Annotated in this window: 111 protein-coding genes, 3 tRNA genes, 1 other RNA gene and 1 pseudogene (1 of these 116 cut by a window edge); 65 read left to right on the top strand and 51 right to left on the bottom strand. The window is 69.8% G+C overall.

The window, feature by feature from the left end:
- Window positions 1-425: the 3' end of a radical SAM family heme chaperone HemW gene (hemW, locus tag ACFXMV_RS11525; protein ID WP_378498437.1), read on the top strand. It extends 775 nt beyond the left edge of the window; the window shows 425 of its 1,200 coding nt (coding positions 776-1,200); the start codon falls outside the window, past its left edge; the stop codon is at window positions 423-425.
- Window positions 426-444: 19 nt separating this feature from the next.
- On the opposite strand, the gene ACFXMV_RS11520 is transcribed toward hemW, so the two are convergent.
- From ACFXMV_RS11520 to ACFXMV_RS11510, 3 genes are all read right to left on the bottom strand, one after another.
- Entirely contained in the window at window positions 445-1,878 is a 1,434-nt protein-coding gene (locus tag ACFXMV_RS11520) for a phytoene desaturase family protein (protein WP_378498436.1), read from the bottom strand.
- A gap of 129 nt (window positions 1,879-2,007) precedes the next feature.
- Window positions 2,008-2,397 carry a hypothetical protein gene (locus ACFXMV_RS11515; RefSeq protein ID WP_378498435.1) on the bottom strand — a complete coding sequence of 130 codons (390 nt, stop codon included), beginning with the start codon at window positions 2,395-2,397 and terminating at the stop codon, window positions 2,008-2,010.
- Between the two features lie 153 nt (window positions 2,398-2,550).
- On the bottom strand, window positions 2,551-2,853 hold the full coding sequence (locus ACFXMV_RS11510; protein WP_378498434.1) for a type II toxin-antitoxin system VapB family antitoxin: 303 nt from the start codon (window positions 2,851-2,853) through the stop codon (window positions 2,551-2,553).
- Between the two features lie 201 nt (window positions 2,854-3,054).
- Between ACFXMV_RS11510 and hrcA the strand changes: the two genes are divergently transcribed.
- The 4 genes from hrcA to ACFXMV_RS11490 all read left to right on the top strand — a co-directional run bounded on the left by hrcA (window position 3,055) and on the right by ACFXMV_RS11490 (window position 6,885).
- Window positions 3,055-4,089 carry a heat-inducible transcriptional repressor HrcA gene (hrcA, locus tag ACFXMV_RS11505; RefSeq protein ID WP_378498433.1) on the top strand — a complete coding sequence of 345 codons (1,035 nt, stop codon included), beginning with the start codon at window positions 3,055-3,057 and terminating at the stop codon, window positions 4,087-4,089.
- Window positions 4,090-4,177: 88 nt separating this feature from the next.
- Complete coding sequence (gene dnaJ / locus ACFXMV_RS11500) at window positions 4,178-5,329, top strand: molecular chaperone DnaJ (protein ID WP_378498432.1); 1,152 nt, start codon at window positions 4,178-4,180, stop codon at window positions 5,327-5,329.
- An 18-nt stretch (window positions 5,330-5,347) separates the two neighbouring features.
- Window positions 5,348-6,109 carry a 16S rRNA (uracil(1498)-N(3))-methyltransferase gene (locus ACFXMV_RS11495; RefSeq protein WP_378498431.1) on the top strand — a complete coding sequence of 254 codons (762 nt, stop codon included), beginning with the start codon at window positions 5,348-5,350 and terminating at the stop codon, window positions 6,107-6,109.
- A 2-nt stretch (window positions 6,110-6,111) separates the two neighbouring features.
- On the top strand, window positions 6,112-6,885 hold the full coding sequence (locus ACFXMV_RS11490) for an alpha/beta hydrolase family protein (protein ID WP_378498430.1): 774 nt from the start codon (window positions 6,112-6,114) through the stop codon (window positions 6,883-6,885).
- Window positions 6,886-6,920: 35 nt separating this feature from the next.
- On the opposite strand, the gene ACFXMV_RS11485 is transcribed toward ACFXMV_RS11490, so the two are convergent.
- Both ACFXMV_RS11485 and ACFXMV_RS11480 read right to left on the bottom strand, forming a co-directional pair.
- Complete coding sequence (locus ACFXMV_RS11485; protein ID WP_378498429.1) at window positions 6,921-10,226, bottom strand: protein kinase; 3,306 nt, start codon at window positions 10,224-10,226, stop codon at window positions 6,921-6,923.
- Between the two features lie 106 nt (window positions 10,227-10,332).
- Window positions 10,333-11,913, bottom strand: a complete 1,581-nt coding sequence (locus ACFXMV_RS11480) for an MFS transporter (RefSeq protein ID WP_378498428.1) — start codon at window positions 11,911-11,913, stop codon at window positions 10,333-10,335.
- Window positions 11,914-12,053: 140 nt separating this feature from the next.
- Between ACFXMV_RS11480 and ACFXMV_RS11475 the strand changes: the two genes are divergently transcribed.
- From ACFXMV_RS11475 to era, 6 genes are all read left to right on the top strand, one after another.
- On the top strand, window positions 12,054-12,719 hold the full coding sequence (locus ACFXMV_RS11475) for a TetR/AcrR family transcriptional regulator (RefSeq protein WP_378498427.1): 666 nt from the start codon (window positions 12,054-12,056) through the stop codon (window positions 12,717-12,719).
- A 214-nt stretch (window positions 12,720-12,933) separates the two neighbouring features.
- On the top strand, window positions 12,934-13,935 hold the full coding sequence (locus tag ACFXMV_RS11470; RefSeq protein WP_378498442.1) for a PhoH family protein: 1,002 nt from the start codon (window positions 12,934-12,936) through the stop codon (window positions 13,933-13,935).
- 67 nt (window positions 13,936-14,002) lie between these two features.
- A complete protein-coding gene (gene ybeY, locus ACFXMV_RS11465) occupies window positions 14,003-14,545 on the top strand; it encodes an rRNA maturation RNase YbeY (RefSeq protein ID WP_378498426.1) in 543 nt (180 codons plus the stop codon).
- Between the two features lie 34 nt (window positions 14,546-14,579).
- On the top strand, window positions 14,580-15,899 hold the full coding sequence (locus tag ACFXMV_RS11460) for a hemolysin family protein (RefSeq protein WP_378503016.1): 1,320 nt from the start codon (window positions 14,580-14,582) through the stop codon (window positions 15,897-15,899).
- Complete coding sequence (locus ACFXMV_RS11455; RefSeq protein WP_378502315.1) at window positions 15,892-16,302, top strand: cytidine deaminase; 411 nt, start codon at window positions 15,892-15,894, stop codon at window positions 16,300-16,302. The genes ACFXMV_RS11460 and ACFXMV_RS11455 overlap by 8 nt, the downstream gene beginning before the upstream one ends.
- A complete protein-coding gene (era, locus tag ACFXMV_RS11450; protein ID WP_378503015.1) occupies window positions 16,292-17,212 on the top strand; it encodes a GTPase Era in 921 nt (306 codons plus the stop codon). The genes ACFXMV_RS11455 and era overlap by 11 nt, the downstream gene beginning before the upstream one ends.
- 51 nt (window positions 17,213-17,263) lie before the next feature.
- On the opposite strand, the gene ACFXMV_RS11445 is transcribed toward era, so the two are convergent.
- Window positions 17,264-17,821, bottom strand: coding sequence for a TetR/AcrR family transcriptional regulator (locus tag ACFXMV_RS11445; RefSeq protein ID WP_378499228.1), 558 nt, complete (start codon window positions 17,819-17,821; stop codon window positions 17,264-17,266).
- 3 nt (window positions 17,822-17,824) lie between these two features.
- Window positions 17,825-19,300 (bottom strand): amidase, encoded by a 1,476-nt coding sequence (locus ACFXMV_RS11440; RefSeq protein WP_378499229.1) that lies wholly within the window; start codon window positions 19,298-19,300, stop codon window positions 17,825-17,827.
- 111 nt (window positions 19,301-19,411) lie between these two features.
- On the opposite strand from ACFXMV_RS11440, the gene recO reads away from it, so the two are divergent.
- From recO to ACFXMV_RS11415, 5 genes are all read left to right on the top strand, one after another.
- On the top strand, window positions 19,412-20,260 hold the full coding sequence (gene recO, locus ACFXMV_RS11435; RefSeq protein ID WP_378499230.1) for a DNA repair protein RecO: 849 nt from the start codon (window positions 19,412-19,414) through the stop codon (window positions 20,258-20,260).
- Window positions 20,217-21,023: an isoprenyl transferase gene (locus tag ACFXMV_RS11430; RefSeq protein ID WP_378503014.1), complete on the top strand. Its 807-nt coding sequence runs from the start codon at window positions 20,217-20,219 to the stop codon at window positions 21,021-21,023. The genes recO and ACFXMV_RS11430 overlap by 44 nt, the downstream gene beginning before the upstream one ends.
- The gene (locus ACFXMV_RS11425; protein WP_378499232.1) at window positions 21,023-21,424 is read left to right on the top strand and encodes a hypothetical protein; all 402 of its coding nucleotides are present in this window, start codon (window positions 21,023-21,025) and stop codon (window positions 21,422-21,424) included. The genes ACFXMV_RS11430 and ACFXMV_RS11425 overlap by 1 nt, the downstream gene beginning before the upstream one ends.
- A gap of 234 nt (window positions 21,425-21,658) precedes the next feature.
- Complete coding sequence (locus ACFXMV_RS11420; protein ID WP_378499233.1) at window positions 21,659-23,062, top strand: aldehyde dehydrogenase family protein; 1,404 nt, start codon at window positions 21,659-21,661, stop codon at window positions 23,060-23,062.
- A 273-nt stretch (window positions 23,063-23,335) separates the two neighbouring features.
- Window positions 23,336-24,790 (top strand): glyceraldehyde-3-phosphate dehydrogenase, encoded by a 1,455-nt coding sequence (locus ACFXMV_RS11415; protein ID WP_378499234.1) that lies wholly within the window; start codon window positions 23,336-23,338, stop codon window positions 24,788-24,790.
- 84 nt (window positions 24,791-24,874) lie between these two features.
- Here ACFXMV_RS11415 and ACFXMV_RS11410 read toward each other — a convergent pair whose 3' ends face one another.
- Entirely contained in the window at window positions 24,875-25,294 is a 420-nt protein-coding gene (locus ACFXMV_RS11410; RefSeq protein ID WP_378499235.1) for a Fur family transcriptional regulator, read from the bottom strand.
- Window positions 25,291-25,665, bottom strand: coding sequence for an ArsR/SmtB family transcription factor (locus tag ACFXMV_RS11405; protein ID WP_378503013.1), 375 nt, complete (start codon window positions 25,663-25,665; stop codon window positions 25,291-25,293). The genes ACFXMV_RS11410 and ACFXMV_RS11405 overlap by 4 nt, the downstream gene beginning before the upstream one ends.
- Window positions 25,666-25,852: 187 nt before the next feature.
- Here ACFXMV_RS11405 and ACFXMV_RS11400 point away from each other — a divergent pair, with 187 nt between their 5' ends.
- Entirely contained in the window at window positions 25,853-27,244 is a 1,392-nt protein-coding gene (locus tag ACFXMV_RS11400) for a glycine--tRNA ligase (RefSeq protein ID WP_378503012.1), read from the top strand.
- Window positions 27,245-27,306: 62 nt separating this feature from the next.
- On the opposite strand, the gene ACFXMV_RS11395 is transcribed toward ACFXMV_RS11400, so the two are convergent.
- Window positions 27,307-28,047, bottom strand: a complete 741-nt coding sequence (locus tag ACFXMV_RS11395; protein WP_378499238.1) for an ABC transporter permease — start codon at window positions 28,045-28,047, stop codon at window positions 27,307-27,309.
- 39 nt (window positions 28,048-28,086) lie between these two features.
- Entirely contained in the window at window positions 28,087-30,123 is a 2,037-nt protein-coding gene (locus ACFXMV_RS11390) for a TPM domain-containing protein (protein ID WP_378499239.1), read from the bottom strand.
- A 189-nt stretch (window positions 30,124-30,312) separates the two neighbouring features.
- On the opposite strand from ACFXMV_RS11390, the gene ACFXMV_RS11385 reads away from it, so the two are divergent.
- The 3 genes from ACFXMV_RS11385 (at window position 30,313) to dnaG (ending at window position 34,152) form a co-directional block, all read left to right on the top strand.
- Window positions 30,313-30,891, top strand: a complete 579-nt coding sequence (locus ACFXMV_RS11385) for a YdcF family protein (RefSeq protein ID WP_378503038.1) — start codon at window positions 30,313-30,315, stop codon at window positions 30,889-30,891.
- Complete coding sequence (locus ACFXMV_RS11380; RefSeq protein WP_378503011.1) at window positions 30,891-32,165, top strand: deoxyguanosinetriphosphate triphosphohydrolase; 1,275 nt, start codon at window positions 30,891-30,893, stop codon at window positions 32,163-32,165. The genes ACFXMV_RS11385 and ACFXMV_RS11380 overlap by 1 nt, the downstream gene beginning before the upstream one ends.
- A gap of 82 nt (window positions 32,166-32,247) precedes the next feature.
- Window positions 32,248-34,152 carry a DNA primase gene (dnaG, locus tag ACFXMV_RS11375; protein WP_378503010.1) on the top strand — a complete coding sequence of 635 codons (1,905 nt, stop codon included), beginning with the start codon at window positions 32,248-32,250 and terminating at the stop codon, window positions 34,150-34,152.
- Window positions 34,153-34,167: 15 nt separating this feature from the next.
- On the opposite strand, the gene ACFXMV_RS11370 is transcribed toward dnaG, so the two are convergent.
- The gene (locus tag ACFXMV_RS11370; RefSeq protein WP_378502360.1) at window positions 34,168-34,410 is read right to left on the bottom strand and encodes a hypothetical protein; all 243 of its coding nucleotides are present in this window, start codon (window positions 34,408-34,410) and stop codon (window positions 34,168-34,170) included.
- 135 nt (window positions 34,411-34,545) lie between these two features.
- Between ACFXMV_RS11370 and ACFXMV_RS11365 the strand changes: the two genes are divergently transcribed.
- The 4 genes from ACFXMV_RS11365 to ACFXMV_RS11350 all read left to right on the top strand — a co-directional run bounded on the left by ACFXMV_RS11365 (window position 34,546) and on the right by ACFXMV_RS11350 (window position 36,806).
- A tRNA-Asn gene (locus ACFXMV_RS11365) sits at window positions 34,546-34,618 on the top strand.
- Between the two features lie 160 nt (window positions 34,619-34,778).
- A tRNA-Ile gene (locus tag ACFXMV_RS11360) sits at window positions 34,779-34,855 on the top strand.
- A 73-nt stretch (window positions 34,856-34,928) separates the two neighbouring features.
- Window positions 34,929-35,447 carry a DinB family protein gene (locus tag ACFXMV_RS11355; protein WP_378503009.1) on the top strand — a complete coding sequence of 173 codons (519 nt, stop codon included), beginning with the start codon at window positions 34,929-34,931 and terminating at the stop codon, window positions 35,445-35,447.
- Between the two features lie 231 nt (window positions 35,448-35,678).
- Window positions 35,679-36,806 carry an NDMA-dependent alcohol dehydrogenase gene (locus tag ACFXMV_RS11350; RefSeq protein ID WP_378502419.1) on the top strand — a complete coding sequence of 376 codons (1,128 nt, stop codon included), beginning with the start codon at window positions 35,679-35,681 and terminating at the stop codon, window positions 36,804-36,806.
- 153 nt (window positions 36,807-36,959) lie between these two features.
- On the opposite strand, the pseudogene ACFXMV_RS11345 reads toward ACFXMV_RS11350, so the two are convergent.
- A pseudogene (locus ACFXMV_RS11345) lies at window positions 36,960-37,610 on the bottom strand (alpha/beta fold hydrolase); the annotation flags it as partial.
- On the opposite strand from ACFXMV_RS11345, the gene ACFXMV_RS11340 reads away from it, so the two are divergent.
- The 5 genes from ACFXMV_RS11340 (at window position 37,584) to ACFXMV_RS11320 (ending at window position 40,843) form a co-directional block, all read left to right on the top strand.
- Window positions 37,584-37,736 (top strand): hypothetical protein, encoded by a 153-nt coding sequence (locus ACFXMV_RS11340; protein ID WP_378614268.1) that lies wholly within the window; start codon window positions 37,584-37,586, stop codon window positions 37,734-37,736. The pseudogene ACFXMV_RS11345 and the gene ACFXMV_RS11340 sit on opposite strands and share 27 nt — an antisense overlap.
- A gap of 100 nt (window positions 37,737-37,836) precedes the next feature.
- Window positions 37,837-38,460: a TetR/AcrR family transcriptional regulator gene (locus ACFXMV_RS11335; protein ID WP_378501223.1), complete on the top strand. Its 624-nt coding sequence runs from the start codon at window positions 37,837-37,839 to the stop codon at window positions 38,458-38,460.
- Window positions 38,461-38,483: 23 nt separating this feature from the next.
- Complete coding sequence (locus ACFXMV_RS11330) at window positions 38,484-39,299, top strand: serine hydrolase domain-containing protein (protein ID WP_378501224.1); 816 nt, start codon at window positions 38,484-38,486, stop codon at window positions 39,297-39,299.
- A gap of 127 nt (window positions 39,300-39,426) precedes the next feature.
- Window positions 39,427-39,945, top strand: a complete 519-nt coding sequence (locus ACFXMV_RS11325) for a DUF3145 domain-containing protein (RefSeq protein WP_378501225.1) — start codon at window positions 39,427-39,429, stop codon at window positions 39,943-39,945.
- 130 nt (window positions 39,946-40,075) lie between these two features.
- Window positions 40,076-40,843, top strand: coding sequence for an IclR family transcriptional regulator (locus ACFXMV_RS11320; protein WP_378501226.1), 768 nt, complete (start codon window positions 40,076-40,078; stop codon window positions 40,841-40,843).
- A gap of 5 nt (window positions 40,844-40,848) precedes the next feature.
- Here the strand turns inward: ACFXMV_RS11320 and ACFXMV_RS11315 are convergent, their stop codons facing one another.
- On the bottom strand, window positions 40,849-41,220 hold the full coding sequence (locus tag ACFXMV_RS11315) for a winged helix-turn-helix transcriptional regulator (RefSeq protein WP_378501227.1): 372 nt from the start codon (window positions 41,218-41,220) through the stop codon (window positions 40,849-40,851).
- A 101-nt stretch (window positions 41,221-41,321) separates the two neighbouring features.
- Between ACFXMV_RS11315 and ACFXMV_RS11310 the strand changes: the two genes are divergently transcribed.
- The 3 genes from ACFXMV_RS11310 (at window position 41,322) to ACFXMV_RS11300 (ending at window position 43,464) form a co-directional block, all read left to right on the top strand.
- Entirely contained in the window at window positions 41,322-41,972 is a 651-nt protein-coding gene (locus ACFXMV_RS11310) for an NAD(P)-dependent oxidoreductase (protein WP_378501228.1), read from the top strand.
- Window positions 41,973-42,158: 186 nt separating this feature from the next.
- Complete coding sequence (locus ACFXMV_RS11305; RefSeq protein WP_378502402.1) at window positions 42,159-42,989, top strand: DUF559 domain-containing protein; 831 nt, start codon at window positions 42,159-42,161, stop codon at window positions 42,987-42,989.
- A gap of 274 nt (window positions 42,990-43,263) precedes the next feature.
- Window positions 43,264-43,464 (top strand): cold-shock protein, encoded by a 201-nt coding sequence (locus ACFXMV_RS11300; RefSeq protein ID WP_378502401.1) that lies wholly within the window; start codon window positions 43,264-43,266, stop codon window positions 43,462-43,464.
- A gap of 63 nt (window positions 43,465-43,527) precedes the next feature.
- On the opposite strand, the gene ACFXMV_RS11295 is transcribed toward ACFXMV_RS11300, so the two are convergent.
- The 6 genes from ACFXMV_RS11295 to aceE all read right to left on the bottom strand — a co-directional run bounded on the left by ACFXMV_RS11295 (window position 43,528) and on the right by aceE (window position 52,004).
- Window positions 43,528-44,961, bottom strand: coding sequence for an acyl-CoA carboxylase subunit beta (locus ACFXMV_RS11295; RefSeq protein WP_378503007.1), 1,434 nt, complete (start codon window positions 44,959-44,961; stop codon window positions 43,528-43,530).
- Window positions 44,962-45,055: 94 nt separating this feature from the next.
- Window positions 45,056-46,294: a KasA/KasB family beta-ketoacyl-ACP synthase gene (locus tag ACFXMV_RS11290; protein WP_378503006.1), complete on the bottom strand. Its 1,239-nt coding sequence runs from the start codon at window positions 46,292-46,294 to the stop codon at window positions 45,056-45,058.
- Window positions 46,295-46,302: 8 nt separating this feature from the next.
- Window positions 46,303-46,608, bottom strand: a complete 306-nt coding sequence (gene acpM, locus ACFXMV_RS11285; RefSeq protein ID WP_378500674.1) for a meromycolate extension acyl carrier protein AcpM — start codon at window positions 46,606-46,608, stop codon at window positions 46,303-46,305.
- Between the two features lie 108 nt (window positions 46,609-46,716).
- Entirely contained in the window at window positions 46,717-47,634 is a 918-nt protein-coding gene (locus tag ACFXMV_RS11280) for an ACP S-malonyltransferase (protein WP_378500675.1), read from the bottom strand.
- 128 nt (window positions 47,635-47,762) lie between these two features.
- Window positions 47,763-49,058, bottom strand: a complete 1,296-nt coding sequence (locus ACFXMV_RS11275; RefSeq protein WP_378500676.1) for a PucR family transcriptional regulator — start codon at window positions 49,056-49,058, stop codon at window positions 47,763-47,765.
- A gap of 132 nt (window positions 49,059-49,190) precedes the next feature.
- Window positions 49,191-52,004 carry a pyruvate dehydrogenase (acetyl-transferring), homodimeric type gene (gene aceE, locus ACFXMV_RS11270; RefSeq protein WP_378500677.1) on the bottom strand — a complete coding sequence of 938 codons (2,814 nt, stop codon included), beginning with the start codon at window positions 52,002-52,004 and terminating at the stop codon, window positions 49,191-49,193.
- Between the two features lie 290 nt (window positions 52,005-52,294).
- On the opposite strand from aceE, the gene ACFXMV_RS11265 reads away from it, so the two are divergent.
- From ACFXMV_RS11265 to ACFXMV_RS11255, 3 genes are all read left to right on the top strand, one after another.
- The gene (locus tag ACFXMV_RS11265; protein ID WP_378503005.1) at window positions 52,295-52,717 is read left to right on the top strand and encodes a DUF3052 domain-containing protein; all 423 of its coding nucleotides are present in this window, start codon (window positions 52,295-52,297) and stop codon (window positions 52,715-52,717) included.
- A 25-nt stretch (window positions 52,718-52,742) separates the two neighbouring features.
- Window positions 52,743-53,207, top strand: coding sequence for a peroxiredoxin (locus ACFXMV_RS11260; RefSeq protein ID WP_378502015.1), 465 nt, complete (start codon window positions 52,743-52,745; stop codon window positions 53,205-53,207).
- A 30-nt stretch (window positions 53,208-53,237) separates the two neighbouring features.
- Window positions 53,238-53,312, top strand: a tRNA-Val gene (locus ACFXMV_RS11255).
- 212 nt (window positions 53,313-53,524) lie between these two features.
- On the opposite strand, the gene ACFXMV_RS11250 is transcribed toward ACFXMV_RS11255, so the two are convergent.
- A complete protein-coding gene (locus ACFXMV_RS11250; protein ID WP_378502016.1) occupies window positions 53,525-54,124 on the bottom strand; it encodes a tyrosine-type recombinase/integrase in 600 nt (199 codons plus the stop codon).
- On the opposite strand from ACFXMV_RS11250, the gene ACFXMV_RS11245 reads away from it, so the two are divergent.
- Complete coding sequence (locus ACFXMV_RS11245) at window positions 54,110-55,213, top strand: hypothetical protein (RefSeq protein ID WP_378502017.1); 1,104 nt, start codon at window positions 54,110-54,112, stop codon at window positions 55,211-55,213. The two genes, ACFXMV_RS11250 and ACFXMV_RS11245, sit on opposite strands and share 15 nt — an antisense overlap.
- A 319-nt stretch (window positions 55,214-55,532) precedes the next feature.
- Here ACFXMV_RS11245 and ACFXMV_RS11240 read toward each other — a convergent pair whose 3' ends face one another.
- The 3 genes from ACFXMV_RS11240 to ACFXMV_RS11230 all read right to left on the bottom strand — a co-directional run bounded on the left by ACFXMV_RS11240 (window position 55,533) and on the right by ACFXMV_RS11230 (window position 57,567).
- Complete coding sequence (locus ACFXMV_RS11240) at window positions 55,533-55,946, bottom strand: hypothetical protein (protein ID WP_378503004.1); 414 nt, start codon at window positions 55,944-55,946, stop codon at window positions 55,533-55,535.
- 106 nt (window positions 55,947-56,052) lie between these two features.
- A complete protein-coding gene (locus tag ACFXMV_RS11235; protein WP_378503003.1) occupies window positions 56,053-56,853 on the bottom strand; it encodes a biosynthetic peptidoglycan transglycosylase in 801 nt (266 codons plus the stop codon).
- 462 nt (window positions 56,854-57,315) lie between these two features.
- Window positions 57,316-57,567 carry a type II toxin-antitoxin system Phd/YefM family antitoxin gene (locus tag ACFXMV_RS11230; protein WP_378498828.1) on the bottom strand — a complete coding sequence of 84 codons (252 nt, stop codon included), beginning with the start codon at window positions 57,565-57,567 and terminating at the stop codon, window positions 57,316-57,318.
- Between the two features lie 145 nt (window positions 57,568-57,712).
- Between ACFXMV_RS11230 and ACFXMV_RS11225 the strand changes: the two genes are divergently transcribed.
- Together ACFXMV_RS11225 and ACFXMV_RS11220 are read left to right on the top strand one after the other, a co-directional pair.
- Window positions 57,713-58,183, top strand: a complete 471-nt coding sequence (locus ACFXMV_RS11225; RefSeq protein WP_378498810.1) for an acyltransferase — start codon at window positions 57,713-57,715, stop codon at window positions 58,181-58,183.
- 25 nt (window positions 58,184-58,208) lie between these two features.
- On the top strand, window positions 58,209-58,595 hold the full coding sequence (locus ACFXMV_RS11220; protein WP_378498811.1) for a hypothetical protein: 387 nt from the start codon (window positions 58,209-58,211) through the stop codon (window positions 58,593-58,595).
- Window positions 58,596-58,635: 40 nt separating this feature from the next.
- Here ACFXMV_RS11220 and ACFXMV_RS11215 read toward each other — a convergent pair whose 3' ends face one another.
- On the bottom strand, window positions 58,636-59,322 hold the full coding sequence (locus ACFXMV_RS11215; RefSeq protein ID WP_378498812.1) for an excalibur calcium-binding domain-containing protein: 687 nt from the start codon (window positions 59,320-59,322) through the stop codon (window positions 58,636-58,638).
- A gap of 105 nt (window positions 59,323-59,427) precedes the next feature.
- On the opposite strand from ACFXMV_RS11215, the gene ACFXMV_RS11210 reads away from it, so the two are divergent.
- A complete protein-coding gene (locus ACFXMV_RS11210) occupies window positions 59,428-59,592 on the top strand; it encodes a hypothetical protein (RefSeq protein ID WP_378498813.1) in 165 nt (54 codons plus the stop codon).
- A gap of 9 nt (window positions 59,593-59,601) precedes the next feature.
- On the opposite strand, the gene ACFXMV_RS11205 is transcribed toward ACFXMV_RS11210, so the two are convergent.
- Genes ACFXMV_RS11205 through ACFXMV_RS11195 form a run of 3 tightly spaced genes read right to left on the bottom strand, consistent with a single transcriptional unit; the run spans window position 59,602 to window position 62,184 of the window.
- Window positions 59,602-60,177: a thermonuclease family protein gene (locus ACFXMV_RS11205; RefSeq protein ID WP_378498814.1), complete on the bottom strand. Its 576-nt coding sequence runs from the start codon at window positions 60,175-60,177 to the stop codon at window positions 59,602-59,604.
- Between the two features lie 10 nt (window positions 60,178-60,187).
- Complete coding sequence (locus ACFXMV_RS11200; RefSeq protein WP_378498815.1) at window positions 60,188-61,495, bottom strand: FtsX-like permease family protein; 1,308 nt, start codon at window positions 61,493-61,495, stop codon at window positions 60,188-60,190.
- Window positions 61,492-62,184, bottom strand: a complete 693-nt coding sequence (locus tag ACFXMV_RS11195) for an ABC transporter ATP-binding protein (RefSeq protein WP_378498816.1) — start codon at window positions 62,182-62,184, stop codon at window positions 61,492-61,494. Before ACFXMV_RS11195 ends, ACFXMV_RS11200 begins: the two co-directional genes overlap by 4 nt.
- 138 nt (window positions 62,185-62,322) lie before the next feature.
- Between ACFXMV_RS11195 and ACFXMV_RS11190 the strand changes: the two genes are divergently transcribed.
- Window positions 62,323-63,318: a cobalamin biosynthesis protein gene (locus ACFXMV_RS11190; RefSeq protein WP_378498817.1), complete on the top strand. Its 996-nt coding sequence runs from the start codon at window positions 62,323-62,325 to the stop codon at window positions 63,316-63,318.
- Here ACFXMV_RS11190 and ACFXMV_RS11185 read toward each other — a convergent pair.
- The 3 genes from ACFXMV_RS11185 to ACFXMV_RS11175 are packed head-to-tail and all read right to left on the bottom strand — an operon-like array spanning window position 63,244 to window position 65,385.
- On the bottom strand, window positions 63,244-64,173 hold the full coding sequence (locus ACFXMV_RS11185) for an SURF1 family protein (protein ID WP_378498818.1): 930 nt from the start codon (window positions 64,171-64,173) through the stop codon (window positions 63,244-63,246). The two genes, ACFXMV_RS11190 and ACFXMV_RS11185, sit on opposite strands and share 75 nt — an antisense overlap.
- A 50-nt stretch (window positions 64,174-64,223) precedes the next feature.
- Complete coding sequence (locus tag ACFXMV_RS11180; RefSeq protein ID WP_378498819.1) at window positions 64,224-64,727, bottom strand: low molecular weight protein-tyrosine-phosphatase; 504 nt, start codon at window positions 64,725-64,727, stop codon at window positions 64,224-64,226.
- Complete coding sequence (locus ACFXMV_RS11175; RefSeq protein ID WP_378498820.1) at window positions 64,717-65,385, bottom strand: HAD hydrolase-like protein; 669 nt, start codon at window positions 65,383-65,385, stop codon at window positions 64,717-64,719. The genes ACFXMV_RS11180 and ACFXMV_RS11175 overlap by 11 nt, the downstream gene beginning before the upstream one ends.
- Before the next feature lie 55 nt (window positions 65,386-65,440).
- Here ACFXMV_RS11175 and cobC point away from each other — a divergent pair, with 55 nt between their 5' ends.
- From cobC to ACFXMV_RS11140, 7 genes are all read left to right on the top strand, one after another.
- Window positions 65,441-66,475 carry an Rv2231c family pyridoxal phosphate-dependent protein CobC gene (gene cobC, locus ACFXMV_RS11170; RefSeq protein WP_378498821.1) on the top strand — a complete coding sequence of 345 codons (1,035 nt, stop codon included), beginning with the start codon at window positions 65,441-65,443 and terminating at the stop codon, window positions 66,473-66,475.
- Entirely contained in the window at window positions 66,475-67,635 is a 1,161-nt protein-coding gene (locus ACFXMV_RS11165; RefSeq protein WP_378498822.1) for a Nif3-like dinuclear metal center hexameric protein, read from the top strand. Before cobC ends, ACFXMV_RS11165 begins: the two co-directional genes overlap by 1 nt.
- 59 nt (window positions 67,636-67,694) lie before the next feature.
- Window positions 67,695-68,330 carry a formylglycine-generating enzyme family protein gene (locus ACFXMV_RS11160; protein ID WP_378498829.1) on the top strand — a complete coding sequence of 212 codons (636 nt, stop codon included), beginning with the start codon at window positions 67,695-67,697 and terminating at the stop codon, window positions 68,328-68,330.
- Window positions 68,331-68,514: 184 nt separating this feature from the next.
- Window positions 68,515-69,390 carry a barstar family protein gene (locus tag ACFXMV_RS11155; RefSeq protein ID WP_378498823.1) on the top strand — a complete coding sequence of 292 codons (876 nt, stop codon included), beginning with the start codon at window positions 68,515-68,517 and terminating at the stop codon, window positions 69,388-69,390.
- Window positions 69,391-69,509: 119 nt separating this feature from the next.
- Window positions 69,510-70,247, top strand: coding sequence for a zinc ribbon domain-containing protein (locus ACFXMV_RS11150; RefSeq protein WP_378498824.1), 738 nt, complete (start codon window positions 69,510-69,512; stop codon window positions 70,245-70,247).
- Window positions 70,244-71,377 (top strand): bifunctional RNase H/acid phosphatase, encoded by a 1,134-nt coding sequence (locus ACFXMV_RS11145; RefSeq protein WP_378498825.1) that lies wholly within the window; start codon window positions 70,244-70,246, stop codon window positions 71,375-71,377. Before ACFXMV_RS11150 ends, ACFXMV_RS11145 begins: the two co-directional genes overlap by 4 nt.
- 290 nt (window positions 71,378-71,667) lie before the next feature.
- Entirely contained in the window at window positions 71,668-73,071 is a 1,404-nt protein-coding gene (locus ACFXMV_RS11140) for a dicarboxylate/amino acid:cation symporter (RefSeq protein ID WP_378498826.1), read from the top strand.
- Here the strand turns inward: ACFXMV_RS11140 and helR are convergent.
- The 3 genes from helR to ACFXMV_RS11125 form a co-directional block, all read right to left on the bottom strand.
- Window positions 73,068-75,218 carry an RNA polymerase recycling motor ATPase HelR gene (gene helR / locus ACFXMV_RS11135; protein WP_378503002.1) on the bottom strand — a complete coding sequence of 717 codons (2,151 nt, stop codon included), beginning with the start codon at window positions 75,216-75,218 and terminating at the stop codon, window positions 73,068-73,070. The genes ACFXMV_RS11140 and helR overlap by 4 nt on opposite strands.
- Window positions 75,219-75,392: 174 nt before the next feature.
- Entirely contained in the window at window positions 75,393-75,917 is a 525-nt protein-coding gene (locus ACFXMV_RS11130) for a DUF1697 domain-containing protein (RefSeq protein WP_378501915.1), read from the bottom strand.
- A gap of 37 nt (window positions 75,918-75,954) precedes the next feature.
- Complete coding sequence (locus ACFXMV_RS11125) at window positions 75,955-76,554, bottom strand: TetR/AcrR family transcriptional regulator (RefSeq protein ID WP_378503001.1); 600 nt, start codon at window positions 76,552-76,554, stop codon at window positions 75,955-75,957.
- Between the two features lie 79 nt (window positions 76,555-76,633).
- Here ACFXMV_RS11125 and ACFXMV_RS11120 point away from each other — a divergent pair, with 79 nt between their 5' ends.
- The 4 genes from ACFXMV_RS11120 (at window position 76,634) to ACFXMV_RS11105 (ending at window position 79,993) form a co-directional block, all read left to right on the top strand.
- Window positions 76,634-77,209, top strand: coding sequence for a pentapeptide repeat-containing protein (locus ACFXMV_RS11120; protein ID WP_378503000.1), 576 nt, complete (start codon window positions 76,634-76,636; stop codon window positions 77,207-77,209).
- Window positions 77,210-77,341: 132 nt separating this feature from the next.
- An RNA gene (rnpB, locus tag ACFXMV_RS11115) (RNase P RNA component class A) lies at window positions 77,342-77,757 on the top strand.
- 593 nt (window positions 77,758-78,350) lie between these two features.
- Window positions 78,351-78,539 (top strand): hypothetical protein, encoded by a 189-nt coding sequence (locus tag ACFXMV_RS11110; protein ID WP_378501215.1) that lies wholly within the window; start codon window positions 78,351-78,353, stop codon window positions 78,537-78,539.
- A 32-nt stretch (window positions 78,540-78,571) separates the two neighbouring features.
- Window positions 78,572-79,993, top strand: coding sequence for an RNB domain-containing ribonuclease (locus ACFXMV_RS11105; RefSeq protein ID WP_378501214.1), 1,422 nt, complete (start codon window positions 78,572-78,574; stop codon window positions 79,991-79,993).
- Here the strand turns inward: ACFXMV_RS11105 and ACFXMV_RS11100 are convergent.
- From ACFXMV_RS11100 to ACFXMV_RS11080, 5 genes are all read right to left on the bottom strand, one after another.
- A complete protein-coding gene (locus ACFXMV_RS11100; protein WP_378501213.1) occupies window positions 79,968-80,843 on the bottom strand; it encodes a CHAD domain-containing protein in 876 nt (291 codons plus the stop codon). The two genes, ACFXMV_RS11105 and ACFXMV_RS11100, sit on opposite strands and share 26 nt — an antisense overlap.
- Before the next feature lie 50 nt (window positions 80,844-80,893).
- Window positions 80,894-81,850 carry a prolyl aminopeptidase gene (gene pip, locus ACFXMV_RS11095; RefSeq protein ID WP_378501212.1) on the bottom strand — a complete coding sequence of 319 codons (957 nt, stop codon included), beginning with the start codon at window positions 81,848-81,850 and terminating at the stop codon, window positions 80,894-80,896.
- 5 nt (window positions 81,851-81,855) lie between these two features.
- On the bottom strand, window positions 81,856-82,290 hold the full coding sequence (locus ACFXMV_RS11090; protein ID WP_378501211.1) for a hypothetical protein: 435 nt from the start codon (window positions 82,288-82,290) through the stop codon (window positions 81,856-81,858).
- Between the two features lie 150 nt (window positions 82,291-82,440).
- Entirely contained in the window at window positions 82,441-83,289 is an 849-nt protein-coding gene (gene panB / locus ACFXMV_RS11085; RefSeq protein ID WP_378501210.1) for a 3-methyl-2-oxobutanoate hydroxymethyltransferase, read from the bottom strand.
- A gap of 172 nt (window positions 83,290-83,461) precedes the next feature.
- Window positions 83,462-84,328, bottom strand: coding sequence for a DUF559 domain-containing protein (locus ACFXMV_RS11080; RefSeq protein WP_378611894.1), 867 nt, complete (start codon window positions 84,326-84,328; stop codon window positions 83,462-83,464).
- Window positions 84,329-84,454: 126 nt separating this feature from the next.
- Between ACFXMV_RS11080 and ACFXMV_RS11075 the strand changes: the two genes are divergently transcribed.
- From ACFXMV_RS11075 to ACFXMV_RS11055, 5 genes are all read left to right on the top strand, one after another.
- Window positions 84,455-86,029 carry an alpha/beta hydrolase gene (locus ACFXMV_RS11075; protein WP_378502998.1) on the top strand — a complete coding sequence of 525 codons (1,575 nt, stop codon included), beginning with the start codon at window positions 84,455-84,457 and terminating at the stop codon, window positions 86,027-86,029.
- 55 nt (window positions 86,030-86,084) lie between these two features.
- A complete protein-coding gene (gene glnA / locus ACFXMV_RS11070; RefSeq protein ID WP_378501864.1) occupies window positions 86,085-87,425 on the top strand; it encodes a type I glutamate--ammonia ligase in 1,341 nt (446 codons plus the stop codon).
- A 6-nt stretch (window positions 87,426-87,431) separates the two neighbouring features.
- Entirely contained in the window at window positions 87,432-90,446 is a 3,015-nt protein-coding gene (locus ACFXMV_RS11065; RefSeq protein ID WP_378502997.1) for a bifunctional [glutamine synthetase] adenylyltransferase/[glutamine synthetase]-adenylyl-L-tyrosine phosphorylase, read from the top strand.
- Window positions 90,447-90,575: 129 nt separating this feature from the next.
- Entirely contained in the window at window positions 90,576-90,965 is a 390-nt protein-coding gene (locus ACFXMV_RS11060; RefSeq protein WP_378500940.1) for a hypothetical protein, read from the top strand.
- A gap of 254 nt (window positions 90,966-91,219) precedes the next feature.
- Window positions 91,220-91,750 (top strand): C40 family peptidase, encoded by a 531-nt coding sequence (locus ACFXMV_RS11055; protein WP_378500941.1) that lies wholly within the window; start codon window positions 91,220-91,222, stop codon window positions 91,748-91,750.
- 76 nt (window positions 91,751-91,826) lie between these two features.
- On the opposite strand, the gene glnA (ACFXMV_RS11050) is transcribed toward ACFXMV_RS11055, so the two are convergent.
- A complete protein-coding gene (glnA, locus tag ACFXMV_RS11050) occupies window positions 91,827-93,263 on the bottom strand; it encodes a type I glutamate--ammonia ligase (RefSeq protein ID WP_378500942.1) in 1,437 nt (478 codons plus the stop codon).
- Between the two features lie 193 nt (window positions 93,264-93,456).
- On the opposite strand from glnA (ACFXMV_RS11050), the gene ACFXMV_RS11045 reads away from it, so the two are divergent.
- Window positions 93,457-93,933 carry an RDD family protein gene (locus ACFXMV_RS11045; protein ID WP_378500943.1) on the top strand — a complete coding sequence of 159 codons (477 nt, stop codon included), beginning with the start codon at window positions 93,457-93,459 and terminating at the stop codon, window positions 93,931-93,933.
- Window positions 93,934-94,002: 69 nt separating this feature from the next.
- Here ACFXMV_RS11045 and ACFXMV_RS11040 read toward each other — a convergent pair whose 3' ends face one another.
- The 5 genes from ACFXMV_RS11040 to sucB form a co-directional block, all read right to left on the bottom strand.
- Window positions 94,003-94,743 (bottom strand): DUF4191 domain-containing protein, encoded by a 741-nt coding sequence (locus tag ACFXMV_RS11040; protein ID WP_378502996.1) that lies wholly within the window; start codon window positions 94,741-94,743, stop codon window positions 94,003-94,005.
- Between the two features lie 55 nt (window positions 94,744-94,798).
- The gene (gene lipA, locus ACFXMV_RS11035; RefSeq protein WP_378502995.1) at window positions 94,799-95,812 is read right to left on the bottom strand and encodes a lipoyl synthase; all 1,014 of its coding nucleotides are present in this window, start codon (window positions 95,810-95,812) and stop codon (window positions 94,799-94,801) included.
- A gap of 81 nt (window positions 95,813-95,893) precedes the next feature.
- Window positions 95,894-96,658, bottom strand: coding sequence for a lipoyl(octanoyl) transferase LipB (gene lipB, locus ACFXMV_RS11030; RefSeq protein ID WP_378501001.1), 765 nt, complete (start codon window positions 96,656-96,658; stop codon window positions 95,894-95,896).
- 57 nt (window positions 96,659-96,715) lie between these two features.
- Window positions 96,716-97,606 carry a TIGR01777 family oxidoreductase gene (locus ACFXMV_RS11025; RefSeq protein ID WP_378501000.1) on the bottom strand — a complete coding sequence of 297 codons (891 nt, stop codon included), beginning with the start codon at window positions 97,604-97,606 and terminating at the stop codon, window positions 96,716-96,718.
- A gap of 103 nt (window positions 97,607-97,709) precedes the next feature.
- Window positions 97,710-99,461, bottom strand: a complete 1,752-nt coding sequence (gene sucB / locus ACFXMV_RS11020; protein WP_378500999.1) for a 2-oxoglutarate dehydrogenase, E2 component, dihydrolipoamide succinyltransferase — start codon at window positions 99,459-99,461, stop codon at window positions 97,710-97,712.
- A 254-nt stretch (window positions 99,462-99,715) separates the two neighbouring features.
- Between sucB and ACFXMV_RS11015 the strand changes: the two genes are divergently transcribed.
- A complete protein-coding gene (locus ACFXMV_RS11015; RefSeq protein WP_378500998.1) occupies window positions 99,716-100,054 on the top strand; it encodes an oxidoreductase in 339 nt (112 codons plus the stop codon).
- A gap of 52 nt (window positions 100,055-100,106) precedes the next feature.
- On the opposite strand, the gene ACFXMV_RS11010 is transcribed toward ACFXMV_RS11015, so the two are convergent.
- On the bottom strand, window positions 100,107-101,645 hold the full coding sequence (locus ACFXMV_RS11010) for a leucyl aminopeptidase (protein ID WP_378501255.1): 1,539 nt from the start codon (window positions 101,643-101,645) through the stop codon (window positions 100,107-100,109).
- Between the two features lie 83 nt (window positions 101,646-101,728).
- Here ACFXMV_RS11010 and gcvT point away from each other — a divergent pair, with 83 nt between their 5' ends.
- From gcvT to ACFXMV_RS10995, 3 genes are all read left to right on the top strand, one after another.
- Window positions 101,729-102,829 carry a glycine cleavage system aminomethyltransferase GcvT gene (gene gcvT, locus ACFXMV_RS11005; RefSeq protein ID WP_378501256.1) on the top strand — a complete coding sequence of 367 codons (1,101 nt, stop codon included), beginning with the start codon at window positions 101,729-101,731 and terminating at the stop codon, window positions 102,827-102,829.
- Between the two features lie 32 nt (window positions 102,830-102,861).
- Window positions 102,862-103,965: a branched-chain amino acid aminotransferase gene (locus tag ACFXMV_RS11000; protein WP_378501257.1), complete on the top strand. Its 1,104-nt coding sequence runs from the start codon at window positions 102,862-102,864 to the stop codon at window positions 103,963-103,965.
- A 184-nt stretch (window positions 103,966-104,149) separates the two neighbouring features.
- Window positions 104,150-105,022 carry an SGNH/GDSL hydrolase family protein gene (locus ACFXMV_RS10995; RefSeq protein ID WP_378501258.1) on the top strand — a complete coding sequence of 291 codons (873 nt, stop codon included), beginning with the start codon at window positions 104,150-104,152 and terminating at the stop codon, window positions 105,020-105,022.
- 64 nt (window positions 105,023-105,086) lie between these two features.
- On the opposite strand, the gene ACFXMV_RS10990 is transcribed toward ACFXMV_RS10995, so the two are convergent.
- Genes ACFXMV_RS10990 through ACFXMV_RS10975 form a run of 4 tightly spaced genes read right to left on the bottom strand, consistent with a single transcriptional unit; the run spans window position 105,087 to window position 108,510 of the window.
- On the bottom strand, window positions 105,087-105,857 hold the full coding sequence (locus ACFXMV_RS10990; protein WP_378500588.1) for an adenosylcobinamide-GDP ribazoletransferase: 771 nt from the start codon (window positions 105,855-105,857) through the stop codon (window positions 105,087-105,089).
- A gap of 2 nt (window positions 105,858-105,859) precedes the next feature.
- Window positions 105,860-106,951: a nicotinate-nucleotide--dimethylbenzimidazole phosphoribosyltransferase gene (gene cobT / locus ACFXMV_RS10985; RefSeq protein ID WP_378500589.1), complete on the bottom strand. Its 1,092-nt coding sequence runs from the start codon at window positions 106,949-106,951 to the stop codon at window positions 105,860-105,862.
- A 26-nt stretch (window positions 106,952-106,977) separates the two neighbouring features.
- On the bottom strand, window positions 106,978-107,532 hold the full coding sequence (locus ACFXMV_RS10980; protein WP_378500590.1) for a bifunctional adenosylcobinamide kinase/adenosylcobinamide-phosphate guanylyltransferase: 555 nt from the start codon (window positions 107,530-107,532) through the stop codon (window positions 106,978-106,980).
- A 3-nt stretch (window positions 107,533-107,535) separates the two neighbouring features.
- Entirely contained in the window at window positions 107,536-108,510 is a 975-nt protein-coding gene (locus ACFXMV_RS10975; protein ID WP_378502994.1) for a GlxA family transcriptional regulator, read from the bottom strand.
- 84 nt (window positions 108,511-108,594) lie between these two features.
- On the opposite strand from ACFXMV_RS10975, the gene ACFXMV_RS10970 reads away from it, so the two are divergent.
- Window positions 108,595-108,732, top strand: coding sequence for a hypothetical protein (locus ACFXMV_RS10970; protein WP_378500592.1), 138 nt, complete (start codon window positions 108,595-108,597; stop codon window positions 108,730-108,732).
- Between the two features lie 10 nt (window positions 108,733-108,742).
- On the opposite strand, the gene ACFXMV_RS10965 is transcribed toward ACFXMV_RS10970, so the two are convergent.
- Window positions 108,743-109,399 carry a DUF3043 domain-containing protein gene (locus tag ACFXMV_RS10965; protein WP_378500593.1) on the bottom strand — a complete coding sequence of 219 codons (657 nt, stop codon included), beginning with the start codon at window positions 109,397-109,399 and terminating at the stop codon, window positions 108,743-108,745.
- Between the two features lie 112 nt (window positions 109,400-109,511).
- On the opposite strand from ACFXMV_RS10965, the gene ACFXMV_RS10960 reads away from it, so the two are divergent.
- The 3 genes from ACFXMV_RS10960 to ACFXMV_RS10950 all read left to right on the top strand — a co-directional run bounded on the left by ACFXMV_RS10960 (window position 109,512) and on the right by ACFXMV_RS10950 (window position 112,263).
- Window positions 109,512-110,588 carry a glycerate kinase gene (locus tag ACFXMV_RS10960; protein ID WP_378500594.1) on the top strand — a complete coding sequence of 359 codons (1,077 nt, stop codon included), beginning with the start codon at window positions 109,512-109,514 and terminating at the stop codon, window positions 110,586-110,588.
- A 160-nt stretch (window positions 110,589-110,748) separates the two neighbouring features.
- A complete protein-coding gene (locus tag ACFXMV_RS10955) occupies window positions 110,749-111,117 on the top strand; it encodes a HesB/IscA family protein (RefSeq protein WP_378500595.1) in 369 nt (122 codons plus the stop codon).
- Between the two features lie 183 nt (window positions 111,118-111,300).
- Window positions 111,301-112,263 carry a carbohydrate kinase family protein gene (locus ACFXMV_RS10950; RefSeq protein ID WP_378500596.1) on the top strand — a complete coding sequence of 321 codons (963 nt, stop codon included), beginning with the start codon at window positions 111,301-111,303 and terminating at the stop codon, window positions 112,261-112,263.
- The last annotated feature ends 59 nt before the right edge of the window (window positions 112,264-112,322 follow it).

The raw sequence follows: 112,322 nt of genomic DNA, 5'->3' as shown, positions 1-112,322 counted from the left end.
ACGCGGGGCTGTCCTGGTACGAGGTGTCGAACTGGGCCAAAGAGGGTGCCGAGTGCAGGCACAACCTGGGCTACTGGGACGGCGGCGACTGGTGGGGCGCGGGCCCCGGTGCGCACGGCCACGTCGGCGGGGTGCGCTGGTGGAACGTCAAGCATCCGGCGCGGTACGCGGACCAGCTCGCGGCGGGCGAGCTGCCGGTGGCGGACAGCGAGCAGCTCACCGCCGAGGACCGGCACGTCGAGCGGGTGATGCTGACGCTGCGGCTGCGGTCGGGCCTACCGGTGTCGGACCTGACCGTCGACGAATTGTCTAGTGCCGAAAGGATTGTCGCGGACGGCTTGCTGCGCCGCGACGGCAACGCCCTGGTACTCACCGACCGTGGTCGGCTGCTTGCCGACGGCGTCATCCGCGACATCCTGAGCTGACCCGAACTGTGCGCGATTCTCACCCCGGGTGGGGTGAAGATCGCTCACGGGCGCGGAGCGCTGAGCACGCCGCGTTGTATCCACTCATGCCGTGCGCGCCGGCACCGGGTGGCGTCGAGGCCGAGCACAGGTACACGCCGGGCACTCCCGTGCTGTAGGGATCCCACGCGATCCTTGGCCTGAGTACCACCTGGGTCGCGGTGTTGGCGCCCCCGATGATGTCGCCGCCGACGTAGTTCGGGTTCGATGCGGCCAACGCCGCCGGACCGGAACCGACGGTGGCGACGATGCGTTCGCGGAATCCCGGCGCGAACCGCTCGATCTGGTCGACGATCGCTGCGGTGGCGTCGCCGGTGTACCCGTGTGGCACATGGGCGTACGCGTACACCGGGTGCAGATTGCCCTTCGACCGGCCTGGATCTGCGACGTACTGCTGCCCGACGAGGACGAAGGGACGCTCCTGCATCCGGCCGCTCGTGACGTCGCGTTCGGCCCGGGCGATCTCGTCGAATCCGCCGCCGAGGTGCACGGTGCCTGCGCGTCCGCAGTCGGGGTCGCGCCACGGAACACCGCCCTCGACGGCGAAGTCCACCTTGAAGGCGGCCGGCCCGTGCCGGTAGCGCCGGTACGCCCGCGCGACCCGGCCGGGCACACGGTCGCCGAGGATGTCGAGCGCGGCCGCGGGCGTGACGTCGAGCAGGACGATGTCCGCGGGCGGCAGGTCCCGTGCGTCGCGGACCCGGACACCGGTGGCGATACGCCCGCCCCGCTCGGCGAGCAGGGCGGCCAACGCGGTCGCGATCGACTGCGATCCGCCTTCCGCCACCGGCCACCCGTAGCGGTGACCGGCGGCGACGATCATCAACCCCACCGCGGAACTGGCCGGGCGGTCGAGGCGGTGGTACGCGTGCGCGGCGACCCCCGCGAACAGCGCCCGGCCCCGCTCGGTGCGCCACCACCGGGCAGTCGCGGTCGCGGGCAGCAGCGCGCGCGGCCCGAAACTCGCCAGCCGCAGGGGATGTCGCGGCACGTGCGCGATCGGCCGCATCAGGTCCGCGGCGAGGTCGTCGAAACCGTCGGCCAGGCCGGCGAACATCGCCCGCCAGCGCCGTCCGTCGGCGCCGAGTCCTGCGGCGGTCGCAGCGATCGACCGGTACAGCAGCCCCGTCTCGCCGTTGTCGAGCGGGTGTGCGCAGTTGATCTCCGGCCACTTCCAGGTCAGGCCGACCCGTTCGAGGTCGAGGGTCTGCAGGTACGGGGAACCCGCGCCCATCGGATGGAACGCCGAGCACTCGTCGTGCAGCAGGCCGGGGACGGTGAGTTCGGCGGACCGGGTGCCGCCACCGATCGTGTCGGCGGCCTCGAGCACCTGGACGTCGACCCCGTTGCCGGCGAGGTGGACGGCGGCGGCGAGCCCGTTTGGCCCGCTGCCGACCACAACCGCTGTGGTCACGGCCTGACCCGCGTCGGCTCGGGTGCGGGAGTCGTATCGGGCATCGTCGGGTCCTCCGATCGGGGCCGTGCGGGCGGGCGCAACCCGGCGTCCATTGTCCAGGTCACCTAGGTGCAGCGCAGGACAAGGTCAGCGTTTGCCGCCGGGAATCCGGTCGGTGAACCGGGCCAGTCGGCCGGCGTCGCGGGCCAGGATCTCGGCGTCGCGAGCGATGATCGCGGCGCTGCCGTCGATGCCCTGCGCGCTCACCGCGATCCGCTCGGCGCTCTCGGCGATCTGCCGGGCGGCGACCAACAGCTCGGAGAGGTCGTCGAGGGCCGGGCCGAGCCGGTCGATGAGCGCCCCGAGTTGCTTCGCGCGGTCGACGATCGGGGCGAACGCGTCGAAGGCGCTGCGGGCCATGACGAGGGTCGCCATGAACTGGCGTTCCAGGTCGCGGAGCTCGCCGAACCCGCGCGTGACCACGCGTTCGGGCAACATGAGTGCGCTGGCGATGTTGATGGTGGCTCCTTGCGTCAAGGGCGGCGCGGTCGGCAGGAATCATGCCAGTAGACGGACGGTGGGGTCGGTCGGACGCCGGTGCGCGCTGGGGCTACGGCTGGCCTCCACACCGGCGCAAGTCGATGCTCTGGGGGTACTTCGCGCGCACGGGCGGCGAAGCCGCGGGTGCGCTCAGCGGATGGCGTCGTAGTCGAAGACCCGGGCATGCAGCACGACCCGGTTGCGCAGGGCGGAGCGGACCGCGTGGTGCACGCCGTCCTCGAGGTAGATCACGCCGTCCCAGAGCACCGCGTGCGGGAACAGGTCACCGTAGAAGGTGGAGTCCTCGGACAGCAGACGATCCAGTTCGAGGACCTTGGTGGTGGTCACGATCTCGTCGAGGCGTATTTGCCGCGGCGGGATCTTCGACCAGTCGCGGATCGACAGCCCATGGTCCGGGTACGGCTTGCCGTCCCTCACGCCCTTGAAGATCATCGGTGTTCCGTCGCGGTAGTCGGGGGTGCTCGGTCGGGCACCTGGCGCCGTTCGCGCACCACACACAGTAAGGCCTCGGGGGAAGTGCCGGACGTGGCGATTAGACTGGTAGCCGGTCGCGGGGGTGTGCACCACGCCGACCGTGAGCAATGGTCTCGCCGGACTTCCGGACGGGGGAGTCGGGTGACGGAGGTGGCCGCTATGTCGAGTACCGATGAACGACGCTTCGAGGTGCTGCGCGCGATCGTCGCCGACTACGTCGCCACCCAGGAACCGATCGGCTCGAAGGCCCTGGTCGAGCGTCACAACCTCGGTGTTTCCAGCGCCACCGTGCGCAACGACATGGCCGTTCTCGAGGCCGAGGGCTACATCGCCCAGCCGCACACCAGCTCCGGTCGGGTGCCGACGGACAAGGGCTACCGGCAGTTCGTGGACCGGATCGCGGACGTCAAGCCGCTCTCGCCCGCCGAACGCCGCGCCATCCTGGAGTTCCTCGAATCCGGGGTCGACCTGGACGACGTGCTCCGCCGCGGGGTGCGGTTGTTGGCCCAGCTGACCAGGCAGGTCGCGGTCGTGCAGTACCCGACGCTCTCATCGTCCTCGGTCCGCCATCTCGAGGTGGTCGCGCTGACCCCCGCCCGGCTGCTGCTGGTGCTGATCACCGACTCCGGCCGCGTCGACCAGCGCATCGTCGAACTGGGCGACGTCATCGACGACGAGAACCTGTCCCGGCTGCGGAACCTGCTTGGCGGCGCGCTGGAGGGCAAACGCCTGGCCGCGGCGTCGATCGCCGTCTCGGAGCTCGCCGCCGACGCCCCGGACCACCTGCGTGACGCCGTGGTCCGCTCGGCGACCGTGCTGATCGAGACCCTGGTCGAGCACCCCGAGGACCGACTCGTGCTGGGCGGCACCTCGAACCTGACCCGCAACGCGGCGGACTTCACGGGGTTCCCCGGTTCGCTGCGATCCGTCCTCGAGGCACTCGAGGAGCAGGTGATCGTGCTCAAGCTGCTCGCCGCCACCGGTGATGCGGGCAAGGTGACAGTCCGGATCGGCGAGGAGACCCAGATGGAGCAGATCCGGGGCACCTCGGTGATCACCACCGGCTACGGCGCGGGCGGCAACGTGTTCGGCGGCATGGGGGTGCTCGGTCCCACTCGGATGGACTACCCGGGAACAATCGCGTCGGTCGCCGCCGTTGCGAGGTATATCGGCGAGGTGCTCGCCGAGCGCTGACGCGTGGGCGCGGACCGTGGCGAACGCCGCAAGCAGGACCTTTCATTGACAGCTGGATCTGATCGACAACGAGGACGAGAGACTTAACGTGGCACGGGATTACTACGGACTGCTGGGCGTCAGCACGAAGGCGACCGATCAGGAGATCAAGCGGGCGTACCGCAAGCTCGCCAGGGAGCTGCATCCGGATGTGAACCCCGACGAGGCGGCGCAGGCCCGCTTCAAGGACATCTCGACGGCCTACGAGGTGCTCTCCGATCCCGAGAAGCGCCGGATCGTCGACCTCGGCGGCGACCCGCTGTCGCAGGGCGGCGGTGGCGGCGCCGGATTCGGTGGCGCCGGCTTCGGCGGTGGCCTCGGCGACGTGTTCGAGGCGTTCTTCGGCGGTGGCGGCCAGACCAGCCGCGGACCGCGCGGCCGCGTGCAGGCGGGCGCGGATTCGCTGCTGCGGACCAAGCTGACGCTCGAGGAGTGCGCCACCGGCGTCACCAAGCACATCACCGTCGACACCGCGATCCTGTGCGACGTCTGCACCGGCGCGGGCACCAACGGCGACTCCAAGCCGGTGACCTGTGAGACCTGTCGCGGCGCAGGCGAGGTGCAGTCCGTTCAGCGCTCGTTCCTCGGCCAGGTGATGACCTCCCGTCCGTGCCCGACCTGCCGCGGCGCAGGCGAGACGATCCCGGATCCCTGCCACAAGTGTGGCGGCGACGGCCGGGTGCGGGCCCGCCGCGACATCGCGGTGAAGGTCCCGGTCGGCGTGAGCAGCGGGATGCGGATCCGGCTGGCCGCGCAGGGCGAGGTCGGCCCCGGCGGCGGCCACGCGGGCGACCTGTACGTCGAGATCATCGAGCAGCAGCACGACGTGTTCGTCCGCGACGGCGACGACCTGCACTGCACGGTCCGGGTCCCGATGGTCGACGCGGCGCTCGGCACCACCGTCACCGTGAACACCATCATCGACGGCCCGACGGAGATCACCATCCCTGCTGGCACGCAGCCGGGCAAGGTCGAGTCGGTGCGCGGGCACGGCATGCCGAAACTGCGTTCGGGTGTGCGGGGCGACCTGCACGCGCACCTGGAGGTCGTGGTGCCTTCGCGCCTCGACGGCAAGCAGACCGCCGCCCTGCGCGAGTTCAAGGACCTGCGCGAGAAGGACCAGGCCGAGGTCGTGACCACGGCGTCGCAGCACAACGGCGGGCTGTTCTCCCGGCTGCGCGACGCGTTCAGCGGTCGCTGACGGATCGGGCGAAAGATCATGGCCGCGACGGTGTTCTATCTGGACCCGCTGCCCGAGGTCGGCGCGGTCGCCGTGCTCGACGGCAAGGAGGGCAGGCACGCCGCCACCGTGCGCCGGATCCGGGTCGGGGAGCGGCTGGTGCTCTCCGACGGCCGCGGCGCCGTCGCGGACGCGGTGGTCGTCGAGGTCGGCAAGGACCGCCTGGACCTGGAGATCACCGCCCGCGACACCGTGCCCGCGGCCGCCCCGGCGGTGACCCTGGTGCAGGCGCTGCCGAAGGCGGAGCGCTCCGAGCTGGCGGTGGAGCTGGCGACCGAGGCAGGCGTCGATGCGATCGTGCCCTGGCAGTCCGCGCGATGCGTGGCCCGCTGGGAGGGGCCGAAGGCCGACAAGGGCGTGGCGAAGTGGCGCGCCGTGGCGGTGGCCGCGGCGAAACAGTCACGGCGAGCGCATATTCCGGAGGTTCTCGAGGTGCACCGCACGCCCGCGGTGGTCGAGCTGGTGTCGGGGGCGGCGGAAGGCGGCGGTGTCGTCGCGGTGCTGCACGAGTCGGCCACGACGGCGCTGGCGGAGCTGCCGCTGGCCACGGCCGCCCAGGTGCTGCTGGTGGTCGGGCCCGAGGGTGGCCTGGACGACGCGGAGGTCGACGCGCTCACCGCGGCGGGGGCGGTCGCGGTGCGACTGGGCCCGACGGTGCTGCGGACCTCCACGGCGGCCGCGGTGGCGCTCGGCGCGATCGGGGTGCTGACCGACCGCTGGTCCGCCCGGCCACTGCACTAGTCATGGGCCGTCAACGCGTCGACTACGGGCCGGAGCCGGCGCAGTTCGGGCACCTGTACCTGCCCACCGAGCCGGTCGCCGATCCGGTGCCGGTGGTGATGCTCATCCACGGCGGCTACTGGAGCGCCGACTTCCACCTGAACCTCGCGACCGCCCTCGCCATCGAACTGGCCCGGCTCGGGGTGGCGGCGTGGAACGTCGAGTACCGGCGGGTCGGCGCGGGCGGTGGCTGGGAACAGACCAGCGCCGACATCGAGTCCGCGCTGTCCGCCGTCGCGGACCTGCTGCCCGCACAGTCGCCGATCCCGCTCGACCTCGGCAACGTCCGCATCGTCGGTCACTCCGCGGGCGCCCAGCTGGCGTTGTGGGTTGCCGGACAACCGAATTCCCCGATTCGGCCCGAGCGGGTGGTCGCGCAGGCGGGCGCGATGGACCTGGCCGCCCGCGCGGCGGGCCGCACCGCTGGCGCCGCGTTGGAGGCGTTCTTCGGTGCCCGGTACGTCGATGCCCCGCAGCTCTACCGCGACGCCTCGCCCGTGTTCCGGGTCCCGATCGGTGTGCCGGTGGTCTGCATCCACGGCGCGCAGGACGTCCAGGTTCCCGTCGCCGCCAGCCGCGCGTACCGGGACGCCGCGGTGGCGGCAGGGGACACGGTGGCACTGTGGGAGGTGCCGGGCGAGGGGCACAACGACTTCCTGGCCCGCGGGTCCCGCAGCTGGGAGCTGACCCTGCGCGCCCTGCTCGACGACGACCCCTGGTCGGCGCCGGCGGGGTGACCTGGGAGGGGCTGGATGTCGATGACTACTGGTTTTCAGCGCTCGGTTCCCGCCTGTTCCACCACCCACGCGGCGATCTGCGCGCGCGAGGTGAATCCGAGTTTGGACAGCACGTGCTCCACATGGCCCTGCGCGGTGCGGGGCGAGATCACCAGGCGGGCCGCAATCGCCTTGTTGGTCAGACCCTCCGCGACCAGGTCGGCGACCTGCCTCTCCCGTTTCGTCAGTTTCGGTGATGGCCCGCCCTCGGGAGCCGGAGGTTCCGGGGCCCGCTCGCCGAGGGCGTACGCGACGGCGGCATCGAACCCCAGCCGCCCGCCCTCCCTGCGGGCCTCCTCGAATCCTCGCTTACCGAGGACGAAACGGCTCGTCCGCTCGCACTCCTCGTGGTGGACGCGCATGGCGGGAAACACGACGGCGTTGCTGTCGACCGAGCGCCCCAACTCCTCGGCGGCTCCCAGCATCACGGCGGCACGCCGGGCGTTCTGTTCGCCGGCAGCGATCCAGGCCAGCACCTCGAGGCTCGACGCGGTGGTGCGCCGGTTGTTCGCCTGCCGCGCCAGCCGCAACGACTGTTCGAGCGGCCCAACCGCCCCGTCTGCGTCGCCCTGCCGCCACACCGCAACGCCCATGGCCCACAGCGCATGCGACCGAAGCACGACTTCGCCGTGCTCCTTCGTGATGGCGAGCACCTGCTCGTAGTAATCCACTGCCCGTTCGGCCTCGCCGCGTAGTTCGTGGGCAAGTCCGAGCATGTTCAGCACGCCGGTGTGGAGGTGGCGGTCCTCCCCGGCGCCGAAGGTCTCGAGGGCGCTTTCCAAGCGCGAGCACGCGCGGGTCAGTTCACCGCTGAAGACCGCCTGGATGCCGTCGGCGTAGGCGACGAGGGCATGCACCATGGGGTCGGTCGACATTTCGGCGAGCGCGCGCCCCTCCTGCACGAGCGCGGCGCCTGCCTCGAGGTCACCTTGCACCTCGGCCAAAGCGCTGGCCGCGTACAGCGCCTTGACCCGGTCGACGCTCGGCCCCCCGGTCTGGGCGGCGAGGACGCGGGCGAGCCACCGGCGTCCCTCGCTGATCAGACCGTGGGAATTCCAGAACGGAAGCAGGGCGGTGGCGATCCGCAGACCCGTGTCCGGGCTGTCGGACACGCAGAACTCCAGCGCCTCCCGCAGATTCGGTTGTTCCCGCGCGAGCCGGGCGATCCAGTCCAGCTGCCGGGGACTGATCCAGTCGTCCTCTCCCGCGAGAACCAACCTCTCGTACCAGTCGCGGTGGCGCCGAACCATTTCCGGATACTCACCGCTCTGCTGCAGCTTCTCGCGGCCGTAGTCGCGCAGGGTCTCGAGCAGCCGGAACCGCACCGTCGTGCCGGATTCCTCCCGCATCAGCACCGACTTGTCCACCAGCGAGGCCACCGCATCGAGCAGCTCCTCCGGCTGCAGGCCGCTGCCGCAAATCTGTTCGGCGGCATCGAGACCGAAGCTGCCCTCGAACACCGCCAACCGCGCCCACACCAGTTGCTCCACCGGGGTGCACAGCTCGTGACTCCAGTCGATGCTCAATCGCAGGGTCTGCTGCCGGGACGGAGCCACCCGGCTGCCCCGGGTCAACAGCGAGAACCTGTCGGTGAGCCGGTCCAGGATCTGCTCCGGCGACAGCGCCTGCAACCGGGCCGCCGCCAGCTCGATCGGCAACGGCAACCCGTCCAGCCGTTGGCAGATCCGGGCGACCGCGGTCGTGTTCTCCTCGGTCAGCTCGAACCCCGGTACGGCGGTGGCGGCGCGGTCGGCGAACAACGTCACCGCGTCGTAACTGAGAATTCCCGACATCGGAGACTTCCGATCCGGAAGCGGCACGGCCAGCGAGGGTACCCGCAGCACCGACTCCCCGGCGATCCCGAGAGGCTCGCGGCTGGTGGCGAGAATCCGCAGCCCCGGGCAGGCCCGCAGCAGCGTTTCGGCGAGGTCTGCCACGGCGTCGACCACCTGCTCGCAGTTGTCCAACACCAGCAACAGCTCCCGGTCCGCCACGAACTCCACGAGCACCTCACGCAGCGGCCGCACCGAGTGATTTCTCAGCCCCAGCGCGGCGGCCACGACATCGGTCAGCAGCGACCCGTCGGACAGTTCACCCAACTCCACCAGCCACACCCCGTGACCGAAGGCGCCTCGCACGTTCTCGGCCACCCGCAGGGCAAGGCGCGTCTTACCGACACCACCGATCCCGGTCAGCGTCACCAGATGTGAGACGGACAGCGACGCCTTGGCGTCGCTGAGTTCGCTGCGGCGACCGACGAAGCTGGTCAGTTCGACCGGAAGATTTCCCGTGCCGTCCCGCACGGCATGCGGGGCGGGTGAGTACTGAACGATCGCCGCACGCTCAGCGGAATCGAAGACCGTGTGTGTGGGGATCGGCTCTCGCGGCGGTGCGCCCGGTTCAGCTTGCAGTGCCATCTCGTCGACCAGGAAATTGTTGCCGAGTTGGATCCGGCGCAGTTCGTCACCGAGCTCCAGAGCCGATGGCCGATCCTGTGGGTTCGCGGCCATCGCCCGTCCGATCGCCGCGGAGAAATCGTCGTCGATGCCGTGCTCACGCAGGTCCGGTACCGGTTGGGTGGTGATCCGCAGGAACTGGGCCACCACCTGCTCCCCGCTTCGCCGCTCGAAGGCCGCATGCCCGGTCGCGGCGCTGAACAGGGTCGCACCGAGCCCGTAGACGTCGGACGCACGGCTCGGCGGATCCCCCCGGAGCACCTCAGGGGCCGTGAATGCAGGCGACCCGGTCACGGTCCCGGCACGGGTCTCGAATCCGCCGGAGATGTGCGCGATACCGAAGTCGCTCAACACCGGCTCGCCGTAGTCGGTGAGGAGAATGTTCGCGGGCTTGATATCGCGATGCACAATCCCGAGCCGGTGCGCGGTCTCCACCGCACCGGCCAACTTCACCCCCAGCCTCAGCGACTCATCCAACGGAAGCGGACCGTGCAGACGGACCCGCGCCTCCAGCGAACCCTGCCGGATGTACTGCATCGCAATGTACGGCCGACCGCCCTCGGTGGCACCGACCTGCAGCACATTGACGATGTTCGGGTGCCCGCTCAGTCGGCCCATCGCCCGCTGTTCCCGGAGAAACCGCACCCGGTTGACCTCGTCCAGCTCGGCGGTGAGCACCTTCACCGCCACCATCCGGTCCAGCTCGGCCTGGACGCACCGGTAGACGACGCCGAAGCCGCCCCGCCCGATCTCCTCGGCATCCTCGAACCCGGCCGCGCCGAGCTCCGCGGCGACCGTCGGGACAACATGGCGCTGCGTCACAAGCGGATCAACATCTCGGGCCATCGGCAACCAGCGATCCGAATCATCCGATCCACGGCGCCGGGACGATCGGCGCCGCGCATACCTCACCTCAGACAGTGCCCCCAGGATACCGCCGCCATCCGCGCTGTCAGTCGGTCGATCGGCCCGGCAGGATCACCGCCACCACCACCGCGCCGATCGCGAGGGCGATCCCGCCCGCCAGGCTCGCGCTCACGATCGCGTCGGCGAACGAGGTCGAGGATGCCTGGAGGAGCGGGCCTGCGTACGAGGCCGACAGCGGATTGCCCGCCAGCTCCTGCGCCACGAGCGACGCGCCGCCGACCGATTCTCGCGAGACCTCCATCGCGTATTCGGCCTGCGCGGCGAGGTCCCCGCCGAGTTGAGGGAGCGGAGCGCCGTCGATGAAGCCCGCGATGGAGTCCTTGTAGCTCGCGGCCAGGATGGATCCGAGGATGGCGATGCCCAGCGATCCGCCCAGTTCGATTGCCGTGTCGTTGAGTCCGCCCGCGGCGCCGAGGTCGCTGTCGGGGAAGCTGCCCATGATCGCGTCGGTGGCGGGCGGCTCGCTCAGGCCGATGCCGACGCCGAGCAGCACCAGCGGGACGAGGAAGTCGAGGTAGCCCGAGCCGCCGTCGACCCGGATCAGCAGCAGCACGCCCGCCGCGGCGAGAACCATGCCGGCGACGATCGCGTTGCGGACGCCGATGCGCGGGGTGATCCGGCCGCTGAGGATCGCGCCCGCCGACACCGCCGCGGCGAGGGGCAGCAGCCGGACGCCGGTTTCGAGCGGGCCGTACCCGAGCACGAACTGGAACTCCTGCGCGATGAAGTAGATCGCTCCGAACGCGGAGAGGAACAGCAGCAGCACCGCGAGGGTCGAGCCGCCGACGGTGCGTTCGCTGAGCTTGCGGACGTCGAGCAGCGGCTGCGGGTGTCGCAGCTCCCAGGCGACGAACGCCGCGAGGCCGAGCGCTGCGACGGCGGCGCCTACGAGCGGGCCCGCGCCCCAACCGAAGTGGAAGCCGTTGATGATCGCGTAGACGAGCGCGCCGATCGCGACCACCGACAGCAGTCCGCCGATCCAGTCGATCCGGGCCATACCCTCCGCGCGGGACGGCGGCACGAGGAGCAGCGCGGCGACGGCCGCGACGGCGGCGATGGGGACGTTGATCAGGAAGGTCGCGCTCCAGGAGTGGCTCTCGAGGATCCACCCCGCGAGCAGCGGTCCGAGCGCGATGGCCAGCCCGGAGGTGGCCGCCCAGGCGGCGATCGCGCGGGAACGCTCCGACTTGGGGAAGGTCGCGACGAGCAGCGACAGCGTCGCGGGCATGATGATCGCCGCGCCGACGCCCATGATCATCCGGGCGGCGATCACCGCGGTCGTGGAGTCCGCGAGGCTGCCGAACACCGCGCCGCCGCCGAACACCAGCAGGCCGGTCAGCAGCGCGCCGCGGCGGCTGTACTTGTCGCCGATCACGCCGCACAGCAGCATCAGCGCCGCGTAGGGCACGGTGTAGCCGTCGATCACCCACTGCAGCTGCGCGCTGGTCAGGCCGAGGTCCCGGGTCATGTCCGGCGCCGCCACGATCAGCGCGGTGTTCGCCATCACCACGATCAGCAGGCTCAGGCACAGCACGCCGAGCGCGGCCCAGCGCCAGCGGTAGGGCTGCTCCATGCGGCTGACCGGTTTGGTCGCGAGGGTTGTCATCGTCGGCGCTCCGTTTCGGCGTCAGTCCGGTCCGAGGACCAGCTTGTCTGCACAACACTGTGCAAGTTAATAGCTTGCACAGTGCTGTGCAACTATGCTTGACGCAGATCACAGTGGGCCGGTTGAGAGGTGGATGCGGGGTGGCGGAGCCGGTCAGGCGTCGGCGCAGCGAGACGCGGGCCAATCGCGCGCGCATCATCGACGCCGCGATCGGCGCTTTCGCCGCCGATCCGGACGCGAGCATGGACGACGTCGCCCGCGCGGCGGGAGTGGTCCGCCGCACGGTGTACGCGCACTTCCCCAGCCGGGAGGCGCTCGTCGAGGGCATCGTGGACGAGGCCTCGGCCGCCATCGTCGCGTCGTTCGGTGGGGGTGGACCGCAGCCGGACCGTCCGGACGTCGCGGTCGCCGTCCTTGCCCTCCTGACCTGGCCGATCGGCGATCGATTCCGGATGCTGCTCACCTTCGCCCGCAAGGAACTCGGCGAGCAGCGAATCCTCGACCTGATGGAACCGGCGCGGGCGCCCTGCATCGCGATCATCGAGCGGGGGCAGCGAGACGGGACGTTCTCGTCGTATCTGCCCGCCGCGTCGCTGGTTGCGATGACAGAGGCGATGACCGTCACAATGCTGGATCAGGCCAACAAGGGGGCGATCAACGATTCCGGGGAGTCGATGGCGATCGCCTCCCTCGCGCTGGTCGGGGTCGTGCCCGACCGTGCGGCGGCGGTGGTCGACGACGCGTGGGCCTGGATCCGCGACACCGCGAACGCGCAGGCGCCCGGGCCCGCGCCTGACCGGCGGTAATCGTGTGGGCGGCGCGAACGACCCGCGATAGACTTCGAGGTATCAGGGCGGTGCGTCCGTCGGGACCGGGAACAGGAAAGCAGGCCATAGCTACCACGTGAGTGCAGACAGCGACATGGGCGATCAGTCGGACGACGCAGGGGGACGCGCTTCGCGCGCAGGGGCGAAGGCCAACAGCCAGGACCGCCCGGCGCAGCGCACGGTGCGGTCGAGCATGGAGGTCTCACCCGACGCGGTACTCCCACTGCTCGGTTCCTCGGATCAGAACCTCAAGGAACTCGAACGCGCCCTCGATGCCGACATTCACGTCCGCGGCAACGCGATCACCCTCACCGGCAAGGCCGCCGACGTGGCGCTGGCCGAGCGGGTGATCGGTGAGCTGATCGCCGTCGTCGGCGGCGGCAACACCCTGACCCCCGACGCCGTGCGGCGCAGCGTCGCGATGCTCACCGAGGGTGTCGCCGAATCGCCCGCCGAGGTGCTCAGCCTCGACATCCTGTCCCGGCGCGGCAAGACCATCCGGCCGAAGACGGTCAACCAGAAGCGCTACGTCGACGCGATCGACGCGAACACCATCGTTTTCGGAATCGGTCCCGCGGGCACCGGCAAGACCTACCTCGCCATGGCCAAGGCCGTGCAGGCGCTGCAGAGCAAGAACGTCAGCCGGATCATCCTGACCCGCCCCGCGGTCGAGGCGGGGGAGCGGCTCGGCTTCCTGCCAGGCACCCTGCACGAGAAGATCGACCCGTACCTGCGGCCCCTGCACGACGCGCTGCACGACATGATGGACCCCGAGGCGATCCCAAAACTGATGCAGGCCGGGGTAATTGAGGTCGCGCCGCTGGCATACATGCGGGGCCGGACACTCAACGATGCGTTCATCATCCTCGACGAGGCGCAGAACACCACCGCCGAGCAGATGAAGATGTTCCTGACCCGACTCGGGTTCGGGTCCAAGATCGTGGTGACCGGCGACGTGACCCAGGTGGACCTGCCCGGCGGCGCCCGGTCCGGGCTGCGCGCGGCCTCGGAGATCCTGACCGACATCGACGACATCCACTTTGCGGAGCTCACGAGTGCGGACGTGGTGCGGCACCGCCTGGTCTCCGACATCGTCGACGCCTACGAGCGATTCGAGACCGAGCGGATCGACGAGGTCAAGCTCGGCAACCGCTCGCAGCGGCGGTCCGCGCAGGCCCGCTCCACGCGGCGCTGACGGTGCCTGCCAGCTTTGACCACACCGCCCAACCCCGCAGTCCGCGGTCCCGAGGAGAACGACTGTCATGAGCATTGAGGTATCCAACGAGTCCGGGATCGACGTCTCCGAGGCGGAGTTGATCGCCGTCGCCCGGTTCGTCATCGGCCGGATGGACGTACACCCCGCGGCCGAGCTGTCGATGGTGCTCGTCGACCTCGACACGATGGCCGACCTGCACATGCGGTGGATGGACCTGCCCGGTCCGACCGACGTGATGTCCTTCCCGATGGACGAGCTCGAGCCCGGTGGGCGTCCCGACGCGCCCGAGCCGGGACCGGCGATGCTCGGCGACATCGTGCTCTGCCCGGCGTTCGCCGCCGACCAGGCCGCCAAGGCCGGCCATTCCACCGCGCACGAGTTGGCGCTGCTCACCGTGCACGGTGTCCTGCACCTGCTCGGCTACGACCATGCCGAGCCGGAGGAGGAGAAGGAGATGTTCGCGCTGCAGAACAGCCTGCTCGCCGACTGGTACGAGGACCTGCGCCTGGCCGAGCGGGAGGCGGAGTTGGCCGCCCGTGACCGCAGGCTGCTGGGCAAGACCGGGTTCGTCGACGGCCCCGAACTGTGAGTCGGAGCGTAGAACTCTCGATCGGCGCAGCGCAGTGAGCGATGAGCTGGTCCAGATCCTGCTGGCCGCCGTCCTGGTGCCGCTCGGCGGGCTGTTCGCCGCCATCGACTCCGCGCTCAACACGATCTCGCCCGCGCGGGTCGAGGACATGGCCAAGGACTCGCGGCCGGGTGCGCAGCGCCTGCTCGCGGTCGTGGCCGATCGGCCCCGCTACATCAATCTCATGGTGTTGCTGCGGATCCTGGCCGAGATCACCGCCACCGTGCTGCTCGCCGCCGCACTGCTGGACCTGCTCGAGCGGAGCTGGGCGCTGGTGATCACCGCCGTCGTCATGGTGCTCCTCGACTACGTGGCGATCGGGGTGGGACCGCGCACCATCGGCCGCCAGCACGCCTACTCGATCATGCTCGCCGCGGCGCTGCCGCTGCAGGTGATCGGCGTCGTGTTCTCGCCGATCAGCCGACTGCTCATCCTGATCGGCAACGCGCTCACGCCCGGCCGGGGTTTCCGCAACGGGCCGTTCGCCTCCGAGATCGAGCTGCGCGAGCTGGTCGACATGGCGCAGGAGCGCGGCGTGGTGGCCGACGAGGAGCGCCGGATGATCCAGTCGGTGTTCGAGCTCGGGGACACCCCCGCCCGCGAGGTGATGGTCCCGCGCACCGAGATGGTGTGGATCGAGGCCACCAAGTCGGCGGGGCAGGCCACCTCGCTGGCCGTGCGCAGCGGGCACTCCCGGATCCCGGTGATCGGCGAGAACGTCGACGACGTGCTCGGCGTCGTGTACCTCAAGGACCTGGTCCAGAAGACCTATCACGACGTCGACGGCGGCCGCGGCGTCACCGTCGCCGAGGTGATGCGTCCGCCGGTGTTCGTGCCGGACTCCAAGCCGCTCGACAGCCTGCTCGCGGAGATGCAGCGGGACCGCAACCACATGGCGCTCCTGGTCGACGAGTACGGCGGCATCGCCGGGCTCGTGACCATCGAGGACGTGATCGAGGAGATCGTCGGCGAGATCGCCGACGAGTACGACGTCGGCGAGATCGCACCGGTGGAGGTTCTCGGCGACGGCCGGTACCGGCTCTCCGCCCGCCTGCCGATCGAGGATCTCGCCGAACTGTTCGACGTCGAGATCGACAACGACGAGGTGGAGACGGTCGGCGGGCTGCTCGGATACGGGCTCGGCAGGGTGCCGCTGCCCGGCTCGGAGGTCGCCGCCGCCGGACTGCGGCTGCGCGCCGAGGGCGGCAGTGACGTCCGTGGCCGGGTCCGGATCAGTACTGTTCTTGCCTGGAGGACGCCCGAACCGGACGCCGAAGCGGTCGATGACGAGGGAGACGAGGGCCGACGTGACTGAGCATCTCGACGAGGAGGACGCCAAGCTGGTGGTCCTCGCCCGCGGCGCGATGGGCCGCACCGGCGGTGCGCAGGGCGCCGCGGTCCGGGACCTCGACGGTCGCACCTATGCCGCAGGCCCGGTCTCCCTCGAGGCGCTGAATCTGACCGCGCTGCAGGCCGCGATCGCCGCCGCGCTCTCGAGCGGGGCGGAGGGCTTCGAGGCCGCCGCGGTGGTGGGCGACCTGCCCGGCACCGCCGCCGAGATCGTCACCGCCGTCCGCGACAGCGAGCCAGGCGTGCTCGCCCTCACCGAGGTGAGCGCGTCCGCCAAACTCATCGCCGCCCGAGCCGACGGCTCGGACCCGTACGTCATGGGCTCGGAGCCCTACCGCCCCACTTCTGGAGATGCCCATGAGCACTGATACCGAATTCCGTTCCGGCTTCGTCTGTTTCGTCGGACGCCCGAACACCGGCAAGTCGACGCTGACCAACGCGCTGGTCGGCACCAAGATCGCGATCACCTCGTCGCGGCCGCAGACCACCCGGCACACCATCCGCGGCATCGTGCACCGCCCGCACGCCCAGCTGATCCTGGTGGACACCCCCGGCCTGCACCGTCCCCGGACGCTGCTCGGCCAGCGGCTGAACGACCTTGTGCGCGACACCTATTCGGAGGTCGACGTGATCGGCCTGTGCATTCCGGCGGACGAGAAGATCGGCCCCGGCGACCGCTGGATCCTCGAGCAGGTCCGTCAGATGGCGCCCAAGACCAAGCTGATCGGCATCGTCACCAAGATCGACAAGGTGAGCCGGGAGAAGGTCGCCGAGCAGCTGGTGGCGCTGTCGAAGGTGCTCGGCCCCGAGACCGACGTGATCCCGGTGTCCGCGGCGTCGGGGGAGCAGGTCGAGATGCTGGTCGACCTGCTGGCCAAGTCGATGGACGAGGGTCCGGCGTTCTACCCGGACGGCGAGATCACCGACGAGCCGGAGGAGACGCTGATGGCGGAGCTCATCCGGGAGGCCGCGCTCGAGGGCCTCGGCGACGAGTTGCCGCACTCGCTGGCCGTGGTGATCGAGGAGGTCATCGAGCGGGAGGGGCGCACCGAGAAGCAGGGCGAGATGCTCGACGTGCACGCGCTGCTCTACGTGGAGCGCCCCAGCCAGAAGGGCATCGTGATCGGCAAGGGCGGCGCCCGGCTGCGCGAGGTCGGCACCAAGGCCCGCACCCAGATCGAGAAGCTGCTCGGTACCCGGATCTTCCTGGAACTGCACGTGAAGGTCGCCAAGGACTGGCAGCGCGACCCGAAGCAGTTGGGTCGGCTCGGCTTCTAGGCGGCTTCGCCGCCCGTGCGCGGAAAAGGGGTCCAGGGACCCGCTATCCACTCACGGGCGCGCAGCGCCCACCAGTCGGAGGATGGCGGTCGAAACATCCTGGGCCGCGCCGGTGGCCAGACGGCGCAACTGCAGGCCGGCGATGGTCGCGACCAGCGTCGGCGCGACCGCGTCGGCATTCGGCACGCCGAGCGCCTCGAGGATCGTGACGGTGAGCGTGTCGTAGGCGGCGAAGCACTCGGCGGCCGCCTCGCGCAGGTCGGGGTCGCGGCCGGCCTGGATGTACAGCTCGAACGGCGCCATCCGCTCGGCGTCGAACGCGAGGTCCCTGACCACCTGCTCGGTCAGCGTCGCGGCGTCCTGCACGCTCAATCCCTTGTCCCGGTACTGCTCGGCCAGGTCGGTCAGCCGGGCGGTCTCCTCCGTGACGAACCCGAGCAGTGCGTCACGGAGCAGGTCGGTCTGGCTGGGGAAGTGGTAGGTGATCGATCCGAGCGACACCTCGGCCTGCGCCGCGATCCGGCGATTGGTCACCGCCGCGATCCCGTCGCTGCCGATGATGTGCAGCACGGCGGCGAGGATCCGCTCACGAACCGGGGTGTCGCTCACCTGTCACCACCACCGTTCGGGACGTTCACGGTCCCAACGTAGTTCACGTTCGAGTTGCGCCGCGAGCGAGACCAGCATCGGCTCGGAGTTGTCGTGGCCCATCAGCTGCACGCCGCGCGGCAATCCGTCCGAGGTGAACCCGGCGGGCACGTTGACGCTCGGCCAGCCGAGCACGTTCCACGGCCAGGTGTACGGGCAGGCCGCGGTGATCACCTTGTCGGTCTCGAAGTGCCCGGTGCGGTCGATCGCGTCGACGCCGGGCGGCGGGGTGGCCGTGGTGGGGGCGAGGATGACGTCGAAGTCGTTGAAGATGGCGCCGATCCGCCTGCGCATGCGCGGCTCGGCGGCGCGGGACGCGCGCAACGGCAGGCCCCCCAGTAGCCTGCCGGTGCGCGCGTTGGAGAGGGTGCGCGGGTCGAGGAGTGAGGGGTCGGGCGTCCGGGTGCGCCACTGCTCCAGCCCGGCCATCGAGCGCGGCATGAAGTTCAGGCCCAACAGGATTCCGTAGGCGGGGTCGGCGATGACCACCTCGTGGCCGAGCCTGCGCAGGGTGTGCGCGGTGGCCCCGATCGCGTCCTTGATCTCGGGGTGCAGCGTCCGGGGCGTCGCCGTGTAGGGGATCTTCAGGGACAACGCGATCCGCAGCCTGCCCGGCTCACGGTCGACGGCGTCGCGCACGGTCACCGGCGGCGGCTGGTGCAGGTCGCCGTCGTGGCTGCCGGAGACGAGGTCGAGCAGCAGCGCGGCGTCCGCGACGGTGCGGGCCAGCGGGCCGATCACGGTGATGCCGTTGAACGCCTCCGGGTCCGGCCAGGTGGAGATCCGGCCGCGCTGCGGCTTGATGCCGACCAGGTTGGTCCAGGATGCGGGGATCCGGACCGAGCCGGCGCCGTCCGAGCCGAGCGCGGCGGGGACCAGCCCGGCCGCGACCGCGGCGGCGCTGCCGCCCGAGGATCCGCCGGGTGTCCGGTCGCGTGCCCACGGGTTCCTGGTGTGCCCGAAACTGCCTCCGGTGAAGGGCCATTGGCCCAGCTCCGGGCTGTTCGTCTTGCCCACGATGATCGCGCCGGCCGCGCGTAGCCTTCGCACCACCTCGGAATCGGCTGTCTTGGCGGGGAATTCGCCCGGGCAGCCGAACGCGGTCGGCTCCCCGGTGACGTCCACGTCGTCCTTGACCGCGATCGGGACACCGAGCAGGGGGAGACGTTCGCCAGCCGCGAGCCGACGGTCCGCGTCGGCGGCCTCCGCGAGCGCGGCCTCCCGGCGCACCACCCGGAAGGCGTTCAGACCCGGCTGGCTCGCGTCGATCGCGTCGAGGCTGCGGCGCACCAGGTCGACGGCGGTGGCGGTGCCCGCGCTGAGCGCCCGCACGGTGTCCTCCAACCCCAACTCCTCGCGGTGCCGAGCCCCGGACCCGGAGGCCCGTGACCCGGGAACCCGCTCGGTCGTCACGCCGTCGTTCTCGATGTCGGTCGTCACCGCTCCACCCCTCCCCTGTTCGTTCGAACGAACAGTAGCAGTGGGGGGAGGTCGAGGGCGGAGTTTTCGCGCAGGCAGGGCTTTGTCCCCGCACCGTGGGACACTGTCCCGGTGAGGTTGTATCGGGACCATGCGGTGGTGTTGCGCCAGCACAAGCTGGGTGAGGCCGACCGCATCGTCACCCTGCTGACCCGCCAGCACGGACTGGTGCGGGCCGTGGCCAAGGGTGTGCGCCGGACCAAGTCGAAATTCGGGGCCCGCCTCGAGCCCTTCGCGCACATCGATGTGCAGCTCTACCCCGGCCGCAACCTCGACATCGTCACGCAGGTGCAGACCCTGGACGCTTTCGCCGGGGACATCGTCGACGACTACGGCCGGTACACCACCGCCTGCGCGGTGCTCGAGACAGCCGAACGGCTCGCCGGCGAGGAGCGCGCCCCGGCGCTGCGGCTGCATCAGCTCACCGTCGGCGCGCTGCGCGCGGTGGGGGAGCAGGCCAGACCGCCCGAGCTGATCCTCGACGCCTTCCTGTTGCGGGCCATGGGTTTCGCAGGCTGGGCACCCGCGCTGGAGGAGTGCGCGCGGTGCGCCGCCCCCGGCCCGCACCGGGCCTTCCACGTGGCGGCAGGCGGGGCCGTGTGCGTGCACTGCCGTCCGCCGGGCTCGGCGACCCCGTCTCCGGGGGTGCTCGACCTGATGGACGCGCTCGCGCGCGGCGAGTGGGCGCACACCGAGACGGCGACGGCCACGGTCCGGGGGCAGGCCAGCGGTCTGGTCGCCGCGCACCTGCAGTGGCACCTCGAGCGTCAACTGCGCACCCTGCCGCTGATCGAGCGGTCCCGGCCGCACGCCGCGATCGAGCCGGAGGCCGCCGATTCGCGGGCGGTGGCAGGTTCGACCCGTCCGGTCGGGCAGGATGGAGACCGTGATTCGACGACGCGAACCGCAAGCTCCGCCTAGCCGCGCGATCCGGCCCCCGAGCCAGCACCCATCAGGCGCCAGGGCGCCGATCCTGCAGTCCGAGCTGATCCCGCGGCACGTCGCGCTGGTGATGGACGGCAACGGTCGCTGGGCGCAGGAACGCGGACTGCCGCGCACCGCGGGCCACGAGCGCGGCGAGGCGGTGTTGATGGACACCCTCGAGGGCTGCATCGAGATCGGCGTGAAGTGGCTCTCGGCGTATGCGTTCTCCACCGAGAACTGGAAGCGCAGTCCCGAGGAGGTGAAGTTCCTGATGGGCTTCAACCGGGACGTGATCCGGCGTCGGCGCGACGAGATGCACGAGATGGGTGTGCGGGTGCGCTGGGCGGGGCGGCGACCCAGGCTGTGGGCCAGCGTCATCAAGGAACTCGAGGTCGCCGAGGAGCTGACCAAGCACAACACCACGATGACCCTGACCATGTGCGTGAACTACGGCGGTCGCGCCGAGATCGCCGATGCCGCACGGGAGATCGCGCGTCGGGTGGCGGCGGGAGAGCTGAATCCGGAGAAGGTGACGGAGGCGACCGTCGCCAAGTACCTCGATGAACCCGACATGCCGGACGTGGACCTGTTCCTGCGCCCCTCGGGTGAGCAGCGGACGTCGAACTTCCTGATCTGGCAGTCCGCGTACGCCGAGATGGTGTTCCAGGAGAAGCTGTTTCCCGATTTCGACCGCCGCGACCTGTGGGCCGCGTGCGTCGAGTATGCGTCGCGGGACCGAAGGTTCGGGGGAGTGAAGTAGTGAGCGCGGGGACCGCACAGCTGCTGCAGGACCGCGCCCGCGACGCGCTGGCACACTTCGTCGAGGTGCGCGAATCCGACGACGGCTCATTGGGTTTCGAGTATGCGGGCGCCCTGTGCTCGCTGCGCGCGGTGAATCTGTCACCGGGCCTGGACGTGTTGTCGGTGACGGCGGTGCTGGCGTGGGACCGCCCGATCAAACCCGCGCTGCACAAGAAGGTCGCCGAGAAGAACTCGATGATGCAGTTCGGGTCGATCACGGTGATCACCCGCGGCAAGCTGGCCGACGTGATCCTGCGCTACACCTTCCCGGCCGCCGGGCTGGGCGACGAGGCGCTGACCACCATGCTGTTGTTGGTGCTCTCGGGTGCCGACCAGGGTCGGCAGGGGTTGCTGCCTTAGGGCGTGTCTCCTAATCCCTCTCGGATGCACCTGGCGAGACAATCGTCGTCCGGCAAGACGGAGGAGGAGCCGATACCGCTGTTGTATCGGTGACGACGACAACGCCGCAGGGCGGCGATTGGACGTCAGGGGCGCCGAAATGGGGATTGGGAGACATGCCCTAGGTGGCTGCGCGGCGCGCATTGCCCGTCGTATGGTTGATCGAGATCCCACAGCCGAACCGAGGTGGCCGTGATGGGAATCGGGCAGGACACGGACGCAGCCGAGACGACGGTGGAGGTCGCCGCGATCATCGCGGACCTGCGGCGGGTGTACGCGACGGGCCGGACTCGGGGCGCGGACTGGCGCATCGCGCAACTCGAGGGCATCGAGCGTCTCGTGATCGAGCGGGAGGACGAGTTCGCTCAGGCGCTGGCCACCGACCTCGGGTGCAGCGCCTTCGAGTCGTGGATGTTGGCCGTCACCTCCCCCCGCGCGGAGGCCGCCTACGCGCGGGCTCGGGTGCGCAGGTGGATGCGCCGTCGCCTCCGCCCGCTGTCGCCGAGCATGATGCCCGCGCTCGGCTGGATCCAGTACGAGCCGCTCGGTGTGGTCTTGATCGTCGGGCCGTGGAACGGACCGGTGAATCTGGTGCTGAACCCCTTGGTCGCGGCGGTGGCGGCGGGCAACTGTGCGGTGGTCAAGCCGTCCGAGCTGACCCCGGCGACGTCGCGACTGTTGGCGCGGTTGATCCCCGAATACCTCGACCCCGGCGCGGTCGCGGTGGTCGAAGGGGACGGCACTGTCACTCAGGATGCGCTTGCTCAGGGCGTCGACCACTGCTTCTTCACCGGCGGCACCGAGATCGGACGGAAGGTGATGGCGGCCGCCGCACCGCATCTCACCCCGGTGACTCTGGAACTGGGCGGGAAGAGTCCGGTGATCGTCACCGCTGACGCGGATCTGGACGTGACGGCCCGCCGGATCGTCTGGGCGAAGCTGCTCAACTCGGGGCAGGTGTGCATCGCGCCCGACTACGTCCTGGCGGAGAGGTCCGTGCGCGACGACCTGGTCGCACGGCTGGTCGGGGCGGTCGGGGAGTTCCGTGCCGACGCGCCGGTGCGCGGCCTGAGGGTCATCGACGAACGCCACTTCGACCGATTGGCCACCGGTCTCGCGTCGACCCGAGCGACCGTCGCGGTCGGTGGCGGCACGGACCGTGCGAGCCTGACGATCGAGCCCACCGTGCTCGTGGACCCCGAGGTCGGCGAGCCGCTGATGACCGAGGAGATCTTCGGTCCGATCCTGCCCGTGCTGGCGGTGGATTCGCTGGACGAGGCGATCGCGTTCGTCACCGCGCGGCCGAAGCCGCTCGCCGCGTACCTGTTCACCCGATCGGGCGAGGCGAGACGCCGGGTGCTCGCCGAGGTCAGCGCAGGCGGCATCGTCGTGAACCACCTGACGTACCACTACGCGGCCCCACAGCTGCCGTTTGGCGGGGTCGGTGCCAGTGGGATGGGTCAGTACACCGGAAAGTGGGGATTCGAGGCGCTCAGTCACCGCAAGGCGGTGCTGGTCAAGCCCTTCAAGCCGGATCCCCGGTTCGCCTACCCGCCGTACTCCGACCGGGCCATCGCGCTCATGCGCCGACTGTTCTAGGGTGCGCCGGGGTTGAGGCGACCTTCACCGGCCTACGGCCATGCCCGTGAGATCGCCAGGTCCTCGTTGCACCGGACGGTTTCGACGACCGTCGTGTCGCCCGGGGAAGGCGCTTCCATATGCTTGATCCGCGCACGTCGTTTTCCGTGCCGGTCGGGACCTGGTTCTCAGTGATCCACAGCTGTACTGGCAGAATGACGCGCGTCCCAGTCAGCCCGGTATCCAACCCGCGGACACACAGTATGGGCCTCACGAAGGCCGCAGAGGAGCGCAGTGAGCACAGCGGAACTGACCCAGTGGAACTCCGAGGAGGCACTGGCGGAGGCGATGATCCCGATCATCGGCGGCCTGCACCGCAAGCACTCGGTGACCATTCTGCTTCACAGCCGCTCGCTGGTGAACAAGTCGGTCATCAGCATCCTGCGCACCCATCGCTTCGCCCGGCAGATCCGCGGCGATGAGCTGTCCGTCGAGGAGACGTTCCCCTTCCTCGAGGCACTGACGGAGCTCAACCTGCGTCCGTCGAAGATCGACCTCGGCCTGCTCGTGACGGCCTACCGCGCCGCAGGCGCCGGAGCGTCGATCCCGGAGTTCGTCGCGCAGAGCCTCGCCGACCTCGTCGGCGGCGCGGAGACCAGCCCGGCGAAGCCGCAGGACGTGGTTCTCTACGGCTTCGGGCGTATCGGTCGACTGGTGGCTCGGCTGCTCATCGAGAAGGCGGGTTCGGGTAACGGCCTCAACCTGCGGGCCGTGGTGGTCCGCAAGGGCGGCGACGACGACCTGGTCAAGCGTGCCTCGCTGCTGCGTCGCGACTCCGTCCACGGGCAGTTCAACGGCACGATCAAGGTCGATGCGGAGAACAGCGCCCTGATCGCCAACGGCAACGTCATCAAGTTCATCTACAGCAACGACCCGACGACCGTCGACTACACCGAGTACGGCATCGACAACGCCATCCTGATCGACAACACCGGAATCTGGCGCGACCGCGACGGACTGTCGAAGCACCTGCGCCCGGGTGTGGCGAAGGTGGTGCTCACCGCGCCCGGCAAGGGCGACGTCCCGAACATCGTGCACGGCGTCAACCACCGCAGCGTCGACCTGGACGAGAACATCGTGTCCTGCGCGTCCTGCACCACCAACGCCATCGTCCCGCCGCTGAAGACGATGGACGACGAGTTCGGCGTGTCGCGGGGTCACGTCGAGACGGTGCACTCGTTCACCAACGACCAGAACCTGCTGGACAACTACCACAAGGCCGACCGCCGTGGTCGCTCGGCGCCGACCAACCTCGTGCTCACCGAGACCGGTGCCGCCTCGGCCGTCGCGAAGGCGCTGCCCGACCTGAAGGCCAAGATCACCGGCAACTCGATCCGCGTCCCCACTCCGGATGTGTCCATCGCGATCCTGCACCTGCAGCTGAACCGTGAGACCACGAAGGAAGAGGTGCTCGAGCGGCTCCGGCAGGAGTCGCTCACGGGCGCGCTGAGCCGGAACCTCGACTACACGGCCGCAACCGACGCGGTGTCGAGCGACTTCATCGGCTCGCGTGCGGCGAGCATCGTCGACGCGAACGCGACGATCGTCGAGGGCGACACCGCCATCCTGTACGTCTGGTACGACAACGAGTTCGGCTACTCCTGCCAGGTTGTGCGCACCGTCCAGTACCTGTCGGGCGTGGAGTACCCCATCTATCCCGCGCTCGACGTCGCCGTCACGGCTAGCTGAGCCGCACGACGTTCTGCCGGTAGCGATCTGGATCGCTGAGAACCAGATCGCTACCGGCACACTCAGGCCGGCGCACGCGATCGGCTACGAGGAGCAGGTGCGGCAGGTGCCGAAGATCTCGACGGTGTGACTGACGTCGGTGAAGCCGTTCTCGTCGGCGATGGACTGCGACCACTGCTCGACCGTCGGGCCCTCGACCTCGACGGTGAACCCGCACGACCGGCACACCAGGTGGTGGTGGTGACCCGACGAGCAGCGGCGGTACACCGACTCGCCGGTGTCGGTGCGCAGGACGTCGACGGTGCCGGCCTCGGCCAGGGTCTGCAGCGTCCGGTAGACCGTCGTCAGGCCGATACCCTCGCCGCGCTTGCGCAGCTCGTCGTGCAGATCCTGCGCGGAGCGGAACTCGTCGATCTCGTCGAGCAGCGCCGAGATCGCGCTGCGCTGCTTGGTGGCTCGCACGCCGACTACGACGGGGCTGCGCCTGTCGTTCTTTTCGGTCAAGGTCTCGGTCCTTCCTCGGCGTGGGCGACGGCGTCGATCACGATGTGGGCGAGGTGGTCGTCGACGAGGCGGTAGAACACCTCGCGGCCATTGCGTTCGCCGCGCACGACGCCCGCCGACTTGAGTACTCGCAGGTGCTGGCTGATCAGCGGCTGGGTGACGCCGAGCGCCTCGACCAGCTCGTGCACGCAGCGCTCCGCATCGCGCAGCTGCAGCACGATGGCGATCCGCACCGGTGCGGCCAGCGCGCGCAGGATGTCGCCCGCCGCGCTCAGGGTGTCCTTGCCAGGCAGGGCCGCGGGCGGCGCGCCGCCGGACGGATCGTGCTCGGTGGTGTCGCCGTGGAGATCGTCGGCATCGCTGATGCTCACTCGTCGCCCACCCTCCGCGTCGGACCCGGCCCACCGGGCGCCCTTATTGCAAATCGATTCCATTTTGATATGCATGGATGCGCATGTCAAACGGGAGATTTCGGTCGGCCCGACGGGGCAGATAGGCTGGGGCCCAGAAAACCGCACGTGACCGCAGCATCTATTACCCAGATGGAGAGCTCCCCAAGTGGCACCCAAGTCCATGATCGAGACCGTCGCCAACCTCGCCAAGCGCAGGGGGCTCGTCTATCCCTGCGGTGAGATCTACGGCGGGACCAAGTCTGCCTGGGACTACGGCCCGCTCGGCGTCGAGCTCAAGGAGAACATCAAGAAGCAGTGGTGGCGCAACATCGTCACCAGCCGCGACGACGTCGTCGGCCTCGATTCCTCGGTGATCCTGCCGCGCGAGGTGTGGGTCGCGTCCGGTCACGTCGGGGTGTTCAACGACCCGCTCGTCGAGTGCCTGACCTGCCACAAGCGGCACCGCCAGGACCACCTGCAGGAGGCCTACGCGGAGAAGAAGGGCCAGGGCAACCCTGACGACGTGTCGATGGACATCATCGTGTGCCCCGACTGTGGCACCGTCGGCCAGTGGACCGAGCCGCGCGACTTCAACATGATGCTCAAGACGCACCTCGGGCCGATCGAGACCGAGGAGGGGCTGCACTACCTGCGCCCCGAGACCGCACAGGGCATCTTCGTCAACTTCGCCAACGTGCTCACCACCTCGCGCAAGAAGCCGCCGTTCGGCATCGCCCAGATCGGCAAGAGCTTCCGCAACGAGATCACCCCCGGCAACTTCATCTTCCGCACCCGCGAGTTCGAGCAGATGGAGATGGAGTTCTTCGTCAAGCCGGGCGAGGACGAGCAGTGGCACCAGTACTGGATCGACACCCGGCTCGCCTGGTACACCGACCTCGGCATCGACCCGGAGAACCTGCGGCTGTACGAGCACCCGGCCGACAAGCTCTCGCACTACTCGACCCGCACCGTCGACATCGAGTACCGCTTCCGGTTCCAGGGCAGCGAGTGGGGTGAGCTCGAGGGCGTCGCCAACCGCACCGACTTCGACCTCAAGACCCACTCGGAGCACTCGGGCACCGACCTGAACTACTTCGACCAGGCCAGCGGCGAGCGGTACACCCCGTACGTCATCGAGCCGGCAGCGGGCCTGACCCGCTCGCTGATGGCCTTCCTGGTCGACGCGTACTCCGAGGACGAGGCGCCGAACGCGAAGGGCGGCGTCGACAAGCGCACCGTGCTGCGGCTGGACCGTCGGCTGGCCCCGGTCAAGGCCGCGGTGCTCCCGCTCAGCCGCAACGCCGACCTCACCCCGAAGGCCAAGGATCTCGCGGCGCTGCTGCGCAAGAACTGGAACGTCGAGTTCGACGACGCGGGCGCCATCGGCCGCCGCTACCGTCGCCAGGACGAGATCGGCACCCCGTTCTGCATCACCGTCGACTTCGACACCCTCGAGGACCAGGCCGTGACGATCCGTGAGCGCGACACCATGGAGCAGGAGCGGGTCTCGCTCGACAAGGTCGAGGGCTACCTGGCCCAGCGCCTCCTGGGCGCCTAAGCGGCTCCGCCGCCCGTGCGCGGTTGACGGGTCCCTGGACCCGTCAACCGCGCACAGGCGCGTCAGCGCACGACGCGGGCGCGGGCGACGAGTTCCATCGTCACCGCCACCGCACAGGTCTGCGCCAGCAGCAGCCCGACGAGCACCAGGATCTGCACCGCACCCGCCTGCGCGGCGGACCCGGTGGCGAGCAGCACCCCGACGAAGGCGCCGGGAAGCGTCACCAGGCCCACCGTCCGGGTCTGATCGAGGCCGGGCAGAAGCGCGTCGGAGGCCGCCGTGCAAATCACCTCCATCCGGGCGTCCCGCAGGCTCAGCCCGAGGCTGAGGGCCGCCTCGACCTCGCCGAATCGCTGGTCGATGGCGTCGAGCGCCCGCTTGGCGGCCAGCGCGGTGGCGGTCATCGCGCCGCCGAGCACGATGCCCCCGATCGGGATCAGCGCGACCCCTTCGATCGGGACCACCCCGCTGATCAGCATCGGCGGCAGCGTCGCGGCGATTCCCCCGGCCAGAGCGATGCCCAGCCACGCACCGGAACGGCCGGCGTCCGCGCGACGGGCGGCGGTGACCGACGCCGCGACATACATCAGGAGCAGGATCGCGGCCGCCGACCACAGGTGGCGCAGTGCGGCAGCCAGCACGATCGAGACGGCGGCCAGCTGCAGCGCGCCGCGAAGCGCCGCGCCGGGCACCGTCAGCGGATGGTCAAGTGCCGCAACCCGGTACACCACCGCGGCGATCGCGGCCATCGCCATGCAGACGACCGCCAGCGCCAGACCGGGCTGCGCCAGCGCGGAGCTCACGGCCCGCCTCCGGCACTCGGCTCGCGCATCGGTCGGGCCCTAGAACCGCCCGCCGCGACTGATCCGGCCGGAGCTGCTCGGACCGCCGAACGAGCCAGGGCCGCGGCCACCGCCGCCCCCGAAGCCGCCGCCCCCGCGGTTGCCCCAGCCGCCGCTCATCCCGCCGCGCATCATCGACTCGATGAGGATTCCGCCGAGGATCGCACCGGTGTTGGAGCCGGAGCTCCGCGGCTGCCTGCTCGCCTCCCAGGTCTGCACGTCGCCCTGCGCGAGCCGCAGCGCCCTGGCGGCGAGGTCGCCAGCCGCCTTCGCGTGCTGCGACGCCTTGGCCGGATCGGACTGGCTCAGCTGGCGGGCGGCGTCGAGGTGGCGTTCCGCCTCCGAGAGCCGGGTGCGAGCCTCCGCGCCGACCGCGCCGCGCCGGGTGTTGACGTAGTCCTTGGCCGCGGTGACCTGTGACTGGGCCACCGTGAGGTCCTGGGCGAGGCGCTGGGCGGCCCGCTCGGTCTGTTCCTTGGCGTCCATCGCCGCGGCCAGGACGGTGTCGAGTTCGTTGTCCGCCTTCACGATTGCGGTGTAGGCCCCGAGCGGGTCGCTGTCCTTGAGGGCCTCGGCCTGTGTCAGCGCATTCTCCGTCGCGGCCTTGGCCGAGGCGAGCTGCTGGCCGCCGTGCTGGGCCAACCCGTCCGCCGCCGCGATGTCCTTGCGGGCGTCGTCGAGGACCGCGGGCAGCGTGGCGATGGCGGTGCGGATGTTGTCCGCGGCGTGGTCGACGCCGTCGAGCAGTTCGCGGACCTGCGCGATGGCACCCTCCGCGGCCCGGATCGCGACGACGGCTGGGCCCTGCTTGCCCGCGGGCAGCGCGGCGGCCTCGCGGCCGGCGGTGATGTTCTGATCCGCGAACGTCAGCTGTTGCTGTGCCATCGCGACGTTGCCGGTCACCGACGTCAGCGCGGGTGCCGGGAACTCGTTCTGCAGCCCGGCGAGGGTGGCCTCCGACTTCGGGACCCGGACAGTCAGCTCGACCACGTCCTGGGTGAGGGCGTCGAGGCGGGCGGGCGCATCGATGAGCAGATCGCGCATCCCGTCGAACTCCGTCACCCGGGAGTTGAGCTCCTTGTCGGCGCGGCTGCACGTCGAGATCAGCTGGATCAGCATGTCCCGCTTCTGGTCCGGGGTCTCGGGGACGTCGTCGTCCAGGCGTTGACGGAGGGTGAACGCCGAGGCGAGGGTGGACTTCGCGGCCTCGTAGGCGGCGGTGAACGGTGCGGTCGCCTGGTCGCCGAACTCGCCGCGGGCCAGGTTCAGCTCCTCCTCGCTGATCCGGATGGCGTTGTCGGTCTCGACCAGCACCTTCTTGCCGCGGGCGTCGAGGGTCTCGATCGGCAGGGCCGCGATGGCGGCCGGGTCCGTCCAGTCGACGTCCTTGGCCGCGTCGATGCCCTGGCGGATCCGCTCGCCCTTCTTCCGGCGCGAGTAGAGCACCACCCCGCCGGCCCCGATGACCACGACACCGCCGCCGATGAGGAGGTACTTGGCGGTCGATCCCGACCCCGACGAACTCATCGCGTCGCCGATGCCGCCGGCTGCGGCGATCGCGGCGCCGGACCAATCCTCTTGTCGCAGAGCGGGAACGATGGCATCCCGCTCGATGGCGTCGATCTCGGAGGTGCTGACGTTGCTCAGGTTCGACGGCAGGTCGAGGGCGTAGGCGCGGTCCCCGGTGGCCACCGCCAGCAGGGCGCTCTGGTCCCCGAGCCCGCTCTGCTGCGCGGTCTTGCTAGCCCACTGTGCGGCGTCCGTGCCGCCGAAGCTGTCCACGTAGGTCACCCACAGCTGCACGTGATGCGCGTCGAAGAGGGCGTCGAGTGCGGACCGCACATCGGCGCGCTCGGCGTCGTCCAGGGCGCCGACCCGGTCGGCGATCTGGCCGGGCATCCGGAACGGGGCCTCCGCGGCGGCGGTGCCGGGCAGGCAGATCAGGGCGAGCAAGGCCAGTACGGACGCCGCGGCTCCCGCGATCGAAATGCGGTGTGTGGATTGTCGTCCGCGAGCGCGCGGCTGTGCGAGTGCCATGCAGTGAATCTAGCGTCGATCGCGGGGTTCGCGCCGTGATCCGGGCGCGCCACACCGCGCTACGCGGGCGGCGGCTGGCAGACTTGCGGGGTGAGTTCAACAGCAGCCCGCGTGCGTGAGACCGACCGACTCGGTTTCGGGGGCACCCTTGCGCGGTGGACGCGCCGAACCGTCGCCGGTGCGGTGCTGATGGGCCTGTTGCTGGTCGGCGGCACCGCGGCCCGCGTGTGGCAGGTCGCGCGGATCGACGACCAGACCAAGGCCGACGCCATCGTGGTGCTCGGCGCGGCCCAGTACTCGGGGACCCCGTCCTCGGTGTTCGAGGCGCGCCTCGAACAGGCCGCCAAGCTGTTCGAGCGGGGCGTGGCGCCGACCGTGGTCACCGTCGGAGGCAAGCAGGAGGGCGACCAGTACACCGAGGCCGCGTCGGGGCGGAACTACCTGATCGGCCGCGGAGTCCCGGGCGACCGGATCATCGCCGTGGAGGAGGGCTCGGACACCCTGCGCAGCATCGAGGGGGTGAGCCGGGAGATGGGCGAGCGCGGCATGACGTCCGCGGCCCTGGTCAGCGACCCGTGGCATTCGTTGCGCACCAGGACGATGGCGCGCGACGCAGGCCTCGAGGCCTGGACGGCGCCGACCCGGCAGGGCCCCGCGGTCTTCACCAGGGAGTCGCAGTTGCACGGAATCGCCAGGGAGACAGGCGCGTTGATCTGGTATCAGCTCACCCACTTCTCAGCGGACTTCCCCTACACCGCGGGTCAGTGATGACGCCGGATCCCGACTACACCGAGCACGACCTGGAGCGGCGGGTGGCCGAGGCCCCGAAGACCGGCGGGCTGCCGGGCACCTCGGCGCGGCGCACCGATTTCTCGCGCGACCGGGCCAGGGTGTTGCACAGCGCGGCGCTGCGTCGGCTCGCCGACAAGACCCAGGTCGTCGGTCCGCGCGACGGGGACACCCCGCGGACCCGGCTCACCCACTCGATCGAGGTCGCGCAGATCGGTCGCAGCATCGCGGACGGCCTCGGCTGCGACCCGGACCTGGTCGACCTCGCCGGGCTCGCCCACGACATCGGTCACCCGCCGTACGGGCACAACGGCGAGAAGGCCCTCGACGAGGTCGCCGCGGACTGCGGCGGATTCGAGGGCAACGCCCAGAATCTGCGGATCCTCACCAGCCTGGAGCCGAAGGTGCTGGGCGCGGACGGGCGCAGCGTCGGGCTCAACCTCACCCGCGCGGCCCTCGACGCGTCCATCAAGTACCCGTGGACGCGGCCGGCGCCCGGCGCGAAGTTCGGCGCCTACGACGACGACGCCCAGATCCTCGCCTGGGTGCGCGAGGGCGCGCCCGGCACGCGGCGTTGCCTCGAGTCGCAGGTGATGGACTGGGCGGACGACGTCGCCTACTCGGTGCACGACGTCGAGGACGGGGTGATCGCGGGGCGCATCGACCTGCGCGCGCTCGCGGACCCCGCCGAGCAGCGCGCGCTGGCGGAGATGGGTGCCTCGGAGTTCCGCGGCCTGATCGTCGACGACCTGGTGGAGGCCGCGCGGCGGCTGTCCGTGCTGCCGGTGGTGGTGGGCGCGGGCGGCAGCTTCGACGGCACCCTGTCCAGCTCGGTGGCACTGAAGAACCTCACCAGCGAGCTGGTCGGCCGGTTCGCCACCGCGGCCGTCACCGAGACCCGCCGGGTCGCGGGCGAGGGCCCGCTCTCGCGCTACCGAGCCGAACTGGAGATCCCGCCCGTGGTGGGCGCGGAGGTGGCGCTGCTCAAGACCGTCGCTCTGCGGTACGTGATGTCGGACGCCGGGCACCGGACCAAACAGGACCGGCAGCGCGATCGCATCCATCGGGTGTCCGAATGGCTGCACCGCACGGCGCCGTCCGGGCTGGACCCGTTGCTGCTCTCTGCCTGGGAGCGCGCGGCAGATGATGCGGCCCGCACGAGGGTCATCGTCGACCAGATCGCCTCGTACACCGAGAGTCGCCTCGAACGCGTCGACAAGCAGAGTCTCGGCGCTCAGGCCGCCTGGGGCTAGCGCGGCTTCGCCGCCTGTGCGCGGTTCTGGTAGCGGGGGCTACCAAAAACGCGCACAGGTGCGAAGCGCCTACACTGCTCGGGTGGCCGGCCGAATTCCTGAACGAGACATCGCGGCCATTCGCGACCGGACCCACATCGAAGACATCGTGGGGGAGTACGTCGCGCTCAAGCGCAGCGGCGGCGACTCGATGAAGGGCCTGTGCCCGTTCCACGACGAGAAGTCGCCGTCCTTCCACGCGAGGCCGAACCACGGGACCTACCACTGCTTCGGCTGCGGCGAGGGCGGCGACGTGTACTCGTTCCTGCAGAAGATCGAGCACATCTCCTTCGTCGAGGCCGTCGAGCAGCTCGCCGACCGGCTGAACTACACCATCTCCTACGAGGGCGGCGGCCCCTCGGTGCAGCGTGACCGCGGCACCAGGGCGCGGCTGGTGGCGGCCAATGCGGCCGCGCAGGAGTTCTACGCGGCGCGGCTGCGCGAACCGGACGCGCAGACCGCCCGCGACTACCTCACCGAGCGCAACTTCGACGGGCAGGCGGCGGTCACCTTCGGCTGCGGTTACGCGCCGGACGGCTGGGACACCCTCACCAAGCACCTGATGGTCAAGGGGTTCGAGGCGAACGAGATCGTCGACGCGGGCCTGGCCACGCCGGGCAAGCGCGGCACCCCCATCGACAGGTTCCGGCGTCGGCTGGTGTGGCCGATCCGCAACCTCGGCGGCGACGTCATCGGCTTCGGCGCACGCAAGCTGTTCGACGACGACACCATGCCCGGCAAGTACATCAACACCCCAGAGACCATGCTGTACAAGAAGTCTCAGGTGTTGTTCGGTCTGGACCTGGCCAAGCGGGACATCGCGAAGGGCCACCAGGCGGTGGTCGTCGAGGGCTACACGGACGTGATGGCCATGCACCTGGCCGGGGTGAAGACCGCGGTCGCGGCCTGTGGCACCGCATTCGGCGAGGACCACCTGGCGATGCTGCGCCGACTCCTGATGGACGACAGCTACTTTCGCGGCGAGGTGATCTACACCTTCGACGGCGACGCGGCGGGCCAGGCGGCCGCGCTCAAGGCGTTCGAGGGCGATCAGAAGATGGCCGGGCAGACCTACGTCGCGGTCGCGCCGGACGGGATGGACCCGTGCGAGCTGCGTCAGGCGTCGGGGGACGCCGCGGTGCGCGACCTGGTCGCGCGGCGCATCCCGATGTTCAAGTTCGTGGTCCGATCCCTGCTCGCCGAGCACGACCTCGACACCGGCGAGGGCCGGGTCGAGGCGCTGCGCCGAACCGTGCCGGTGGTCGCCCGGATCAAGGACGAGGCACTGCGTGAGGACTACGCCCGCCAGCTCGCCGGCTGGGTCGGCTGGGACGACATCCCGACGGTGATCAAGCGGGTCCGCGAGGAGGCTCGCCGGAACGCGCCGAGGTCGGGCCGCGGACAGCAGCGGCAGGAGCGGACCAGGGTGCCGGAGCAGGGCGCGGCGGAGGCGCCTGCGGGTCCCGCGCGGCCGAACCCCACGGACCCGACGCTGTGGCCGCAGCGGGAGGCGCTCAAGTCCGCCTTGCAGTTTCCGGCGATCGCCGGCTCGGTGTTCGATTCGCTGCCGACCGAATCGTTCACCCACCCCGCCTACGCGTTGGTGCGCGACGCCATCGCGGAGGCAGGCGGGACCGGTGCGGGGCTGGGCGGGGCCGAGTGGATGGAGGCCGTCGGCAAGCGGGCCGAACCGCTGCAGTCGCTGGTGACCGAGCTGGCCGTGGACCCGATGCGGGCCTCGGACGTGCCCGCCTACATCCCCAGGGTGCTGGCCCGGCTGCAAGAGGTATGGGTGGGCAATCAGGTTGCCGACCTCAAGTCGAAGCTGCAGCGCATGTCGCAGGCCGATCAGCCCGACGAGTACATGTCCCTGTTCGGCGACCTGGTCGCGCTCGAGCAGTATCGGCGGAGCCTGCTCGAGCAGGCCGTCGGGGCTGACGACCTGTAGCAGCGGGCGGTTGCGTTACTTCTTGCGCTCGCGCGGGACGTAGATGGTGGTGTCCGCGTCGATGGCCTCGAGCGGCTCGAGGCGTGGCTGCGTGTTCAGGCTGTCGGAGAGCTTCTGCCTGCCCACGTCGATGACCTTCTTGGTGGCGGGGCTGGCCGCGACGGCCTTGGCGGCCTTGCTGATCTGTTCGTAGCGTGACCTGCCCGCCTTGGTCCCCAGCACGTACCCGACGCCGACAGCGATCAACAACCGCATCATCCCTGCTTTCCTCCTCCGACCAGCCTGTCGACAGTCTGCCTGACGGGCCTCCTGGCAGGCGATTTGGCACCAGGGTAGGGGGATGGGTTAAAGTTTCCCCGCGGCCAGACGAGAGCGCGAGGCCGTACGAAGTAATCCCCTGTAGCTCAATTGGCAGAGCTTCCGACTGTTAATCGGACGGTTACTGGTTCGAGTCCAGTCGGGGGAGCATTCCGGGAAGACCCCGTCACACAACGTGTGGCGGGGTCTTCTTGCATCCGGGGGCGCCGTCCGACCGCGGGCGGCGCACTCCGACACCCTGGGCAGACAATGGGGTGTGCGGGGCCGGTAGCATTTCGGCGTGCCGCGGGTGTGTTCGCTGCGGTGATGGGGCGGTAGCTCAGTCGGTTAGAGCCGTGGACTCATAATCCATTGGTCGCGGGTTCGAGCCCCGCCCGCCCCACCACGGTCCTCGATCTCGTCGAAAGTTGGCGGTACATCGGTTGCGCCGGTGTCCGCGCGATTCCTAGCCTGGACCGATGACGATCACGCCTGACACCAAGAACTGGACGTGGGTACTCGAACGTCCCTGCGCGGACTGCGGATTTGATTCCGGCGCCGTCGACTTCGACGACATTCCCGATCTTGTGCGCGCGAACGCGGCGGCCTGGCCCGCGGTGCTGGCGCGGCCGGGCGTGGCCGAGCGGCCGAACGAGCAGACCTGGTCGGCGTTGGAGTACTCCGCGCACGTGCGCGACGTGTTCCGGATCTTCCGCGAGCGGTTGGAGCTGATGCTCGCGCAGGACGACCCCCAGTTCGCGAACTGGGACCAGGACGAGACCGCGGTGTCCGAGCGTTACGGCGAGCAGGATCCCGCGACGGTCGCGGCCGAGTTGACCGCCGCCGCGGCTGCCGTGGCCGACGCCTTCGCGTCGGTCCCGCCCGCGGACCGGGGCAGGCGGGGGCTGCGCAGCGATGGATCCGCGTTCACGGTGGAGTCGCTCGCGCGCTATTTCGTGCACGACCCGATTCATCACCTGCACGACGTGCGGGGCTGAAGGACGCTCGTCCAGTTCGAGGGCCCCGACACGCACCCCCGACGGATCCGGAGCCGCCCGCGTGTCGGCCTCGGTACCCCGATTGTCCTGGGCTTTTAGAACTCCGTTAGACCATGGCACGAAATTCTTCTAGAACGTGTTCCAATTTGCCGAGATTCCGGCTATCGTGTGCGCTGTGATCGCCGTCACCTCGATCACGATTAGCGCACGCGGACGAAAGGCCGGAACGAAATGAAGACAAAAGGCGCGATTCTCTGGGGTCTCAACGAGAAGTGGTCGGTCGAGGAGATCGAGCTCGGTGACCCGCGTGAGGGCGAGGTGCAGATCCGCATGGAGGCGGCCGGCATGTGCCACTCCGACCACCACCTCGTCACCGGCGCCACCCCGGTGCCGTCCTTTCCGGTTCTCGGCGGCCACGAGGGTGCCGGTGTCGTCACCAAGGTCGGCCCGAACGTCAAGCGGCTGAAGGAGGGCGACCACGTCGTCATGTCCTTCATCCCGGCCTGCGGTGCCTGCGATCCGTGTACCCAGGGTCACTCGAACCTCTGCGACCTCGGCATGGGTCTGCTCACCGGCCAGTCCATCTCCGACGGTTCCTACCGCGTCCAGGCCCGCGGCCAGAACGTCATCCCGATGTCCCTGCTCGGCACGTTCTCCCCGTACATGACCGTGCACGAGTACTCCGCCGTCAAGATCGACGAGCACATCCCGTTCGAGGTCGCCGCGCTGGTCGGCTGCGGCGTCACCACCGGCTGGGGCTCGGCCACCAACGTCGCGCAGGTCCGCCCCGGTGACTCCGTCGCGATCGTCGGCGTCGGCGGCGTCGGCATGGCCGCGCTCCAGGGCGCGGTCGTCTCGGGCGCACGCCACGTCATCGCCATCGACCCGGTCGCGTTCAAGCGTGAGCAGGCCCTCAAGTTCGGTGCCACCCACGCCTACGCGAGCCTCGAGGAGGCCATCGTCCCGGTCATGGAGCTGACCTGGGGCAAGATGTGCCAGAAGGTCATCCTGACCATGGGCGAGATGGACGGCGCCCTGGTGGACCCCGCGCTGACCCTGACCGCCAAGGCCGGCACCTGCGTGGTGACGTCGATGGGCAACATGTCCGACATGGACGTGAAGATGAACCTCTTCCTCTTCGCGATGCTGCAGAAGACGCTCAAGGGCAACGTCTTCGGCGGCGCGAACCCGCGCCACGAGATCCCGCTGCTGCTCGACCTGTACAAGTCGGGTCAGCTGAACCTGCAGGACATGATCTCCAACACCTACAGCCTCGAGCAGATCAACGAGGGCTACCAGGACATGCTGGACGGCAAGAACCTGCGCGGCGTCATCAAGTACACCGACGCGGACCGCTAGCAACACCTCCACGGCGCCGGGCAGCTCAGTAGAGCTGCCCCGGGCCGCGGTGTATACGGGGATACCCCCCCCGAAGAGCTGGGCGACCCCGGGCGGCGCGTCGAGCGGGACGAATGCGCCACAGTCGTCGAGGATCTCGAGCCGGGCGCCCGGGATGTCGGCCGCCAGCCTGCGGCCCAGGTCGAGGCCGAAGACGCGGTCGTCAGTACCCCAGATGAGCAACGCCCCGCCGGTGAAGGTGCGCAGCTGCTGCGCGGCCTCCAGGGTGTGCGAGGCATCGATACCCGCGAAGAACTCGAGGGTGTCCCGGCGCAGCATCCGGTCCCGCAGTGGTCGGGTCCAGCCGGTGATCACGGCGTCGCTGACTCCGCGATGGCTGAGCGGGCGGGGTATTGCGAACCGACGTGCGGCCCGCAGCCGCATGAGCTGCCCGCCGAGGGCGAGGACGCCGGGTACCCTGCCGAGCGCGAAGAAGGCGCGCAGCGACCGGGGCGGAAACTGCTCGTAGGCATCGCAGGCGGTCAGGATCAGTGTCCGCACCAGATCCGGGTGTCGGACGGTCAGGATCTGGCTCAGGCCGCCGCCGGTGTCGTTGCCCACCACCGTGATCTGGCGGAGCCCGAGCTGGCCGACCACCTCGGCGGCGAGGTCGGCAAGGGCGGGTGGGTTCAGATCGGCGCCGGGTTTCATCGGCCGGGTGTGCGAGCCGAGGGGGAGCGTCGGTAGCAGGCACCGGTACCCGAGCTCGGCGGCCCGGGCGGCGACGCCGTCCCAGAGATGACTGTCGACGAGTGCGCCGTGCACGAACAGCAGCGGGCTGCCGGTCGGGGCGCCGAGCTCGCGCAGGTGCACGGGGCCCGCGGTGGTCTCGATCCAGCGTTCTACTTCCAGGGTGGTGCCGCTCTGCGTCATGTCGGGCTCCTGTATTGAAAGTGGATTCAATAGCGACTTCGACGGTAGCCTCTGTTGAACGTCATTTCAATAGCCTTCGGGCCTCTGGAGTGAGCGCGACCGAGGGGAGGGGGCGCCGATGCCCGAGCAACGCACCCGGCTGACGACCGAGCAACGTCGCGCCGAGCTGATCGAGGCGACCCTGCGGGCTCTGGCCACCCGGGAACCGGAACGGCTTTCCGTGCAGGAGATCTCGGCGGAGGCCGGGGTGTCCGTCGGGCTGCTGTACCACTACTTCGGCGGTAAGGACGCGCTCGTCTTCGCGGCGATGGAGTCCGCGGCCGACAAGATGATCGCGGACCTGACCGCGGCGACGGGTGAGGGGCCGCTGCTCGGCAGGCTGATGGCCGGGCTCGGGGCCTACCTGGACCACGTGCAGTTGCACAACGTCGGGTGGCAGGCCCTGATACGGGCGGGCGGGAGTTCGAGCCTCGCCGAACTCGGGCGCCGGGTGGACGCGGCCTCATTCGAGCTGATCCTCGACGCGCTCGGCATCGACGCGCCGAGCGAGATCGCGGTCACGGTGATCGAGGGCTGCCTGGCGTTCGAGAAGGCCGCGTGCCTGCGTTGGCTGGCGAGCGCGGACATCGAGCGGGCGACGCTCGAGCAGCTGCTCGCCGGTACGTTCCTGGCCGCACTCCAGTCCGCGTCGGGTGCGGACCCGGCGCTTGCGGCGGGGCTGGCCAGGTTGGCAGAGGCCTGAGTGCGGTCTCGTAGGCTGCAAAGGTGCACAGCCTGAATGCAATCGAACGGTGGCCCGTCGACCATGCCGCGGTGACCGTGGTCGGTCCGAACGGCGATATCGGCGCGGCCGGCGACCAGGACCGGGTGTTCGCACTCGCCTCGGTGACCAAGCCGCTCGTCGCGTACGCCGCCCTGGTGGCCGTCGAGGAGGGCGCGATCGAGCTCGATCAGCCCGCGGGGCCGCCCGGCGCCACCGTGCGGCATCTGCTCGCGCACACCTCCGGACTGGCGTTCGGCGAGCAGACGGTGCAGAGCGCCCCCGGCACCAAGCGGATCTACTCCAGCGCCGGATTCGAGGTGCTGGCCGACCTCATCGCGGGGGAGACGGAGATCGCGTTCCCGGAGTACCTGCGCGAGGCGGTGTTCGTCCCGCTCGGCATGGCGGCGTCGACGCTCGACGGTCCGGCCGGGCACGGTGCCCGGTCCAGCGCGGCGGACCTGTCCCGGTTTGCCCGGGAGTTGCTGGGGCCGACCCTGGTGACGGCCGAGACCGCGCGCGAGGCCACCGGCGTGCAGTTCCCCGGGCTGGATGGTTTGCTGCCCGGCTATGGCGTCCAGCGACCCAACGACTGGGGGCTCGGCTTCGAGATCAAGGCGGGCAAGGCGCCGCACTGGACGGGCGCGACGAACTCGGCGGCCACCTACGGCCACTTCGGCCAGTCCGGCACCTTCCTCTGGGTCGACCCGGCCCGCTCGCTCGCCTGCGTCGCGCTGGCCGACCGCGCCTTCGGTGACTGGGCCAAGGCGGCCTGGCCGTCGCTGAGCGAGGCCGTGCTGACCGAGCTCGTCGGGGCCTGATCACACCAATCCCGTCTATCACTGGCGTAACAGGGGGAGCACAGGGCACACTGGTGACGCGAAATGCGTGGCAGGCCCACACGAGGTCGTTGGGGAAGACGTCCCTCGTCTGAGCCGGAGGTGCCTTGTGCGCGCGTTGAAACAGTTCGCCGATGCGACGACTGGTGTGCTTTACGTGCATTCGTCGCCGGCCGCGGTGTGCCCGCACGTCGAATGGGCACTGACCGCCACCCTGGAGAGTCCGGCCAACCTCAGATGGACCTCACAATCCGCCGGGGCCGGTCTGCTGCGTGCGACCAGCAACTGGGTCGGTCCCGTGGCCACCGGCGCGCGGCTGGTCAACGCGTTGCGGCCCTGGCCGATGCTGCGGTTCGAGATCACCGAGGACGCCAGCGAGGGGGTGGACGGCGAACGGTTCAGTCACGTCCCCGGACTGGGACTGTGGCGCGGCGCGATGAGCGCGAACGGCGACGTGATCCTCGGCGAGATGCGGCTGCGAGCGCTGATGCAGGCGCACGGCAGCACCGGAGAACTGGCGTCGGAACTGGACACGGCGCTCGGCACCGCATGGGACGAGGCGCTCGAGCCGTACCGCAGTGGCGGCGAGGGCGCGGAGGTCACCTGGCTGCGCCGGAACGTCGGTTAGTAGCCCCGCCCGGGTCGCGGTGGCGCGGGACTGGGAGAAAATTTCTCACTTGGCGTGCGGACAGGAGACCCGCGTCCAGTGATACGTTGAAGACTGTCGGTTTGTGTTGCCGTCAGGTCGGGTCTGGGTCATGGATGACCACACCGTTTCGGGGCGCCTGCTCGCCATCATCGACGCGATCGCCGAACTCGACGGGCGCGCGTCCCTCGCCGCCCTCGCCGCGACCACCGGAATTCCCAAGCCCACGGTCATGCGTGTCGCCAATGATCTGGCTTCTCGTGGAGTGCTTCGGCGGGACCCGCGCGGATACCGGCTGGGCGCGAGACTGATCGACCCCGGTGCCATCGCGGCCATGCACCACGGCAAGCGCGACGCCGCGATGCCGCACCTGCAGGAGTTGTTCGCCCGGACGGGCGAAGTGATCGCCCTGGCGTTGGTGCGCGGCGACGATCTCGCCGAACTGGAACGCGTCTACGGCGACAACCGGGAAGGTATCGCCCAGCGATCGCTGATCAGCGGCCCGGTAACCGGCGCGGCCTCCACCGCCATGGGTCGCTGCCTCCTGTCCCACCGGCCCGACCTCGCTGATGTCGTACTCCACGCGCCGATCCCGCAACTGACTCCGTACACCGTCACCAACCCCCGCGAACTCCGCGACGACCTGAGCGCGGCCCTCGACGACGGATTCGCGGTGGAGTACGAGCAGACCCTTCCCGGATTGTGTTGCGTCAGCGCCCCGATCGTCGACGGGAACGGGGACGTCGTCGGTGGCGTGGGGATCGTGGGTCGACCGAGCGTCCGATTTACCCCGGACAGGCTGACCCGGTCGGTCCTCTCCGCGGCGACAGACATTGCCGCCGACTGGTCGAAGGCCAGCTCGGGAGCGAGCGGCGGTTAGGGCGGTTAGGTGCCGGCCCGCAGCTCGTGCGCGGTCCTCGCATCCAGCAGCTGGTCCAGGTGCTCGCGAGACCATGCACAGGCCGCGGCCATGGGCTCGAGTAGGGAGCGGCCGAGCGCGGTGAGCTCGTACTCCACCCGGGGCGGGATCTCGGCATGAGCAGTGCGGGTGACCAGGCCGTCGCGCTCCAGGGCGCGCAACGATTCGGTGAGGACCTTCGGGGTGACCGTCCGCAGCGGCACCTGCAACTCCGAGAACCGGCGCGGGCCGTCGCGCAGGCACGCGATGATGCGCGCGGTCCATTTGTCGCCGATCCGAATCGGTGCGGGGCCGGGCGAGCAGCCGTCGAACATGCCGGGGTCCAGAGGCTTCGTCACCAGGTCAGCGTAACTATCGTTGCGGTAACCGGCACCCTGCTCGCTATCTTCGGCGCCATCGGCCGGCAATCGTGCGCCGGCCCTGTCGAGCGGAGCCACACATGAGCAGGATCATCATCTTCGGTGCAGGCGGTCGCGCCGGACGTCGCGCGGTCGCGGAGGCGGTGGGCCGCGGTCACCGGGTCACCGCGGTGGTGCGCGACCCCGCGAGATTCCCGGAGCTCGCGGACGTGGGTGCGGACCTGGTGTCCGGCGATGCCACCAGCGCCGACAGCGTCGCCGCGCTCGCGGTGGACCACGATGCGGCGATCAGCGCGGTCGCCCGGATGGACCTCGGGTCGTCCGAGTTCTATGTCGCGGTCACCGAAGCGTTGCTCGACGGCCTCGGCCGGGCCGGTGTGGACCGGCTCCTCGCCGTCGGCATCGGCACGGTGCTCGAGACGGCGCCGGGTGTCAGGGTGCTCGATGCACCCGGCTTCCCGGCGGAGGCCAGGGAGTTCTCCCTCGGGCACGCGGCCGCGTTGGAGGTTCTCCGCGGCGCAGACACCACCGTCGACTGGGTGATGCTCGCGCCGCCGCCGGTCGTCCTCGACGAGGCGGCCGAGCCCACCGGGCGGTACCGGATCGGGGGAGGCGCCGTCCTCGCGGCGGACGAGGGGGCGCGGGCATTCTCCTATGCAGACCTCGCCGTCGCGCTCATCGACGAGGTCGAGCGTGCGCGACACAGTCGGGAGCTGGTTGCGGTCGGCTGACAGTTGACCCGCGAGGGGGAGGTTCTCGGGGATTCTCCATGCGCGCGGCCCGAATTCCGCCCCCTCGGCGATCTGTGGATGAGCGCACCGGTCATCCACAGATCGCAATTCCAGTCCCCGTTCGGGTCGCGAATCGGTCAGGGTCGAGGGGTGAGGCCATCGCACCCGTTCCGTGGAACCGTCGCGATGCGGCAGGGTGTCGTCACGGCGCACCAACTGCGACGCGACTTCGTGCGGCTGCACCGGGACGTCTACGTGCGCAAGGGAACCCAGCCGACGGCGGTCGCCCGCGCGCATGCAGCCTGGATGTGGTCGAAAGGAGAAGGCGTGCTCGCCGGGTTCTCCGCTGCGGCCCTGCACGGCAGCAGGTGGATCGATGCAAGTGAACCGGCCGAGCTGATCCGGTCCGGTCACGTGCGAGCGCCGAAGGGAATCGTCGTTAGGAAGGCGCAGTTGCTTAACGGTGAGACCTGTCGGATCGGGGACATACGAGTCACCACGCCGGCACGAACCGCCTTCGATCTCGGTCGCACGCTCGATTTCGACCGCGCCGTCGAGGTCCTCGATGCCCTGTGCAATGCGACAGACCTCGAACCGGCGCAGGTGCTCGAGGTCGCGGGGCGTCACCTGGGCGCCCGTGGGCTGGTCCAGTTGCGTGCGGTGCTTGGTCTGGTCGACGGCGGAGCGGAGTCCCCGCCTGAGACCCGAACCCGGCTGTTGATCGTGCGGGACGGACTGCCGCAGCCCGAGACGCAGATCAAGATCCGGGATCGTTCGGGGCGCATCTTCGCACGATCGGACATGGGGTGGGAGTGCTGGCGGGTGCTGGTGGAATACGACGGGGGACACCACTGGCTGGACGAGCGGCAGCGTTCTCATGACATCGACAGACTCGCGGACCTCGAGTCCTTGGGGTGGGCGGTGGTCCGGGTCAGCGCCGAGCTGCTGCGAGATCGGCCGTCGGTGGTGTTGGAGCGGGTCCGCGCGAAGCTGCGCGCGGCCGGTGCGACCGTGTGAGCGGCGCGAGGGGGAGGAAGCCGTGATGAAGGGGAGGTTCTCGGGTGAATCGGCGGGTCGGATCCCGAGAACCGCCCCCTCGGGAATGGATCCCTGGCCGAAGTCGTTGAACCAGGCGGTCGTAGTTTTGTGTGTTTGTGTTTTTCGCACGCTCGCAAGAACTCAAGTTGCGTGCGCTCTGTTTGCCTTCAGGAATCTGGAGACGCCGAGTCTCGAAGCGGCCCGGGCACCACACGGTGTGGGTCCCGTCATCCCAGCCCTGTAAGGAGCAAATATGAGTCAGGGAACAGTCAAGTGGTTCAACGCGGAGAAGGGCTTCGGCTTCATCTCCCGCACGGACGGACCGGATCTCTTCGTGCATTTCTCGGAGATCCAGGGTTCTGGCTTCAAGAGCCTCGAGGAGAACCAGCAGGTGGAGTTCGAGGTGACCGAGGGGCCGAAGGGTCCGCAGGCCACCGGCGTTCACATCCTCTGAGCCACCCGCTCAGCAACGAAGGCCCCCCGACCTCGGTCGGGGGGCCTTCCTCGTGCGATCAGATCAGAGCGGGATGTTCTTGTGCTGTCCACGGTTCGCCGGGGCCGCGGCGAGTGCGGCGGTGACCCGGCTGCGGGTCTTGGCGGGGTCGATCAGCTCGTCGACGACGCCGATCGACATCGCGCGGCCGACGCCGCCCGCGATCGCCTCGTGCTCGGCGGCGAGACGATCGTGCAGTGCCTCACGCTCCTCCTCCGGGGCCGCGGCAAGCGCCCGCTTGTGCAGGATGCCGACGGCGGCCTTCGCGCCCATCACGGCGACCTCGGCGTCGGGCCACGCGTAAACCGCGGTGGCGCCGAGTGCGCGCGAGTTCATGGCGATGTACGCGCCGCCGTAGATCTTCCGGGTCACCACGGTCACCCGGGGGACGGTGGCCTCGGCGAACGCGTGCAGCAGCTTGGCGCCGCGACGAACGACGCCCTCCCACTCCATGCTCACGCCGGGCAGGTACCCGGGGACGTCGACGATCACGACCAGCGGGATGCCGAACGCGTTGCAGAGCCGGACGAAGCGCGCGGCCTTCTCGGCGCTCTCCGAGTTGAGGCAGCCGCCGAGGCGCAGCGGGTTGTTGGCGATCACCCCGACGGTGCGACCGCCCAGCCGGCCGAGACCGGTGACGATGTTGCGGGCGTAGTTGCCCTGGAGCTCCTCAAGGGTCGACTCGCCCTCGACGTTGTCGAGCAGTTCGTGCACGATCGGGCGCACGTCGTAGGCGCGCTTGGCCGACTCCGGCATCAGCGCGCGCAGGTCGGTGTCGCCGTGTTCGGCTGCGGCCTGGTCGAAGGCGCCCTGGTCGCAGAACATCGACACCAGGCGGCGGGCGCGGCCAAGGGCGTCCTGTTCGTCGGTGGCCGCGATGTGCGCGACGCCCGACTTCTTGGTGTGGGTGTCGGGGCCGCCGAGGGACTCCATGTCGACCTGCTCGCCGGTGACCGAACGGACCACGTCGGGGCCGGTCACGAAGACCCGTCCCTCGGGCGCCATGATCACGATGTCCGTGAGCGCGGGGCCGTAAGCGGCTCCGCCCGCGGCGAAGCCGAGGACGACGGAGATCTGCGGGACCAGGCCGGATGCGCGCACCATCGCCTCGAACACGAGGCCAACGGCGTGCAGGGCCTCGACGCCCTCCGCGAGCCGCGCGCCGCCGGAGTGCCACACGCCGACGATCGGGGACTGCTCCTCGATCGCGGTGTTGATCGCGTTCACGATGTGCTTGCAGCCCTCGACGCCCATCGCGCCGCCCATGACGGTCGCGTCGGAGCAGTAGGCGATCGTGCGAACTCCGTCGATCTCGCCGGCAGCGGCGAGCACACCGGACTTGTCACGATCGTGCAGGGGGACGGCGGTCCCGGCGTCGAAGAGGTTCTCGAGTCGCGCCATCGGGTCGCGGGGATCGAGCTGAGCATCGGATCTGGTGATCGGGGCCAAGATGGTCATCGCTTGTCCTCCTTGTACAGGCCGCCTGCGGGCGGTTAGTCGGGGTGGGGGCCTCGGGGTTCGAGGCCCCCACCCGTCGAGCTAGTCCGACCGGTCAGGCTCGGCCGAAGGCGAGCGCGACATTGTGCCCACCGAATCCAAATGAATTGTTGAGTGCGAAATCGATCTGGCCGTAACGGGGTTCACCCTTCACGACATCGAGATCGATCTCTGGATCCTGGTTGTCGAGATTGAGCGTGGGCGGAATGACTCCGTCACGCACAGACAGGACCGTGAGCACCGCTTCGAGCGCACCCACGGCGCCGATGGAGTGCCCGAGCGCGGACTTCGGTGCGTACACCGCCGCGTGGCCACCGACCGCGGCCTTGATGGCCAGTGCCTCGGCCGTATCCCCGATCGGCGTCGCCGTGGCGTGCGCGTTCACGTGGGTGATGTCGGACTTCGCCAGACCTGCGGTCTGGATCGCCCGTGCCATCGCGCGGGCCGCGCCCGTGCCCTCGGGATGCGGCGCCACGATGTGGTAGCCGTCCGAGGTGATGCCCGCGCCCATCAGGCGTGCGTGGATGGTGGCCCCGCGAGCCTTGGCGTGCTCCTCGGTCTCGAGCACCATCAGCGCTCCGGCCTCACCGAAGACGAAGCCGTCGCGGTCCTTGTCGAAGGGACGCGAGGCGGCCCTCGGATCGTCGTTCCGCGTACTCAACGCCCGCATCATCGCGAAGCTCGCGATCGGCACGGGGTCGATCTGGCCCTCGACTCCACCGGTGACGACGATGTCGGCGTCACCCATGATGAGCATCCGGTACGCGTGCGCGATCGCTTCCGAACCCGACGAACACGCCGAGACGGGAGTGATCACGCCTGCGCGGGCGCCGAGCTCGAGCCCGACGACCGCGGCGGGACCGTTCGGCATCACCATCTGCACAGAGAACGGCGACACCTTCCGGTATCCCTGGGTCTTGATCTTGTCGACGGCGTCGATCAGTGCCTCGCCGCCCCCGAGTCCGGTGCCGAGGACCACGCCGAGCCGGTCCTTGTCCACCTCGGGGCTGCCCGCGTTCTGCCACACCTGGCGGCCGAGCACGAGAGCGAGGCGCTCCACGAAGCTCATCCGCCGGATCTCGACGCGGGAGAGTGCATCGTCGGGGCTCACCTTCAGGTGCCCGCCGATGCGGACGGGAAGGTCGTACTCCGCGATGAACGGATCTTCGAGGACGTCGATCCCGCTCTCGCCTGCGAGCAGGCCCTTCCACGTGGCATCCACGTCACCAGCGATCGACGTCGATGCCGCAAGGCTCGTGACGACGACGTTGGGGAAGTTCCTGGTGGAGGTCACGGGCCCGCTCACTCCCCGTTCGCGGAGTCGAGCTTCGCCTTGACGGCGTCAGCGGCGTCGCCGCCCTCGGCCTCGAGCTTCTGGATGTAGCTGACGGCGTCGCCGACGGTGCGCAGGCTGGCGAGATCCTCGTCGGGGATCTTCACGCCGTACTTGTCCTCGGTCTGCACGGCGATCTCGACCATGGACAGCGAGTCGATGTCGAGGTCGTCGACGAAGGACTTCTCGATGGTCACCTCGGACGGCTCAATGCCGGTGACCTCCTCGATGATCTCCGCGAGTCCGGCGATGATGTCTTCCTGCTTGGTGGCCACTGGGTGGCTCCCTTCTTGTTTGTTGTTACTTGGGTCTCGCCTTGACCGGTCGGCAGACCGGTCAACGTTTGTGTGTGAGGAACTGGTGCCGCGCGGTCGCGGCCGGCCTCATCCGAGCCCGGTGAGCTCGGACAGGGCCGGAATGTCACCCGGCGTCTTGAGTGCCAGCGTGGGGGTGCCACGCATCTCCCGCTTGGCGATACCCACCAGGGTGCCGGCCGGGGGAAGTTCGGCGATCGCGGTGACCTGAGCCGCGCGCAGCGATTCGGTGCACAGATCCCAGCGCACAGGCCTGGTCACCTGGGCGGCCAGCTTGGCCAGTGCGTCCGCGCCGGAGGTGACCGGCCGGCCGTCGGAATTGGACAATAGAGTGCGCGTCGGATCTGAGGGGCTGATTCGGGATGCGGCCTCGGTGACGGCTTCCTGCGCGGGCGCCATGAACGCGGTGTGGAACGCGCCTGCGACGGGCAGCGCCCGGACGCGGGCCTTCTCCGGCGGTGTGGCGGCGAGCTCCTCCAGCGCGCTGAGCAGGCCCGCTGCCACGATCTGTCCGGCTGCGTTCCGGTTCGCGGCCTCGAGGCCGAGTTCGGCGAGACGAGCGAGGACGACCTCCTCGTCGCCGCCGAGCACCGCCGACATCCCGGTCGGCTCCAGCGCGCAGGCCTTCGCCATTTCGGAGCCGCGGATCGCGGCGAGCGCGACGGCGTCATCGGAGGAGATCACCCCGGCGATGGCGGCCGCGGCCAGCTCGCCGACCGAGTGGCCAGCGGCGATCACGTCGGCGGGAACCAGCCCGCGGCGGTCGAGCTCCTCGAAGGCGAGCAGCGCGGCCGCGACCACCAGCGGTTGGGTGACCGCGGTGTCGGTGATCTCGTCGGCCGTGGCGGTGGTGCCGAGGCGTTCGAGGTCGAGGCCGGAGGCCTTCGACCAGATCGAAATGCGGTCTGCAGTGCCCGGCAGCTCCAGCCATGGGCTGAGCATGCCGGGGGTTTGGGAGCCCTGACCCGGGGCGAGCAACGAAATCACAAGACTAAGAGAACACTGTCCACCGGCATGTGGGTGATGTTTTTGACCATCAACCTTGGACAAGTGTTTTGGAGGGTTCCCACAAAATCGCATGTGGGGAACCGGCATCGGACGAGGGCGGCAGAACGTTACAAGTCGATTGCACGGTTTGTGAAGAATGTGACTGGAGTGACGGAACGGGTTGTTTCGTGACCGGCTTGAGTCAGTCGGCCCACCGTTGACGCGACTCTCAAGACGTAGGCATCTCGCGGGTTCATGGGATCGCGCCCGGTGATCTCGCTGATCCGTTTGAGTCGATACCGGACAGTATTGGGGTGGACGAACAGTTTGCGCGCGCAGGTCTCAACGGCGGCGCCGCAATCGAGGTAGGTCTCGAGGGTGTCGGTCAATGCCGAGCCCGAGGTGGCCAGTGGCCGCACGAGCGCATCGATGAGCAGATCGAGGGCCGCCCGGTCGCCGAGCAGGGCCCTCTCGGGTAGCAATTCGCCCGCATGGACCGGCCGCGGGGCGCCGCGCCAACCGGCGACCGCCTCCATCCCGGCGAGCGCCTCCACCGCGCTGAAGTGCGCGGCGCTCAGGGTGCGGGTGGTCGGCCCGATCACCACCGGCCCGTCGGAGAAGTTGGTCAGCAGGTCCACCATGAACTGGTCGCCGTGCGGGTCCTGCATGTCCCCGCTGACGACCATCACCAGGCGGGATCCCTGCACGACGGCGAGCGCGGCCCGCCCGTTCTTCTGGGCGATCGCGTGCACGGTGCTCACCACCGACACACCCTGGTCCGGCGGCGGCGTGCCGACGAGAACGGTCGCGGGGGCGGTGGCGTCCCAGTTGAGCGTCGCTGCGCGGGAAAGCATGTCGGAGCCGGTGTCGCCGCGGACCACCGCGTCGACGACGAGGGCCTCCAGTCGGGTGTCCCAGGCGCCGCGGGACTCGGCGGCGCTCGCATAGACCGAGGCGGCGGCGAACCCGAGCTCGCGGCCGTAGCGCAGCACCGCCTCCGTGAGCGCCACGAGCTGCTGGTCGTTCCTGGCCAGCGCCGGCAGCCACTGCTCGAAGAACTCCATGGCCACCCGCACCATGTCGACGGTCTGGCGCAGGGTCAATCGGCGGGCCAGGTCCTGGGGGATGACCTGAAAGGCCTCCATGCTGAAGCGGATGTCGCCCTCGGGGTCCTTGAGCCATTCGAGGAAGTTGACCACCGCGGTCTGCACGAGTAGTTGCACGCTCGCCCGCTGGGCCGCGTCGAGGTCGCTGACGAACGGGAGCTGGTCCTGCATCGAGGTGATCGCCTCGGTGGAAAGCCGGCCGGAGAACTGCTTGACCCGGCGCAGCAACGCGTCGGGTAGGGGATCGCGGGGCTGTCGCTGACGTACGAAAGCCGGCACGGCCGCCGCCGGTGCAACGTCGTCGGCGGGGCCGTCCATCGGGGGTTCCTGCTCGCCCATAGTCCCGAAACTTACGCCCAACGAGACTTCAGGCGCCCAGGGGCACGATTTCCGTGCTCCCCGGGCGCCTGATTTGTCAGGTGTCTATAAGCGTTCGTGCACAGATAACCGTCAGGCGCTGCCGGGATCCTTCAGCGACTTCGGCGCCGCCAGCACGTCGTCGATCCGGTACTGGCGGGCGGCAGCGGCGGGGGTGTTGTGCTCGACCTTGCCCTCCTTGGCGAGACCGGCCAGCACGGCCACCACGATCGACTCGGCGTCCACGTTGAAGTAGCGCCTGGCCGCGGTCCTGGTGTCGGAGAAGCCGAACCCGTCGGTGCCGAGGGTCGTGTACGCGCCGGGCACCCACTGCCTGATCTGGTCCGGGACCGCGCGCATCCAGTCCGAGGCAGCCACGAACGGGCCCTCCGCGCCGGCAAGGGCGGTGGTGACGTACGGCACCGCGGCGGTGGTCTGGGGGTTCCGCAGCGCCTGCCGCTCGCACTCGACGCCGTCGCGGCGCAGCTCGCCCCACGACGTCACCGACCACACATCGGCCGCCACGCCCCAGTCGGCGGCGAGCAGCTCCTGGGCGCGCAGGCCCTCCGGCATCGCGACGCCGGAGACCAGGATCTGGGCTCGCGGACCGGTGCCCTCGCTCCTGCTGTAGCGGTAGATGCCCTTGAGGAGGCCCTCGACGTCGAGGTTCTCCGGCTCGGCGGGCTGGACGTACGGCTCGTTGTAGATGGTCAGGTAGTAGAAGATGTTCTCCCCACCGAAGCCATCCACGCCGGGCGTGCCGCCGTACATCCGGCGCAGGCCGTCCTTGACGATGTGCGCGATCTCGTACGAGAACGCCGGGTCGTAGGTCACCGCGGCCGGGTTTGTCGACGCCAGCAGCAGCGAGTGGCCGTCAGCATGCTGGAGTCCCTCGCCGGTCAGCGTGGTCCGGCCTGCCGTCGCGCCGAGCACGAAACCGCGGGCCATCTGGTCGGCCGCCGCCCACAGCCCGTCGCCGGTCCGCTGGAAGCCGAACATCGAGTAGAAGATGTACAGCGGGATCATCGGCTCGCCGTGGGTGGCGTAGGAGGTGCCGACCGCGGTGAACGAGGCGGTCGAGCCGGCCTCGTTGATCCCCTCGTGCAGGATCTGGCCGATGGAGCTCTCCTTGTAGGCGAGCATCAGGTCGGCGTCGACCGAGGTGTACAGCTGGCCGTTGCGGTTGTAGATCTTCAGCGACGGGAACCAGGAGTCCATGCCGAAGGTGCGGGCCTCGTCCGGGATGATCGGCACGATCCGCTTGCCGATCTCCTTGTCGCGCAGCAGCTCCTTGAGCACCCGCACGAGCGCCATCGTGGTGGCGATCTCCTGCTTGCCCGATCCCTTGCGCAGGGAGTCGTAGGTCGAGTCAGCGGGCTGGGGCAGGGGAGCGACGTCCGTGTTGCGCGACGGCAGGAATCCACCGAGCGCCTTGCGCCGGGCCAGCATGTACTGGATCTCGGGGGCGTCCGCGCCGGGGTGGTAGTACGGCGGTAGGTACGGGTCCTTCTCCAGCTCCGCATCGGAGATCGGGATGTGCTGCATGTCGCGGAACGCCTTCAGGTCGTCCAGCGTCAGCTTCTTCATCTGGTGGGTCGCGTTGCGGCCCTCGAAGTGCTTGCCGAGCGTGTAGCCCTTGATGGTGTGCGCCAGGATGACCGTCGGCTGGCCCTTGTGAGCCATCGCCGCCGCGTACGCCGCGTGCACCTTGCGGTAGTCGTGGCCGCCGCGCTTGAGGTTCCAGATCTCCTGGTCGGACAGGTCCTTGACCAGTTCCTTGGTGCGCGGGTCGCGGCCGAAGAAGTGGTCGCGCACGTAGCCGCCATCATTGGCCTTGTAGGTCTGGTAGTCGCCGTCGGGGGTGACGTTCATCAGGTTGACCAGGGCGCCGTCCTTGTCGGCGTGCAGCAGCGAGTCCCACTCACGGCCCCAGACGACCTTGATGACGTTCCAGCCCGCGCCGCGGAAGAACGACTCCAACTCCTGGATGATCTTGCCGTTGCCGCGGACCGGGCCGTCCAGGCGCTGGAGGTTGCAGTTGACGACGAACGTGAGGTTGTCGAGTCCCTCGGTTGCGGCGACGTGCGCCAGGCCCCGCGACTCCGGCTCGTCCATCTCGCCGTCGCCGAGGAAGGCCCACACGTGCTGGTCGGCGGTGTCCTTGATGCCGCGATCGTGCAGGTAGTGGTTGAACCGGGCCTGGTAGATGGCGTTCATCGGGCCGAGGCCCATGGACACCGTGGGGAACTCCCAGAAGTCGGGCAGCAGCCGCGGGTGCGGGTACGAGGGCAGTCCGCCGCCCGCGTCGGCATGCGAGTGCTCCTGCCGGAAGCCGTCCATCTGCTCGGCCGGGATCCGGCCCTCGAGGAAGGCGCGGGCGTAGATGCCGGGGGAGGCGTGGCCCTGGATGAAGATGTGGTCGCCGCCGCCGGGGTGGTCCTTGCCGCGGAAGAAGTGGTTGAACCCGACCTCATAGAGCGCGGCCGAGGAGGCGTAGGTGGAGATGTGCCCGCCGACGCCGACGCCGGGGCGCTGCGCGCGGTGCACCATGACCGCGGCGTTCCAGCGGATCCAGGCGCGGTAGCGGCGCTCGACCTCCTCGTCGCCGGGGAACCACGGCTCGTTCTCGGTCGGGATGGTGTTCACGTAGTCGGTGGAGGTCAGCGCGGGGATGGACACGTGGTTCTCGCCGGCGCGCTCGAGCAGGCGCAGCATCAGGTAGCGGGCGCGCGCAGGCCCCGAGCGTTGCAGCAGGCCGTCGAAGCTGTCCAGCCACTCACCGGTCTCGTCCGGATCGATGTCGGGAAGATATGAGGCCACCCCCTCACGAATCACGCGAACGCGACCGTCGCCGCTGGGTGCGGGCTGCTGCGGTGGCGAAAACTGGTCCTGGGTGGGCTCGGACAACGTATGACTCCTTCATCGGGGAGGGCGCTCGGTGCGGCGTCCAATCCATGCGAACCGCCTGTGTGACGGCGGCCCGCTGTTCGCGTGATGGTGATCCACGTCAATCCTGCCGTATCGCCCAGAGAGGGGCGAAGGCGAGTCACAATCTGGTACGTCAGAAAATCTTTGTGCGTGTTTTCGGTGGCGTCGGCTTGCGCGAGAGCCGTTCACCCTGTTCGCTTTCACTACTGATCCATACGGACCGGGTGCTGGAGGGTCTTCAGCCCCGACAACAAAAGGAGGACACCACCGTGGTCGCCGCGGCGGACGCCCAGAACTATGCCCAGAAACTCGGCATCACCAATGACATGGTTGTTCAGGAACTGGGTTGGGACGAGGACACCGACGATGCCCTGCGGGTATCGGTGGAGGAGACCATCGGTGGGGAGCTCCTCGACGAGGATTCAGATGAGGTGATCGACGTGGTCCTGCTGTGGTGGCGGGACGGCGACGGTGACCTTGTCGACGCACTCATGGACGCGATCGGCCCCCTGGCCGACGAGGGTTTCGTGTGGGTGCTCAGCCCCAAGACCGGACAGCCTGGCCATGTCGAGCCCAGCGAGATCGCCGAATCGGCGCCGACGGCGGGTCTGACGCAGACCTCGGCGGCGAACCTCGGCTCTTGGAGCGGCAGTCGGCTGGTGCAGCCGAAGGCCCGCCCGGCCAAGCGCTGATCGCACTACTTCCGAAGGAAATCCCATGCCTCTCGACGTCGGTGCGATCGCTCCCGATTTCACCCTCAAGGACCAGAACAATCAGGAAGTCTCGCTCTCGGACTATCGGGGCAAGAAGAACGTCCTGATCGTGTTCTACCCGCTCGCCTTCACCGGCACCTGCCAGGGTGAGCTCTGCAAGGTCAGGGACGGGCTGCCGAAGTTCGAGAACGACGACGCCGCGGTGCTCGCGGTATCCGTCGGTCCGCCGCCCACGCACAAGATCTGGGCGGCGGAGCAGGGATACACCTTCCCGCTGCTGTCGGACTTCTGGCCGCACGGTGCGGTGGCCCAGGCCTACGACGTGTTCAACGACAAGGCGGGTTTCGCCAACCGCGGAACCTTCGTCGTGGACAAGGCGGGACACATCCGGTTCGCCGAGATGAACGGCCCCGGAGAGGCCCGTGACCAGGCAGCTTGGGAGAATGCGCTCGCCGCGCTAGATTCCTGAGTGCGATCCGGCGGTTGACCGCCGGATTTCGGGCGTGTAGCTCAGTGGTAGAGCTCTGGTTTTACACACCAGCGGTCGGGGGTTCGAAACCCTCCGCGCCCACCAATGTTCGTGCAGGTCAGCGACTTACAGTCGATCGGCTCGGATCGCGGACAGTGACCCCGTGTCCCAAGAATGTCCCAACGGGACGGAGAAACTCCGCTATCCGGTGGCCTCGTCGGCGTCGCCGAACAGCGCCGCGCCCGCCGACTTGAGCGTCTCGTCGTACACGTGGCGGAGCGTCATCGCCGGATCGTGGCGAGCCATTTCGCGGTGGCCTAGACCGAGTTACCCGCGTCGAGCATGATGCTAGCGGCGGTGTGCCGGGCGTCGTGCAGCCGGATCACCGGGACGCCCGCGGCCTTGGCCTGACGCTTGAACTCGTCGCCGTACCACTCGTGCCGGATCGGCAGCCCGTCCTCGTGCACGGCGACCAGCCCGGTATCCGGGTAGCCCGAGCCGAGCGCCAGACGCTCGGACGCCTGCGCGACCTTGAACGCACGCAGGGCGGCGGCGACGTCCGGCGGGATCGGCAGCACCCGACGGGAGCGCGCCGACTTGGGGTCACCGATCGCGGTCTCGCTGGAGTTCACGGCCACGCGGCCCTGGACGACGGCGACAGTCCCGGCATCGAGGTCGATCGACTCCCACGCCATGCCCAGCACCTCGGATCGTCGCAGCCCGCACAAGCTAAGCAGCCAGCACGCATAGAGACGGTCTCCGCGCACGTGCCGACGAAAGGCCGCGACCTGCTCGCGGGTCCACGTCTGCATCTCCGCGGCGGTGACCTTGGGTCGCTCGACTAGCCGCGCGACGTTGCGGGTTAGTAGCCCCTGCTCGACCGCGTCCTCCAGCGCCGCGGAGTGTTGCACGAGCATCGTGGTCACGGTGCGCTCGGACACGCCGCGCCGCTGCTCGGGCTGTGCCGGGCGCGAACATGTTTCGCCGGATTAGCGGACATCGATAATTTGGCGTACCGCGCCGGTAAGTTCCACGAGGTGCCGAAGCGGACGAACGAATTTCAAGAGATGGTTGCGATCATTCACTCCCACTTGAGTGGTGACGCAGTAATCACAGAGTCGAAGATGCTGAAGGATCTGGTCTCGGGCGAGGAACGAGAGGTTGACACCTGCATCGAGACCACCACAGCGGGGTATCCAGTGATCATCAGCATCGAGTGCAGGGACCACAAAAGGAAGCAGTCTGTGGGTTGGGTCGAGGAGATGAACAGCAAGCATCAACGGCTGCCCACCAATGTCTTGGTGCTCGCATCGTCCTCCGGGTTTTCCAAGTCGGCCATCACGAAGGCGAAGAGCTTCGGTATTACAACCGTAGTTCCGGGTGAGCTTGAGCCTGGCGCTTTCGGATCCGAGATCGTAGGCAAGCTCGACGCGCTATGCATGAAGACATTCGCACTTACGGCAGCCGAGTCACGGTTCTGGGTAGAGGGCACGGACGACAGTCCGGCGGAAACCGTGCTTGCGTTTCCCACCATGGCGATCTTCCGAGCGGACGGTACGGCGGTGGCGCTCGCGCAGAGCTTGGCAAACGCGATGGTCCAGAAGCTCAACGTAGACAACGATGCATTCAGGGACGCGCTGGGTGACGAGAAGTCCTTCACGGTCGGCACGGAGTCGCCGCACCTGTTGGATCCCGAGACCGGTAAGCCGCACGACATCTTCCTTCAAGCCGAGGAGCCGACTGGCCCTAACCTCCGGCGCATTGAGCGGATCGAGGTCACCGGCCCGGCCGATGTCGTGGTCGCAGAGATCCCGCTGACGCATCGGGAGCTCCAAGCCCAGAAGGCAGGAGAGTTCCAACGCACGGGCTACGCTGCCGGTTTGGCCGAGTTCGGCGATGGGAGCGTTCTGGTCGTCGCGACGGAGACACCGACCGGCGAACGGCGTGTTACGACGCGCGTGATCCCTGGCCGCCAGGCCGACAAGGACGAAGACGCGGCCTCCTGAGGAAGTGTCTGTGTGTCGAGTTCGAGAGTCCCACACCGTGTCCCACGAGTGTCCCAAGACGCGCACGTACTAACCCGAATCGCCTGGACGTATAAGGACAAATTAGGCCGCTGACCTGCACGAGAGAGGACGCCGCCGGACGGGGCGGGACGAACTCGGGCGCTTTTACACACCAGCGGTCGGGGGTTCGAAACCCTCCGCGCCCACCGCAGTTCGCGCAGGCGAGTCGTCAATCTCGCTGCCGGACATCGAAGAAGTCCCCCGCCTCGACGAGGCGGGGGACTTTTTGCTCAGGCGACGTCGGAACCGAGCCGGTTGGTCAGGAACCCAATGGGAGGTGGCCGAAGATGAATTCGTCCAGGCCGAACACACTGAGGGAACCGAAGTCCGTCGACCCTGCCGAGCCGAGGGGGTTCCCCTGCCGATGCCAGGTGGTGCAACCGACGGAGTCGAGCCGGTCGCCGACCTTCAGATCGACGATCTGGTACGTGAAGTCAGTGCTGTGGCTCGGCGGATTGTCGCCGTCGGGGGTCATGACGACCTTGCAGGTCCAGCGCGTGCTCTCCGTCATGCGGGAGTAGTACGACCCCGGCTCCACGTCGACGCCCGCCACATAGGAGTGGCTGGTGGTGCCGGGAATGCTCACCGGGAGCGCGCTGGCGACGCCGGCGGTGCCGATGGTGAGGCCGACGGCGACGATGGTGGCGCCGAGGATTCCTGCGGATCTACGCACTGTGGTTCTCCTGGTGGGTATTTGGAGTGAACCAGGACACGTTAACGGCCTCATGATGTGACGGTCGGGAAAGTCGGCAATTCGCCCAATGCGGTCGACGCGTGTGTCAGCCGCCGTACTGCGGACCCGTCCAGGCACCCTCGGCTGCGAGCCGATCGGCCACGGCTTGGGGCATCGCGGAGCAGCTCTTCGGGTCGCCGAGCGGATCGTGGTCGCCTGCCGAGTCTGTGATGCCCACCGTGGCGACCGCCCCCTCCCAGCCGCCCATCTCCTCGGTTCGCTGCGGCAACTTGTTCCGGGCGTTGGCGACCGTGCTGGCCACCAGCCAGGTGCCGTCGCTCTCGACGTCGACGCCTCCACCCGGCGCACGCCTGGCATCTTCACCGAGCGGCAGGAGTCCGGCCAAAGTCGCTGCATCCCAAGGGTTGCCCTCCCATGGCGGGCGGTTGAAGTAGTACCAGCTGGCGGAGCAGACGCCGTACAGGTTCGGCCCGAACTGGGCGTAGTTCAGGTACAGCTCGAGCTGCCGCTTGTCGCCCATGAGGTTGAACGGCCAGGACAACACGGCCTCGACTCCCTTGCGGAAGACTCGGGTCCCGACCCACTCGCCTCGGATGAGGAACATGTTCTTCACCAGCTGCTGGGGGATGGTCGAGCCGGAGAGATCGTCACCGGTCTCGAGGTAGGTCTCGGTCCGATCGATGAAGTCGCCCATGCGGAACGGGCCCATCCGCGTGCCCAGCTCGGCGTCTTCGTGGGCGAGCACGGCCGCGATGTAGTGCCTGCTGATGTGGTCGAGTGAGACCTCCTGGAAGACCGTCTCGCCCGGCGCGCTGTCGGTCAGCATGAACGTCGTGCGAGGAGGCGTCCACACGCGGTAGATCACGGGAGTCACGACGAGCCACACGACGAATCCGACCGCAATCCACTTCGTCCACCGCCACCAGGCGGGCCTTGGGGACGGGGGCGCTGTGGTGTCGGGGAGGCTCGGGGTCGGCGGGACCGGGGGTGTCGATCTCGGGTCCGGCGGCGGCCAGGCCGGGGCTCCAGGTGGGGGAGGCGGAGCGTACGGCGCGACGTCGGCAGGCCTCGGGGTGTCGCGCGGAAGCGCGGGCCATGGTCGGCGCGAGGTGGAAGCGGAGTATCGCGGCTCGGGCCGGGGCATCGGGCGATTCCGGCCGATGCCGAATCGTTTGTTCACGGTGTCGGAGAAAACGTGAGGGTGCGCCCGCGGTTCTTTTCCTCAGCGGCGCATCGCGCGTATCTCGTGAACACACCTAAAGGTTACCCACGGCGCGGAGTGGCGCAGATCACTCGACTCGGTCGTCGAAGCCCCCGGGCCCCTGCCCATTTCGCCGCCGCCGGTCGATCACGCGATCTGGTCGGTGCGTTCCGCCCGCTTGTCGTCGAGGAGCTGGTCGCGGGCGCCCGCCCGGCGGAGGCTCTCGAGCAGGTCCGGCGAACGAAGCAGGTAGGAGGTCTCGCTGAGGGCCTTGTACTGCGACACCGAGATCAGGACGGCCTTCTGCCCGTGCTTGCCGACGATTTCGATCGCCGCGGCGTCGTCGTTCACCTTCCTGATCAGCTTCTTCAATCGCTTCCGCGCGGTCTTCACCTTCATTGCGGCCACAACGCATCTCCATTCCCGACGGATCTGACTCGTGAATCCTGCCACCACGTGACCGGGTTGGACCCACTTCCGAGCCGTGGACACTCGCCTTTTTGTGTCCGGGTGTGAAATATCGCAGGGCACTAGGGTCGGTGGTGTGCGTCTGATCAACATCATCCAGTCCTGGCGGCTCGTCCCGGTGTGGCTGCGCATCCTGCTGCTGCTCGCCGGCGGGGCCAAGGTGTGGGGATCCGGGATCTACGCGGGATGTCACTTCGGTGGCAAGGACATTCGGCTGGGCCTGGGCACCTTCGTGAACCGGGGCGTGTTCTTCGACGGCACCGCGCCGATCACGCTGGGCAGGCAGGTCGCGGTCGGGCACCAGGTCGCGTTCATCACCAGCACCCACGAGATGGGCCCCGCGGACGGGCGCGGTGGGCGCGTCTACGACCTGCCGATCGTCGTCGGGGACGGCTGCTGGATCGGCGCGAGGGCGATCGTCCTTCCTGGCGTCACCATCGGATCGGGCTGCATGATCGGCGCGGGGGCGGTCGTGACCAAGGACTGCGCGCCGAACGGCCTGTACGCCGGGAACCCGGCGCGGCGGGTGCGCGACCTGCCGGTGTAGCTCCACCCTGTGGGAGGGTCCTCGGATGGTGAATTCGGTACTGACGGAGGCTTTTGCCCTGGTGCTACGCGATCTTCTGGTCGCCGGGGGCTGGACTTTTGAACTCCACGAGGCGGACATGGAGCACTCGCCTGAGACCGCGATCGCTCACCTTCGTGAGTCTGGGGGCGGGGGTGCCGGGGTGTACGTCGTGCTCGCGGACCCGCCGATCGATCGAATCGTGAAGGCCACCGACGACGCACAGGACATCGCGATCGAGGAGGCCTGGTCGAAGGGCGCACCCACCAACTGGCCGCCGTGCCCGTACCACCCGAATGGCCACCCCCTGAGGGCCCGCGCGATCGAGGGCGTCCCGACGTGGGTTTGCCCCACGGCCGCGACCCCGGTGTGCGCGGTCGGATCGCTTCGATAACGTCCGACCGACGCGAACACCGCCACCCGACGGGCCGGGCCTACTTGTCGCAGGCGATGCCGTCCTTGTCCCGGTCCAGCTTGGGGCTGTAGCCGGGATCGCCCTTGTACATCGGCGCCGCTCCGGCCGCGATCGCGTCATCGCATGATGAGAATTTGCCCGACGGGGAGGGCGCCTCCACGAGCGGCTGCGGCTTCGTGATCGCAGTCGGCGGCGCGGGTACCTGCTCAGACGGAGGTGCCGGAACGTAGGCGGGTGCCGGAGCGGTGACGGGCGCCGGGAGGTCATACGTCGTCGCCGGGAGCTCGGCCAGCGGTACCGGCTTCACCGGCGCGGACGCCGCCGGGGTGCGGACAGTCGTGGTCGCGGGCGCGGTCATAGTTTGGCGTGCCGCCGTCGTCGTGGGGACGGTCCTCGAGGTGGTCGTGGAGGAGGCGGGTTCGCTTGCCGACGAGCCCATGACGCCAGCGCCGATGGCGAGCAAGCCCACCGCCGCGGCGCCGGCCACCAGCAGCGGGACGGTCTTCGATCTCTTCCTCGGGGCTGGCTCCGGCTCGGGCATCGGCTCGGCCGGGATGACGGGCAAGAGGGTGGTGGCGGTCGAATCCGGCGGCACGGGGCGCGTTGTGAAGGTCCATTCGTCGCCGTTCCAGTACCGCTGGGATTCCATGGCCCCGTTCGGCTCGGGATCGGGATACCAGCCGGGAGGGGGGCCGGGGTTCGTCATAGGTGGCGATACTCCTTTGGGATGTGTGCCCGCAATGACTACCAGACGGAACGGGCGTCACCCACATCCCCGACCCCTGACCGTTCGCCGACGTACCCTGGACCGATGAAGACGGGAGCGGTGCTGACGCTGGTCGGGCTCGCGGTGCTGGCCTTCGGGCTCGGGCTGGCGGCGGCCCGGCTGGAGAGCGTCGGCGCGACCATCGCGCTCGGACTGCTGTGGTTCGTCATCGCAGCGGGCGCCCTCGCCCGGATCCGCCGCAGCGGCTGACGGTCCGGGTCAATTACCTTCCAGCGGGACCGAATCCGTCAGCCCGCGACAAGGTGGGCCCCACAGGCCCGCCCTCGTGGACCTGGCCTCGCCCTCGGCCCGCGCGATGTCCTCGGTCAGCCGGCCGGTGCCGCGGCCGTAGGTGTAGGCCTTGGCCATCCCGGCTCGGACGGCGCCGATCCCGTAGTCGGAGCCGTCGGGCAGCGTGAGGTAGGCCAGAGTGCGGCCGTAGTCGTCGACCGCATCCAGCCGGGGATCGATCGAGACCCGCACGGCGACGCCGTCGAGCGCGACGCGGGCGTAGGCGGTGGACTCGGGTCCCCAGCAGCCCACGGTGTGGCCCGCTTTCACGGTCTCTGGGGTGTCGATGCCCAGCACCCGGATCGTCAGCTCCCCGTCGGCGTCCCGCGCCCGCACCGTGTCGCCGTCGTACACGTACTCGACGGTCATCGCTCGCGGGTCGACCGGCGCGACGGGCTCGGTGGCCGTCCACCGGTTCGCCGCCAGCAATGCCACGCCCAGCGCGAGGACGGCCCCCGCGCCCAGGGCGAGGATCCACTTCCGCCGGGGCGCAGGGGCGTTCATCGGTCAGAGCCTAATCTGCGAGCACCCGGCGCATCACCGGACGAGCCACGAACACGCTGGCCAGCACCAGGGCGATGCCCGCGGCCAGCGTGACGCCGAGCTGGACCAGCGCCATCGGGGTGGTGAGGACGACGGCACCGGCGAGCGGGAACAGGAACAGCAGCGCGCCGCCAGCGCCGGCCAACGCCATCGCCACCACCGGGGTGCGGACCTGCCGCAGCCGCGCCGCGTCCATCACTTCGGTCGGGGTGCCGGCCAATGCGAGGGAGCGATAGAGCTGCCGGTTGTCCAAGATCGCGGAGACCTGGGTGAGCGCCGAGGAAATGGCGGCGAGCGTGAACGTCGCGCCGAGGGTGAACAGCACGCCGGTGCGCATGTCCGCGAAGATGAACTCCTCGCCTGGCCCGAGGTCCTGGCCCTCCCCATTGCCGATCGCGGCGAGCAACGAGGTCCCGGCCGCCACGAAGCTGGCCATGGTGACGCCGCTGACGGTGCGCCACACGGACTTCGGGTTGTCGAGCACCCGACGCGCGGCGATCAGCGACGCGGCGTCCCTCGATCGGGCGAGCATGATCCGGCCCAGCAGCGTGATGACGAAGGGTCCGATCAGGGCGACCATGCCGAAGCAGACGGCGAGGCCGACCAGGATCGCCGCGATGCCGGGCGCGGCGCCGCCGACGGCGGTCCACCCGATCAGCACCGCGACCGCGCCGATCGCGATGAGCGCCTTCGGTGCCTGCCGCGCGTCGCCCTGCGCCACCCCGAGCGGGCTGACGAACACCTGACGCATGCCGAGCATCGAGGTGAGCGCCGCCAGCACGGTCATCGCGAACACCACCGCGACCAGCGGCAGCGAGCCGACCCAGAGTTCGGCGATGTCGAAGGTGCGCCCCTGAAACCGCAACTGCGCCACCAGTGGTAGCGCGGCCAGGTACCCGATGACCCCGATCAGTGCGCCGGCCAAGCCCTGCGCGCCCGATTCGGCCGAGCACAGGGCGACGACCTGACGCGGCGTGACGCCGATCAGCCGGAGTGCGGCTAGGCGCTCGTCCCGGCGGCGCGCACCCAGCCGAGCGGCGGCCAGTCCGAGGGTGACGGCAGGAACCACCATGAGAACAGAGGCCACACCCGCGAGGGACAGGTATGTCTGCGCCGCCGGTTCGCCTGCGCGGTCCGCGAACGCGCCGTACCCGCCGAGCACGGTGAGCAGCAGCGCGGTGGAGGCGGCGAAGGCGGCGGCAGGAAGGGCATAGGTGCTCAACGCCTTTCGGCCCTCGCCCCGCACCGTCAGCAGGGCGACGCGGACGGTGGCGCTCATGCCGCCACCCGCGTCGCGACGAGGGAACCGGCCTGCATCACCAGGGTGCGGTCACACCAGCGGGCCACCTCCAGATCGTGCGTGACCACGACGAGGGCGGATCCGATCTGCCGCGCCGACTCACGCAGCAGTCGCATCACCTCCCAGCTCGTCTGCGCGTCCAGGGCGCCGGTCGGCTCGTCGGCGAACAGCACGGCGGGCCTGGTCGCCAGCGCGCGGGCGACCGCAACCCGCTGCGACTGCCCGCCGGACATCTGGCCCGGTCGGCGGTCCTGCAGGCCGTCCAGCCCGAGTGGGGCGAAGAAGGCATTCGCGGCGGCCTTCGCGTCGCGGATCGAGGCGCCGTTCAGGATCAGCGGCAGCGCGACGTTCTCGATCGCAGGCAGCTCCGGCAGCAGCTGCCCGGACTGGAAGACGAAGCCGAAGGCCTCGCGCCGGAGCCGGCTGCGGTCGTTCTCGCCGAGGTTCTGGATGTGCTGCCCGCCGAGCAGCACGGCGCCCGAGTCCGGCGCGACGATCCCCGACATGCAGTGCAGCAGGGTCGACTTGCCCGACCCAGACGGACCCATGATCGCGGTCGCGGTGCCCGCATGGATCTCCAGGCTGACGTCGCGGAGCACGTGGGTCTCGCCGAAGGACTTACCGAGCGCGTGCACGGACAGGACGGGTGGCGGGGTCGGGAGGCTCATGGCTCCACCGTCGCGGACGAGCGGGGTCCCGGTCATCGGACCGGGGCCCGATTCTCGTCGCCCGCGCGTCATGCCCAGGTATGACCCCGCCGGGGTCGACGGTGATCGGCAGCAGGTGCGGTTGGTAGAAATACCGTCGTGAGCAACAACGGTCGCGGGGCGGCGCGGGCGGCCGGGATCCTGCTCGGATTCGCAGCGGACAGGGCGTTCGGTGACCCGGTGCGGTGGCATCCGGTCGCAGGCTTCGGGCGGGTCGCCGGGGCACTCGAACGACGCAGCCACCGTGACGGCCGGGCCGCGGGCGTCGCGCACACCGGGCTGCTCGTCGGTGTCGTCGTCGCCGGGTCGTTCGCCGCGGCCCGATCCGCGCGGCGGCTGGGCTGGGCGGGGGAGACCGCGGTCACCGCGGCCGCGACCTGGACCGCCCTCGGCGGCACCTCCCTGACCCGGGTCGGCGCCGACATGGCCGCCAGGGTGGAGGGCGGCGATCTCGGGGCGGCCCGCGCGCTCATCCCGTCGCTGTGCGGGCGCGACCCGGAGTCCCTCGATGCCGCGGGACTGACCAGGGCCACGGTCGAATCGGTCGCTGAGAACACCTCCGACGCCACCGTCGGACCGCTCGTCTGGGCGGCGGTCGCCGGGGCGCCGGGGGCGCTGGGCTACCGGGCGATCAACACCCTCGACGCGATGATCGGCTACCGCTCCGAGAGGTACCTGCGCTTCGGCTGGGCGGCGGCCCGGCTGGACGACCTGGTGAATCTCGCACCCGCCCGCGCGACGGGTCTGCTGGCCGTGCTCACCGCGCCGGTCGTCGGCGGCTCACCCCTGGCGGCTGTGGCGGCGTGGCGGCGGGACGCAGCGGCTCACCCGAGCCCGAACGCCGGCGTCGCCGAGGCCTCGATGGCCGGGGCGCTCGGGGTGCGGCTCGGCGGCCGCACCGAGTACCCGCACGGGGTGGAGGAGCGGCCCACCCTCGGCGACGGTCCGCCGCCGGCGACCGCGGACCTGCGGCGGGTGGCGCGGCTCTCGTCCGCGGTGCAGATCGGTGCCGCGCTGGGGTCAGCGGCGCTTGCCGTAGCGATCGGCGAGCTTCGCTTCCGTCGCGGTCAACGCCGCGGGCTCGGCGGGCTGTGAGCGACCGAACCGGCGCCGCGGCAGCGTGATGTCCTCGGTCGTCGCGGCAGGTTCGGCGATCGGCGCCTCGGCGGTCGGGGCCGTCGCGGTCGGGGCCGTGGCGGGGTTCGTCGCACGCGAGCGGCGACGTTCCCGGATCTCGGCGCGCGCGAAGTAGGCCAGGCCGAGCGGGGCCATGATCCCGAACGCCAGCCACTGCAGCCCGTACGAGAGGTACGGGCCCGCGTCGAGCTGGGGAAGCGGGATCGGGGTCAGCACGCCCGGCTGGTCGGGGGCGAGCTGGAAGTAGGCGTCAGCCACCTCGAGGCCGAGCACGGACCCGATCTGGCCCGCGTCGGTGAAGTACACCTGCTCGTAGCCGTTCTCCCGGATCGGATCCTTGCCCGGCACGGTGCCCTCGGAGACCCGGGCCCGCGCGGTGACCGTCACCGGTTCGGTGGGCGCGGGCTCGAACGACGGCGGCACCGCGCCCTGCTCGGGGCGGACGTAGCCGCGGTTGATCAGGACGACCCGGCCGTCGGTCAGCCGCAGCGGGGTGAGCACCTCGTAGGCGGGTGCACCCTCGATCGAGCGCAGCCGGATCAGGACGTCGCTGCCCGGCAGGTAGCTGCCCGTCGCGGTCACCTGGCGCCACTCATCGCCTGCGGCCAGCGGTCCCGACGTCGGCAGGATCGACTCGACCGGCACCGGCTCGGCGTTGCTCGACTCCTCGATCAGCCGGTTGCGCTGCTCGGTGTCGGTGTTCTTGCCGAGCTGCCAGGGGGCGAGCACGGTGAAGCACATGTAGGCGAAGCCGGCGACGACGACGGCCAGCACCAACCAGCCCGGACGCAGCAGAAAGTTCAGCCTTCGCACGGTTCCACGGTACTTGCCGCACCGACCGCCCCGGTCCACCGGTGTCCTGGCTACTGGTGTTCGCGCACCCATTGCAGCAGTCCGGGCACGGCGGCCTCGATCTGTTCGCGGACGAGCTCGAAGTCGTCGTGGTCGCCGTAGTACGGGTCCGGCACCGAGTCGCCGTCCGCGTCGGGGTCGAAACTGCGCAACAGCCGCCGTCGCTCCGTCGGCACCCCGAGGTGGGCCAGCGCGCGGTCGTGCCCGGTGTCGAGCGCGACCACCAGGTCGGCGGCGAGATGATCGCGGGCGACCTGCGCGGCCCGGTGGCCGGTGGGGTAGCCGTGCCCGCGCAGCACCGCGTTGGTGCGCTCGTCGGCCTCGTGTCCGACGTGCCAGTCGCCGGTGCCCGCGCTGGTCACTCGGACCCGTGCGTCGAGCCCCGCCTCGCGCAGGTGCCCGAGCAGGATCTTCTCGGCCATCGGCGACCGGCAGATGTTGCCGGTGCAGACGAAGGTGATGTGCAGTGGGGCGTCAGTCCCGTCGCCTGTTGCTCCGCTCGCCTCAGCCTGCATGGAGGACCCTCCCGAGCTCGTCGACGGTGTCCACCGACCATCGGGCGCCCTCGGCCTCCGCGGCGCAGCCGTAGCCCCAGCCGACGAACACCGTCGGGATGCCCCAGTGCGCGGCGCCGTGCACGTCGTGGTCGCGGTCGCCGACCATCACGACGCCGGGGGTGCCGCCGCCCTTCGCGTCGACCGGGTCGATGCCGAGCCCGCGCAGCGCGTGCTCGATCACGTCGACCTTCGCGCGCCGCGTGGTGCCGTCGTCGGAGGCCCCGGCGATCACCTCGAAATGCTCCGCCAATTCGAAGTGCTCGAGGATCCGGCGCGCGAACCGCTCCGACTTGCTCGTCGCGACAGCCAGCCGCGACCCGCCCCGCGCGGCCTCGGTGAGCAGTTCGGCGATGCCGTCGAACACGGCGTTCTCGGCCCAGCCCACCGCGTCGTACCGGTCGAGGAAGCTGGCCATGGCGCGCTGGGTGGTCTCCTCGTCGAGGCCGAGGGAGCGCAGGGTGTCCATCATCGGCGGCCCGACGACCCGGCCGAGCAGGTCGCCGCCGGGTTCGGGGGCGCCGACCGAGGCCAGCGCGTGCCGGAATCCGGCCACGATGCCGGGCGCGGAATCGGTGAGGGTGCCGTCGAGGTCGAAGAGGGTCACGCGGGTGGTCACCCCTCCATCCTGCCCGTTGGCGGCCGGCACTCGGTGGCCGCCATAAACTCGCACCGTGGACACCCGCTCCCCGCAGTGGACCGACCTGCGGCATCACGGCGACATCGACGCCGAACCCGGACTGCTCGACTTCGCCGTCAACGTGCGCGGCGACGGTCCGCCCGCGTGGCTGCGGCAACGCCTGGTCGACGCGCTTGCGTCGTTGGGCCGATACCCGGAGGTGGCGGCGGAGGAGGCCGCACGGGACCAGATCGCCGCGCGGCACGGCCGCCGCCGCGACGAGGTGCTGCTGCTCTCGGGTGGGGCCGAGGGATTCGCCATGCTGCCGCGGCTCGAGCCCGCCCTTGCGGCGCTGATCCACCCCTCGTTCACCGAGCCGGAGTGGGCGCTGCGGGAGGCGGGCGTCCCGGTGGTCCAGGTGCTGCTCGACGAGCCCTACCGGCTCGACCCCGCCGCGGTCCCCGAGGCCGCGGACCTGGTGGTGATCGGCAATCCGACCAATCCGACGTCGGTCCTGCATCCCGCCGCGGACCTGCTGGCGCTGCGCAGGCCCGGCCGGATCGTGGTCGTCGACGAGGCGTTCGGGGACGCGGTACCCGGCGAACCGGAGTCGCTGGCAGGCCTGTCGCTGCCCGACGTGCTGGTGCTGCGCAGCCTGACCAAGACGTTCGCGCTCGCTGGCCTGCGCTGCGGGTACCTGCTCGGTCCGCCGGAGTTGTTGGCGCGCCTCCAGGTCGGACGGGCGCACTGGCCGCTGGGCAGCCTGCAGGTCGAGGCGATCCGGGCGTGCAGCGAGCCGGCGGCGGTCGCGTGGTCGCGCCGCGAGGCCGACGTGATCGCCGGGGAACGCGCGGAGATGATCGCGATGCTCGTCGACGCGGGCATCGCGGTGCACGAACCGGCGAGCGGGCCGTTCCTGCTGCTGCGGGTCCCCGACGGCGAGGCGGTCCGAGCGCGGTTGCGGGACAAGGGGATCGCGGTCCGCCGGTGTGACACGTTCCCGGGATTGGGTCCCGACCATCTGCGGGTCGCGGTCCGGGAACCGGCACAGGCGAGGGTGCTGATCGACGCGATGAGAGAGGTGCTGTGATGACCGTTCGGCTGGCCGAGGTGATCGAGGCGTTGGAGCTGGCCTATCCGCCGGCGCTGGCCGAGAGCTGGGATTCCGTCGGCCTGGTGTGCGGCGACCCAGCCGACGAGGTGAGCCGGGTGATGATCGCCGTCGACGCCACCGAGTCGGTGGTCGAGGAGGCGCTGGCCTGGGGTGCGCAGCTGCTGCTCGTGCACCATCCGCTGCTGCTGCGCGGGGTGGACACCGTCGGCGCGCACACCCCGAAGGGCGCGCTGGTGCACCGGCTGATCCGGTCCGGGTGCGCGCTGTTCACCGCGCACACCAATGCGGACTCCGCCGACCCCGGCGTGTCCGACGCCCTGGCGCGGGCGCTGGGGCTGACGGTGACGGGGCCGCTGGACCCGGCACCGTCCGAGCCGCTCGACAAGTGGGTGGTGATGGTGCCGGCGCCGTCGCGGAGCCCGCGGAGCGCCCAGATGGCGGACACCGACGCCGTGCGGCGGGCACTGTTCGACGCCGGAGCGGGCGAGGTCGGGGACTACCGCGATTGCAGTTGGACGGTCACCGGCACCGGACAGTTCCTGCCGGGCGCGGCGGCGAATCCGGCCTTGGGACAGCCCGGCTCGCTTGAGAGGGTGGTTGAGGATCGCATCGAGGTGGTGGCCAGGCGGTCGCTGCGGCGTCGGGTGCTCGGTGCCCTGCGCGGGGCGCACCCCTACGAGGAGCCGGCGTTCGACGTCCTCGAGCTGGCGGACACCGGGTCGCCGCGCGGCATCGGCCGGATCGGTGAGCTCGCGGAGCCGGAGACGTTGCGCCAGTTCACCGCCCGGGTGCGTGCCGCCCTGCCCGAGACGAGTTGGGGTGTGCGGGCGGCGGGCGACCCGGACGCCCCGGTGCGGACGGTGGCGGTGTGCGGCGGTTCCGGCGACTCGCTGCTCGGCGTCGCGGCCGCCCGCGGGGTGGACGCCTACGTCACGGCCGACCTGCGTCATCACCCGGCGGACGAGCACCTGCGCGCGGGCGGCCCAGCGCTGGTCGACGTCGCGCATTGGGCCAGCGAGTTCCCGTGGTGCGCGCAGGCCAGGGGAGTGCTCGACGCCCGGTTCGCCGGGACCTCGGGCTGGGCCAGCGCCGTCTCCTCGGTCCGCACCGACCCATGGACGCTGGGCGGCTGCTAGTGGGGAGGGATCGGCGTCGGTAGTGTCGGTCGGACATGGAGACGACCGCTTCCCCTGAGATGATCGCCGTCCCCGCGGGGCAGGTCACGCTGTCGGACCGGCGAACTCGCCGCAGCTGGTCTGTCGATGTGGGCGCCTTCGAGATCGCAGTCAATCCCCTGACGCAGGGCGAGTACGCCGAGATCACCGGCGAATGGCCCGGTGTGACCCGTGGGGCGCGCCTGCCGGTCGAAGGCGTGTCGTGGTGGGACGCGATCCTGTTCTGCAACAGCCTGTCCGAGCATGCCGGACTGTCCGCCGCCTATCGCGTGGTCGGCGACGACGTCGCGTGGGACTCCGCGGCCAACGGGTACCGGCTACCGACCGAGGCCGAGTGGGAACGCGCCTGCCGTGCCGGAACGTCCGGTCCGCGATACGGACCCCTCGACGCGATCGCCTGGTATCGCGACAACTCTGACGAGCGGCCACACGACGTGGGCGGGAAGCTGCCGAACGCGTGGGGCCTGCATGACACGTTGGGCAATGTCTGGGAGTGGTGCTGGGATCTGTATGACCCCGAGGTGTACGGCCCGTATCGGGTTCTGCGCGGTGGTGGGTGGTTCGACGAGCACTGGAGCTGCCGTGCCTCCGTCCGACGGCGCAGCCACCCGACCTATGGGATAGACGACGTCGGTTTCCGTATCGCTCGTGGATAGCCCGTCACCGCACGCTCGATCGTGCCCGAATTACTGAGCCGTATCGGTGGACCGTTTTCGCTGTCGAGCGCCGAGCGGCTTTTTGCTGCGCTGTGCCGCTACGCTCAGTCGCATCCCGATCAACCACGATGACTACTCGACGGCGTCGACGGCGCCTGGTGCAAGGAGAAGGCAGAGCATCGATGTGAACACCGCCAATGAAGTCGATTCGTCGTTCTGGGGGCGGCTGGACAAGGAGCTCGTCCGCCCAGTCTTCGATGGCACTACCTCCAGCCCAGGCATCGCGGACCCACGCTTTCCCTGGCTGAGGATCTACCAAGGCGGGCACGCATTTCAATCCGCGGTCACAGCAGCGGTCCGGGATCCCGACCAGCCGCCAACCCATGCGGTCACCATTCAGGGCAAGCGGTGTCAATCGTTGCCCGAGTTTTGCAACGCCTGGGGCGACGCGCTCGAGTTCCCCCATTACTACGGTCGGAATATCGACGCATTCAATGAGTGCTTTCGTGATCTATTGGACATCTCCGACGGCGGTTTAGGGAGCCAGTTTTGTGACAGACCCGGCCGCCCGGTCGAGCGATTGGTCATCTGCGTCGCCAATGCCGATCTGGTGCTGCGAGAAGCGGACTTGATCGGTCCCGAGGAAATCATCGAAATCATCGACTGGCTGTGGTTGGACGTCGATTCTCCGCGGTGCGACCTTCGAGTTGTCTACTGTCCCGGCACCGAAGTCAGCAGAGAGGCCCTCCAGCGACAAATCGGAATGACGAGCTCGGCAGCAGAGCGAGCGAAGTACCTCGAACGGAGGATCGACATCCTGGCTTCGCTCGTCGCGGCGCTCGACAGACGGGTCGAACTCTTCGACACGGTGGACCGCACCATCGGGAATGCGGAGACACGGACAGCGGTGCAGGAGCTTCTGCGTCTCTCTCCCGCCGGAACTGACGCAGTGCTTTCCATGCCGGTCACATCATTCAACACCTCCCATCAGCGCGGGTATCGGCGGCGGCTCGATCAGCTACGTGCCGAGCACGGGAAGCTGCAAACCACCACGGGCTAGGGACTCAGCGCATGACGGCCGATCGTGGAGCTCCCGCTGACCTGTATTGGCCGTGCCTCCCCGGGCGGTACGGTAGCGGGGCAAACTTCCCTTCTCAGCACAAGCAGGAGCCCGCCCGCGTGAACGTCGAACCCCGGATTCAGGCCAAGCTGCTCGATCTCGCCGCGGTGGATGCCGAAGTGGCCAGGATCGCGCACCGCCGCCGGACGCTGCCCGAGCAGGAAGAGGTGCAGCGCCTCGAGTCCGACCGTGTGGCACGCAAGGACGCCGCCGTCGCGGTGGAAATCGTGCTCGACGACCTGGACCGCGACATCAAGAAGCTCGAGGGTGAGGTGGACGCGGTCCGCCAGCGCGAGGAGCGCGACCGCAAGATGCTCGAGAGCGGTGCCGTGGCGGCCAAGCAGCTCACCGAACTGCAGCACGAGCTCGGCAGCCTCGAGCGCAGGCAGGGCGTCCTCGAGGACGAGCTGCTCGAGGTGATGGAGCGTCGCGAGGCCTCGCAGTCCGACTACGAGCACGCGGGCGCCCAGCTGAGCCAGATCGACGACGCCCTCATCGACGCGACCCGTCGGCGCGACGACGCCGCCGCCGACCTCGACACGGCCGAGCAGCGGTGCGAGGGCGACCGGGCCACCCTCGCGGCGGAGTTCCCGGCCGACCTGCTGGCCATCTACGACCGTCAGCGGTCCGCGGGCGGCCCTGGCGCCGCGCTTCTGCAGGCCAGGCGCTGCGGCGCGTGCCGGATCGAGATCGACCGCGGCGAGATCTCCCGCATCGCCAAGGCAGACCCCGAAACGCTGATCCGCTGCCCTGAGTGCAACGCGATCATGGTGCGTACCAAGGAATCCGGTCTGTGACTGACCCCTCGGGTCGCTCTGCTGCGAGCCCCGGACACGTTTTCGTCGAGGCCGACGGTGGCTCGCGCGGAAATCCGGGGCCGGCCGGCTACGGCGCGGTCGTCTTCGACGCCGACCATGATCGGGTGCTGGCCGAGCGCGGCGAGTCCATCGGTGTCGCGACCAACAACGTCGCCGAATACCGGGGACTGATCGCCGGGCTGACCGCCGCCGCGGAGCTCGGCGCCCGGTCGGTGTCGGTGCGGATGGACTCGAAGCTGGTCGTCGAGCAGATGTCGGGGCGCTGGCAGGTCAAGCACCCGGACATGAAGCCGCTGGCCCGACAGGCGGGCGAGCTGGCCGCCGGGTTCGACCGGGTGGACTACACGTGGATCCCGCGCGCCGAGAACTCGTACGCAGACCGGCTCGCGAACGCGGCGATGGACGGCGAACCGACGAACCTGACGGCGCCCGCCCAGGCTGCCGCGTCGACGGTCGCGCCGGAGAACGAGAAGTCGCCGGGATGGACCGGGGCGCTGGGGAAGCCGACCCGGATGCTGCTGCTGCGGCACGGGCAGACCGCGCTGTCGGTGGATCGGCGCTATTCCGGTCGCGGTAACCCGGAGCTGACCGACCTCGGTCTGGCGCAGGCCCGAGGGGCGGCGAAGCGGATCGGTGCCCGCGGCGGCATCGCGGCCGTCGTGTCGTCGCCGCTGGGCCGGGCGCGGCAGACGGCCGAGGCCGCAGCCGCGGAACTGTCGCTGCCGGTCCGCGTGCACGAGGGCCTGATCGAGACGGACTTCGGCGACTGGGAGGGCCTGACCTTCGGGGAGGCGTCGGCCCGCGACCCCGGGCTGCATCGCCGGTGGCTCGCCGACACCTCCGTGCGCCCGCCGGGCGGCGAGAGCTTCGACGAGGTGCGGGCGCGCGTCGGCCGGGCCCGCGACGACCTCATGGCCGAGTTCCCCGGCGCGAACCTGCTGCTGGTCTCGCACGTCACACCGATCAAGACCCTGCTGCAGATGGCGCTGGACGTCGGGCCGTCGCTGCTCTATCGGCTGCACCTCGACCTGGCCTCGCTGTCCATCGCCGAGTTCTACCCCGACGGCGGCGCCTCGGTGCGCCTGGTCAACGACACCTCGCACCTGTGACGCGACTTCGTCGCCCGTGAGTGATTTGTGCCCCGGTCGGGGTACAAATCGCGCACGGGTGCGAAGCGCATTTCTTAGCAGGAGTAACATGCTCCGGGTGAACTCGCTGCTGACCAGTCGACGGTATGTCGACAACTGTCTGCAGGCGAGCGCTGTCTGTACGCGCTGACCCATCCACACCCGCCGCCCGGTCGACGTCTGTCCCGGGCCTGGCCTCCGTCAGCACTCCCGCGCACCCACGCTCGCAGAAGCGTGCTCGTGGCGCGCACCCTTCACGAAAGGTCCGTCGCATGTCGGCCCCCACACTCACCCCTGCCCGCACCGGGCGCCTGCCCGGCTGGGCAACCTCCTTCGGACCGCAGATCGTCGCGGGCCTGATCGCCGGAGTTCTCATCGGACTGCTGGCCCGTTCGATGCCCAAGGCCGACGACGGCAGCGCGAACTGGCTGACCGGCACGGTCACCACGATCGGCTCCAGCTACGTCGCGCTGCTGACCGTCGCGGTGATCCCGCTGGTCTTCACGGCGATCGTCAGCTCCATCGCCAACCTGCGTCAGGTCGCCAACGCGGCGCGCCTCGCAGTCCAGACCCTGCTGTGGTTCGCGATCACCGCGTTCATCGCGGTCCTCATCGGCATCGCCGTCGGACTGATCGTGCAGCCCGGCTCCAACACCACGGTCGACGCGGCCACGGCGGCGGAACCGAAGTCGTCCGGGTCGTGGTGGGCGTTCCTGACCGGCCTGGTGCCGCAGAACTTCCTCGCGCTCGGGGCCAAGACCACGGTCACCGACGCGGGCGCCGCGACCACGTCGCTGAGCTTCAACGTGCTGCAGCTCCTGGTGATCGCGGTCGCGATCGGTGTCGCCGCACTGAAGGTGGGGAAGAAGGCCGAGCCGTTCCTGGAGCTGAACGCCTCGCTGCTCGCGATCGTGCAGAAGGTGCTCTGGTGGATCATCCGCCTCGCGCCCATCGGCACCGCGGCACTGATCGCGAAGGCCGTGGCCAGCTACGGGTGGGACGCCATCGGCCAGCTCGGGGTGTTCACCCTCGCGATTTACATCGGCCTGGCCATCGTGTTCTTCGTGGTCTACCCGATTCTCATTCGCGTGCACGGGCTTTCGGTCAAGCAGTTCTTCTCCGGCGTATGGCCGGCCACCCAGCTCGGCTTCGTGTCCCGGTCCTCGATCGGCACCCTGCCGCTGACCGAGCGGGTCACCGAACGCAACCTCGGCGTGCCCCGCGAGTACGCGTCGTTCGCGGTGCCGCTCGGCGCGACCACCAAGATGGACGGCTGCGCCGCGATCTACCCGGCCATCGCCGCCATCTTCGTGGCCCAGTTCTACGGCGTCGACCTGAGCCTGACGGACTACCTGCTGATCGTCGTGGTGTCGGTGATCGGGTCGGCGGCCACCGCGGGTACCACCGGCGCGACGGTGATGCTGACGCTGACCCTGTCCACGCTCGGCCTGCCGCTCGCAGGCGTCGGACTGTTGCTGGCCGTCGAGCCGATCGTGGACATGGGCCGCACCGCGCTGAACGTCACCGGTCAGGCGCTGGTCCCGACGATCGTGGCGAAGCGGGAGGGGATCCTCGACGAGGAGCTCTACAACGCGCCCCGGGGCGGCGATCCGTTCGCCGACGAGGACCCCGATTCGCCGCCGCCGTCCGTGGACAAGGTCTCCGCGACCGTCTAGCTCGTGAGGATGACCAGTCGCTGGGTCGCCCGGGTCATGGCGACATAGCGGTCGACGGCCCCCTCGATGCCCTCGCCGAACTGCTCGGGGTCGATGAGGACGACGAGGTCGAACTCGAGCCCCTTCGACAGCTCCGGGGTGAGCGACCGGACGCGCGGCGTCGCCCGGAACGTCCCGATGTCACCGGCGCCGATCACGCAGGCGATCCCGTCTGCGTGCTCGGCGAGCCAGGTGTCGAGGATCGAGGCCAGATCCGAAACGGATCCGTGGACGACGGGGACGCCGCTGCTGCGGATGGAGGTCGGCACGTTGGCGTCGGGGAGCTCGGCCCGGATGATCGGCTCGGCTTCGGTCATGATCTCTTCCGGCGTCCGGTAGTTGACGGTCAGGGAGGCCAGGCTGATCCGGTCGAGCCCGATCCGCTCGAGCCGCTCCTGCCACGACTCCGTGAACCCATGCCTGGCCTGGGCGCGGTCGCCGACGATGGTGAAGCTGCGGGACGGGCAGCGCAGCAGCAACATCTGCCATTGCGCATCGGTGAGTTCCTGAGCCTCGTCCACGACGATGTGCGCGAACGGGCCGGCCAGCAGGTCGTGGTCGGTGCTCGACAGTGCGGCTTCGTCGACCAGCATCTCCTGCAGGTCCTGCTGTCGCAGCTGCGTCATCAAGCCTTCCCCGTCGGCATAGGCGTCGGCCGCGATCAGGTCGTCGATGACCATGGACCTCTGCTCGCGTTCGGCGGCGACCGCGGCGTCATGGCGACGCTTGTGTCGTGATGCCTCGGGGTCGCCGAGCCGCTGCCGCGCCGCGTCCAGGAGCGGCAGGTCGGACACCGTCCAGCACTTGGCCTCCGGGCGCTGCAGTTTCCGAACGTCGTCGGCGCTGAGCCAGGGGGCACACTTGCGGAGGTAGGCGGGCACCGACCACAGGTCTGCGACGAGGTCGGCGGCATCGATCATCGTCCACGCGTTGTCGAGGGTGGCGCGCAGGTCGTCGTTCCGCAGCAACGACTTCCGCAGCTCGGCGACCGGGGCATCTCCGTCGTACTTGTCCATCAGGATCGTCAGCAACAGCTCCCAGATCTGCTCGCGCGCTTCGTTGTGCGGCGTGCCGGGTTCGGGTGCCTGGAACGCTTCGGCCCAGTCGTCGGCACTCAGCCAGATGTCGGACCAGTCGGTCGCGACCGTCATTCCCTTGGTGGGCGGCTCCTCGTAGAACCTGACGGCCGCGTCGATCGCCTTCACCAGGTTCGCGGACGACTTCAGGCGGGCCACGTCGGGGTCGGATTCGTTCGTTGCGGTCGCTCCCTCGGCGACGAGGTCCGCAAGGGTGCAGAGCTGCACGCCCTCCTCGCCGAGGCTGGGCAGGACGTCGGCGACGTACGCGAGGTAGGGCTCGTGCGGACCGACGAACAGCACGCCGTGACGGAGTCGGGGGTCGGAGTAGAGCAGATACGCGGCGCGGTGCAGCGCGACGACGGTCTTGCCCGTGCCCGGACCGCCGTCGACGACCAGTGCGCCACGCGATCCCGCGCGGACGACGGCGTCCTGGTCGGCCGCGATGGTGCCGAGCACGTCGCGCATCCGGGCCGACCGGTTGCTGCCCAGGCTGGCGATGAAGGCGGACTGGTCATCCAGTGCGGCGTCGTTCTCCAGCCCTTCCGCGGTGAACACCTCGTCCCAGTAGTCGCTGATCCGACCGCGCGTCCACCGATACCTGCGGCGGCGCGTCAGACCCATCGGGTTGCCGTGGGTCGCACCGAAGAACGGCTCGGCCGCGGGGGTACGCCAGTCGACCAGCAGCTGGCGACCCGCGCTGTCCATCAGGCCGAGGCGTCCGATGTACACGGGCTCGGGGTTGTCCGCTCTGACGATGTGTCCGAGGCACAGGTCCAAACCGAAGCGACGCAGGGCGCGCAGCTCAGCGGCCAGCCGGTGGACCATCATGTCCCGCTCCATCGCCTCCTGGCCCAGGCGGCGGGGTGCCTTGCGTTCGGCGTCGATGCGGTTGGTCAGGTCGGCGATGGACTGCTCGAGGCTTTCCGCGATGGCCGCGAAATGCTGCTCGTCGCCGGCGATCAGCGCCGGGTCGGCCTTGTGGCTGAGGTGGTCGGGAAGGTCGAACGCCCCGGCGCTCAAGGGGTTCACGTCATCACACATCGCGCGCATCTCGCTCCGTTTCCGCAGGTTCTGGCTTCGGCGGGCCATTCTGCGGGATGACCCGGGTCTTGCCGCAAGCCCCCCGGTGCGCTATAAATTGGAAATGGAAAGGAGTCTGTACTCCTTTCCATTTCTCGTATTCGCCAGCCGATCCCGGGAGCGCTACAGCAGCTTGCGCAGTGTGCGCAGGTTCCGGTTGGTGGTCGTCGACTTGTATTTGGTCTTGGCGCTGAGCTTTCCGAACGGGCTCTGCAACGTCTGGCCGCGTTCGACATGCCAGTACAGGACGCCGTCGCCGAGCGCGACGGCCTCCTCGCCGAGCGCGAGAGACTGTGCGGCCTCGAGCATGTCGTCCAGGGAGGCCGGGTCGGAGGACAGCAGTACGTACGGATGCCACCCGTCTCGGTCGGACTCGAACGGGAACGCCTCGACGATCGAGGCCAGCGTCGGCCGGTCCACCAGCACGATCCAGGCGTCGTATCCGAACCTCTCCCGCAGGCACGCCTCGATGTCGGACTTGATCCCGGCGCGATCGGTGCGGTCGGAGTCGAAAAGCACGTTGCCCGAGGCCAACACGGTCTTCACGTTGTCGAAGCCGAGCCCCGAGATCGCGACCTTGAGGTCCGCCATCTTGATGTTGATGCCGCCGACGTTGACGCCCCGCAGCAACGCGATGTATCGAGCCATGGGTAGACCGTAGGTCAAGGGTCCGTTCGTGGCGAGGTCATTGCCTCGGGGTCAGGCTTCGCAGGGCCAGGGCGAGAACACGCTGCATGTCCTCGACCTGATAGCCCGTCCCTGGCTCACACATCTTGTCCGAGACAAGGTGGTTGGACATCGCCAGTCCGTGCAGCAGCACCCAAAGCATGGGACCGACGTCGCGGGGGTCGTCGGCGACGAGGTCGCCGGTCCGCTGCGCCTCGACAACGAGGTCGTTGAAGTGCCTGGTGAAGTCGTTGGCTGCGTCTACCAGTACCTGGCTCGGTTTGGTCACATAGTCGCTTCCGAACTCGAGTCGGTAGTGGTTCGGGTATTCCCAGGCGACGCGCACATAGGCAAGGCAGGCGCGAAACAGCGGGGTGGTGTCCGACGTGGTGGCCGCGACTGCGCGCTGCATCTCCGCCTTCAGCACGGCCAGGTTCTCGGCGGCCACCGTGCTGAGTAGGTCGTCCTTGTCCTGGAAGTGGCGGTACGGCGCGGTCCGCGAGACGTCGGCGGCCGCGCCGACCGCTCGCAGTGTGACGTTGGCCGGTCCACCCCGCGCCAAGAGGTCGCTCGCCGCGGCGATAAGGGCGCGGCGCGTGTCCCGGGTCTTTTCCTGCACCTCCCGAGGATAGAAGGATGTTGACGCTGTCAACAAGCCGGTGCTAGGTTGACGCCGTCAACCTAATGGCGGGGGCTCAATGACATCGACATCACAGGCGAATCCTCTCGACGTACTCCGCTCGGATGTCGCATCCTGGAATTCGCTGCGGGCGGTCCGAGACTCGGAAAGCATCGGCCTCGTCGATGCCGATCTGAGGGGCGCACACCTGGTGGGTGCAAACCTGGCGGGCGCCGACCTCACCGGCGCCGACCTGTCGGGCGCCGACCTCACCGATGCCACCCTCGCGGGCGCGAATCTGACCTCCGCCGAGTTCGTCGGCGCCGACCTGGCGAGGGCCGATCTCACCGGCGTGGTCGCTCACGACGCCAATTTCACCGGCGCGTATCTCACCCGGGCTGACCTGCGGGACGCCGACCTGACGATGGCCTTTCTGACGTCAACCTTCCTCGGGCGCGCGGATCTCACCGGCGCGGACCTCTCCGGCGCGTACATGACCGGCGCCTACCTCGGCGAGGCCGATCTGTCGGGCGTCACCCTGATCGATGCCTACCTGGGCAAGGCCAATCTGACCGGCGCGAACGTCACCGCTGCCGTGCTGGCCGGCGCCGATCTCACCGAGGTCACCATGCCGGACGGCACAGTGCTCGACTGACCGACAGCGATCGGCACGGTGCGAGTCCGGACGCATCTTCCCGTCGGCGTCCTGGCGAGACCGTAGCGGGACGCACCCTCGGCGTTCGGGTGTCGGAGCTGCCCGTGGCAGGCAGTAGTCTGTAGCGGCGGACGAGTTGGTCGGGCGGCCGCGGCTCGGGGAACCGTGCGCTCACGCGCGCAGGCCCAGGGCCGAGGAAAGTCCGGACTCCACAGAGCAGGGCGGTTGCTAACGGCAACCCGGGGTGACCCGCGGGACAGTGCCACAGAAAACAGACCGCCGGCGCGCGAGCGTCGGTGAGGGTGAAACGGTGCGGTAAGAGCGCACCAGCACCCCAGGTGACTGGGGTGGCTAGGTAAACCCCGCCCGGAGCAAGGTCGAAGGCCGCACCTTTTCGAAGGTGCGGCTGCGCAGGTGTTCGAGGGCTGCTCGCCCGAGCCTGCGGGTGGACCGCTCGAGGTACCCGGCAACGGTGTGCCCAGATGGATGGTCGCCACCCGGTGCCTCGGCATCGGGGACAGGATCCGGCTTACAGACCAACTCGTCCGCCCGCTTCCCGACAGATCACGGATCGACAGTCGATACTCTCTGCCGATGACATTGCTCAAGTCGTCGAGGGACGCCTTCCTCACTGTCGCATCGCTCGTCTTCCTGGCGGCCTACGCCCTGCCGATCCTGGTGGTCGACCTGGCATGCCACCGACGAGATCCACCGGCTCACTGCGGAGATCGCGGACCTCAACCGCAGGTTGGCGGAGCAAGCCATGGCGCCGAGCGCGCACAAAAATGCCCCCGCCGAAAAGGCGGGGGCATAGATGCTGACGTCCGCCCTCAGATGGGGTTGACAACCAGGGTGGTCGCCCAGTGGGTGGCGGCATCGGCTCCGAGATGCGGGAGGAGGGCATCGTAGAGCAGGTAAGACATGGGGGCCATGCGGGTATTTCTCCATTCATACGGGTTTGAGGCGGTGCAAGCGCGGATCCTCTCGGATCCTCGGTACGGATGTGGTGGATGAGACAGTCCGTACCTCGCCGCGCGTAAGAGTCTCATGGTTGCTTGCAGTCCTCAAGTGAACGGGCCGAAAAGGTTTCGAGTCCTCGGTTCGGATGATGAGGTGTCCGGAAACCGGGCACACTGAAACCATGAGCGACGACGACGAGCACCTCTGGTACTACTGCGTTTCGGACGGTTCGGTGCGGCAGGGCAAGGACGCCCGCGGACTCGACCGGATGGGCCCCTATCCGGATCGCGAGACGGCGGAACGGGCACTGCAGATCGCCGCGGAGCGCAACAAGGCCGCGGACAAGGCCGAGGACGACTGGAACAACTGACGGCCGTATCGGCACTAAGCTCGGCACTTGTGATGACGCGTATCTCTGCCCGCGGGATCGATTTCGGTGCCATCCGAACCGACTTCTCGCTGACCGCCGACTTCCCGCCGAGGGCCATCGCCGAGGCGGAGTCCGCGGTCGACCGGTTCGCGGCCGAGCGCGCGGATCGAACCGACCTGGCGCTGGTCACCATCGACCCGCCGACCTCGATGGATCTCGATCAAGCGCTGCACCTCGAACGCACGCCCACCGGGTTCGTGTTGCACTACGCGATCGCCGACGTCGCGGCCGTGGTGGTCCCGGGCGGCCACCTGGACGTGGAGGTCCGGCGGCGCGGTCAGACCTTCTACCTACCGGACGGGTCGTTGCCGTTGCACCCGCGGGTGATGTCCGAGGGCGCGGCCAGCCTACTGCCCGATCTGGTGCGCCCCGCCGCGCTGTGGCGAATCGAGTTGGACGAGCGGGCGGAGCCGGTCTCATTCGAGGTCACCCGCGCATTGGTCCGTTCCGTCGCCCGGTTCGACTATGCGGGGGTACAGGCGGATTCGGAGTCCGGCTCGTTGCATCCCTCGATCGCGGCGCTGCCCGAGTTCGGCAAGCTGCGGCTCGCGTCTGCGCTCGAGCGCGGCGCGATCGAGCTCAAGCTGCCCGAGCAGGAGGTGGTCGGCGACGGTGACGGCTGGCGCCTCGAGCTGCAGCCGCGTACCGAGGCCGACGACTGGAACGCCGAGGTCTCGCTGCTCACCGGGATGTGCGCGGCGAGGCTGATGATCGACGGCGGCGTCGGGCTGCTGCGCACGCTGCCTGCACCCCCGCCAGGCGCGGTCGAGGCCCTGCGCAGGGCCGCGAAGGCACTCGGCATGGACTGGCCCAAGCAGGTCTCGGTCGGGGAGTTCCTCGCGGGCCTGGAACCGAACACCCCCGACACGCTGGTGATGATGACCGAGGCGACCGCGCTGCTGCGGGGAGCCGGCTATGCCGCATTCGACGGCGAGATCCCGGAGCTGGTCTCGCACTCCGGGATCGGCGCCCCGTACGCCCACGTCACGGCGCCGCTGCGCCGGCTCTCGGATCGGTTCAGCACCGAGGTCTGCCTGGCGATCTGCGCGGGAACGCCGGTGCCGCAATGGGTTCGCGATGCCCTGCCCTCGCTGTCGGAGCTGATGAAGGGCTCGGACACCCTGGCCAACAAGGTCGATCGGGCGTGCGTGGACCTCACCGAGGCCACCCTGCTGGCCGGGCGCGAGGGCGAGGTGTTCGACGCGGTGGTGCTGCGCGGGATGGACGGCAAACGCGAGGCCGAGGTCTTCGCGCCGCAGGCGACGGTGATCGGCAAGTGCCTCGGCGACCCGCCGGAGGGGGCGGCGGTGTCGGTGCGGCTGGTTCAGGCCGACGTCACCGCACGGACGGTGAAGTTCGGCTACCCGGCTACAGCTTCTGGCCCGCAGAACTGATCTTGCGCACGAGCTTCCGCGCCCGCGGCACGGCGCGTCGAACGCTGTCGGCCTCGACGGCGGTCAGCACGCCGTAGGTGAAGGTGTCCTCGCCTGCGCCGCGGGCCAGGTCGGCCGCGGTCAGCAGACGGTGCTGGGCGACAACGGAATCGTGGTGTTCACCGAGCGCGGTCTGAAGTCGCTTGGCGGCCCTGCCCGCCTTCGCGGGCGACGGACGGGTCGATCCCGCCGCCTCGGCGGCATAGCGCAATGCCTTGGCGCGCTTGCGTACCGTGTGCAGGCGCTCGGGAGTCGGCTCGCCGCTGCCCCGTGCGGTGAGCCCCGCCTTTCTCGCGGCCTTGCCCAGCGCGCGGCAGGCGTCGTGCAGCCCGGACCGGACCGAGTCGTCGGCACAGCCCGGGCTGGACGCGAGCACCGCGTCAAGAGCGGCCAGCAGCGCCTCGTAGCGCGGTCCGTCGAGCGCGACGACCACGTCACCGTGCGCGGCGCGGTAGGCGTCCTCGTTGGACCCGATCAGGCGATGCCGGACTGGACCGCGCACCAGTTCGGGCGGCTGCGCGTCGAGCAGGTCGCGAAACCGCTGCGCCAACACCTCCGCGTCGCGGGCGTCGCCGAGAACCGTGCCCAGCCATCGGAGTTCGGCCCGCACGCCGTCGGTGGCACCGTTCGGGAAGAGCGACCGGAAACTGCCGAGCACGCTGCGCAGGCGCCGCGTCGACACCCGCATCTGATGCACCGAGTCGGCCTCGTCGCGGCGCACGTCATCCGCGCGTGCATCCAGGTCGTCGGCGTAGTCGCGCAGCGCCGACAGCACGGCCGCGGCCCCGTCCCGTGTGCGCCCCTCGCCCATACGTCAGGTCTACCCGCATGAGCGCGTCGGAGTCGAGGAACGCGGCCGTGTCAGCCGCGAAAGGAGTCCGTTGCCTCGATCAGATGGTGGGTGATCCCCGGTTCGTTGGCGGCGTGCCCCGCATCGTCGACGATCACCAGCCGGGCCGACGGCCAGGCCTTGTGCAGGGCCCACGCGCTGGTCGCCGGGCACACCACGTCGTATCTGCCCTGCACGATCACCGCGGGGATCGATTCGATCGCGGCGACGTCCCGCAGCAGCTGGGCCTCGTCGAGGAAGCCGCCGTTGCGGAAGTAGTGGTTCTCGATCCGCGCGAACGCCAGGGCGAAGCGCGGCTCGGCGTTCTCCTCGACGTGTGCGGGCTTGGGAAGCAACGAACTGGTGGCGCCCTCCCAGGTGGACCACGCGACGGCGGCGGCCAGCGCGACGTCGGCATCGGGGGAGTGCAGCAGCCGGTGGTAGGCCTCGACGAGGTCGCCGTCGCGCTCGGCCTCGGGGACCGGCGCCAGGAAGCCCTCCCACAGGTCGGGGTAGATCGCACTGGCCCCGCCGTTGTAGTACCAGTCGATCTCGCTGCGGCGCAGCAGGAACACCCCGCGCAGGACCAGCTCGGTGACCCGGTCGGGATGCTGCTGCGCGTATGCCAGGGCCAGCGTCGAACCCCAGGAGCCGCCGAACACCTGCCAGCGCCGCACGCCGAGATGGGTGCGCAGCGCCTCGATGTCGGCGATCAGGTGTGCCGTGGTGTTCACCGACAGGTCCGCGCCGTCGGCCACGTGTGGCGTCGACCGCCCGCAGCCACGTTGATCGAACAGCACGATCCGGTACTGCTCGGGGTCGAAGAACCGACGGTGGTCGGGGTGGGTGCCGCCACCTGGCCCGCCGTGCAGGAACACCACCGGCTTGCCGTCTGGGTTGCCGCTGACCTCCCAGTAGAGGCGTTGCCCGTCCCCGACGTCGAGGTGCCCGGCGCGGTGCGGCTCGATCTCGGGGTACGGGGCCCGCATCGTCGTCAGAACCCGATCAGGCCCGAGGCCAGGTCCGGGATCCGCAGCGACTCGATGGCCTCGGCCCGCACGTCCGCGCACTGCGCCTGGGTGATTGCGTCGATCCGGGCCTTGTTGGTCATCAGCTCGATGACGTTGATGCCGTTCTGGGTGGCCCAGGTGCCGACCACGGTGTTCAGCCCGCCCTTGCCGATGGTCGGCGTGTAGGTGCGCCAGCTCTGCAGCTGGGCCTGCATGTCCGCACACAGCTTGGCGGCCTGTGCCTCGGTGACGCCGCCCGCGACCGCGCCGCCGGGCGCCGGGGCGACCGTGGTGCTGGGCAGGGCGCCCGCGCCGCCGCTCGGTGCGGGGGCGGGCGCGGTGTCGGTGGCGCACCCGGCTGCGAGCGCGACGACCGCGGCGGCTCCGGCGACGGTGACCGCGAAACGACGATGGAACATGTAGGCACCCTGTCTTTCGGTTCAGTGTCGTTTGGTGATGGGTGTGGCGGCCAACGGGTTACCCGCGTGTGCCGTTGCATCGAGTGTGCCATTGCGCGGCGACGACCCACCCCCGCGAGAGGGGCGGGTCGCGCCGCGGATGAACCGGCGTCAGAAGCTGTGTTCCTCGGCGGGGAAGGTGCCGGACCGGACCTCGGCGGCGTAGGCGGCTGCGGCGCCGCGCAGGTCGTCGCCGACGGCGGCGAACTTCTTGACGAACTTGGCGGTCTTGCCGCTGGTGTACCCGGCCATGTCCTGCCAGACCAGCACCTGCGCATCGCATTCCGCGCCCGCGCCGATACCGACGGTCGGGATGGTCAGCTTCCGGGTGACCTGCCCGGCGATCTCGGCGGGCACCATCTCCATGACCACGGAGAATGCGCCTGCCTCCTGCACGGCGATGGCGTCGGCGACGAGTTGCTCGGCGCCGTCGCCGCGGCCCTGCACGCGGAACCCTCCGAGGCTGTTCACCGACTGCGGTGTGAAGCCGATGTGCGCCATCACCGGGATGCCTGCGGCGGTGATCGCGGCGATCTGCGCCGCGACGCGCTCGCCGCCCTCGAGCTTGACCGCGTGGGCCTGGCCCTCCTTCATGAACCGGGTGGCGGTGGCCAGTGCCTGTTCGGGGGAGGACTCGTAGCTGCCGAACGGCAGGTCGGCGACGACCAGGGCGTGCGGGGCGCCGCGGACCACGCCGCGGACCAGCGGGATCAGCTCGTCGATGGTGATCGGCACCGTGGTGTCGTAGCCGTACACGACGTTGGCGGCGGAGTCGCCGACCAGGAGTACCGGGATGCCGGCCTCGTCGAAGATCCGCGCGGTCGAGTAGTCGTAGGCGGTGAGCATCGCCCAGCGCTGCCCCTCGGCCTTCATGGCCTGCAGGTGGTGGGTGCGGATCTTGGTTCGCTTGGCGGCCGGCTGAGCGGGCGCGGAACCGTAGACAGATGCGTTCTCGGACATCAGTGTCCCTTTCGTGCCTCGAGGCCCAGTGCGGGTCCCCGGGTTGTGGGTGATGACGTAGCCCAGTCTGCCACTGGCTGCCGAACCCGAGAACAGAGCGGTGACGTGCTGTTGGTCACAGCAGGTCCGGCAGAGTTATGCCCGGTTTCCGGGCACAACTCTGCCGGACTGATCAGCGCGGGCCGAGTGCTGTCCGGATCTCGGTGAGGACGCCGTCCGGGTCGTCTGTCAGCCGGTGCCAGGTGAACCGCAGCACGTGCCATCCCGCATTGACCAGTATGTTCTGGCGTTCCGCGTCGCGGTTGAACCGGGCGGCGTCGCGATGCCAGGCCCAGCCGTCCACCTCGACCGCCACCCGTCGCTCCGGGAATGCGACGTCGATTTCGAAGCCGTGACTCAGCACGTGTGGACGCCACCCGGCCAGTCCCGACGAGCGCAGTATCCGCAACAGCATCCGCTCGGCCTCGCTGTGCCCGCCCTCTCCGGCCGCCCGTAGGAGTCGTGCCGCGGCACCAGCGCCGCGGCGCCCGCGGTTTCGCTCGTGCACGGCGGTCAGGATGGGCAGCGTGGTGTGACGCTGAAGGGCGCGGTCCATCAGCACCGAACCGCGCGGAAGTTCGACGGCGGCCTCGAGCACTGTGAGCGGGAGTTCCGTCACCGCGAGGTTTCGGACCCGGCCGACGTCTTCCCAGACCAGATCCCGCCGGCGCATCCGAACCGCAGGATGCGCGGACGCCGGATTGCCGCGCGGCACCGTCACCCAGTGCCGGTCCGGCGGCCGATCGGTCAGGCCGTGCCACCACGCCGCGCTCGGACCGTGCGCGACGGCGTCCGGGCCGGACCCGTACACGGCGCAGCGCAGGCGCACCGCGGGGGTGAGCGCGCGATCGGCGCGGAGGTAGACGCCCCGGCGCCGGCGTGTCCATTGCCCGGTCGTGCAGCGCCGGCTCACCGCCGAGTCACTCATCCCGGCAGCGCGGGCCTGCCCAAGGGTGATCACTCCGTCCTGCCGCGCCATCAACGCATCCACGCTCCTCATGTCCTATTGGACTGACGCGATCGCGTTCCGGTTCCCGAACCTGACCAACTCGGCAGAGTTCTGCCCGGTTTCCGGGCGTAACTCTGCCGAGTCGCCCGGTCCGAGCCACGTGGCACCATCGATGGCATGCCGATGTCGCGCCGAGTCCCTGTCGCCCTGGCCGTGGGGGCGCTCGTCGCAGCCCTGGCCGCCGGATGCGCGAGCACGGTCGACGGTGCTCCGCAGGGGGAGTCGGTCGGTCTGTCGTCGGGCGACTTCCGCGCGGGCGCGGGCGTCGTGCCCGCGGGACTGGAGCAGTTCTACACGCAGGCCCCGCAGTGGGAGTCGTGCGAGGGCTACAGCACGGACGGGCAGCCGCTGGCCGGCCGGCTCGAGTGCGCCAAGATCACGGTGCCGGTGGACTACGCGGACCCGTCGGGGGACACCGCGCAGGTCGCGGTGTCCCGCAACCGGGCGACCGGCGCGAAGATCGGCTCCGTCCTGGTGAACCCCGGCGGGCCAGGCGCGTCCGGATTGGCCATGGCGACCGACGGCGCGGGCACCGGGTTGGGCGAGCGATTCGACGTGATCGGTTTCGACCCGCGCGGCATCGGGGCGTCCACCCCGCAGGTGCGCTGCCTGACCCCCGCGGAGATCGACGAGAACCGCGCGGACCCCGCCGTGGACATGAGCCCGGCCGGGATCGCCAGGATCGAGGCGAAGAACGCCGACTACGCCCGCAAGTGCGCCGAGCGAACCGGCGCCGAGTTCCTCGAGCACGTCGGCACCCGGGAGGTGGTGCAGGACATGGACGTGATCCGTTCGGTGCTCGGCGACGAGAAGCTGACCTATCTCGGGTACTCCTACGGCACCCGGCTCGGGTCGAGCTACGCCGAGAAGTTCCCCGCGAACGTGCGCGCGATGGTGCTCGACGGCGCGCTGGACCCGAACCAGGACCCGGTCGCCGAGGTGGTGCTGCAGGCGGCCGGGTTCCAGCAGGCGTTCGACGCGTTCGCCGCTGACTGCGCGAAGTCCGACGACTGCCCGCTCGGTACCGACCCGGCCCGGTTCACCGCGAGGTTCCAGGAGTTGGTCGATCCGCTGGTCGACAAGCCGGCTGACACCACCGATCCCAGGGGCCTGGGATACAAGGACGCGATCACCGGGGTCCAGCAGGCGCTGTACTCGCAGAACATGTGGGGTTCGCTGCGTGGGGGGCTCAGCGCGCTCGTCGACGGTCGCGGCGACACCCTGCTGTTTCTCGCCGACATGTACGAGGGACGCCAGACCGACGGCAGCTACAGCAACATCGATGACGCGTTCAACGCGGTTCGGTGCGTCGACGATCCGCCGGTCACCGACCGGGCCGAGGCGGGCGCGGCCGACACCGAGTTCCGTCGGGTGGCGCCCTTCCTCGACGACGGCCGCGGCACGGGCAACGCCCCGCTGGACACGTGCGCGTTCTGGCCGGTGCCCAGTTCCGGGAATCCGCACACCGTCGAGGCGCCCGGTCTGGCGCCGGTCGTGGTGATCTCGACGACGGAGGATCCCGCCACTCCGTACCAGGCCGGAGTCGAGCTGGCCAAGCAGCTCGGGGCCGCGCTGATCACCTACCGGGGCACCCAGCACACGGTCGCGATGAACGGCGTCTCCTGTGTCGACGACCCCGTGGTCGAGTACCTCATCGACCTGACCGAACCGCAGCCTGACCTCACGTGTTAGTAACCGATTTCACGATGTAACACAGATTTAACGGAGTTTGCCTAGTCTCGCGGACATGGATCGCCAAAAGGAATTCGTGCTCCGCACCCTCGAAGAGCGCGACATCCGTTTTGTCCGACTGTGGTTCACCGATGTACTCGGCTACCTGAAGTCGGTGGCGATCGCGCCTGCCGAACTCGAGGGCGCCTTCAGCGAGGGCATCGGATTCGACGGCTCAGCCATCGAGGGCTTCTCGCGGGTCTCGGAGGCGGACACCGTCGCCAAGCCCGACCCCTCGACGTTCCAGATCCTGCCGTGGGCGCACAAGGACGGCGCGCAGCACTCGGCGCGCATGTTCTGCGACATCGCCATGCCGGACGGGACGCCGTCGTGGGCGGACCCGCGGCACGTGCTGCGCAGGCAGCTGGGTAAGGCCAGCGACCTCGGGTTCAGCTGCTATGTGCATCCCGAGATCGAGTTCTTCCTGCTCGAGAACGGTCCGGTCGACGGCTCCCCGCCGGTCCCGGCGGACAGTGGCGGCTACTTCGACCAGGCCGTGCACGACTCCGCGCCGAACTTCCGCAGGCACGCCATCGACGCGCTCGAGTCGATGGGCATCTCCGTCGAGTTCAGCCACCACGAGGCCGCGCCCGGACAGCAGGAGATCGACCTCCGTTACGCCGACGCGCTGTCCATGGCGGACAACGTGATGACCTTCCGTTACATCGTGAAGGAGGTGGCGATCAACGAGGGCGTACGGGCCACCTTCATGCCCAAGCCGTTCAGCGATCAGGCCGGCTCCGCGATGCACACCCACATGAGCCTGTTCGAGGGCGAGAACAACGCCTTCCACAACCCGGATGACCCGATGCAGCTCTCGGACACCGGCAAGGCGTTCATCGCGGGCATTCTCGAGCACGCGAGCGAGATCAGTGCGGTCACCAACCAGTGGGTGAACTCCTACAAGCGCCTGATCCACGGTGGCGAGGCACCTACCGCGGCATCGTGGGGCCCGTCGAACCGTTCGGCCCTGATCCGGGTGCCGATGTACACGCCGAACAAGGCGTCCTCGCGTCGCGTCGAGATCCGCAGCCCAGACTCGGCGTGCAACCCCTACCTCACCTTCGCGGTGCTGCTGGCCGCGGGCCTGCGCGGTATCGAGAAGGGGTACGAGCTGCCGCCGGAGGCCGAGGACGACGTGTGGGCGCTGACCTCAGCCGAGCGTCGCGCGATGGGCTACAAGGAGCTGCCGGGCAGCCTCGACGAGGCGCTGCGCGAGATGGAGCGCTCCGAGTTGGTCGCAGAGGCGTTGGGCGAGCACGTGTTCGACTTCTTCCTGCGCAACAAGCGACGCGAGTGGGAGGAATATCGCAGCCAGGTGACCCCGTTCGAGCTCAAGACCTACCTCGGTCTGTAAGCGACGATGGTCAAGCCACCTACTGCCCGTTCCACTATTCCCAGCGTCGGCCGCCTCGGCCTCGTCGAGCCGACCGCGGCGGACGAGCTCACCGAACTCGACTGGGCCAACCCGGAGAGCCTGGAGCTGCTCTGGGCGCTCTCCCGCGCCGCGAACGCGGACCTGGCGCTGCGCACACTGGTCCGCGTCAAGGACCGCCTCGGCGATGATTGGGCGGAGCTCGACGCCGAACTCCGCACTGATACCGCGCTGCGCGGAAGGCTTTTCGGGCTGATCGGCGCGTCGAGCGCATTCGGCGACCACATCGTCGCCGACCCGGTGGGTTGGCGGTTGCTGGCGGGGGAGGTCTCGCTGCCGAGCCGGGACGAGCTCACCGACGAGTTGCTGGCCAGTGTGAAGGCCACGCCCGACGGCAGCGCGTCCGAGACCAACCTGGTGTATCGCGCGGGTGTCACCGGCCCTGCCGCGATCGCCGCGCTCCGCAAGACGTACCGGGACCAGCTGATGGTGCTGGCCGCCTCCGACCTGGCGGCCACCGTGGAGAACGAGCCGGTGCTGCCCTACCAGACGGTCGGGCGCCAGCTCTCCGACATGGCCGACGCCGCGCTCACCGGGGCACTCGCCGTCGCCGTCGCCGAGATCTATCCGGACGGACCGTGTCCGGCCCGGCTCGCCGTGATCGCGATGGGCAAATGCGGTGCGCGCGAACTGAACTACGTGAGCGACGTCGACGTGGTGTTCGTGGCCGAGCCATCGGACGCGTCCACCAGCAGGCTCGCGGGCGAGCTGATCCGGGTGGGTTCGGCCGCCTACTTCGAGGTGGACGCGGCGCTGCGGCCCGAGGGCAAGCGCGGCGAGCTGGTGCGCACCCTCGACTCGCACATCGCGTACTACAAGCGCTGGGCCAAGACCTGGGAGTTCCAGGCGCTACTCAAGGCGCGTCCGTCGACCGGTGACCTCGAGCTCGGCGACCGCTACGTCGACGCGCTGAGCCCGATGGTGTGGACGGCCTCCGAGCGCGAGGACTTCGTCGTCGACCTGCAGGCCATGCGGCGCCGGGTCGAGGAGATGGTGCCGCCGGAGCTGCGCGAACGGGAGATCAAGCTCGGTCGCGGTAGCCTGCGCGACGTCGAATTCGCCGTCCAGTTGCTGCAATTGGTGCACGGGCGGGCTGACGAGTCGCTGCACGCGAAGGGCACCGTCGACGCGCTTGCCGCGCTGGCGGCCGGTGGCTACGTCGGACGCGACGACGCCGCGAACCTCACCGCGTCGTACGAGTTCCTCAGGTTGATCGAGCACCGCTTGCAGCTGCAGAAGCTCAAGCGCACGCACACGCTGCCGCCAGCGGACGACGAGGAGGCGTTGCGCTGGCTGGCCCGCGCCGCGCACATGCGTCCGGATGGTCAGAAGGATGCGCTCGGCGTCCTCAATGCGGAGGTCAAGCGCAACGCGCACCGGATCCGCCGCCTGCACGCCAAGCTCTTCTACCGTCCGCTGCTGGAATCGGTTGCCCGGCTGGACAAGGACGCGATGCGGTTGAGCCCGGACGCGGCGACGCGTCAGCTCGCCGCGCTCGGCTATACCGTGCCGGAGAACGCGCTCGGTCACCTGAAGGCGCTGACGGGCGGCGCCTCACGGAAGGGTCGGATCCAGGCCCTGCTGCTGCCGACACTGCTCGAATGGCTCAGTGACACACCCGATCCCGACGCCGGCCTGCTGGCATACCGCAGGCTGTCCGAGGCCATGCACGAGCAGGACTGGTTTCTCCGCGTCCTGCGCGACGAGGGTGCGGTGGCCCAGCGGCTGATGATCGTGCTCGGGTCGTCCGCGTACATCCCGGACCTGCTGATCAAGGCGCCGGACGTGCTGCGGCTGTTCGCCGACGGTCCGACCGGACCCCGTCTGCTCGACGTCGACCCGGACGAGGTCGCCCGCGGAATCCTGTCCTCCTCGGCGCGCTACGACGATCCGGCGCGTGCGGTCGGAGCCGCGCGCTCGCTGCGTCGGCACGAGTTGGCCCGGGTGGCCTCGGCTGACGTGCTCGGAATGCTCGACGTGCCGCAGGTGTGCCGCGCGCTCTCGTCCGTGTGGGCGGCGGTCCTCGGTGCCGCGCTGGATGCGGTGATCCGGGCCAGCGAGACCGAACTGGGCGGACCCGCGCCCGCGTCGTTCGCGGTGATCGGGATGGGCAGGCTCGGCGGCGGGGAGCTCGGCTACGGCTCGGATGCCGACGTGTTGTTCGTGTGTGAACCCAGGCCCGGCGAGGACGAGGTCCGGGCGGTCAAGTGGGCCAACAGCATTGCGGATCGGGTGCAGAAGTTGCTCGGTGCGCCGAGCACGGATCCTCCGCTCGAGGTGGACACCGGACTGCGCCCCGAGGGCCGCAACGGGCCACTGGTGCGGACGCTCGCGTCGTACGAGGCGTACTACCGACAGTGGGCACAGGCCTGGGAGATCCAGGCGCTGTTGCGCGCGCACACGGCCGCCGGAGACGAGGACCTCGGCCTGCGGTTCCTGCACATGATCGACCAGACCCGGTATCCGGAGGGCGGGGTCTCCGAACAGGCGGTCCGCGAGATCAGGCGGATCAAGGCGCGGGTCGACTCGGAGCGGCTGCCGCGCGGCGCCGACCCGGCCACCCACACCAAGCTCGGCCGCGGCGGTCTGGCCGACGTGGAGTGGACGGTCCAGCTGATCCAGCTCCGGCACGCCCACGACGTGCCGTCCCTGCACAACACCTCCACCCTCGAGACGCTGGATGCGATCGGTGCGGCGGAGCTGATGAGCGAGACGGACATCGAGCTGCTACGCGAGGCCTGGCTCACCGCGACCAAGGCGCGCAACGCGCTGGTGTTGGTGCGCGGCAAGGCGACCGACCAGTTGCCGGGACCGGGCCGCGTGTTGTCCGCTGTCGCGCAGGTCGCGGGGTGGAACAGCGGCGACGCGGGGGAGTTCCTGGACAACTACCTGCGGGTGACGCGGCGGGCAAAGGCCGTCGTGGAGCACACTTTCGGCGCCTGACCGAGCCTCCGGCAGCGGTGCCGCGGGCGGGGTCCGGCAGCGCGCTGCGGCGGTTCTCCCACCCCGCGACGCCACCGGACCCTACGATCGGATTCTGACTCGTCCTTCGTCGGCAAGGTGGGGATCGAAATGAACCGAGTGACTCGAGCGTCCGCTTCCGCCCTGTTCGCCGCGGCGGTGATCGCCGGAGCGGGCACCGCGCACGCCAGCCCGATCGACCCGAACGACGGCCTGGCTGGGCAACTGGTCCCTGGGGTACACCAGGTCGATCAGAAACAAGCGGCGCTGGACAACATGCTCAACGAGCTCAACCTCGGCTGGGCCAACGGAGGGGCAGCCGGAACGGCGATCGGCGCGGCCATCGGCCTCGGCGTGGGATGCCTCTCGATGTTCCCCGGCAGCCTGGCAGGCTGCATGATCGGCCTCCCGACCGGTGCCGTCACCGGTGCGCTCGTCGGCATCGGCAACGGCAACCCCAAGGCGCAGAAGGCGATCGAGGACTACATCAACACGCCGTGATGCGCGTGTCCGGGTAGCGCGGCGCACATGGCCGAGGCGCCAATCGTGAGGAGTGAGGCCGTACCGACCGGGGAGTCGGTACGGTTTCAGGCCGGGTAACCCGACCATAACGAACAGGTACCCGGTTATCACGAAACGGGTACCGATCCGGGTAGTTCTCCCGATGTTTCGAATAGGTAACGAAGAGACTCTGGGTTCCGACACCCGACCGATCCACACGAGGTATCGGTCATCGGAACCCGGAGGACCCTCGTATGGGCAACAATCGCCTGCAGAAGAACAACCGACTCACCCGTGGCCTGCTGCTGGGTGCGATCACCGTCGGGGCCTTGGCGGTCCCCGTCGCGCCCGCGATCGCGCAGCCGCTCACGATCCCGGGGGTGGGAGGCTTCGAGGTGCCGGGCATGCCGCCGGCCGGGTCGATCGCTCCCGAGGCAGTGGTCACGCACGGACAGCGCGCGGTCGACGCGGCGCAGACAAAGATCGGCGCACCCTATGTGTGGGGCGCGACAGGACCGGACACCTTCGACTGCTCGGGCCTGGTCCAGTGGGCGTACCGGCAGGCGGGAGTTTCCGTCCCGCGCACCACCTATGACCAGGTCAAGGGCGGATCGGCGGTCGGCAAGGGTGACCTGCAACCGGGCGACGTGGTGCTGTTCAACGGCGCCGAGCACGTGGGGCTGTACGCGGGCGGCGGCATGGTCGTGCACGCGTCCACGTCGGGTCAGCCGGTGAAGAAGGCGCCGCTGGACTCGATGCCGTTCTTCGCGGCCCGAAGGTACTGATCTCATGACAACGGCGCCCCAACCGAATGGTTGGGGCGCCGTTGTCGTCAGCTGAGATTCAGCCGTGCATCACGACTTACACGTCGTAGTACAGCTGGAACTCGTACGGGTGCGGCCGCAGGTTGACCGGGGCGATCTCCTGCTCACGCTTGAGCGAGATCCAGGTCTCGATCAGGTCGGTGGTGAACACGCCACCCTCGGTGAGGTAGTCGTGGTCGGCCTCGAGGCGGTCGATGACCGTCGCCAGGCTGGTGGGGGCCTGCGGGATGTTGCGGGCCTCCTCCGGCGGGAGCTCGTAGAGGTCCTTGTCGACCGGCGCCATCGGCTCGATCTTGTTCTTGATGCCGTCCAGGCCGGCCATCATCTGCGCGGCGAAGTTCAGGTACGGGTTGCCCGAGGAGTCCGGCGCGCGGAACTCGAGGCGCTTGGCCTTCGGGTTGTTGCCGGTGATCGGGATACGCACGGCCGCGGAGCGGTTGCGCTGGCTGTACACCAGGTTGATGGGGGCTTCGTAGCCCGGCACCAGGCGGTGGTACGAGTTGATGGTCGGGTTGGTGAAGGCCAGCAGCGACGGGGCGTGGTGCAGGATGCCGCCGATGTAGTGGCGCGCCATGTCGGACAGGCCCGCGTAGCCGGACTCGTCGTGGAACAGCGGCTTGCCGTCCTTCCACAGCGACTGGTGCACGTGCATGCCCGAGCCGTTGTCGCCGAAGAGCGGCTTCGGCATGAAGGTGGCCGACTTGCCGTGCTGCCAGGCGGTGTTCTTCACGATGTACTTGAACAGCTGCAGGTCATCTGCGGCCGCGAGCAGCGTGTTGAACTTGTAGTTGATCTCCTGCTGGCCGCCGGTGCCCACCTCGTGGTGTCCACGCTCGAGCTCGAAGCCCGCGTTCTGCAGGTTGGTGGAGATCTCGTCACGCAGGTCGACGTAGTGGTCGTACGGGGCGACGGGGAAGTAGCCGCCCTTGGCGCGGACCTTGTAGCCGAGGTTCGGGCTGCCGTCGGCGTTGACCTCGTTGCCGGTGTTCCAGGAACCCGAGACGGAGTCGACCTCGTAGAACGCGCCGTTCATGCCGGAGTCGTAGCGAACCGAGTCGAAGATGTAGAACTCGGCCTCGGCGCCGAAGAAGGCGGTGTCGGCGATGCCGGTGCTGACCAAGTACTCCTCGGCCTTGCGCGCGACGTTACGCGGGTCGCGGCTGTAGGACTCACGGGTGAACGGGTCGTGCACGAAGAAGTTGATGTTCAGCGTCTTGGCGGCGCGGAACGGGTCGATCTGAGCGGTCGTGACGTCGGGCAGGAGCATCATGTCCGACTCGTGGATCGACTGGAAACCGCGGACGGACGAACCGTCGAACGCGAGTCCATCCTCGAAGACGTCCTTGTTGAAGGCGGACGCCGGGATCGAGAAGTGCTGCTGAACGCCCGGCAGGTCGCTGAACCGGATGTCGACGTACTCGATCTTCTCGTCGGCGATGTAGTTGATGACCTCTTCGGCCGTGGTGAACGCCACGCGTGTGCTCCTTCAGTTGGTGCCTGCCATTGTTCAGTACGGCGGCTTAGCTCGACACAGACGGTATGGACTCGGTGTTGCCCAGCAATCAAGTCCATGTTTCGGCAGTGTTACACGTCTCGATGGAAGACATAGATCACACCCTCCCTAGGCCATCGGGATCGGCCCGCCACGCTGGGCCTATCCTGGATGCATGGCGCGAATGACCGGATCCTGGCTCTCTGGCCCCTCGGCGGCCCTCCCCAAGGGTGAGGACGGCACCGAGAACTTCTACAAGGGCGAGCGCCTCGGATTGCCCGAGGCGGGTCCCGGCTCGTTGGTCGGTACCGGCCGTCGGCTCGCGGCCTTCATGATCGACTGGCTGATGGGCGGCGGCGTCGCCCTGCTGTTCCTCGGCGGAGACGCGCTCGACGGCCGGCTCGGCAGCGTGATCCTGATGGTCTGGTTCGTCGTCGGCGTGGTCACCGTGTCGCTGTTCTCGTTCACCCCGGGTCAGTACTGCGTGGGGTTGCAGGTGGCCCGTGTCGACGGCCCGGTGCCGGTCGGCATCGTGCGGGCGCTGGCCCGGCAGGTGCTGCTGGTGTTCGTCGTCCCCGCGTTGATCACCGACCTCGACGGTCGCGGCATGCACGACCGCGCCACCGGCACCGCGCTGGTGCGCTCGCGCTAGCCCGCACCCGAAAACGAAGTGCCCTCGACGTGATTCACGTACGAGGGCACTTCGGTTGTGAGGGGAGCGTCAGCGCCTGCGCATGGTGCGCTGGACGCCCTTCATCTTGGCGCCGCCGGGCAGCGGGCCCTTCGGCATCGCCGGGCCGCCGCGCGCCCCGAGCGCCGCGAGTCGCGCCTCGATCGAGTCCATCCGCTTGGAGTCGATGTTCTTCGGCAGCTTCGACAGGTACTTCTGCAGCTGCGACAGCGGAACCTGGCCCTCGTCGTTGCCGATGATGATGTCGTAGATCGGGGTGTCGCCGACCAGCCGCGCGGTCTTCTTCTTCTCCTGCGCGAGAAGGGACTTCAGCCGCTGCGGCGAACCCTCGGCAACCAGGATGACGCCGGGCCTGCCGATCACCCGGTGCACGGCGTCGAGCTGGGTGGTGCCTGCGATCGCGTTGGTGACACGCCAGCCGCCCTGCAGGTTGTCCAGTGCCCACGCACCGGCACCGGCCTGACCCTCGGCCTTGCCGTACACGGTCTTCTGCACTCGCCTGCCGAAGATGATGAACGCGCCGAGCACGCCGAGCAGGATGCCGATCGGCAGCAGGAACCACTGGATCCCGAAGATGAGGCCGACCAGGAAGAACACCACGGCGAGGCCGACGACGGCACCGATCATCAGGGGCAGCAGCAGCTTGTCTTCCTTGCGCTGCATCTGGAAGGCCTGCCAGAGCTGGCTCCTGCGCTCCTTCGATGCCTTCTTACGGGCCGCTTTCGCCGCGGCCTTCGCCTCTTTGGTGGGCTTGCCCTTGCCGTTCGCCATACGTCACAGGATACGTCCCTGGCCGAAGGCGAACCGCACCCGAGTGGCGGTCGGGTCAGGCGCGGGCGAGCCGAGCCATCAGCGAGCTGGCTTCCTGCGAGGCGCTGCCGCCGTCGGCGAGATGTGCCTGGCCCTCGGGCAGCTCGCGGCCGTGGTGCGCCATCGCCTGCGCGTAGAGGCGACCGGCCCGGTACGAGGAGCGGACCAGCGGCCCGGCCATCACACCCGCGAAGCCGAGCTCGGTGGCGAACTCGGAGTGCTCGACGAATTCCTCCGGCTTGACCCAGCGCTCGACGGGGTGGTGCCGAGGCGAGGGACGCAGGTACTGGGTGATGGTGATGATGTCGCAGCCGGCCTCATGCAGGTCGACCAGCGCCTGACGAATCTCCTCGGGGGTCTCGCCCATGCCGAGGATCAGGTTCGACTTGGTGACCAGACCGAAGTCGCGGGCGGCGGTGATGACGCCAAGCGAACGCTCGTACCGGAACGCCGGACGAATGCGCTTGAAGATCCGCGGGACCGTCTCGACGTTGTGCGCGAGCACCTCCGGCCGCGACTCGAACACCTCGGCCAGCAGGTCTGGCTTGCCGTTGAAGTCGGGGATCAGGTTCTCGACGCCGGTGCCCGGGTTCAGGGCGTGGATCTGACGGACCGTCTCGGCGTACAGCCAGGCGCCGCCGTCCTCGAGGTCGTCGCGGGCGACGCCGGTGATCGTCGAGTACCGCAGGCCCATCGCTTGCACGGACTCGGCGACCCGTCGCGGCTCGTCGCGGTCGAGCGCATCCGGCTTGCCGGTGTCGATCTGGCAGAAATCGCAACGGCGGGTGCACTGTTCACCGCCGATGAGGAACGTCGCCTCGCGGTCTTCCCAGCACTCGTAGATGTTGGGGCAGCCGGCCTCTTCACAGACCGTGTGCAGACCCTCCCGCTTGACCAGACCCTTGAGCTCGGAGTACTCCGGGCCCATCTTGGCTCGGGTCTTGATCCAGTTGGGTTTGCGTTCGATGGGGGTCTCCGCGTTTCGGATCTCGATACGGAGCAGCTTGCGTCCTTCTGGGGCCACAGTCACGGCTCCGATGCTACGCCCGGCGCGATGGCGCGCGGCGACCGGGATGGCGTCGGACGAGCGGGAGAGAGCAGGGAATTCGCGTCAGACGAACCGGTGCGTGGTGAACTCGGCTGGCGCCGCAGCGGCCGCCTCGTCGAACGTGATGCGCTCGATGTCGTGCACGGCGACCTCGAGTTCACCGTCGAGCGCAGCGGTGACCGCGGCGACGACCGCGGGGGTGATCTCGGCGACGGTGACCGCGCGCCCGAGTTCGCGGGTGAGCGAGGTGACCCCGGCGTCGGGGATACCGCACGGGATGATCTCGTCGAAGGCCCCGAGGTTCGCGTCGCAGTTGATGGCGAAGCCGTGCATGGCCACCCCGCGCTGCATGCGCACGCCGATCGCGGCGATCTTGCGTTCGGGCAGCCAGGTTCCGCCGGTCAGCGAGGCGGGCAGCCACACCCCGGAGCGGCCCTCGACGCGTCCGCACTCGATGCCGAGACCGGTGCAGACGGAGATCAGCGCCTCCTCGATGCGTCGGACGTAGTTCACCACGTCGACCGGCACGGCGAGCTTGACGATCGGGTAGCCGACCAACTGTCCGGGGCCGTGCCAGGTGATCTTGCCGCCACGGTCCACGTCGATCACCGGGGTGCCGTCGGCGGGCCGGTCCTCCGGGGCGGTGCGTCGCCCGGCGGTGTACACCGACGGATGCTCGAGCAGCAGCATGGTGTCGCGTCCGCGATCGTCGGCCCGATCGAGGGCGAGTTCGCGCTGCAGGTCCCACGCCGCCAGGTAGTCGAGGATGCCGAGGTTCCTCACCTCGAGGGGATCTGTGCTGAACCGAACCGAGGAAGTGGCGCCCATGGGGCACACGTTACGCCGGACCCGCCGGGCGGCTCGGTGTGGTCCCGGCGACCGGGTTCAGTCCGACAGCGCGGCGTCGATGGCCTCGCCGATGGTGTTGTGGTGGAACGTGAACCCGGCATTCTCCAGCGCCACCGGGAGTGCCCGCTGTCCGGTCAGCGCGACCTCGTCCGCGATCTCGCCGACCAGGGCGCGCACCGCGAATCCGGGCACCACCCACGGCGTCGGGCGGTGCAGGGCCCGGCCCAGCTCGGCGGTGAAGCACGCGTTGGTGGCGGGCGAGGGCCCGGCGAGGTTCACCGGGCCGCTCATGGTCTCGGTGCGCAGCGCGAACCCGATCGCGCTCAGCTCGTCCTCGAGCGAGATCCAGGACAGGTACTGCCGTCCGGTGCCGAGCCTGCCGCCGAGGCCGAGCCGGAACAGCGGACGCAGCCGGCCAAGCAGCCCGCCCCGAGGGGAGATCACGGCCGCGGTCCGCAGCAGCACCGTCCGCGCGCCGGCCTCGCGCGCGGGCGCGGTCGCCGCCTCCCAGTCCCGGCACAGGTCGGCCAGGAACCCGGATCCGGCAGGGGCCGTCTCGTCGACGATCCGCTCGCCGGTGTCGCCGTAGTAGCCGACCGCGCTGGCGTTGAGCAGCGTCGGCACACCGGCCGCGGCGACCGCTCGCGAGATCACGTCGGTGGAGGTGATCCTGCTGTCCCGCAGCGACTGCTTGAACGCACCGTTCCACCGCGTGTCGCCGAAATTGACTCCGCACAGGTTCACGACCGCGTCCGCGCCGGTGAGCGCGCGGTCGTCGACCTCGCCGAGTTCGGGCGCCCAGCGGAACTCATCGGGTCCCGCGGCCGTACGCCGCACCAGTCGCCGGACCTCGTGGCCGTCGGCCCGCAGCGTGGCCACAAGGGATGACCCGATCAAGCCGGACGAACCCGCGATTGTCACTCGCATCGTGCTGCCTCCTGACGCCGACGGGGGCACCATCGGTGATTCCGATGATGCCCCCGACGGGAGTGTCCGTGCTGCCGATCCACAGGCCGCCGGGCGTGGCGGGCTAGAGCCCCAGTTCCGCCTCGAACGATGCTTCCTCGAGCCGCTGCTTGATCGTGGTGAGGAACCGACCAGCGTCGGCGCCGTCGATCAGGCGGTGATCGTAGGTGAGCGGCAGGTAGCACATCGACCGGACGCCGATGGACTCGTTGCCGTTCTCGTCGGTGATCACCATGGGGCGCTTGACGATCGCACCGGTGCCGAGCATGGCGGCCTGCGGCGGCACCAGGATCGGGGTGTCGAACAGGGCGCCCTGGCTGCCGATGTTGGTGATCGTGAAGGTGCCGCCGGCCAGCTCGTCCGGCTTGAGGCCGCCGGAGCGGGCCCGCTTGGCGATGTCCGCGATCGCCCGGGCGAGCCCGGCCAGGGACAGGTCGCCCGCGTTGTGGATCACCGGGGAGAGCAGGCCCTGCTCGGTGTCCACCGCGATGCCCAGGTGCTCGGCCGCGTGGTACGTGATCTCCTTGGCGCCCTCGTTGTAGCTGGCGTTGACATTCGGGTGTGCGCCGAGTGCCTCGACCACGGCCTTCGCGAAGAACGGCAGGAAGGTCAGGTTCACCCCCTCGCGTTCGGCGAACCCGGCCTTGGCCTGGGCCCGCAGGGCGACGATCCGGGTGACGTCGACCTCGAAGGTCTGGGTCAGCTGCGCGGTGGTCTGCAGCGACTCCCGCGTCTTGACCGCCGTGATCTGGCGGATCCGGTTGACCTTCTGCGTGGTGCCGCGCAGGTGCGCGAGCTCGGGTCGGACGCCGGCCGCGGGTGCTGCGGCTGCCGGTGCTGCGGCTGCCGCGGGGGCAGCGGCCGGGGCCTTCTTGGCCTCGGCGGCGGCGAGCACGTCCTGCTTGCGGATGCGTCCACCGACACCGGTGCCGGTGACCGTCGACAGGTCGACGTTGTTGTCGGTGGCCAGCTTCCGGACCAGGGGGGTCACGTACGGGCTGGCGTCGCCGGCCGGTGCGGGCGCCGGAGCGGGAGCTGCGGGAGCCGGAGCCGGAGCGGCGGCCACGGGAGCGGCAGGCGCCGGGGCAGCAGCAGGGGCGGGCGGTGCCGGGGGGGCCGGCGGCGCGGCAGGGGCTGCGGGCGCGGGGGGAGCAGGCGGCGCGGCAGGGGCTGCAGGCGCGGCGGCGGGGGCACCCGAACCGATGACAGCGAGCTGGCCGCCGACCGGGACGGTGTCGTCCTCCTGGGCGCTGATCTCGAGCAGCGTGCCCGCGACGGGCGACGGGATCTCGGTGTCGACCTTGTCGGTCGAGACCTCGAGCAAGGGCTCGTCGACGGCAACCGAGTCGCCGACGGCCTTCAGCCACCGGGTGACGGTGCCCTCGGTGACGGACTCGCCGAGTTCCGGCATGGTGATCGGGGTTCCCGACGCGGGTGCGGCAGGCGCGGGTGCGGCGGGTGCTTCTGCGGCAGGCGCGGCGGGCGCGGGTGCGGCGGGTGCTTCTGCGGCGGGCGCGGGTGCAGCAGGCGCGGCCGGTGCGGCGGGCTCCGGGGCGGCTGCGGGTGCGGCGGCTTCGCCTGCCGCGCCGATGACCGCGAGCTCTCCGCCGATCTCGACGGTCTCATCCTCGTGCGCGACGATCTTGGTCAGCACGCCTGCCACCGGGGAAGGGATCTCGGTGTCGACCTTGTCAGTGGAGACCTCGAGCAAGGGCTCGTCGACTTCGACCGTATCTCCTTCCTGCTTGAGCCACCTCGTGACAGTCCCCTCGGTAACGCTCTCACCAAGAGCTGGCATCTGGACGGAGAAGGCCATGCTTTTGACTCCTCGACAGTTGTGTTCGGGTTGTTGAGTTTTGCCGACTTGTGGTCGAAAACCATTGTGCGGGTCGTACAGGGTCCACGGGGCGTGTTGCGACCGCGAACCTCGCGGTCCCATCCTGTCATTGATCGGTTTCGCCCGTCCTATGAGGGCCTCGTCACAAGTTCCACATTCGCTTCTCAGCTAGCCCTGGCAAACTTGAAACTGGACAGAACGGGCGGTTGCGCCACGGCGGGAGGAGGTAGGACGTGGGTCTTTTCAGCAGGCTCTCGAGGGGACGGGCGGGGTCCGGCAGGCACGGCACGCACGGGGCGGATGCCCAATACCTGGCGAACTGGGTGCGCACGCACATCGGTGTGGAGGCCTACGTCGAGCCGCAGACGACCGTCACTCCGGTCACCGTCGTGCTCGTCGCGAACGACGGGGAGTGGACGCGCCGCCCCGTCGGCGGGGCGCACGGCGCCCGCCGACTCGGAGAGGATCTGCACATCCCCGTCTATGACGTCCACAAGACCGGGTATCCGCAGCGGATGCGCGACTACGACGCCCGGCAGAAGATCCTCCGCAACCGCGCCCGCGAGGCCTGACGGCCCGTGCGCGGCCAACGGGTCTATGGACCCGTCAACCGCGCACGGGGCGTCAGCCCTGCTCGTCGATGTCCTCGAGCACGCTGATCAGTGTCCGCACCGGAACGCCTGTACCGCCCTTGCCGGTGTAGCCGAACGGCCCGCCGGTGTTGTACGCGGGACCGGCGACGTCGATATGCGCCCACTGCACGCCCTCGGCGACGAACTCCTTGAGGTAGATCGCGGCGGCGAGCATGCCGCCCCACCGGTGGTTGGTGACGTTGGCAAGGTCCGCGACCTTCGAGTTGAGGTCCGCGCGCAGCTCGGCGGGAAGCGGCATCGCCCAACCGTTCTCGCCGACCTGCTGCGAGATGCGGGCCACCCGATCACGGAACTCGTCGGTACCCATGACGCCGGGGGTGCGGTTGCCGAGTGCCACCATCTGCGCACCGGTCAGGGTCGCGGTGTCGATCAGGTAGTCGGGGTTCTCCTCGCAGGCCCGCACCATCGCGTCGGCCAGGACCAGCCGTCCCTCGGCGTCGGTGTTGATGACCTCGACCGTGGTGCCGCCGTACTGGGTGAGCACGTCGCCGGGACGCTGGGCGGTGCTCGACGGCATGTTCTCGGCCATCGGCACCCACGCGTCGACGCCGACCTTCAGCCCGAGCTTCGCGGCCAGCACGACCGTCGCGACGACGGCAGCCGCGCCGCCCATGTCGGAGGTCATGTTCTCCATGCCCGCGGCCGGCTTGATCGAGATGCCACCGGTGTCGAAGGTGATGCCCTTGCCGACCAGTGCCACCGACTTGCCGCCCGATCCCTTGTGGGTGAGCCGGACCAGTCGCGGCTGACGCGAGGATCCCTTGCCGACGCCGAGGATGCCGCCGTAGCCGCCCTTCTCGAGCGCCTTCTCGTCGAGGATCTCCACCTCGAGTCCGGCTGTCGTGCCGAGCGCCTTGGCGCGGGCGGCGAACTCCTCCGGGTAGAGGTGGCTCGGCGGGGTGTTCACGAACTCACGCGCGGTGGCGACGGCCTCCGCGATCGCGGCGGACCGGGCGAGCGTGGCCTCGGACTCCTTGTCGGCCGGTGCCTCGACAAGCAGCTTCACGCGCGCGAGCGGCTTCCCGTTCTCCTTCGGGGCCGACTTGGCCGACTTGAACCGGGTGAAGGCATACGCGCCGAGGTAGAAGCCCTCCGCCGCCGCGCCGAGGTCGAGGCCGGACAGCGTGGTCGCCGCGACGGCGGTCCCGGCCAGCGCGCGAGCGGCGGCGCCAGCGGACTCGCGGATCTGGTCGGCGTCGACGTCGTCGGGGGCGCCGAGCCCCACCGCGAGGATGCTGTCGACGCCCGCCCCCGCCGGTGCCGGGATCCGGGTCAGCTCCTCCGCCTTGCCGGTTGCCCCCACCGCCACCAGTCCGGCGAGCACCGCCTCGGCGGTCGCGTCGTCGAGCGCCTCGCCGACCGATGCCTCCGGTCCGTCGGTTCCCGTGGTCAGGCCGATAACGAGGACCTCCACCTGCTCTGCGACGTGCACGTCCCTCTCATCGGCGACGGTGCCGGCCAGCGCGAGTTCGGGGCCGAGCGGTGATGTGGGGGTCTTGGCGGCACTCACTTCGATCTCCTGATCTGTTGGTGAACAACTGCGCGCCAACTCTAGTGCGGAGGGGGTACCACGGTCGGCTAGCGTTGACGCCCATGAGCGACGCAGAACTCTTGCAGGGCCCCCTCCGCGCGGTGCACGCCGAACTGGGTGCCACCTTCGCCCCGTTCGGCGGCTGGGAGATGCCGGTTTCGTATGCGGGTGTGGTGGCCGAGCACACCGCCGTCCGCGACACCGTCGGCGTCTTCGACGTCAGTCATCTGGGCAAGGCGCTCGTCGCGGGTCCGGGCGCGGCGGAGTTCGTGAACGCCTCTCTCACCAACGATCTGGGCAAGATCGGACCCGGCCAGGCGCAGTACACGCTGTGCGCCACCGAGGCAGGCGGCGTCACCGACGACTTGATCGTCTACTACGTCAGCGACGAGGAGATCTTCCTGGTCCCGAACGCCGCCAACACCGCGGCCGTCGTCGCCGAGCTGGCCGCCAAGGCGCCTGCGGGGATCACGGTGACCGACCAGCATCGCGACTTCGGCGTGCTCGCGGTGCAGGGCCCGAAGTCCGCGGAAATCCTTGCCGCGCTCGGACTTCCATCGGACATGGGCTACATGGAATTCGCCGACGCCGCCTTCGGGGGTGTCACGGTCCGGGTCTGCCGCACCGGGTACACCGGCGAGCACGGCTACGAACTGCTGCCCGCGTGGGACGACTGCGAAAAGGTGTTCCGCGCGCTCGTCGCCGAGGTCCGCGCGGCGGGCGGGGAGGTCGCCGGACTCGGTGCCCGCGACACCCTGCGCACCGAGGCGGGCTACCCGCTGCACGGACACGAACTGTCGACGGAGATCTCGCCGCTGCAGGCGCGCTGCGGCTGGGCGATCGGGTGGAAGAAGCCGGAGTTCTGGGGCCGCGCCGCGCTGGTCGCGGAGAAGGAGGCCGGACCCGCCCGCAAGATGTGGGGCATCAAGGCGCTCGATCGCGGCGTGCTGCGCCAGGGCCAGACCGTCATGCGTGACGGCGCCCCGATCGGGGAGACGACGTCGGGCACCTTCTCGCCCACGCTCAAGGTCGGGATCGCGCTGGCGCTGCTCGATTCGGACGCGGGTGTCGGGGCGGGCGATCAGATCGAGGTCGACGTGCGTGGCCGGGCGTTGCGCTGCGAGGTCGTCAACCCACCGTTCGTCCCCGTGAACACCAAGTAACCGCCCCCACCCGGTTCGATAGGATTCCCGCCATGACTGGTGTTCTCGAGTTCACGCGCATCCCGCACCCCTCGCCCGCCACCGCCGCGGAGCGCGATCAGGTGCTGGCTGCTCCCGGGTTCGGGAAGCACTTCACCGATCACATGGTCACCATCGACTACACCGAGGGCGTCGGGTGGCACAGCCCGACCGTGCGACCGTACGGTCCGCTCTCGCTCGACCCGGCGGCCATGGTGCTGCACTACGGTCAGGCGATCTTCGAGGGCCTCAAGGCGTACCGCCAGCAGGACGGGTCCATCGCCTCGTTCCGGGTGACCGCGAATGCGGACCGGCTGCGTGCCTCGTCCCGCCGGATCGCGATGCCGGAGCTGCCCGACGAGCTGTTCCTCGCCTCGGTCACCGAGCTGCTCGCGGTGGACCGGGACTGGGTGCCCGCCGCGGGTGGCGAGGACTCGCTGTACCTGCGGCCGTTCATGATCTCGACCGAGGTCGGGCTCGGGGTGCGGCCTGCGACCGAGTATCGGTACCTGCTGATCGCCTCGCCCGCGGGCGCGTATTTCCCGCGCGGGGTCAAGCCGGTGAGCGTGTGGTTGTCCACCGAGTACGTGCGCGCGGCTCCCGGCGGCACCGGCGCGGCGAAGTTCGCAGGCAACTACGCGGCATCGCTGGTCGCGCAGGCACAGGCGGCCGAGGAGGGCTGCGACCAGGTGGTGTGGCTCGACGCGAACGAGCACCGCTACGTCGAGGAGATGGGCGGGATGAACCTGTTCTTCGTCTTCGGGTCCGGCTCGTCCGCCCGCCTGGTGACCCCCGAGTTGTCCGGTGCGCTGCTGCCCGGCATCACCCGTAACTCCCTCCTGACGCTGGCGGCCGATGCGGGGTTCGCGGTCGAGGAGCGCCGGATCAGCACCGACGAGTGGCGCGAGAAGGCCGGCTCCGGTGAGATCACCGAGGTGTTCGCCTGTGGCACCGCCGCGGTCATCACCCCGGTCGGCACGGTGAAGTCGGCCTCGGGCGAGTTCACCATCGGCGACGGCGAGCCGGGCGAGGTCACGATGGCCTTGCGCGACACCCTCACCGGGATCCAGCGCGGCACCTTCGCCGACACCCACGGGTGGATGACGGCGCTGGCCTGAGATACGGCCGCTCTCTCGGTCCTACCCGACCTCCCGGACGCCACGCAGCGTCGCGTTTCCACGTGGCGCAAATTCCGGGACGGTTGGTGTCCGATTTCACTCTTGCGCGGCATTGTGTGCCGTGTCACAGTTCCTGCCGAGCCGTTACTGTCCGGTAACTTGGCTGATCGACAGGAGCTTCTAGATGGTATCCACTCTCCGTACGCGGATCACCGCTGCAACCCTTGCCGCGTGCACCGTGGGCGTCGCCCTCGCGACGGCCATCCCCGCCCAGGCCGCCCCGGCTACCGGCCCCTACGTCGCCCTCGGCGACAGCTACAGCGCCGGGTCCGGCATCCTGCCTCCCGACCTCACCGTCACCCCGGCTTGCCTGCGGACCACCCGCAACTACCCGAACCTCGTCGCCGACGCCCTCGGGGTCGCGTCCTTCACCGACGCCACCTGCGGCGGCGCGAAGACCCAGGACTTCTACGAAGCCCAGTACCCCAGCCTGAAGCCGCAGCTCGACGCCGTCAAAGCCGACACCAAACTGGTCACCCTGACCATCGGCGGCAACAACAACGACACCCTCGTCAAGACGATCGCCGCCTGCATGAGCGCGGGTAGCGCGAGCCTCGGCTTCGGTAGCCCCTGCACGAAAATCTACGGCGACCGCTTCGTGAACGACGTCCTCAACAAGACGTACCCCGACGTGAAGAAGGCCCTCGAGGACATTCACGCCAAGGCGCCGTCCGCGGAGGTCGCCATCGTCGGATACCCGCAGGTCATGCCCGCCGATAATTCCAACTGCTTCCTGACGATGCCGATCGCCAAGGGCGATGTGGCCTACGTCAACAACATCCAGAACACCGTTAACAACGTCATCAAGCGTGCCGCTGACGAGACGGGCACCACCTTCGTCGACATGTCGTCGTCCGTGGGCCACGACGCGTGCAAGCCCATCGGCACCCGCTGGGTCGAGCCGGCCGCCTGGGGTCTGAACACGGTCCCGATCCACCCCAACGCGCTCGGCATGCAGAAGATGGCCGACCAGGTCATCGCCAAGATCGGCGGCTGACGCACCAGCCGGACTCGGCAACCGCAGCGACCATCCACAACGGTCGCTGCGGTTGCCGCCGGACTCAGCCGCCGAGCACGAACCCGACGGCGACCATCGTCACCGTCACCTCGACCGCAGCGCCGAGCACGTCGCCCGTGACGCCGCCGAACCGGCGGACGCAATGCCGGGTCAGCAGTGCCGCCACCGTGAGGGCAGCGGCGACGACCAGCGGTCCCTGCCACCAGCGCTCCGGCACCGCCAAGGCCGCCCCCGCGACCAGGAGCAGGGACCATCCCGCGCACGCCAGGCGGCCCTGACCGTCGGCGACCAGCGCACCGAAGCCGGTCGGTCCTGCGGCAGGCACCCCGCGACGGCAGGCGAGCACCACCGCCACCCGGCCCGCAGCCACCGCGACGACGATCGCGGCCCACTGCCCGGACTGGGCCAGCGAGCCGAACGAGAGTGCCTGCGCGCCAACGCAGACGATGAGCGCGACCACGCCGAACGGGCCGATGCCCCCGCCGCGCATCACCTCGAGCGCACGCTCCGGCGGGCCGTAGCAGCCGAGCCCGTCGACGGTGTCGGCCAGCCCGTCGACGTGCATGCCGCGGGTGAGCAGCGCCAGCACGGCCACCGCGACCAGCCCGGCCAGGCCCGGATCGAGCTCGGCCGAGAGCAGCGACCAGAGCAGGCCCGCGCAGGTCGCGCCGAGCAGCAGCCCGACCACCGGCGTCGCGGTGATCGCCCGGCGGCCCGCCGCCCGGTCGATCACCGGTTCGTCGGGGCCGTGGCGTCCGGGCAGCACCGTCAGCCAGGACAGCGCGAGCCGGACCCCGCCCAGCGCGGCGCCCACCGTCAGCGCGCTTCGGCTTCGGTTGTGTCGGATTCGGTGCTCACGCCCGCGTCGGTGAACGTCGCCATGTTCGCCAGGGTGGTGACCGCGGACTGCAGCACGGGCAGGGCCACCAGTGCTCCTGACCCCTCGCCGAGCCGCATGCCCAGTTCGAGGATCGGCTCGAGCCGCAGGTGCTTGAGTGCGATGGTGTGCGCGGGTTCGGTGGACCGGTGCCCGGCCACCCACCACTCGCGGGCGCCCGGCGCGAGGTCCTCCGCGACCATGGCGGCGGCCGTCACCACGACACCGTCGAGGATGACGGGGGTCCGGCGCAGTGCGGCCTGGGCCAGGAACCCGGCCATCGCCGCCAGGTCGGCGCCCGCGCCCACCCGCAGCAGCGCCACCGGGTCGGCGGTGACGGGTCGGACCCGGCGCATCGCGTCGCGGATGGCGGCGGTCTTGCGGCTCCATCCGGCGTCGTCGACGCCGGTGCCGCGGCCGACCGCGGCCACCGGTTCGGTGTTGGTCAGCGCGGCGATCAGCACCGTGGCGGGGGTGGTGTTGCCGATGCCCATCTCGCCCGCGATGAGCAGGTCGGCGCCCGCGTCGACCTCCTCGTCGGCGATCGCGCGCCCGGCGGTGATGGCCCGGAGCGTCTCCGACTCGCTGAGCGCATCCTCGCGGTCGATGGAGCCGCTGGAGCGTCGGACCTTATGCGCGGAGACGGCGGCGTCGGTGTCGGTCGCCACGGCGATGTCGACCACCCGGACTCCCGCCCCGGTCGTGGCGGCGAGCGCGTTCACGGCCGCGCCGCCCGCCTGGAAGTTGGCCACCATCTGTGCGGTCACCTCGGCGGGATACGCCGAGACGCCGTGCGCGGTGATGCCGTGGTCGCCTGCGAAGACCACCACCCGGGGGCGTTCGAACGGCCGGGGCGGGCACTGGCCCTGGCAGGCCGCCGCCCAGCCGCCGAGGGCCTCGAGCCGGCCGAGCGAGCCCGCGGGCTTGGTCAGCTGCTGCTGGCGGGCGTCCGCCGCGGCTGCCACGGCCTGGTCCGGCGGTGTGACGGTCTCGAAGACTGCCTCGGCCGGGGTGCCCGATTCGGTTGTCACAGTTGACCTCTCACTTCAGCAGGGTGTCACTTGAGTCTGGTGGCCAGTCCGGCCACCACCAGCAGCACCTCGTCGCAGACCTGCGCCATCCTCGCGTTGAGGGCGCCGATCTCGTCGCGGAACAGCCGGCCCGACCGGGTCTCCGGGATCACGCCGAGGCCCACCTCCGGGCTGACCACGACAAGTCTGCCGCGATGGTGGGCGACGGCGTCGACCAGGTCGTCGATGCGTGGGGCGAGGGTGCCTCGCGGGAGTTCCCAGGCCGCCGCCGCGTCCATCTCCGCGGTCAGCCAGGTGCCCAGGTCGTCGACCATGGTCGGGGTCGGGTCGGCGCGCAGCAGTTCGGCGAGCCCGGCGCCGGTGGCGCTCTCGACCGTGGTCCATTCCGGCGGGCGGCGGCGTCGGTGCGCCTCGATCCGCTGCTCCCAGTCGGCGTCGGAGGCGTCGAGGCAGGCCGTGGCGATGTAGCGGACGGCGGCCCCAGGCGAATCCATCAACGCCTCGGCGTGGCCGGACTTGCCGGATCGGGCCCCGCCCAGCACGAGGGTGCGCAGCGGGGGCGGCGGAGCGGGAGACGGCACGGGCTAGACGGTACCAACGGCCGGGGTGCGGGCACCGAACCGTCGTCGGTAGTCGGCGGGGGCCAGTCCGACCTGTCGGTGGAAGTGGTGGCGCAGCAGCGCGCCGGAACCGAACCCGCAGCGGCCCGCGATCTCCTCCAGCCCGAATCCGGTCTCCTCGAGGAGGTGCTGCGCCAGCAACACCCGTTGCGTCGTCAGCCATTTCACCGGGGTGGTGCCCGTCTCGGCCGCGAACTTCCGCGCGAACGTGCGGGTCGACATCGATGACCGCGCGGCCAGGTTCTCGACGCTGTGGGTGTCGCCGAGGTGCTCGCTCATCCACCGCAGGGTTTCGGTGATGCTGTCGTTGGCGCAGTCGACCACCGCCCGCTCGATGAATTGCCGCTGACCACCGTCCCGTTGCGGCGGCACCACCATGCGCCTGGCGATGGTGTTCGCGACGGCGCTGCCGAGTTCGCGCCGGACCAGGTGCAGGCAGGCGTCGATCCCGGCGGCGGTGCCCGCACTGGTGATGAGGGAGCCCTCGTCGACGAAGAGGACGTCGGGGTCGATGGTGGCAGCGGGGTAGGCCAGGGCCAGTTCGTCCACGTGTAACCAGTGGGTGGTGCACCTGCGTCCGTCGAGCAGGCCGGCGGCGCCGGCCAGGAACGCGCCCGAGCAGACCGTGAGGATGGTGGCGCCTGCGTCCGCGGCGTCGCGCAGCGCCGCGACCACATCCGGAGGGAAGTCGGCGCGCGACGCCGCGGCCGGGATGGCGACCAGGTCCGCGCCGCGCAGGCCGTCGAGTCCGTGCGCGGGGGTGATGGAGACGCCCGGGGTGGTGGATTGGAGCGGCACCTCCGCATCCGGCCCGCAGACCCGGAAGTCGAACGCGGGCACGCCCGCCGCGGTGCGGTCGGTGCCGAACACCTCGCAGACCACGCCGAATTCGAACATCGCGACGCGGTCGACGACGAGCACGGCGACGGAAGACAGCATGGGGAAAGTATATGGCGCGATATTGACGAAGTATGTCGTTGCTGCCACTGTTGGCCGCAAATCTATGGTCGCAAAATTGCAGCCATGACCACATTCATCGAGCGCGTGCTCAACTACTTTCGACCCGACGCCTCATCGGGTTCGGTGAACTACACCGATCGCGACGCCGAGCGACTGCTCGCCGACCTGGCGGCGGTACGGCACCGGGCGCCGCACAGCTGAGAGACGCGATTCAGACCGCGTCGCCGGGGGAGACCCGCGGCTGCGGGGCCCGCATCTTCCGGATCTGCGAGGCGCGGACGAACGCGTACCAGCCGAGCTTGAGGCCGCCGTCCTCGGTGTCGGGGAACCGTTCGCGGACCTGCCGGTTGATGGTGCGGCCCATGATGTACCCCTCGGCCAGCATGAACAGCATCAGCACCAGCATTCCCAGCGTGACGATCGACTGGATCGCGGGGCTCAGGAACATCGCCATGATCAGCAGCAGCGCCAGCGGCATGAACAGCCCGACCAGGTGCCTGCGGGAGTCGACGAGGTCGCGGACGTAGGCGCGCACGGGGCCCTTGTCGCGGGGCAGCAGGTACTTGTCCTCGCCCGCGAGCATCCGGGCGCGTCGGTCGGCGGCGGTCGCGCGGCGCTCAGCGGAGGCAACCTTGCGCTCCTCCTTGCTGCCCTGGTTCTGCTTGCGGCGCGCCCTGGCTTCCTTCGCGGTGAGCGGCGCGGGTGCGACCGGGCCGCGTCGCTTGCTCTCGGCCTCGCGGCGCTTCGGGGTCGGCCTGCCCTTGCCCTCGGTCTCGGACGTGGAGGTCGGTTCGACCGCGGTCGACGCGACGACCTCGCGGTCGCCGTTGTCGGGGGTGTCGGAGTTTCCTCGGCGCAGCAGCTTCACCCCTTCAGGTTACTTGCTGTGCGCGCCGCGATTCCCGCCCGTCCCGCCGGGGTTGTCGCCGCGGGCCGGTCGGTGCGCTGCCGGGCGGCGGCGCCGGTCCTACACTCTGCCGATGCGAGTGCTGATCGCGCCGGATTCGTTCGGCGACACCCTCACCGCGATGGCGGCCGCCGCGTCGATGGCGGCGGGCTGGTCCGCGGGCAGGCCCGGTGACGAGCTGACCCTGGCGCCGCAGTCCGACGGCGGACCCGGGTTCGTCGATGTGCTCGCGGCCCGGTTCGGCGAGCCGATCGCCGCGACCGTCGACGGCCCGCTCGGCGCGCCGGTGCGGGCGCGGTGGCTGGCGGCCGGGGACATCGCGTACGTCGAGTCGGCACAGGCGTGCGGGTTGGCGCTGCTCGGCGGGCCGCCGAACCCGCGGACCGCGGTCGCCGCGCACAGCCGCGGCGTCGGGCAGCTGATCGCCGCCGCCGTGGACGCGGGCGCGACCACGGTGGTGATTGGGCTCGGCGGCAGTGGCTGCACCGACGGCGGCAGGGGACTGGTCGAGGTGCTCGGTGGTGGGGCGGATGGCGCGGCCGTCGTGGCCGCGCGGGAGCGGCTGGCCGGGGTCCGGCTGATCGCCGCCACGGACGTGCGGAACCCCCTGCTCGGCGAGCACGGCGCCGCGTCGGTGTTCGGGCCCCAGAAGGGTGCCGACCGCGCGACCGTCGAGCTGCTGGAGCGCCGCAACGCGGAGTGGTCGCTGGTGCTCGAGTCGGCCGTCGGGCGCCGGGTCGCGGACGACGAGGGTGCGGGTGCGGCAGGCGGGATCGGGGCGGCACTGCTGGCGCTCGGCGCGACGAGGGAGTCGGGGGCCGCGGTGGTCGGGGCGCACACCGGGCAGCGGGCGTTGCTGGCGTCGGCCGACCTGGTGATCACGGGGGAGGGCCGGTTCGATCACCAGTCGCTGCACGGCAAGGTGGTGATCGCCCTGGCCGAGGCGGCAGCTCGGCAGGGCGTGCCGACGATCGTGATCGCGGGCCAGGTGCAGCTCGACGAGGGCGCGGCCCTGGGTGCGGGCCTGCTCGCGGCTTACTCGGTGACCGAGCACGCCGGCTCGGTGGACCTGGCGATGTCCGACGCGGCGGGCCAGCTGCGGGCGCTCACCGAGACGGTGGCTCGGCGGTGGCCACCCGCGGCGCGATGACCGGGCCGGTGGTGGCGCCGCCGCGGCAGGACACGGCACACTGGAGGCAACCACCCCGAGTCGACGGCGCCGTCAAGGTCGTCGGCGGCGTCAGGAATACTGCACGGCAGAGTACCGTTGAAGCGTTCACGGGTTTGGTACGAGCGAACAGGGAGAGCCCATGACTGTGCAGAACGAGACGACAGCCCCGGTCGAGACGGAAGCGCACAAGGTCACCATGACCGACGCCGCCGCGTCGAAGGCCAAGGCGCTGCTCGACCAGGAAGGTCGCGACGACCTCGCGCTGCGCATCGCTGTGCAGCCGGGCGGCTGCGCCGGACTGCGTTACCAGCTGTTCTTCGACGACCGGAACCTCGACGGTGACCTGATCGTCGACTTCGGCGGCGTCGCCCTCGCGGTCGACCGGATGAGCGCGCCGTACGTCGAGGGCGCCTCGATCGACTTCGTCGACACCATCGAGAAGCAGGGCTTCACGATCGACAACCCGAACGCCACCGGCTCCTGCGCCTGTGGAGACTCGTTCAACTGATCGACCCCGCGACGTGCGCGTCGCGTGAGTTCGTCGACACATTCTGACGCGGTGCCCCTCGGGGCCCGCGTCAGAGTCGTCTCCGGGGTGCGGCCGCCGGACGCTGTGGTCGCCGCGCCTGCGACCTGCCGGGTACCGTGGGCCTTTTGCGACACATGACGAACTACTGAGAGGTCTCTGCGCGTGACAATTGCGGTCACCGGCTCCATCGCCACCGATCACCTGATGCGGTTCCCCGGACGCTTCGCCGACCAGCTCCTCGCCGACCAGCTCAGCCATATCTCGCTGAGCTTCCTCGTCGACGACCTGGTGGTGCGCCGCGGTGGCGTCGGCGGCAACATCGCGTACGCGATGGGCGTCCTCGGCGGCACCCCGCTGCTAGTCGGAGCCGTCGGTGCCGACTTCGCCGAATACCAGGCCTGGCTGGAGGCCGCCGGGGTCAACTGCGACTCCGTGCACGTCTCCACCACCGCCCACACCGCGCGCTTCGTGTGCACCACCGACGAGGACATGGCGCAGATCGCGTCGTTCTACCCGGGTGCCATGAGCGAGGCCCGCGAGATCTCCCTCGCAGGCCTGGCGGAGGGTGTCGAGCTGGTCCTGATCGGCGCCAACGACCCCGCCGCGATGATCCGGCACACCGAGCAGTGCCGCGAGCTGGGGCTGCCGTTCGCGGCCGACCCCTCGCAGCAGCTCGCGCGCCTGTCCGGCGCGGAGGCGAAGGAACTGATCGGCGGGGCGAAGTACCTGTTCACGAACGAGTACGAGTGGGGCCTGCTGCTGCAGAAGACCGAGCTCACCGAGTCCGAGGTTGCGCAGCAGGTGGGGCTGCGGGTCACCACGCTCGGGTCCAAGGGGGTCGAGATCGTCGACCGCGAGGGCAACTTCATCCGCGTCGGCGTCGTGCCCGAGAAGGCGAAGGTGGATCCCACCGGCGTCGGCGACGCCTTCCGCGCCGGCTTCCTCACCGGACAGAGCGCGGGCCTGAGCCTCGAGCGGTCGGCACAGCTCGGCTCGCTGGTGGCGGTGCTGGTGCTCGAGACCGTCGGCACCCAGGAATGGACTCTCGACCGCGACGACGCCGTCAAGCGGCTCGCCGAGGCCTACGGCACCGAGGCCGCCGACGAGATCGGCGCCCTGCTCTAAGGCGGCTTCGCCGCCCGTGCGGGGGTGGGGGGGGCCGGGGCCCCGGCACCCCCCCCCCG

Origin of the sequence: Rhodococcus sp. NPDC059179, assembly GCF_042754885.1 — a bacterium.
Taxonomy (GTDB): domain Bacteria; phylum Actinomycetota; class Actinomycetes; order Mycobacteriales; family Mycobacteriaceae; genus Rhodococcus_G.
The sequence above is the reverse complement of the archived record's forward strand: the minus strand, read 5'-3'. Positions and strand labels throughout refer to the sequence as shown.

Coding starts and splice junctions, on each gene's coding strand:
- ACFXMV_RS11110 (WP_378501215.1), top strand. CDS start 78,351: ATGAGCGACGACGACGAGCACCTCTGGTACTACTGCGTTTCGGACGGT.
- ACFXMV_RS11220 (WP_378498811.1), top strand. CDS start 58,209: ATGGTGAATTCGGTACTGACGGAGGCTTTTGCCCTGGTGCTACGCGAT.
- ACFXMV_RS11160 (WP_378498829.1), top strand. CDS start 67,695: ATGATCGCCGTCCCCGCGGGGCAGGTCACGCTGTCGGACCGGCGAACT.
- ACFXMV_RS11420 (WP_378499233.1), top strand. CDS start 21,659: ATGGGAATCGGGCAGGACACGGACGCAGCCGAGACGACGGTGGAGGTC.
- ACFXMV_RS11495 (WP_378498431.1), top strand. CDS start 5,348: ATGGCCGCGACGGTGTTCTATCTGGACCCGCTGCCCGAGGTCGGCGCG.
- ACFXMV_RS11350 (WP_378502419.1), top strand. CDS start 35,679: ATGAAGACAAAAGGCGCGATTCTCTGGGGTCTCAACGAGAAGTGGTCG.
- ACFXMV_RS11065 (WP_378502997.1), top strand. CDS start 87,432: ATGGTCAAGCCACCTACTGCCCGTTCCACTATTCCCAGCGTCGGCCGC.
- ACFXMV_RS11300 (WP_378502401.1), top strand. CDS start 43,264: ATGAGTCAGGGAACAGTCAAGTGGTTCAACGCGGAGAAGGGCTTCGGC.
- ACFXMV_RS11275 (WP_378500676.1), bottom strand. CDS start 49,058: ATGGACGGCCCCGCCGACGACGTTGCACCGGCGGCGGCCGTGCCGGCT.
- ACFXMV_RS10995 (WP_378501258.1), top strand. CDS start 104,150: ATGGTATCCACTCTCCGTACGCGGATCACCGCTGCAACCCTTGCCGCG.
- ACFXMV_RS11040 (WP_378502996.1), bottom strand. CDS start 94,743: ATGGCGAACGGCAAGGGCAAGCCCACCAAAGAGGCGAAGGCCGCGGCG.
- ACFXMV_RS11140 (WP_378498826.1), top strand. CDS start 71,668: ATGTCGGCCCCCACACTCACCCCTGCCCGCACCGGGCGCCTGCCCGGC.
- ACFXMV_RS11355 (WP_378503009.1), top strand. CDS start 34,929: ATGACGATCACGCCTGACACCAAGAACTGGACGTGGGTACTCGAACGT.
- ACFXMV_RS11195 (WP_378498816.1), bottom strand. CDS start 62,184: ATGAGCCTCCCGACCCCGCCACCCGTCCTGTCCGTGCACGCGCTCGGT.
- ACFXMV_RS11120 (WP_378503000.1), top strand. CDS start 76,634: ATGACATCGACATCACAGGCGAATCCTCTCGACGTACTCCGCTCGGAT.
- ACFXMV_RS11165 (WP_378498822.1), top strand. CDS start 66,475: ATGACCGTTCGGCTGGCCGAGGTGATCGAGGCGTTGGAGCTGGCCTAT.
- ACFXMV_RS11230 (WP_378498828.1), bottom strand. CDS start 57,567: ATGAAGGTGAAGACCGCGCGGAAGCGATTGAAGAAGCTGATCAGGAAG.
- ACFXMV_RS11075 (WP_378502998.1), top strand. CDS start 84,455: ATGCCGATGTCGCGCCGAGTCCCTGTCGCCCTGGCCGTGGGGGCGCTC.
- ACFXMV_RS11370 (WP_378502360.1), bottom strand. CDS start 34,410: ATGATGCGGTTGTTGATCGCTGTCGGCGTCGGGTACGTGCTGGGGACC.
- ACFXMV_RS11205 (WP_378498814.1), bottom strand. CDS start 60,177: ATGAACGCCCCTGCGCCCCGGCGGAAGTGGATCCTCGCCCTGGGCGCG.
- ACFXMV_RS11045 (WP_378500943.1), top strand. CDS start 93,457: ATGGCGCGAATGACCGGATCCTGGCTCTCTGGCCCCTCGGCGGCCCTC.
- ACFXMV_RS10970 (WP_378500592.1), top strand. CDS start 108,595: ATGACCACATTCATCGAGCGCGTGCTCAACTACTTTCGACCCGACGCC.
- ACFXMV_RS11340 (WP_378614268.1), top strand. CDS start 37,584: ATGACTGTCGACGAGTGCGCCGTGCACGAACAGCAGCGGGCTGCCGGT.
- ACFXMV_RS11210 (WP_378498813.1), top strand. CDS start 59,428: ATGAAGACGGGAGCGGTGCTGACGCTGGTCGGGCTCGCGGTGCTGGCC.
- lipB (WP_378501001.1), bottom strand. CDS start 96,658: ATGGGCGCCACTTCCTCGGTTCGGTTCAGCACAGATCCCCTCGAGGTG.
- ACFXMV_RS11000 (WP_378501257.1), top strand. CDS start 102,862: ATGACTGGTGTTCTCGAGTTCACGCGCATCCCGCACCCCTCGCCCGCC.
- ACFXMV_RS11060 (WP_378500940.1), top strand. CDS start 90,576: ATGAACCGAGTGACTCGAGCGTCCGCTTCCGCCCTGTTCGCCGCGGCG.
- ACFXMV_RS10960 (WP_378500594.1), top strand. CDS start 109,512: ATGCGAGTGCTGATCGCGCCGGATTCGTTCGGCGACACCCTCACCGCG.
- ACFXMV_RS11130 (WP_378501915.1), bottom strand. CDS start 75,917: ATGGCTCGATACATCGCGTTGCTGCGGGGCGTCAACGTCGGCGGCATC.
- sucB (WP_378500999.1), bottom strand. CDS start 99,461: ATGGCCTTCTCCGTCCAGATGCCAGCTCTTGGTGAGAGCGTTACCGAG.
- ACFXMV_RS11335 (WP_378501223.1), top strand. CDS start 37,837: ATGCCCGAGCAACGCACCCGGCTGACGACCGAGCAACGTCGCGCCGAG.
- ACFXMV_RS11305 (WP_378502402.1), top strand. CDS start 42,159: ATGCGGCAGGGTGTCGTCACGGCGCACCAACTGCGACGCGACTTCGTG.
- ACFXMV_RS11310 (WP_378501228.1), top strand. CDS start 41,322: ATGAGCAGGATCATCATCTTCGGTGCAGGCGGTCGCGCCGGACGTCGC.
- pip (WP_378501212.1), bottom strand. CDS start 81,850: ATGCGGGCCCCGTACCCCGAGATCGAGCCGCACCGCGCCGGGCACCTC.
- ACFXMV_RS11080 (WP_378611894.1), bottom strand. CDS start 84,328: ATGAGGAGCGTGGATGCGTTGATGGCGCGGCAGGACGGAGTGATCACC.
- ACFXMV_RS11295 (WP_378503007.1), bottom strand. CDS start 44,961: ATGACCATCTTGGCCCCGATCACCAGATCCGATGCTCAGCTCGATCCC.
- ACFXMV_RS11470 (WP_378498442.1), top strand. CDS start 12,934: ATGGAGGTCTCACCCGACGCGGTACTCCCACTGCTCGGTTCCTCGGAT.
- ACFXMV_RS11480 (WP_378498428.1), bottom strand. CDS start 11,913: ATGACAACCCTCGCGACCAAACCGGTCAGCCGCATGGAGCAGCCCTAC.
- ACFXMV_RS11090 (WP_378501211.1), bottom strand. CDS start 82,290: ATGTTCCATCGTCGTTTCGCGGTCACCGTCGCCGGAGCCGCCGCGGTC.
- ACFXMV_RS11490 (WP_378498430.1), top strand. CDS start 6,112: ATGGGCCGTCAACGCGTCGACTACGGGCCGGAGCCGGCGCAGTTCGGG.
- ACFXMV_RS11180 (WP_378498819.1), bottom strand. CDS start 64,727: ATGCAGGCTGAGGCGAGCGGAGCAACAGGCGACGGGACTGACGCCCCA.
- ACFXMV_RS11510 (WP_378498434.1), bottom strand. CDS start 2,853: ATGATCTTCAAGGGCGTGAGGGACGGCAAGCCGTACCCGGACCATGGG.
- ACFXMV_RS11100 (WP_378501213.1), bottom strand. CDS start 80,843: ATGGGCGAGGGGCGCACACGGGACGGGGCCGCGGCCGTGCTGTCGGCG.
- ACFXMV_RS11430 (WP_378503014.1), top strand. CDS start 20,217: ATGGAGACCGTGATTCGACGACGCGAACCGCAAGCTCCGCCTAGCCGC.
- ACFXMV_RS11250 (WP_378502016.1), bottom strand. CDS start 54,124: ATGCTCGTGCAACACTCCGCGGCGCTGGAGGACGCGGTCGAGCAGGGG.
- ACFXMV_RS10955 (WP_378500595.1), top strand. CDS start 110,749: ATGACTGTGCAGAACGAGACGACAGCCCCGGTCGAGACGGAAGCGCAC.
- ybeY (WP_378498426.1), top strand. CDS start 14,003: ATGAGCATTGAGGTATCCAACGAGTCCGGGATCGACGTCTCCGAGGCG.
- ACFXMV_RS11025 (WP_378501000.1), bottom strand. CDS start 97,606: ATGCGAGTGACAATCGCGGGTTCGTCCGGCTTGATCGGGTCATCCCTT.
- era (WP_378503015.1), top strand. CDS start 16,292: ATGAGCACTGATACCGAATTCCGTTCCGGCTTCGTCTGTTTCGTCGGA.
- ACFXMV_RS11385 (WP_378503038.1), top strand. CDS start 30,313: ATGGGCCTGTTGCTGGTCGGCGGCACCGCGGCCCGCGTGTGGCAGGTC.
- ACFXMV_RS11390 (WP_378499239.1), bottom strand. CDS start 30,123: ATGGCACTCGCACAGCCGCGCGCTCGCGGACGACAATCCACACACCGC.
- ACFXMV_RS11055 (WP_378500941.1), top strand. CDS start 91,220: ATGGGCAACAATCGCCTGCAGAAGAACAACCGACTCACCCGTGGCCTG.
- ACFXMV_RS10975 (WP_378502994.1), bottom strand. CDS start 108,510: ATGCTGTCTTCCGTCGCCGTGCTCGTCGTCGACCGCGTCGCGATGTTC.
- ACFXMV_RS11105 (WP_378501214.1), top strand. CDS start 78,572: ATGACGCGTATCTCTGCCCGCGGGATCGATTTCGGTGCCATCCGAACC.
- ACFXMV_RS11320 (WP_378501226.1), top strand. CDS start 40,076: ATGGATGACCACACCGTTTCGGGGCGCCTGCTCGCCATCATCGACGCG.
- panB (WP_378501210.1), bottom strand. CDS start 83,289: ATGTCCGAGAACGCATCTGTCTACGGTTCCGCGCCCGCTCAGCCGGCC.
- gcvT (WP_378501256.1), top strand. CDS start 101,729: ATGAGCGACGCAGAACTCTTGCAGGGCCCCCTCCGCGCGGTGCACGCC.
- glnA (WP_378501864.1), top strand. CDS start 86,085: ATGGATCGCCAAAAGGAATTCGTGCTCCGCACCCTCGAAGAGCGCGAC.
- hrcA (WP_378498433.1), top strand. CDS start 3,055: ATGTCGAGTACCGATGAACGACGCTTCGAGGTGCTGCGCGCGATCGTC.
- ACFXMV_RS11485 (WP_378498429.1), bottom strand. CDS start 10,226: ATGGCCCGAGATGTTGATCCGCTTGTGACGCAGCGCCATGTTGTCCCG.
- ACFXMV_RS11215 (WP_378498812.1), bottom strand. CDS start 59,322: ATGACGAACCCCGGCCCCCCTCCCGGCTGGTATCCCGATCCCGAGCCG.
- ACFXMV_RS11200 (WP_378498815.1), bottom strand. CDS start 61,495: ATGAGCGCCACCGTCCGCGTCGCCCTGCTGACGGTGCGGGGCGAGGGC.
- ACFXMV_RS11380 (WP_378503011.1), top strand. CDS start 30,891: ATGACGCCGGATCCCGACTACACCGAGCACGACCTGGAGCGGCGGGTG.
- ACFXMV_RS11260 (WP_378502015.1), top strand. CDS start 52,743: ATGCCTCTCGACGTCGGTGCGATCGCTCCCGATTTCACCCTCAAGGAC.